Below are 115,343 nucleotides of genomic sequence, written 5' to 3' on the forward strand. Positions count from 1 at the left end.
CATGAACCCCAATGCCGATTTTGTCAGCGAATCCATTCTGACTGTCCCCCTGCTGCGGAGCAATGCTGTGCTGGGGGTGGTCCAGGTCATCAACAAGAAAAACGGCGCCCCCTTCAGTGAAGAAGATGAAACACTGCTGGCCGCTTTTGCCGGGCAGGCCGTGGTCGCCCTGGAAAACGCCCGCTTAATGGAACAAACCGACCAGGCTTTGCAGGAGCGCGTCAGCGAATTGTTCATGTTGCAGCAGCTAGACCGCGACCTCACCACCACGCTAGACCTGGAAAACGTCCTCAGTCTAACGTTGGACTGGACGCTGCGGGTGAGCGATGGCGCATCTGGAGTGATTGTTTTGGCCGACGAACAGGGCAAGCCATATCTGCAAGCCCAACATGGCTATGACCAGAGCTTTTCAATTGAACCGATCAACGGCGTTTTCGCTGACGATGGTTTGATGAGTCGGGTCCTGGCGACGGGAGAACCGCACGTAACCGGCAATGTCCATGCCGAGCCGCATTACAAAATTAAGTCCTATGAAACGCTGTCGCAAATGACCTTGCCCATCATCCATAAGCAAAAGCTGATAGGCGTGGCCGCCATTGAAAGCGACCAGATGAATATGTTCCACAATGGGCACATGGAAACGGCCGTGCGCATGACCAACCACGCGGCCGTCGCCATCGCCAACGCCCTGCTCTACCAGCAGGTCAAAGAAGCCAACCAAGCCAAATCGGAATTTGTCTCGATGGTTTCCCATGAACTAAAAACCCCGATGACTTCCATGCGCGGTTACACCGATTTACTGCTTTCCGGCATGACCGGCGACCTGACCAGCCAGCAGCGCGGCTTCCTGGAGACCATCGCCGCTAACATTCGCCGTATGAGCCAGCAAATTCAGGACCTCACCGACATTTCCCGCATCGAAACCGGCCAACTGCACATAGACCCAGCCCCGACCGCTTTCACCAACATCGTCAGCGAGACTTTGCAGACCGTGCGCGGCCCCTGCGACGCCAAAGGCATCGAACTGCACCTGGACCTGCCGCCAGACTTGCCCCTGGTTATGGCCGACAAAGAGCGGCTGGTGCAGGTGCTGACCAACCTCATCAGCAATGCCAGCAAATACTCGCCGCCCAACACCAATGTTTATGTCAATTTAAGGGCAGATGCAATGCGCATAGGCGAAAAAGAGCGGCCGACGCCGGTGGTGGTTTGCGCCGTTAAGGATACTGGTTACGGCATTTCGGCTGAAGACCAACAGCGGCTTTTCACCAAGTTTTTCCGCGCCGATGATCCCAACATTCGCAAAGCCACCGGCACAGGGCTGGGTCTATCCATCACCAAAGGGATTGTGGAGCTGCATGGTGGCCGGATTTGGGTGGAAAGCGCGTTGGGACAGGGCACGACGTTTACTTTTGCAATTCCGCAAATCGAATAAATCGGGCGACGGCCGTAAACATCGTCAGGGAGTCGTAGGTTTTGTACATTGACACACCCCTGATGTTGGTTATACTTTAACCCATGAGGGAAAATTCCGTCACAAGCGTAGAAAAACACATAACCTGATTCACGTTGACGCACGCCATTTCGCGTGCGTTTTTGTTTTCCGGGGCAGTTCCTAATTTGCAGAGAGGAGTAAAGAATTATGGACTATGGGATGATCAGTAAAATCGAAAAATCGAAGATTTATGCCGAAGAACGCGAGCGAATTGATTTTCAATATCTGCGCGTTACCATCCAGGGCGATAACAACACATCCCCCCATGTGGTTGAATATGATGAGGGCGTGTGGAGTTGCGACTGCGATTTTTTTGCCTCGCGGCATGTATGCAGCCACACCATGGCGATTGAACGTATTTTGCGAGATATGGTTGAACTTGGTGAGGCTGTCTAAACGGTTTTGCTGATTTTTACCACGCGGATTAAAACGTGCCCGGTCTAACGACTGGGCACGTTTTTTGTTATAATCACCCGGTTGTGGCTGCATTTTGCGACATTTGGAATGAAACACACCCTTTGGCTTGAGAGGTTGTAATGGACATCATCGGGAAAAGACCTGTCAGGACTGTCTGGACACCGTGAGGAAACGCACCATGACCATTGGCGGCGTTGAATTTGACCTGAAACTGACTTTTCTCATCATCTTCAGTACCGTCATCCCCATGCTGGACTATTACGGCCACAGATTTACCAGCGCCAAAGCCTACGACCGTTTCATCCTGTACTTTATCTTACCCATGCTGGTCATTCTGCTGTTGTTCCGCGAACCGGCCAGCGGCTATGGCTTTCGGCTGGGCGCCTGGCGCGTCGGTCTGGCCTGGACGGTCGGCGTGTGCCTGGTGATGGCTCTGGTGTTATGGTTTGTGGCCCGCACGCCATCCATGCAGGCGTATTATCAGGCGCGTGCGCCACAAGAAGTAACACGCCTTCTCTGGCTTAACGGTGTGGAATTGTTTGCCTGGGAGTTTATCTGGCGTGGTTTTATGCTCTTTGGTCTGGCGAAAATTTTAGGCCCTGGCCCGGCCATCCTCATCCAGGCAGTCCCTTTTGCCTTTATGCACCTGGGCAAACCGGAAATCGAAACCCTGACCACCATTTTCGGCGGTATTGGCTTTGGTTTCATTGCCTGGCAAACTAATTCGTTCCTTTATCCCTGGCTTATCCATTGGTTTATCACCTCATTTACGATGCTTATTGCTTTAGGTCGTTTCTAAAACGACGCGCTACCAACCAACCTGATAACAGCTGTAAACTGACATTTTTCACCTTGCCACCCGGTCATCTTGCCACCCTGTCAGTTTATCCCTGTCAACTATCAACCCTATGACCAATACTCTGACGCTTCACCCCCTGTCCATTGCCAATGGCGGCGGCGGCATCGCCCGCGACGCCAACGACCGGCCCGTTTTTATCCCGTTCACCATCCCCGGCGAAACCGTAGAAGCGCGCATCATCGAAGAAAAAGCGCACTTTGCTCGCGCCGAACTCTTGTCTGTGCTGACGCCCTCGCCGGACCGGGTAACGCCACGCTGCCCCCATTTTGGCGTTTGCGGCGGCTGCCATTTTCAGCACATGGCCTATGCGGCGCAGTTGGCGGCGAAACAGCAAATTGTGATTGACCAGTTGCAGCGGATTGGGGGGATCACGGCCGTTTCCATCTCCTCCACCCTGCCACACCCCAGCCCGTGGGGCTACCGCGCCGAAACCGAGCTGACGCCTACCGCCGATGACACTCTTGGCTACTGGTCGCCACAGCAGCAGCAAGTCATCGCCATCACCGACTGCCCGATCATTCACCCCGACCTGCTGGCTTTGTGGCAAGATATAGACCTGGAACTGCCCGGCCTGCGTAAACTGACACTGCGCATCGGCGACGACGAGGCGTTGTTGGCCGCCCTGGAAGTTGATGACGTTGAACCGCCAGAATTGGAAACCGATTTTCCCGTGTCGGTGGCCATTGTCTTGCCGGATAGGACGGCCGCCACCCTGGTCGGCGACAATTACACCTTGCAATCGGTGGGCGGGCGTGATTTTCGTGTCTCCCCTGGCTGCTATTTTGCGCCCAGCCCGGCGATGCTGGCCGTAACCATCGAGACCATTTTGCGTTATGCTGCGCTAACCGGCCGTGAAAGCGTGATTGACGGTTACAGCGGCGGGGGCATTTTTAGCGCGGCTTTGTCTGAACAGGCTGGCATCGTGACGGCCGTTGAAATCAACCCCGACGCCATTGCCGATACCGTCATCAACCTGGCGCATACCGACAACGTCTCGCTGTACGAAGGCTGGTTTGAGGCTGTTCTGCCCCAGATACCCAAACCCGACGTGCTGCTGGTCCATCCACCAGCCCGAGGGTTGTCCAAGGATGCGGTCAACGTGATCATTCAGCAGCGGCCGTCTCGTCTCATTTATGTCAGCAGCGATATTGCCACCCTGTCCCGTGACGGCAAATATCTCACCCAAGCTGGTTATCGCTTAACGGCCGTGCAGCCCATAGACACCGCCCCCCAAACCTACCACCTGGACACCGTGTCGCTGTGGCAGTATGCCCATTAACCGCATCTGCGTGCGCGGCAGTCTGAGCGCAAGCTGGGAGGAGCGGATGGGAGACATGTCCATTCGCTGGCTGGCGCAAGAGGATGGGCCATAGTTGGGGAACGGCCGTTTTCGGTCGTCCAGGTACTGCAAAGATTTTACGTTCTTGTAACATCATTTGACACGCTGCATTTGCTTGTTAAAATCGGATAAGTTGACAAAACTTGCGCCTTTAATTTACCCTTAATCGCCATCATAAAACCAGGGGAGAGCCTTTCACGATTTATTGACCTATGCCTTTTATGGGCGGCATAAGCGATTACAAAATGGAGGAAATCTGTCATGACTCATTCAAGCAGTTCTGCGCGCCAATACTCACGCGCCAACGCCGAAAAATTTCGGCAAGAGCTTCACGATCTGCTGCGCATCCCCAGCATTAGCACCGATCCGGCCCATGCCGGCGACGTACGCCGCGCCGCCAATTGGCTGGCCGACCACATGCGCGGCCTCGGCCTGGACAACGTCGCCGTAATGGAAACAGAAGGCTACCCCGTCGCCTATGGCGAATGGCTGGGAGCCGGACCAGACAAGCCCACAGTCCTTGTCTACGGCCATTACGATGTGGTCCCAGCCGATATGGCCGACGGTTGGGAAACGCCCCCCTTTGAACCAGTGGAAAAAGACGGCAAAATCTACGCCCGTGGCGCAACCGACGACAAAGGGCAGTTGTTTATCCATGTCAAAGCGCTGGAGTCTTACCTGAAAACGGCCGGACACGCCCCGGTTAACGTCAAATTTCTTATCGAAGGTGAAGAAGAAGTCGCCTCGCCCAACCTGGTCCCCTTCATCAAAGATCATCTGGACATGCTGCTGGCCGATGTGTGCATCATCAGCGATACTTCGATGCGCTCAATCGAAGAACCGGCCATTTTGCACAGTCTGCGCGGCATGACCTACGTCGAAATCGAAGTCCAGGGGCCATCGGATGATTTGCACAGCGGCTTGTGGGGCGGCGCGGTCCACAACCCGGCCCTGGCGCTGGTGGAAATTTTGGGCAAACTCTACAACCCAGACAACACTATCGCCGTACCTGGCTTTTACGATGACGTGGTCCCGCTGACGGCCGAAGAACGGGCGATGATCGCCAAGACCGACCTGAGCGAAGAACAATATAAGCAGTCTACCGGGGTAACGGCCGTCTGGGGCGACGCCAACTACACCATCCGCGAACGCATCTCCGCCCGCCCCACGCTGGACATCAACGGCCTATGGAGCGGTTGGGCCGGCCCAGGCCCCAAAACCATCGTCCCCGCCAAAGCGGGGGCCAAGATCAGCTCTCGATTGGTCGGCAACCAGGACCCGCACAAAATCTTTGCGCAAATCAAAAGCTACATCGAGTCCATCGCCCCGCCCACCGTCCAGGTAGAAGTCAGACTAGTCACCACCGGTAAGGCGGCGCTGTTCCCCTTCGACATCCCAGAAATGGTGGCGGCTTCCCGCGCCTATGAAAAAGGGTGGGGGGCCACGCCCCTGTTCACCCGCGGCGGTGGCAGTATCCCCGTCGTCGCCGAAATTGCCGACCTGATGGGAATCCCGGTGGTGCTGATGGGCTATGGCCTGGACGACGACGGCCTGCACTCGCCCAACGAGCGCTTTAGCATCGAAATGTTCCATCGCGGCGTTGAGACGGCCATTGTGTATTTGGAAGAATTGGCGCAGTTAGATTAAAGGTCTTTTGGATCTCGTGGGGTATCGCTAAATGTAGGGGCGGGTCTTGTACCCGCCCAGTAGAGGGCGACCACAAGGATCGCCCTCTACATCTGGTGTCTACTCCGTAAAATCCTAAAGAACCAAAATTAACCCGGTTGGATTGGGTTGGGTTGACTTACATGCAGCCAACCTACCCAACCAACCAATTCCATGAAGAAAGGAACCACTTATATGAAAATCACCGCAAGAATCATTTTACTTTCCATTGCTTTGTTTCTGTTGGCCGCCTGTCAGCGGGCCACAGAGCCAGAGGCGAGCATCAATCTGGCCGGTACCAATTGGGTGCTCAGTTCACTAAATGGCAATTTGCCGCTGGCGGACACGGCCGTTACCCTGCAATTTGGCGCCGACGGTGCTGTGTCCGGTTCAGATGGCTGCAACCGTTTCAGCACCACCTTCACCCAAGACAGCGCCAACCTCACCATCAATCAACCGTCGGCGTCCACCATGATGCTTTGCCCTGAACCGGCAATGACCCAGGCGGCGGCGTATATGGCCGCGCTGGCCGCGACCACCAACTTCACGGCCGTTGGCAGCCAACTGAGTTTGCTCAACGGCGAACAGGTCCTGGCGACCTTTGTCGCGGGCACGCCATCTACAGACAACACCGAGGCCGCGCCGGAAGCCAGCAGCGACCTGGCCGGTACGAGTTGGACCCTCAGTTCGCTCAACGGCGCTCCGGCAATCACCGACACGGCCGTTACCCTCCAATTCGGCGCCGACGGCACATTGTCTGGCACAGACGGCTGCAACCAGTTCTCCACCACCTACACCCAGGATGGCGGCAATCTCACCATCAATCAGGCGGGGGCGTCCACCCTGATGGCCTGCCCGGAACCGATCATGGCTCAGGCGACAGCGTTCAGCGCTGCGCTGGCGGCCACGACCAGCTTCACCATGACCGACGCCGACCTGTCGCTGCAAGCCGGTGATCAGGTCTTGGCGATGTTTGTCGTTAACTCAAGCGATCTGGCCGATACTGCCTGGGAAGTAGTCTCTTACAATAACGGCCGTGAAGCCGTCGTCAGCCTGATTCTGGGCACGGAAATCTCTGCCAATTTTGGTCTAGAAGGCGACCTGACCGGCAGCGCTGGCTGCAACCAATACTTCACCAGCTTTGCCGCCGCCGATGGGCGCATTGAAATCGGCCCGGCCGGTTCATCGCGCCGCTTCTGCCCGGAACCACCCGGCATCATGGACCAGGAGCAAGAATTCCTGGCCGCTCTGGAGAGCGCCGCGACCTACAGCATTCAAGGCAACCTGCTGGAAATGCGCTCGGCAGCCGACCAGACGGCCGTTGTCATGACCCGTAAACAAATCGTGGAACTGCCCGACCCGGCCCCGGCTACCGCCAGCGGGCGCGTCACCTCGCCACAGGGTCTCAACATCCGTTCTGGCCCCGGCGTCAACTTCCCGGTCGTCGGCTTTGCGCGTTACAACGACGAGGGTGAGATTGTTGGCCGCAGCGCCGACGGCCGTTGGTGGGCTGCTTCTGTGCCCTCCGCGCCGGGCGGCGTCGGCTGGATATCGGCCGACTTTGTCATCGTCAACAACACAGACAACGTCCCCGTGATCGAGGTTGCGCCACCGGTCATCATTGTGCCCACGGCCGCGGCAACGCCCACCCCACCGCCGCCGCCAACCGCCACGCCCATCCCCGAAATCTCGTTTGGGGCCGACCGCACCAACATTGCCCAGGGCGAATGCACCACCCTCCGCTGGACTGTACAAAATATACAGGCCGTTTGGGTCTACCCGCTGGGCGAGCGGTTTGAAAACTTCCCGCGTACCGGCCAGGGCAGCGAACAAGTTTGCCCAACCATCACCACAACTTACGAGATGCGTGTCTTGCAGCGCGATGGGACTATCATCTTCCGCCAGGTAACTGTCAATGTCACCGGCTCGGTAACACCCAACCCACTAACTGGAACCCGTTGGGAAGTGGTCAATTTCAATAACGGCCGTGGTGGTCTGGTCTCCTTAATCGCCAACTCGCGCATCACATTAGAATTTGGCGCCGACGGCCGTCTGACTGGCAGCAGCGGTTGCAACACCTATTTTACAAACTATCAGGTAAACGGCGTCAACCTGACCATCGGCCAACCCAGCTCCTCCCAGTTGTTATGCGCCGAACCGGCCGGCGTGATGGAACAAGAAGTAGACTTCCTGAACAGCGCCCTGCCTTCTGTGACAACTTTCCTCATTGATGGCAGCAGACTGGAACTGCGCTCGGCCGGCAATCAAACGGCCGTGCTCGCCAACCGGTTACCCTAAAAACAAAGTTGGTTGGTTGGTTGGTTGGCAGCCAAATCCAACCAACCAACCAAGTCCGTTCTTAAACAAGGAGAAAATCATGAATGACGTTCCCGTACAAGTAATCGTCGCCGCGTTTAACGACCCAGAACAGGCCGGCCACCTGATGGCCGACATCAAATTGGGCAAGGTATTGGGGTTGGTCGGCATTATTGATGCGGCCGTTGTCGTCAAAGACGCCGAAGGCAAACTCAAAATTACCGACTCCAAGCGGCGCAGCACCAAAGGCTTCATCACCGGCGGCGTGATCGGCGGCGTTTTGGGCCTGTTGGCCGGGCCAGTGGGCTGGACAGCCCTGGGAACCGGGGCCGTTGGCGCCCTCATGGGCAAGATGCGCGGCGCGCCCTTAAAAGCAGAGATGCAAGACATCGGCTCCGCCCTCACGCCAAACAGTTCAGCCATCGTCGCTATCATCGAACACACCTGGGTCGCGGCCCTGGAAGAAGCCATGGCCGCCGAAGGCGCGCGCATCGTTCAAGACGCGCTGAAGGCGGACATTGCCGAGCAGTTGAACGCTGGCGGCAGCGTGCTGTACACTGCCGGGGCCGGCGGTGTCGCCCGTCTGGCCGAAACACCCGAGGGCGCGCAAATTAGCGGCCTGCTGGTTGATGACGAGGGCGTTTTCATTGGCGACGCGCAGTTCACGTTTGAGGAATCGGGCGAGGAACAGGCGGACGAACAAGAGTAAACCGCGCCCAGCGGCATGACGGATACTCGCCGCGACCGCATCTCAGTCCCGAAAGGCCGGTCGCCTGACCATGTCACCGAAGGCACGGCAGGTGACTGTCCACGGTAGTTCCGCAGGTTATTTCGTTTGCGATCCCTGGCCGCGCCAGAGAAAGCAGCAGCGGGCAGGTGTGGCAGTTCCACCTTGGAATGAATATCACAAGATGGCAAGAGTGAAATTGCCGAATTTGGTAAGGAAAATGGAGGAAAAATGAGCAAAGAGAATGCAGCCGCAGACGCCAAGCCAGGCCTGGCCCAGAAATTGTTGGACGGCATCGAAAAGGTGGGCAACAAAGTCCCCCACCCGGTACTGATGTTTTTATATCTGATCATCATCGTGATGGTCTTGTCCCACGTCCTTTATCTGCTAAACGTCAGCGTCACCGAAGAAATCGCTGTGCCGGTTTTGGCGCAGCCCGAAGACGTATATTATCTGGACTCCACCGAACCAAGCCTGCCAACACCGGCCGACGAATACGGCGCTGAATTCGAGATCAAACAGCAAACCATTGCGATACGCAGCCTCTTGTCAGTTGATGGGATCCGCTTCATTTTCACCTCCTTCGTGTCTAACTTTGCCAGTTTTAGCGTTGTCGCCGTCATTTTAGTGGCGATGGTCGGCGTGGGCGTGGCCGAAGAAGCCGGGTTAATGGGCGCGTTGATCCGCAAAATAGTCAAGGTGACGCCGCGCCAGCTGCTCACTTTCATCCTAATCCTTGTCGGCGTCTTGTCCAGTGTCGCCACCGACGCCGGTTATCTCATTCTTATCCCCCTGGGCGCTATCGCTTTTCTCAGCGTCGGCCGCCACCCGCTGGCCGGTATAGCCGCCGCGTTTGGTGGGGTTAGCGCCATCTTTGCCGTCAATATTCTCATCGCGCCGGTTGACGCGATGCTGACGGAGATCACCAACGAAGCCATTCTCCTGGCCGGTGGTCAACCAATCACGATTGTGGCTAACTTCTATTTCGGGGCCGTCTCCACAATCCTGCTGAGCATTGCCGTCGCTCTGGTGACTACCCGGATTGTTGAGCCACGTCTGGGTGTTTATCAGGCGACAGATACAACGCCGATTGAAGAAGTGCAAGATGAGGCCACCGCAGCCGCCGAAGCGCATGGCTTACGCTACGCGCTGTATGCTTTTTTAGCCATCCTCGCCGTCGTCCTGCTGCTGACGCTGCCCTCATGGGGGCCACTGCGCGACCCGGTTGACGGCGCGGTTATCGGCAATACGCCCTTTATGACCAGCCTGATCTTCATCATTACGCTGATGTTTCTTTTCGCCGGCATTGGTTACGGCCTGGGGGCCAAAACGATCACCAGCAGCGCCGATGTGATCAAAGGGGTCACCAAGACCTATGCCAGCCTATCTGGTCTTATTTTCATGCTGTTGATGATCAGCCAGTTCATCGCCTTTTTTAATTTCAGTAATATGCCCCAGGTTGTCGCCATCTGGATGGCCGACGCCCTGGAACAAGCCAATATTGGCGCGCTGCCGCTGCTCATCGGCTTTATTCTGGTGATCATGCTCCTCAACTTCATCATCCCTAACGTGATACCCAAATGGGCCATCTTCGCGCCTATTTTTATCCCGGTCTTCTTGCGGCTAGGAATTGCACCGCAAACGGTATTGGCCGCTTACCGTCTGGGCGATTCGCCGACCAACGTCATCACGCCGTTGATGGTCTATTTGCCCTTTGTCCTGACCATCGTGCAGCGGTATCAAAAAGATGCGGGTATCGGCACGGTCATCGCTTTGATGCTGCCCTACACATTGGTTATCTCCATTGTCTGGATTCTCCTTTTCGTGGTATGGTTTGTGTTGGGGATTCCGCTGGGACCTGGCTATCCGGTAAGTTTCTAAAGTAATGCTATGACACAAAAATCTACCACAACCGCCAACGACAATATAGGACAATACACTTCCTGGCTGCCGTTGGTGGTTATCCTTCTGGCGCAAATTCAGATGGCTTTCAATGTGAACGCCTTGCCGGTGTCTATTGGTCCCATTGTGGAAGAGTTGGAGACGTCGGCCACAAGTGTGGGCACAGCGCTGGTTTTTTACTCGCTGTTTGTGGCCGCTTTTGTGCTGGTGGGCGCGAAGTTGGGCAAGATATTTGGCGACCGGCTGGTTTTCCAGGTGACGGCGCTGGCGCATGGCGCGGCCATGGCTATCATGGCCCTCAGTCCCAATGCGGCGACGATGAATCTGGCACAGGCGCTGGCCGGGTTGGCGGCAGCGGCCCTGGTTCCCACACTGGTGGTGTTGATTGCCGCCAACTATAGAGACAAACAGCAGGCGCAGGCGTTGGGTATTCTGGCGGGCACGCCGGCTATCTCTGGCGCGTTGGCTTTTTTCATTGCCGGTTTGTTGGGCACGCTCTTAAGTTGGCGTTTCTCATTTGGCCTCTTAAGCGTCCTCTCGATCATTGTGTTTATCTTTAGCTTCCGGTTGAAGCCCATTCCCCGGCAGTCTGGGGTGAAGATTGATGCGGTTGGCGCCGTTTTGGCGGCTTTGGCGATTATGTTGATTTCGTTGGGGTTCAACAACTTGAACACCTGGGGGATCATCATGGCGAAAACGGCCGCGCCCTTTGCCCTCTTGGGGCTGTCGCCGGCGCCGTTTATGGTAATTGTGGGTGTGGTACTCGGCCAGGGCTTTTTTGCCTGGTCGCACCAGCGTGTGGTCAAAGAACAGACGCCCCTGCTGGCGTTGGAAGTGTTGGAATCGCCGGAGGAACGGTCTAACATCATGGCCTTGTTGGTCATTGGGGCGTTGGGGCCGGCGGTTAACTTTTTGATTCCCTTGTACATTCAGATTGTGCAGAACCGGACGTCGCTGCAAACGGCCGTTACCGTCATCCCCTACACCCTGGCCATTGCCGGCTCGGCCATGCTCATCGTGCGTCTGTTCGACCGCCTGACGCCGCGCCAGATCGCCACCATGGGCTTTGTCATTGTCGCCACGGGTTTGACAATGTTGGCGTATACCATCCGCAATGAATGGAACACGCCCATCGTCATCCTCAGTCTGATTATGGTCGGCATTGGCGAAGGTTCCCTGCTGACCTTGTTGTTCAACGTCATGGTGTCGGCTTCGCCCAAAGAGTTGGCCGGCGACGTTGGCGCGCTGCGCGGCGTTGCCAATAACCTGTCTACGGCGTTGGGTACTGCCTTCGCCGGCGTGGTCGCCGTCGGACTGCTGAGCGCCATGATCATGAGCAGTCTGGCCCAATCGAACATTCCGACTTCCCTGAAGGTGCAGGTGGACCTGGACAACGTCAACTTTGTCACCAACGACCAGTTGGAAACGGTGCTGGGAGAAACCAGCGCCGCGCCGGAGCAGGTGGCCGAGGCGGTGCGCATCAATGAAGAGGCACGGTTACGGGCGCTAAAGGCTTCTTTCCTGATCCTGGCTGGTATTTCGCTGCTGGCTTTGGTTCCGGCGCGCGGGCTGCCCCATTACGCCCCTGGTGAAGTGCCCAGCGGCGAGGCAGCCGGGCGGAAACGGCGGGGGAAGAAGAGGTAACGGCCGTGCGCCGGACTGGGAGACTGGGAGACTGGCCTGGTTTTTTGCTTGCGCAGCCGGTAAGAATGTTTGCTCGCAGACCTATTTTTTTAGTTTGTCCTGAGTGATTGATGAACGAGAACTCGTGATCATCAATCCTTTTCATACAATTGGATACACGCAAAGACATACCAAAAGGAGATTGACAATGAGTGATTTAATCGTCTTATCGTTTGACAACGAAGCCAGTGCCTTTCAGATGCGCGACAAACTGCTGGATATGCAAAAACAGCAGATCATCAGTCTGGCCGACGCCGCCATCGTCATCCGTGACAAAAACGGCAAACCCAAAGTGAAGCAGCTTCACAGCCTGGTGGGCGCCGGCGCGTTGGGTGGCGCATTCTGGGGCATGTTGATTGGGCTGCTCTTCTTTGCGCCCTGGCTGGGCATGGCCGCCGGCGCTTTGGGCGGCGCATTAAGCGGCAAATTCGCCGACGTTGGCGTAGACGACAACTTTATCAAAGAAGTTGGCGCGGCCATCGAACCAGGACATGCCGCTTTGTTTCTGCTGGTGTTAAAAGTCACCGCCGACAAGGTGCTGCCCGAACTCAGCTCTTTCAACGCCAAAGTGCTGCAAACCTCCCTCTCCGACGAGGCTGAAGCCAGACTGCGCGAAGCCTTTGGCGCAGATGAGATCGAAGGGTAGGCAAAGCCCGTTATAGAAGTTCAACTTCTCAGAAGAAGTTGAACTTCTAAGGGTTTGAGGCAAGGAGATGATCATGAGACGACGAGGAAGCAGCCTGGGTCGCAGTGCGGGAATCGGCCGCGGAACCCGACGCACTGTTCGGCGCGCCCAGCGGCGGCGTATTCGGATGCGGCGCAGACGTATCTTGCTGGCCGGGAGCATGGTGGCTATTGCCGTCGGTGCGACCGGTTCGGCGATTAAGATGAGCCAACAAGACGCCCAACGCATCGAACAACACACGGGTAAAAAGCCGGAAGACCTGACCGAAGATCAGTTGGAACAAGCGCTTAACGATCTGGAAATTGACACCGAAGAGTTGACCGATGCCGAGGTGGCGGCCATCGAATCGGCCGATGCTGAACCGCCAACCGCCGCCGCCGCGCCAACGGCTCCCGCTCCGATGGCCGCAGCGCCCGCAGCGGCCCCAGACTATATCACCGAGTTGAAGCGATTGGCTGAACTGCGCGATATGGGCATCATCACCGCCGACGACTTCGAGGCCAAGAAAAAGCAGTTGTTAGGGCTTTAGGGTCCGGTTATATATAGCTCCGAGGTCTGCGAGACCTCGGAGGCTGGTTTTCAGGTGCGGCGTACTGTTGCCAGTGCGTCGCATCTCTTTGTAACTATGTCTGCTAGAAGAACATCCCATTACCGGGCGAAACCGGGGGCAACGCCTAAAGAAAACTTCCTGGGACGCCTGCTCGACCCGATTGATTTGCTCTCGGAAGCAATTTTCAGCATTCTGATTGTCCTCACGTTTACCCTGGCTTTCAGAATCCTTAAACTGGACGACAATCTTAGCCCAATGGCTTCGGCTGACTTTAACAATGATCTGATCATAGCTGCCCTGGGGGCCACGGTGGCCTGGGGCCTCATAGACGGCATCATGTATGCGTTGATGTCGGTGTTTGAGCGCAGCGAACGACACCGCCTGCTGCAACAAATCCAGTCTGCGCCAACACAAGAGGAGGGCGTGGCGGTGATTGCTGATGAACTAGACTTTATTCTGGAGCCGATAACGAATGAAGACCAGCGGCAGATGCTTTATCTGGATATGCTAGAGCATTTGTATGACGGCCGTCCACAACCCGTCGGTTTACAAAGCGAAGATATTGCCGGGGCGTTGGGGTCTGTGCTGGTGGCCGTCCTGGCGGTGCTGCCCTCATTGATCCCGTTTGTGCTGCTGCCCAATCAACCCGATCTGTCCATCCGCCTGTCGAATATCGTGTCGTTCCTCGTTCTGTTTGCCATTGGCTATAGTTGGGGCAAACACGCTGGCACAAACCCATGGCGAACGGGTCTGGCGCTGGCAGCCATCGCCCTGGCCATGGTCCTGATCGCCATCCCTCTGGGCGGATAGCTGCAAAATCACCCTTACCATTCGAGAAAAAGAACATGAGACAACGCTTGCAACAATTTTTGTTCCCTATTGTGCTGCTGCTGTTGGCGGCCTGCGCCGCGCCAACCGGTGCGCCAACGGCCGTACCCTCAACCGAACCGACCATCACGCCAACGGCCGTGCCCTCCATTGAACCAACCAGCGCCCCAACGGCCGTGCCCCCAACCACAACGGCCGTCAACAACTATTCCACCGCGGTGGAATACAACCTCGGCGAAACAACCATCGTCCAACAACGCTTCCCTGAAGACAGCCGCTTCCGCAACATGCCGGTACGACTGAACGGCCTCATCGCCGTCCCGGCCGGCGACGATGGCCCCTATCCCATCGTCGTCATCCTGCATGGAACCCATCCCGGCTGCCCGGTTGACGAGACGGATGTAGACCGCTGGCCCTGCGCCCCCGAAGATGAGCGCGCCAATTACCGGGGCTTTGCTTACCTGGTCAGTCACCTGGCGCAGCAAGGCTACGTGGGACTCTCCCTCAACATCAACGGCGAGAATACCTTCGGTTTTGGCGAACCGGACGCGGGCGAACGGCTGCAACAGATCGTGGATTTGCACCTGAGCGCTCTGGCACAAGCAGCGGCCGGTGGTCCAAATGAATTTGGCGTCCCGCTAGAGGGCCGCGCCGACCCCGGTCGTATGGTCCTGATCGGGCACTCGCGCGGCGGCGAAGGCGCTTTCTGGTTGGCCACCGAGCAGGGATGGGCCGCCCCCGATGCTTTTGACCGCCTGGGGTATGGACCGGTAGATGGTCTGCTGCTGCTCGCCCCGGCTGTCGTCTTCCACATGCCGGAGGCGTCGCCGGTGCCGCTGTCGGTGATTTTGCCGGCCTGCGATGGGGACGTGGTGGGGCAAGATGGGCAGTTGTTCTACGACGTGACGCGCCTGGCGCTGGGGCAAAATACCTGGGCCACCTCCGTCTGGTTAGAGCAAGCCAATCACAACTATTTCAACGAAACGTTGGCCGATGACGCCATGGGACGATGGGAAAGGCCAGACTGCGAACCGATTTTAACAGCGGCGGTGCAGCGCGACTGGTTGAACCGGTATACGACTGAGTTCCTGACGGCCGTTTTCGGCCAGAATCAGACCACGCGGGTAGATTTGCTGGCCCGCCTGGGCATGGACGTTACGGCGCCAGCAGTGACGGCCGTCACCGGGCTGCCGGCCCTTGTATCCGCCCTGTCGCCCGCCGACAACCGGCAAACGCTGCTGCTGCCGGCGGCGGCAGAGGAACTAACCACCCACCTGCTTGGTGGCGCTGTTGCCGCAGATGGGCTAGACACCCATTTCTGCCCGCAAGGCTTTTACAGTTCCGTTTCGCTGCCGGGCAGTGAACCGTGCCGCCGCAATTACGTCACCGTCCCCGGCCAGCCAGGCCATGTGGTGCTGAGTTGGGAAACAGCCGGCGCGGCGCTGCGCTTCGCCGTGCCGGCCGGGAATGGGGACTTGAGCGGTTACACGGCTCTGAGTTTACGCACGGCCGTTGACCCCGCCTCGCCGCTGAACCCGGCTGACGCGCCACAGGCTTTCAGCGTGCGCTTAACAGACAACAGCGGGGCCAGCGCCAGCGTAGCCACGCGCCCAGATGAACCGGCGCTGCGCTTCCCGCCCGGCGTCATGGTGGATGTCGCGGTGCAAGGAACAAACCAGACGTTCTCCGGCCTCGTGCCCCTGACCACCCTCCGCCTGCCGCTGAACGGCTTCGCCGGGGTAGACCTGAGCCAGATCCGCGAGATTGCCCTGGTGTTCGACCAAACGCCCAGCGGCGCGCTGTTCATGGCGGATGTAGAAGTGGTACGGCCGTCTAACGAGTAGTAATGTTCAGTACAATGCAAACCATGACTCTACCCAACTGGCTGCAAACCGTCCACCACGATGGTTCCGGCCGCTACGTCTCGACCCCGATTCCCCGGATCAACGAGCAAATCAGGCTGCGCCTGCGCGTGGGACAAGACGCGCCGCTGCGCCGCGTTTTCTTGCGCACCTTTCCCGATGGCGAACAAGCCCTGGGGCCCATGCTTCGCCGCGAAACCGAACTGCCATCTGTCTGGTGGGAAATCAGCACACCGGTGAATCAGCCCTATTTTCATTATCGCTTTGTGCTGGAGGCCGACGACGGCGTGTGGTTTTACACGGCCGTTGGCCCCACCGCCCACATCCCCTTAGACGCCACCGACTTCTGCCTGTTGGCCGATTATGAAACGCCTGGGTGGTTGGATACGGCCGTGTTCTACCAAATCTTCCCCGACCGCTTCCACAACGCCGACCCGGCCACCAACCCCCGGCCCGACGAGTACGAATTTAACGGCCGTCGCCCCCAGACCTACCCCTGGGGCGAACCACCGCCGCCCGACCAGCTTTTCCCACTGGTGTTTTATGGTGGTGATCTGCCCGGCATCAGTGACAAACTGGATTATTTGCAAGATTTGGGCGTTAACGCCCTGTATCTGACGCCGGTCTTCACCGCCCATTCCAACCACAAATACGACGTAGCCGACTACGCCCATGTTGACCCGCATTTCGGCGGCGATGCAGCGCTGGCTGCCCTACGCCAGGCGCTAAACGCCCGCGCCATGCGCTACATTCTGGACGTGGTCCCCAACCACTGCGGCTACTGGCATCCCTGGTTCCAGACCGCTCGCGCCAATCCCGCCGCCCCGGAAGCGGAATTTTTTACCTTCACCAACCATCCCGATGAATATGCTTCCTGGCTGGGGGTGTGGATATTGCCCAAGCTGAATTACCGCAGCGCGGAACTGCGCCGCCGGATGTATGAGGGAGAGACGGCCGTTTTCCGCCGCTGGCTGCGCCCACCCTTTGCCGCCGATGGCTGGCGCGTAGACGTCGCCAACATGCTCGGCCGGCAGGGCGAGACGCAAATCGGCCAGGAAGTGGTACAGGGCATCCGCCGCGCCGTCAAAGAAACCCGCCCAGATGCCTATTTGATGGGCGAAAACTTCTTCGACGCTACCACCACGCTGCAAGGCGACCAGTGGGACGGCGTGATGAACTACACCGGGTTGGCAACGCCTCTGCTGGCCTGGCTGACCGACTACAAACAAGGGGCGCATGGCCTGGCCGAATCTATCACTTCGCCCACGCCCTGGCCGACGGCCGCGTTGGCCGCTACCTGGCAGCATTATCTGGCCCACATTCCCTGGGTAATCGCCCGACAGCAGTTCAACGTCCTCAACAGCCACGATACGCCGCGCTTACGCACGCAGTTACAGGGCAATGTGGCGCTGCACCGGCTGGCGGTAATGGCGCAGTTCACCTTCCCCGGCGTGCCCTGCGTCTATTACGGCGACGAAATCGGCATGGCCGACACGCCAGAATTGGCTTCACGCGGCTGCATGGTGTGGGATGAGGCGGCCTGGGACCACGAGATGCGCGCTTTTTACCAGGAGCTGATGCGGCTGCGGCGCGAATCGGCCGCGCTGCAAAACGGCGGCTTCCAGATTTTGGCAGTGGAGGATGATTTGTTGGCGTATCAGCGAGAGGGGGTGAACGGCCGTTTCCTCATCATCCTCCAGCGCAGCCAGAGGCCACGACCGGCCGGCGGGCTGCCCATCGCCCACGGTGGCCTGGACAACGGCGCGTCGTTCATCGAACACTTTACCGGGCAGGCGGCTGTGGTGGCCGACGGACATCTCATGCTTGATGCGCTGCCCCAGGGCGCAACCCTGTGGCGCTGCGGCGACATTTGACGCCTTTTTCATTTGTCAATTAGGCAATTGTCTACTATCATCCTCTCATTTCCGGTGAACAAAAGAGCTGCATGGATTCGCGTCGTCGTACAATTATTATCCTGGCTGGGATCGCTTTACTGACATTGCCATTCTACTGTTTGGGGATTGCGGGTCTAACGTTAGCCCCGCCAGGTGGCCTTCAGAGCCTGCCGCCGACATTGCCGGCGGTTGTATCGCCCACCCCAACCAGCACACTGTTTAGCACGGCAACGGCCGTTGCCAGCCTCACCCCACCGACCACCGTCACGCCCGGCACGGCCACCGCCACGCTGCTGCCCACACCCACCCAATTCCTCACGCCCACGGCGCTGCCAACCGGGACGGCCACCACCACCCCCACGACCACGGCCACACCGACGGCCACCGAAACGGCCACAGCCACCGGCACGCCAACCCTTACGCCCACAGCTACCGAGACGGCCAGCCCCACCGCCACGCAGACAGAAACGGCTACGGCTGCGCCCACAGAAACAGCAACAACGACGCCAACGCCGGAAACGCCCACATCCACCCCTATCCCACCGACGGAAACGCCCAGCGAAACACCTACCGAAACCGTCACGTCAACCCCAGAGAGTTAACCTTAGAGAGAATTCATGGACACGTTCAAATTATTAAAAACCTTATGCGAGACCGACGCGCCATCCGGTTATGAGGCGCAAATCGCCCCCATCGTGCAAGAGTTATGGGAGCCATACACCGACGCTGTCACCACCGACCGGGTAGGCAGCCTGATAGCCATTAAACACGGCCGTGCCCCCGAACCCCGCCCCCGTCTGCTGTTAGCCGCCCACATGGACGAAATTGGCCTGATGGTGACCCAGGTTGTCGAGCAGGGCGGCAATGGTTTTCTGCGCGTCACCAACGTCGGCGGCATAGACCGGCGGCAGGTCTATGCGCAGTTGGTGACGGTACACGGCCGTAAAGAACTGCCCGGCGTCATTGGCTGCCTGCCCCCCCACCTGCTGCCCGATGACCGCAGCGACAAAGCCTACGGCTATGAAGACCTGGTCATAGACCTGGGTTTACCGCTGGCCGAAGTGGCCGCCAACGTCGCCATCGGCGATTATGTCAGTTTCCGCCAGCCGCTGCGCAAATTGTTGGGCCAGCGAGTCAGCGGCAAAGCGCTGGACAACCGCGCTTCGGTGGCCGCCGTCACCATTTGCCTGGAGTATTTGCACGGCCGTACTCACGATTGGGACGTAGTCGCCGTGGCTACCGCCCAGGAGGAAACCCGCCTGCTGGGCGCCTACACCAGCGCCTTCAGCCAGCGGCCAGACGCGGCCATCGCCATAGACGTCACCTTTGGCAAAGGCCCTGCCACCAACGACGAGAACACCTTTGAACTAGGCAGCGGGCCAACCCTGGACATTGGCCCCAACGTCCATCCCGGCATCTACAAAGCGCTGCAAGAAGCCGCCGAAAGCCTGGAAATGAACGTCAACACCGGGACCCACAGCCGTTACAGCGGCACAGACGCCTTCGGCCTGCAAATTGCTCGTGACGGCATCCCTACCGGTCTGGTAGGTATTCCGCTGCGCTACATGCACACCGTTGTCGAATCAGTAGACATAAAAGATGTCGAGCGCACCGGTCGGCTGTTGGGCGAATTCATCATCCGCCTCGACACCGAATTTATCCCCAAAATTACGGCGGCCATGATGGAGGAAGACAAATCGTGAACGAACTGCTGAAAAATCTCACCGAAGCTGTCGGCGTCGCCAATGATGAAAAAGAAGTGCGGCGGCTCATCCGCGATCTCATCGCCGACTATGTGGACGAGTGGCACGTAGACGCACTGGGCAACTTGCTGGCCCTGAAAAAAGGGACGGGCGCATCGCCGCTGCGCATTCTGGTGGACGCCCACATGGACGAAGTGGGGTTGATGATCACCGACGTGGAAAGCAACGGCACGTTTAAGTTTGAGGGGGTAGGCGGCTTTAATGACCGCACATTGTTGGGCAAAATGGTGCAGATCGGGCCTGGCAAGGTCATTGGCGTCATCGGCGCGCGCCCAGTCCACCTGCTGAAAGCCGACCAGTACCACAGTGTGGTAAAAATAGACGCGATGCGCATTGACATCGGCGCCAAAAACAAAGAAGCGGCCAACGGCAAGGTGAAGGTGGGCGATTATGCCGCCTTTGTGACAGAGTATGAGGAGTTGGGCCGCACGGCCGTTGGTAAGGCATTCGATAATCGGGCCGGCTGCGCCGCATTGGTGGAACTGCTGCGGGCACGGCCGTATCCTTTCGACCTGTACGCTTCCTTTTCTGTGCAAGAAGAAGTGGGGCTGCGCGGCGCGCAAGTGGCTGCCTACAGCGTCAACCCAGACGCCGCCCTGGTGTTGGAATGCACCCCGGCCTACGATTTACCCAATGACAACGATGTCAGCCCCAACGTGGCGCTGGGCAAAGGACCGTCTATTTATGTGATGGACAGCGTGACCATTCAGGACCCGCGCCTGGTGTCGCACATCACGCGCACGGCCGCCGCCAACAACATCCCCTTCCAGATTCGGCAGCCGGGCGGTGGCGGGACCAATACGGCCGTCATTCAAAAAACGCGCGCCGGCATTCCCGCGGCCACCATCGCCGTGCCTGGCCGCCACGCCCACACCCCCACCATGATGATCAACCTGGACGATTATGCCAACGTCGTCAAACTGGCCGAGGCCACCTTACGCAGCCTGACGCCGAACCTGATACAACGCAGTTGAGTGCGGAGTAAAACAGCAGACCACACCATCTCTACACTCTATCCTTCTGGAGGAACAAATGAACGAACTAATCAAAAAACTGGTAGAAGCCTATGGCCCTTCGGGATTTGAAGATGGGCTGCGCGATTTGATCCGGCCGGAAATCGAAGCCTATGCCGATGAAATCCGGGTGGACGCTCTGGGAAACCTGATCGCCACCAAAAAAGGGGATGGCAGCGGCCTGAAAGTAATGATTGCCGCCCACATGGACGAGATTGGGGTGATGGCGACGCACATCACCAAAGAGGGTTTTCTACGCTTCACCAACATTGGCGGCGTGCTGCCACACAACCTGATGGGCAGCCGGGTGCAGTTTGCCAACGGGGTGATCGGCGTCATTGGCAGCGACCGCATTGACGACCGGGGCAAAATTCATCCGCTGAACAAACATTACATTGACGTAGGCGCCAGCAGCCCGGAAGATTGTCCGGTGGCTGTAGGGGACGCGGCGGGGTTTGTACGGCCGTTCCAGTCCCAGGGCAGCCGCCTCACATCCAAAGCCATGGACGACCGTATTGGCTGCGCTGTCGCCATTGAGACCCTGAAACGCCTTCACAGCACACCCCACGAGGTCCACTTTGCGTTCACCGTGCAAGAAGAGGTGGGCATACGCGGAGCCACCACCGCCGCCAATCACCTGGACCCCGACGTTGGTATTGCCCTGGACGTTACCCTGACCGGCGACATGCCCGAAGCCCGCCCCATGGCCATCAGCCTGGGCAAAGGCGCCGCTATCAAAGTCAAAGACAGCGGCATGATCGCCCACGCCGGCCTGGTACGCCTGATGAAACAACGCGCCGAAGCGGCCAACATCCCCTACCAGCTAGAAGTGTTAGATGGCGGCACCACCGACGCCCGCTCGATGCAAATTGCCAACGGTGGCGTGGCGGCCGGCTGCATCTCCATCCCCTGCCGCTACGTCCACTCACAAAGCGAAACCGTAGACGCCAACGACGTGGAAAGCTGCGTGCGCCTGTTGATAGAGATTTTAGCCAACCCCATCACGTATTGAAATGAAAACGTCAAACGTCCGAAGAAGGTCGGACGTTTGACGTTTGATCCATTGCCCACGACGGCCCACTTAGCGCAAAAAACGCGCTCCCAACCAAAACAACGTCATCGTCGGAATCACCTGCGTGAAGGGCAGCAGCCCTTCCACGGCCGCAAACCCCCGCAGCGCCTTCAGCCCCAGCCGGTCCAAAATGATCCAGGCGAACGGGGCCGACAAAAAATCCAGCCCAAAATCCAACAGGTCAATTAGCAGCACCACCACAAAGGGCGTATGGCGCAGCGTCTCCGTAAAATCGGCGTCGGGCGGCACGTCAATGCGCCGCACCATCAGCCCCACATAAACCAGCAGCATCAAAGCCAGCATCAGGGCGCAGCCCATCGCGCCCGCCAGATAAAGCCCAATTGTTTGTAACAAGTCTGTATTCATAGATTTGTGAAGGAGGTTTACTCGTTAGCGGATTGGTTTGTTGGCTAATTAACCAGCCAACACCGCCAACTAGCTAACCCCACCAACCCCTCTACCCAACCAGCACAGCCCAGGCAAAGATAATGATGATAAATAAGCCAGCAACCAATTGAATGGCCGTGGCGATACCCCATCCGGCCAACCCGCCTTTGCTGGCGCGCCAGGCGGCTTCCCAGTCGCGCCGTTTGTGGTATTCGCCCAACAGCACACCCAGCGCGTAGCCAATGATCGTGCCAAAGATGGGGATCGGGATGAGAAAAGACCCCAGGATGGCCCCCAGAAGCCCGGTGAGGATGGTGCGCTTGGCTGCCCCCACTTTGCGCGCCCCAAATATAGGCAGCCAGATGTCCGACAACCCGGCAAAGATCACCACCAGGAGATAAACACAAACGTGCCAATGCTGAGGGTTGCAAAGCCATCACGCCAGGCGTAAACGGCCACCCCCAACCAGATCATGAAGATGCCGGGCAAAATGGGCACGATAACCCCTATTAAGCCGACAATCATCAACAGAACGATAATGCCAAAAAATAATGAATCAGCAATGAGTGCCAAACGATATACTCCTGTAGAGATCGCCAGAGATAGAGTTAGAGAATTGAGCAGGGTCTTCTACACTCTACACTCCAAACCTATACGTATAGTTGGCTAAAGTGTTTTATAGGCGTGTAAGAAGCGGTTGAAGACGCCGGAAAGATAGGGGCGAAAGTGGATGATAGAGTGGAACACAGTTCCGGCCAACTGCTCATCACTCATGTGGTTGATTTTTTGCCAGGTGTATTTATTGGGCATGTCGGAAAACCAATTGGCGAAATGAGGCAGCCAACTGGAAAGAACGTGCCAACAATGGGCGGCAGGTAAAGCCTGGCGTATCGCCCGCGCATCGAACTCTGCCCCCAGGCGCGCCGACATGGTGAGCAGATAACTATCTATCATTGTCTCGTCGGTGATGTATCGCTCGGGCCGGATGATGATTTGCGAGCGGTTGTCATTCTCATAGAGCAGGTCAAACTGCTCCATGAAGCTGACCACATCTATCAGGCCGGGGCCAATGCGCAGATCGTGCCAATCTAGCAGGCGGTAATCACCCATGAGGGAGAGATGCCAATGGTGGGCGTGGGGATTGCCATGAAAGAGGGTGGATGGCAGCCGCTTGAGCGGCTGTAGCATGGGAACCGGGTCGTCTAACAGGTCGGCTACGGCGTCCATATGGCTTTCGCCCAAGATACCAGGCCAGCCACCCAGGCTGCGAATTACCGTCAGGCCATTGGCGGCGGAGAGCAGGGTGGGGGCCAGACGGCCGCCGTTGTGGATGGCGTGCTGTGAAAGAATGGCGGCCGGGCCTTGTTCAAAGTAAACGGCCTGGTTGCGCCGCAGTTCTTCCCAGGTGTATTCTTTGCCTTCGATGAAGTGGGGCAGTTTCAGCCGCAGCAAATCTTCTTCACGCTGCCAGAAGAAGGCGTGCAGACCGGCCATTTGTTCAACGAGGGCTTCCGCGTCGGTGGGCGTCCAGGCAGCGGCGGGATAGTCGTTGGGCACGTCTTCCAGAACCAGCCAACCATGGTCGTGGTCCAGGTGGGCGAATAGGCAGCGCGGGGTGAGGTCTGGCAGGTGGTCGCTTAGTTCCTGAAAAAAGATGGTCTCTTCGCGGTTGGTGAGTTTGCCGATGAAGGTGATGGGGTCGGGGTAGTCTTCGAGGGTGAGGATGTAGCGGTTGACGTGGCGCTGATAATGGCCTTTGGGAGAGATGCGGATGGGTTCGGCGGTTACGGCCGTTACCACCACCGCCTCATCCTCTAAGTCCATCCGCAGCAGGGCCGTCCATGCGGCCGGGTCCCGTTTTTGTAACTGAACGACATCTACTTGTGATTGCTTCATCGTGAGCGGATTGTAAAGCGGAACGGCCGTGCTGACAAGCGGCGCTCTCACTGAGGCAGGTGGTGGCGTCCAGGAACAACAAAGGGTTCTTCCCTACGACATGGAGTTACTCACCATACCGCAAGGCGGCCGGCAGCGTAATCATAAACTCCGCCCCACCCTCCGGCCGGTTCGTCACCGCCACCGACCCATTATGCGCCCGCGCAATGCCCCACACGGCCGAAAGCCCCACACCCGATCCCGGCTGCATCTTGGCCGCTGCCCCCCGATAATACTTGTCAAAAATATGCGGCAGGTCAGCCTCAGGAATGCCAGGCCCCTCGTCCAACACCCGAATCAGCACACCCTCGTCAGAATAATTCACCAGCACGGCCAGTTCTGTATGACGCGGCGAATACTTAATGCCATTTTCCACCAGGTTCAGCAACATGTGATACAAACGGTTTTCATCAGCCAAAATGGGATAAGGCTGGCCGCTAATGGTCGGCCGCAGCGTCATGGATTTGTGCAGCGCCGCCCCCGACATATCTTTCAGAACCCGACTAACCACCTCGGTAAAATCACAGGGTTGGCGCACCAATTGCATGGCGGCTTCCTGCGTCAACGGGTCCAACAATTGGGCGATCATCTCCAACATGCGGTCTACGGCCACGCCGATCTGGTTCAGATAACGTTCTGATCGCTGATCCAACTGCACGGTTCGCTCCAACAGCGCCTTCCAGCCGGTGATGGCCGTCAATGGATTTTTCAGGTCATGGGAGAGCATGTGGAAAAAGTCTGAACGGTCGGCTTCTAACTGCTTGACGTAGGTAATATCTTGCATCACGGCGATGGTGCCAACATCTGGCAGGTGTTCGGCCGTTGCCAAAAAAATCTGTTCGCCAATCTTGATTTCATCTGTCCGCCCCACGCCCCGGCTGATGCCTTCAAACAACTGGGCCATGTGGGTTTGCAGCAGCCGATTGGCGGCTTCATTGGCGATCAGCACGCTGCCGGAATCGTCGAGGATCAGCAGGGGTTGGGGCAGCGTTTGCGCCGTCGCCTGAATGGCCGCCCGCTGGCGTTCTGACTCTTTAAAGAGGCGGGCATTTCCAACGGCCGTCGCCATCGGATTGGCAAATGTTTCCAGGCGGCTCAGATCATCTTTGGTAAACAGGCCCTGGGCCTTGTTAAACAATGTCAGCACACCTACCACATGGTCCTGCACGCGCAGCGGCACACTGATCATTGTCTCCGGTGCACGCCCCATCACGCTGTCCACCGCTGGATGATACGCCTGATGCGTCTGAGGCTGATTGGTCATAATCGCCTGACCACTCTGGGCTACCCGGCCAATAATGCCATCACGAATGGCAAATGGCCTGGTGTCTTTGCCGCCCATATGCCCCTGGAACGGTTTGAGATGCTGCCCCGATTCATCCACCAGGCACAGCAGCACCGCCTGCACCGGCCAATGTTTGTTCACCTGCTCTATCAGAACCTCGTAAATTTTATCCAGGTCCAGCGAAGCCGATACCGCCCGCGCCACCTCGTTCAGCGCCGACAATTCCTGGTAGCGCCGGACCAATGCCGCATCGGTGGCCTGGTATACTCGCGCATTTTGGATGGCAATGGCCGCAAAATCGGCAATCGCCGTCAGCAGGCGCTCATCACGGCGATCGAACCGTTTGCCCGGTTGGCGGTGGGTGGCGGCCAACACGCCAAACGTTACCCCACCCAGGGTAATGGGCACGTAAGCCAGCGCCTCCACCAGATAATTGGTTTTTACTTTAATCTGTTCTTCACCCGGCTGTCGCCAAACGCGCAGCGGCTGGCCTGTCTGAATCACCTTACCGGCCAACGATTCATTGTCAATAGGCAGGCGCAGCCGTTTAATGGCTTCATCTTCAATGCCGCGCTGCGCCTCCAAAAACAGTTCGCCGCTGGTCTCATCCACCAACCAGATACTGGTGTCCCCCGCCGAGGTCAGTGTCATGGCCGCTTCGACCACCTGATTCAGCACTTCGTCCAGGTCTAATTGGGAAGTAATAGACTTGGCGATTTCGGTCATCGCATCGGCCAGGTCAATTTTGCGCTCCAACGAGCCGGTAGAATATTGCGGCCGTTCGATGATGTGGAGAATGAGACGGAGCTGGCCTAACGTCAATATGTCGCCATCGGCCAGCGCGTAGGGGGTTTTAACGCCAATGGAACGGCCGTTACGCATGGTCCCGTTGGTGCTGCCCACGTCAATGGCATACAGATGGGTGGCGGTGGGCCGCAAAAAGAGATGCTGCCGCGAGACGCCCATGCTCCCGGCGTCAAACGCTTTCAAGTCTATGACATTCGGTTCATCCAAGTCCCGGCCCAACACCACTTCGCCATTGATGTCGAAACCTAAACGGCGCTGCGGATCTGTCGCCAGGTCCAGACGAATCCGCCAGATCGGCCGACTCTCCAATTCCCGCGTAGACGGATCATAAGGTATCGGGCGATATTTCACCTCCGGGATGATAATTTCCAGGCCGGCAAGATGCTCGCCCCGCAGTTCGTCTGTATTTAGATTTGCGTTTTCTTCTGACATGCGCTTCTACTTGTGCTGGCGTTGGCGAATGCAGCGACTGCGCCAGGCAACACCCCTCTGTTCTATGCGTTAGTTTACAAGAAGATTCTCTCTCACCTGTCAAGGAAACGTGAATAATCCCGGTTTTCTGGCGGCTAAACGCGCAGCGTTGCTGTCAGGCGCAGCGGCCACAACAGCAAATCCAAAGCCGCCGCAATGGAAGGCGCCACCACATCGGCGGCCATGAGGGTGGCCGCCGCCGCGCCTTCTTCCTGGACTACGGCGATACCCAAAACGGCCGTCACCAGCATCAATTGATCGTTACGGCCGTTGCCCACCGCCACCACCCTGTCTGCGCCCAATGCCTGTACAACGGCCTGCTTGCCGGCCGCCTGATCGCCAGGCGGCAGCGTCGTCAGGTGGCCGGGAATCCCGGCCAATTCATTGCCGGCAGTACCAAAGGTATCGGCCGTCAGCACGTGGACCTTCAGGTGCTTCGCTAAAGCCACCAAACGCTGACCAACGCCGGGTAACAGACGGCCGTCACAAGCCAACGTGCCATTATAATCCAGAACCAAATGCTCCAGTTGGTAGACCTTATCGCCAGGAACGTCAATTTGTATCATCTGTTAAGGGTAGTCCATCAATCCAGCCGGAGGAAAAACAGATTCAGCTTTCCCTGAATTGATCGCGCGACATGACAAGACAACTGCCTAATAAAAGGTAACAACTTGCTGCCTAAATTATAAACCCACAACGCCTGCGTTACAAGCCGGTTGGCGTTCAGCCAGCCAATACCTTTTCGATTTGCACCGCCCAGGCAAACAGCGCCTCATCAGCCTGCCAACGGCCGGCCAGTTGCAGCCCCAGCGGCAGACCGGCAGCGTTCGCCCCGGCCGGCAGGCTCAACGTCGGCAGACCGGCATAGGTCCAGGGCAAATTCATCACCGGGTCGCCGGTACTGTCCAGCCCGGCCGGCGCCGCGCCAACGGCCGCCGGCGACAGCCACACATCCACCGCCTGTTCATCCATCACCCGCTGCAAATCGGCGCGGAACTGTGGCCGCGCAGCCAGGGCAGCCACCAATTCATCCGGTTGGATGGCCTGCCCGCGCCGGATTAATTCGGCCGTCTTGGAGTGGTAGAGGTGGGCATACTGCCCAAACCAGGCGGCATGGACCTGCGCCGCTTCGGCGGCGACGATGGTGGTGTGCCGGGCGAAAATGTCGGCAAAATCGGGCATAACGGGGATGGATTTCACGGGGAATCCGGCGTTTAACAAGCGCTGGCAGGTGGCGCGAAAATGGGCCAGCCCGGCCAGCGAGGCGCGTTCCAAATAAGGCCCTTCGGGGATGCCCAAGACCGGTGGATGGGCTGCGGCCGTATCCCGCCACCCATCCACCAGCGCCGCCGCCGCCAGCGCCGCCCCGGCCACATCCGGCGCAAACAAGCCCACGTGGTCACATGACGGCGCTAAAGGAATCACCCCGTCGCGCGAGATGCGCTCGTAGCTGGGTTTGTAGCCAACAACGCCGCAAAAGGCGGCCGGCCGAGTGATGGAGCCGATGGTTTGCGTGCCCAACGCCAACCGGCTGAGACCCGCGCCCACGGCCGCCGCCGAACCGCTGCTAGAACCGCCCGGCGTGTGGGCAGGATCATGTGGATTGCGCGTGGGGCCAGGGGCAAAATAGGCAAACTCGGTGGTGACGCTCTTCCCCACGATGAGCGCCCCGGCCGCCCGCAAACGGCGCACGCTGGTGGCTTCATCCCCCTGGAACAGATGGGGCGGCAGTTGGCAGCCACCTTGCGTGACAAACCCGGCGGCGTGGAAAATATCTTTCACCGCCAGCGGCAGGCCAAAGAGCGACGGCCGTGTCGCCGGTTCTGGGTAGGCGGCGAGTAATTGTTGGGCCTGGTGGCGCAGGCGGGCGAAACGGCCGTCTTCCGGCACAAACGCCAGCACTTCTGGTTCCCGTTCGGCAAACCGCGCTTCCAACGCTGCCAGGTAATCCAGCAGCGGCCACTGCCCGGAACGCAGCGCCGCCGCTGCCATGTCAGTTGGGGCGTCCAACGGATGGGGCATTAACCTTCTCCTGGGACGGCCGTCGGCGTGGCCTCCGGCGGTGGGCTGCTGTCGCCGTTATCCAACGGCGTGGGCAGAGGCGTGGGTGTCGGCAGCGGCGTCGGTGTGGGGTCATATTCAAATTCGGTGGAGACAATCTCGAAGGTGGTGCGGCCCGGCAGAATGGTCACTTCGCGGCGGTAGGTCACGTCATTCACCGTCAGCAGCAGCACATATTCCCCGGCCGGCAAGTCGCCAATCACAAAATTTTCCCGCCACACCTCGTCGGATGCAACGGTGAGGGCATAGGTGCTTTGCTGGCGCAAAATTTCGCTGCTGCCCGGTGGCTGCAAGATGAGTTGCGCGCCAGTAATGGGACGGCCGCGTTTGTCCACCAGCCGCCCGGCCAGGGTTCCCCAACCCTCGTAAGGGACCAGCCAGAGCATGGGGTTGCGCGTCGCCGCGTAATTATTTTGGCCCACGCGCACCTCAAAATGCAGATGCGGCCCGGTCACTTCACCAGAACTACCCACCCCGGCGATGACCTGCCCCTGATCCACCGTATCGCCCTCGGCCACAAACAGTTCCAGGGTGTGGGCATACAGCGTAAAGACGTCCTTGCCCTGCCACTGCCAATCATGCAAAATAATCACGGTGTTGCCATAATAATTGACGCCGTTGTTCGGGCTGGGAAAGGAGCCGGCATGAACGACGGTTCCACTGCTGGCGGCCAATACCGGTGTGCCGGTCTCGTTAGGGAAGTCCAGGCCGTGGTGAATGCGGTAAGGCGGGATGTTGGCCGCCTGTACGTCATTGCCAAAGGGATACCATTCCAGGTCGTAGTTGCGATAGCCGGAGGGGATGGGGCGAGTGAGCCAGTAATGGTCGTCAGGGTGGATGGCCAGGGGGGCGGGCATCAGCGGCGGCCGCCACTCGGCGGCGTCACGCGCGGCAGGACCGGCGTCGCGCACAAAGTTTTGCCGGGCCTGGTCGGGGCGCAGACCGCTGCCTTCGGGTGTGGGGACGAGCATGGCGTCTGGATCGATGGGGGCAACGGCCGTTATCGCCACCCCTTCATCCAGCAACAAAGGCGCAGACACGGCCGTGCTGCCCGCCGGCGCATTGGGGGCGACAGCCAGGGGAACGGCCGTAGGCACAGGCACATCCTCGCCAGACTGACAGCCGGCCAATCCGCCCACCAGCACCAGCCAGACAAACCAGCGCAGCGCAGGCCGGACAAACCACTTTGCTCTGCGCCCCTGCGCCTCTGGGTTCAGTTTTCCTGGCAGCGTCATGGGCTAACTCATGGCCTAGCGGTCGGGGAAGGTCTGGCGGAACAAGGCTTCTGGATGAATTTCCAACATGGCTGCCTCCCAGGTGAGGTTCTGCCGATTTTCGTAGTGCCAGAAAGCAATGCCGGGAAAAAAGGTGCGCCAGTTGTCGGCGGCCGGAGTGCGCGTCCAGCCATAATCGGCCGCCAGATAGGTGAAATCCACGTAATAACCGGTCGGAATGTTGTTCTTCAAGACGCCACCGGCGTCATAATACTGCGGTTCATCGCCAAAACGGGCGCGGAAATCCCAGGGCAGATCGCGCAGCGGTTCCCCCTGGCTGCCATCCTGCGCCGTCGTCCGCAAAAACAGGCGCCAATATGTCTCCAACCCCACGTCTTCGCGCACCACTTCCACCTGCGGCTCAAAAGTCAGCGCGTCGCGGTAGGCCAGGTCTATGGCGCGCCCCGCTTTGTTCCAGGTGCGGCTGCTTTGGCCTGGGGTAGATTTGTCGTCTATGGCCTCGAACATGTTGTCCAGGCGGGCCAGGTAATCCCATCCGGTTTCAGTCACCAGACGTTGGCGCAGCGCCAGGAAAGATTGGTCCACGCGGTCGCTGAGATAGGGCGATGGGGCGTTGATAGGCATCTCAAACAAGACAACCGGCGGCCCGTTCCTTTCCGGTGGGGCCAGGGCTTCGGTGAAGAGCGGTTTGTCGGGATATTGGCTGTCGAAGCGGGCGGCGTTGTCGGCCTGGGCCGGGGTCATGGGATTAGAAGTCCAGGCGGGGTCATCTAAACGGCCGTCGGCCACAAACGCCTGTGGCGCGGCGCTCCACCCTGCCGGACTGCCGGCCAACAAAAAGCTCTGCGCGCCTTTGTCAAACACGTAAACCAACGATTCGCCGTTGGGCGACCAGGCCGGATGACGCCCCTGCTGCCCCAGGCTGACCGGTTGGCCGGCGGCGCGATAGCTTTCGTTTAAGGGCACAGCATACAACAGGGGGAATCCGGCGCTTTGATCATGGTAGGCCAGGAAACGGCCGTCTGGCGAAAACACCGGCCCCTCTTCAGCGCTGCCCGGCGACGCTGTCAGGTTCACGGCCGCCTCGTCGGTCACTTCGTTGAGCGACATCATGAAGATGTCTTTGTTGCCACTGCGCCAACTGGTGAAAGCCACATGCCGCCCGCCCGGCGACCAGACCGGGGCAAAGTCAGGGGCCGGGTTTTCGGTCAGCCGGTAAGGGCCTTCGCTGAGGTCGGCCTTGATGATGTAGATATCCAGGTTATCGGCGCGGTAAGCCTCGTAGACCAGCCATTGGCCATCTGGCGACCAACTGGGGCCGCCGTCAAAACCAGGGTGATTGGTGATGCGCCGCAGGTTGTTGTCGTCCAGGTCATAGACGTAAATTTCCCAGTTTCCGTCACGGCGGGAGGTGAAGGCCAGTTGACGGCCGTTGGGACTCCAGGCCGGGTCACGGTCTTCGGCGGGGTGCTGCGTCAGGCGAATGGGTTCTGTTTGGCCGACCGGCAGCAGGTAAATATCGCTGTTGCCCTGGCGCTGCCAGGTAAAGGCCAGCGCGCCGCCCGTTTGCATAGGATCCGGGGTGGGCCAGGGGGTCAGGCGCACGTCAATGGTGGGGCGCGGCGTTGGCGTCGCCGTGACCGGCATGGGCGAGGGGGTGGCAATGACCACACGCGGCAAAAACAGACCATCACCGGCCGATACCCGGTCTGGCTGCTGCCCCTGCCAGGTGGCAAAACTGAGGATGAGGACAATGGCGATGCTGGCAAAAGCGGTCACAAAACGGACGACGTGGGCATTGGGTGGGGTATGCCGGGGTTGGCGCGGGGCGATGACGGCCGTTTGCGGTGGTTTGGGCCGGTGAAACGATACCCGAAGCCGGGCGCGGTACACCAGCCAACGCGACGCCCAACGTCGCCGCCATTTCAGACGGCGCGGCGCGGTGGCTTGCCAGGCGGCCAACCACAGACGGCGCGTCTTGGCGGCCAACCAGACCAGGAAAGCCCAGACCACCCGGCGCATGAACCAGCGAAACGGCCGTATCACCACAAACAGCAGCGGCCGCCACACCACCCAGAACAGCAGGTTGCGCATTGCCAACCCTAAACGGCCGCTAAAGCGCTTCACTGGCGGCCATACCCGGCCGCGCAGCCCTTCGTGCAGCCAGCCGAGGGGCAGCCAAAAAGGCATAGTCAGCAGCCAGATAGGTTTCCAAATAATCCAGGTGAGCAAGCTGCGTAAAGCCAGCCCCAGACGCCCCCAAAAACGCCAAAACCAGAGGAAAAGCGGACGCAAACGAAGCCATACCGGGCGAAACATAGATCTAAAAATCCACCGACCTGGTTTCGCCAGCGGACGCGCAATCAACTGCCAGGGAAATAAGAGCAAAGCCCAGAACGACCGGCCAGCCCGTCTCAATCGCTCGACCATCTTGCCATTCAGTGTAGCATGGCTCAAGGATATGTCAACTTATTCTGGGATGCAGCGCCCGGTTAAGGTGCATCGCACCGAAGGAGGTGGTGTGCTAAAATTAGGCCATGCGTAAAGAACTTATTGTGGTTGGCGGCGGATTGGCCGGAACAGAAGCCGCCTGGCAGGCGGCCGAACAAGGCATACAGGTGCGCCTATTCGAGATGCGCCCGCACACAACCACCCCGGCCCACGTTAGTGACCGGCTGGCAGAATTGGTGTGCAGCAATTCTTTGGGTTCCAACCTGGTTCACAAAGCGCCGGGCCTGCTGAAGGCTGAACTGCGCGGCCTCGGTTCAATGGTATTAGAGTGCGCCGAGCAAACGGCCGTACCCGCCGGTTCATCCCTGGCTGTAGATAGAGACCAATTCGCTGAACTGGTCACCAGCCGCATCGCCAACCACCCCAACATCGAACTGGTGCATGAAGAGGTAACGGCCGTGCCCGACCAACCAGCCATCATCGCCAGCGGCCCGCTCACCGCCGCGCCATTGGCCCAGGCCATTGGCGCGCTGTCCGGCCAGGAACACCTCTATTTTTACGACGCTCTCTCGCCCATTGTCAATTACGAAAGCATCAACCTGGAGATCGCCTTCCGCCAATCGCGCTACGATGAAGGCGAGCAGGTGGACGGCGATTACCTGAACTGCCCCCTGACCCGCGCCGAATACGAAACGTTTACCGCCGCTCTGCTGGCCGCCGAAACCATCACGCTGAAGGAATTTGAGCGCGAAGACGCCAAATTTTTCGAGGGCTGTATGCCCATTGAGGCGATGGCCCGGCGCGGCGAAAAGGCGCTGGCGTTTGGCCCCATGCGGCCGGTGGGGTTGATTGATCCACGCACGGGGAAACGGCCGTATGCCGTGGTGCAATTGCGCCAGGACAATCTGGCCGGGTCGCTTTACAACATCGTTGGCTTCCAGACCAACCTGCGCTGGGGTGAACAAAAGCGCGTTTTGCACCTCATTCCCGGCCTGGAAAACGCCGAATTTATGCGCTACGGCATGATGCACCGCAACACCTACATCAATGCGCCGCAGCTTTTGCAGCCCACCCTCCAACTACGCAGCCGCGCCGACCTCTTTTTCGCCGGGCAGATCACCGGCGTGGAGGGCTACGTGGGCAACGTGGGGACCGGGCTGCTGGCCGGGCTAAACGCCGCTCGCTTGCTAAATGGGCAGCATCCCGTTATCCTTCCCACATCTACCATGCTTGGCGCATTATGCCACTATGTCACCCACGCCGAAGCGAAGGATTTCCAGCCGATGAAGGCCAATTTTGGCCTGCTGCCGCCGCCGCAGCAACCAATGGGCAAGAGCGACCGCTACCACTGGTACAGCGAACGCGCCCTCACCGCCCTGCGCCGCGCGGCGCGAGCCAACCGGCTGCCGTATAACCGGGAAAAAGCGGAAATGGGGTTAACGGCCGTCAACCATATCCCCTAATCCACTCTCAGAACACGGATTACGGATTACAGATTACAGTTAACCCATCACAAAACACCACCATGATCAATGACCTAAAACAATGGTTGCAGCAGCAAGTGAACACCCTCACCAGCGCCACGCTCTACCGCGCGCCAAACATGCTGCCCGATGTTGAAGACTTGATCACGTTCATCCACCTGCTGGCCGACAACGTCGGCCATACCCGTGAAGTGCAGCTCTCATCCGTCCAATTCTGGGCGCTCACCAGCATCGGCTACGACGCCCGCGCCGCCAGCGATTGGTTGACAGTGCTGCAAGTACTAAAGGAAGAGATCGGCAAAGGACTGGAAAAACGCTTCTCCACCCGCGACGCCCTGGCCGCCTGGCGCATGTTAGACGACATCCTGACCTATGCGCTTATCGAAGCCACCCAACTCGCCAGCGACATAGACCACGCCGAACTGCTGGAACACACCCAACGGCTGCGCCACCAGATGGAAGACTTTGAAAAAAGCAAAGCCAATTTCATCGCCGTCGCCGCCCACGAGCTAAAAACGCCCCTCACCCTGCTGGAAGGGTACGCCAACATGCTGCGCGTGGAAACCGAACCCGATTCGCGCCTGCGCCTGTACGTGGACGGCCTCAACAACGGCTTCCGCCGCATGTACGAGATCATCAACGACATGATTGACGTATCGCTGATTGATCTGCAATCGGTAGAACTGAACATCACCCAGTTTTACCTGGAGCGCGTCATTTTGATGGTCGCCGACAGCCTGGACAAACATTACTTCGCCCGGCAAATTGACCTGGTGATCATGCCCCTCGGCGAAGAAGTGCGCATTTACGGCGACCAGGAGAAATTAACCAATGCCTTTAACAAGGTCTTGTTCAATGCGTTGAAATTTACACCCGACGGCGGCAAAGTCACGGTGTCCAGCGTGTTAACACGTCAGGCGGAAGCCAACGAACACATCGCTGGCTACGTGGATGTACAGATCAAAGATGAGGGCATTGGCATCAACCCAGAAAACCTGGAGATGATTTTCGACAAATTCACCAGCACCATGGATGCCAGCCTGCACTCGTCCAGCAAAACCAAGTTCAAGGGCGGCGGCCCAGGGTTAGGGCTGCCCATTGCTAGAGGCATTGTAGAGGCGCACGGCGGCCGTATCTGGGCCGAAAGCGCCGGCTGCAATGAAGAAACATTCCCTGGCTCTACCTTTCACATCGAACTGCCCATCTGGCGACACCAGCCAGAACTTGGCTGACCTGGGAAGGCAGGCATTTCGCCGGTCGTTTGCCAGCAAGATGCTGGCGTCCTATGTTTGAAGGAGGATCTTATTTCTACCAAGACACAGACATTTGCCACAACACCCCCACGCGAACGCGCCTTTTTGGTCGGCGTGGAACTGAAGGGCGCGCGGTCGCTCATTCCGGTGGAAGACAGCCTGGAAGAATTGGCGCGTCTGGCCGACACGGCCGGGATTGACGTGCTGGGGCGCACATCCCAGAGCGTAGACAAACCCAATGTGTCCACCTACATCGGGCCGGGCAAAATCGAAGAAATCAAGGCGCTGGTGGAAGAGCTAAAGGCGGACGTTATCATTTTCGACGATGAATTGTCGCCGCGCCACCAGCGGGAGCTGGAGAAGATTTTTGGCGACGACATCAAGATCATTGACCGCACGGCGTTGATTCTGGACATTTTTGCCCTGCACGCCCACACCCGCGAAGGCAAGCTGCAAGTGGAACTGGCGCAGCTTGAATACCGCGTGCCGCGCCTGACGCGGCTGTGGACCCATCTGGCGCGGCAGGCGGGTGGGCGCGCCGGTGGTTCCACCGGTGGCGTGGGTGTGCGCGGGCCTGGCGAAACGCAGCTAGAGACCGACCGGCGAGAAATTGGGCACCGCATCAGTTTTATTAAGCGGGAATTGGAAGATGTGCGCGCCCATCGGGAGCGCCACCGGGCCAAACGGCAGCAGACGGAACTGCAAGTGGTCGCCATTGTGGGGTATACCAATGCCGGTAAATCTACGCTGCTAAACTGGCTCAGCGACGCGGGGGTGTTGTCGGCCGATATGTTGTTTGCCACGTTGGACCCGACGACGCGCAAGGTGAAGATGCCGGGGGGTCGCGAGGTGCTGTTTACCGATACGGTGGGTTTTATCCAAAAGCTGCCGACGGAGATTGTGGCGGCGTTCCGGGCGACGTTGGAAGAGATTGCCGAGGCGGATTTGCTGCTGCACGTGGTGGATGCGACGCACCCCAACGCCATCGCCCAGATTGACGCCGTGGAAGATACGCTGGCAGAATTAGAAGTGGACCACCTACCCCTGGTGACAGCGCTGAACAAGGCGGATTTGCTGCCACCGGGCCGGGACCCGATGCGGGAACTGGATATTGATGGGCCGGCGGTGGTGGTATCGGCGCAGACAGGGCTGGGGATGGAAGCGTTGTTAACGGCCGTCGAAGCTGTCATGGTCAACCTGATGCAGCCGCTGCACCTGCGTCTGCCCTATGCGCGCGGCGATTTGCTTTCGCTGTTGTACGAACGTGGTCAGGTAGACAGCGAAAACCATGCCGGCGATGGCGTGGAGGTATACGGCCGTCTCCCCACCCGCCTTATCCCTTACTTCCAGCCTTATCTGCTGAATTGAAGGAGCACCTGGATGAACGAACTTGTTGATAAACTAAACGATTTTTTTGCCACCCGCCCCGGACTGCTGCCCATGATTGGCATCGCTTTGGTCCTATTAAACCTGCTGCTGCAAATTTTTCCTGGTTCCGGCAGTGGTTGGCTGGTAGACAGCAACCTCTTCTTACATCTGGGGGTCATTGTATCCACCGTCGGGATTTTGCTCATTCGCGCTTTAACGTAATCCCAAAATACGGCCATGAATGGCTGCCATACTCAGGTCCAGTTAAATTTCCATGAAACAAATTGAACAACTTGCCCTGGATGCGCGGGTCCAGGGGGCAATGTCCAGTTTCCGCGCCAACCTGGCGGAAAACATCAACCTCATCAAAACCATCCAGCAAATTCCCGCGCCAACGTTTGCTGAGGCGCAGCGGGCGGCTTTTGTCGCCAACCGAATGGCGGCTTTGGGCCTGCGCGACATAGAACAGGATGAACTGCATAATGTGTACGGCCGTTTCCCCGGCCAACATCCCCACAACCCCCTCATCATCTCCGCCCACCTGGATACCGTTTTCCCACCCGAAACAGACCTGACACTGCGCGAAAACGGCCGTTTCCTCTCCGGCCCTGGCATTGGCGACAACGCAACCGGCGTGGCCGGGCTGCTGCTGCTGGCCCAGGCGCTCATCGCCCAACAGTTCCAACTGGAGCGCGACGTCTGGCTCGTCGCCAACGTCTGCGAAGAAGGGATGGGCGATTTGCGGGGGATGCGCGCCGTAGTGGAGCGCTTTGGCCGCTCGGCCAGCTACATCGTCGTCGAAGGGGGACTCTTTGGGCAGATTTCCCACCAGGCCATTGGCGTGCGCCGCTACCGCCTCAGCGTGAGCGGGCCTGGCGGTCATTCCTGGGGCAGTTTTGGCGCCGCCAGCGCCATCCATGTATTGGGCCACCTGATCGTGGCGATAGACAAGCTGCCCGTGCCAGACCCCCCGCGCACCACCTACAACGTGGGCATCATCGAAGGTGGAACCAGCGTGAACACCATCGCCCAGGCGGCGGCGCTGCTGCTGGATTTGCGCTCCGAATCGCCGGCCGCCTTACAACAGCTTGAAGACAGCGTCGCCCACATCGTCCAACAGAGCAACCAGCAGTGGCGCGAGGCCGGCATTCAGGTGACGATGACGCCTATTGGCAGCCGCCCGGCGGGCCAAATTCGGCGCGACACGGCGCTGGTGCAAACGGCCGTCGCCGCCCTCCGCTACGTGGGCTGCCAGACCGTCACCTTTATGATGGGCAGCACAGACGCCAACGTGCCCCTGGCTCAGGGCATAACGGCCGTTTGCATCGGCCTCACCGAATCGGGCAACGCCCACCGCCTGGATGAATTTATAGACCCCACCCACCTTGCCGACGGCCTGAGCCAACTGCTGCTGCTAACCCTGGCCAGCGCCGGTTTGTCTTAAAAAACCTTTCAGAGATTGCACCACGGTGGCCTGGAGGATTTACAGGTTCAATCTCCGTGCCCCATGGTGAATAGTCACCATCTTTCATCGTTAACAGGAGAAGTACAACCATGAATTTCCAACTGAGTGAGGAGCAGCGCGCGTTTCGTCACGTGGTCCACGAATTTGTCGCCAAAGAAGTGAAGCCATTGGCGCGCCACACCGACGAGACGGGCGAATTTAACTGGACGGCCGTGCGCAAAATGGGGCCGCTTGGCCTGTTAGGGCTGGAAGTGCCGGAAGAATACGGCGGCGCGGCCGTAGATGCCATCAGCGCAGCCATCGCCATCGAGGAAATGGCCTGGGGCTGTGGCTCCACCGCCCTGGCCGTCTCGGCCCATAACGGATTGGCTCTGGGACCGATTGTGCGCTATGGCACAGAAACGCAAAAGCAAAAATGGCTGCCTACCCTGGCGACCGGCCAGGGCAAACTGGCCTGCCTGTCGCTGACTGAACCAGGGGCGGGGTCGGATTTGCAAGGTGGGGTGCGGACAACGGCCGTCAAAGAAGGCGACTCGTGGATTATTGACGGCAGCAAAATGTGGTTGACCAATGCCTCTATCGCCGATCTGATGGTGGTGCTGTGCCGCACCGACCCGGCCGGTGGCAGCCGCAGCCTCAGCCATATCCTGGTCCCCACAGACACGCCCGGCCTCACCATCGCCCCGGCGGAAAAGAAGATGGGGCTGAAAGGCTCGCCCACCCACGCTGTCGCCTTCCAAGAGGTACGCGTACCCCTGGAAAATGTGCTGGGCGCCGAAGGGCGCGGCCTGCAACAGACGTTAGCCACGCTGGATAGTGGCCGGGTAAGCATCGGCGCACTGGCGGTGGGGTTGGCCCAGGCAGCCTATGAAGCGGCCGTCACATACGCCCACGAACGGGAGACCTTCGGCCAGCCGATTGCCCACCATCAGGCCATCCAATGGATGCTGGCCGACGCGGTTACAGAAATCCAGGCGGCGCGTTTGATGGTGTATTGGGCGGCGTGGCTGAAGGGGGAGGGACGGCCGTATACTCAGGAAGCGGCCATGGCTAAACTATTCGCCACTGAAGTCAGCGAGCGCGTGTGCCGCAACGCCATCCAGGTGCATGGCGGCTACGGCTACAGCCGCGAATTTGAGGTAGAGCGCATCTACCGCGACACCCGCCTGATGACCATCGGCGAAGGGACCAGCGAAATCCAACGATTGGTGATCGCCCGGCACATCTTGAACTAATACCCGTAAGCGGTAATCCGTTATCGCTAATCCATAGGGTGCTAACTCTAGAAAATGCCATCGGATAACGGGATACGGACTTATGGAAAGCTATACCAGGCTCAACGCACATCGCGCCTGAGAAAATCAGGTTGTCCACTTTCCCCTAAACAGAGTAAAATGCGCTCGTCCAACAATGAGCCAACTTGAATCGCATACGGGCACAACTTACCAACAAGGCAAGGATAATCTACCCATACCTGGAGGCAACCGCAAATGGCAATAAAAATTCCCAGTCTTATCCTCAAGCAGCTTTACACCTTTGGCAGCCTGAAAAACGTGAACGGCGGCGTGCAGTTTTCGGTGAAAAATCGGCTGAGCGACGCCACGCTGACGGGCCTAAACAGCATCAAGTTTGATGGACAGGCCATCCCGCTAGACGAGGTGACGATTATTTTGGAAGATGGCGCCACGCTGACGGTGGATGAGATAACGGCCGTTTCCCCCCTCCAATTCCCCCTCCGCGCCATCCTCGCCATCCGCACCCAGGCCGCCCCCCTGCCCGAAGGCAAACACAAGCTAGAAATTGGCTTCGAGGCCATCCCCTTTGGTGAACTCAAACTCAAAGTCGAAGACTCCATCACCGGCAGCACCGAACACCTCACCCGCATCCCCCGCGACAAAACCGACGATTACAGTCCAGAAATCATCGCCGAACGGCAAAAGTTCGTTGAAGAATTCACCGGCGCCAGGCTAGACCACATCCGCCACTACTCCTTCGACCCCCACATCTCCGCCGGCAACGTCGAGCATTTCACCGGCGTGGCCCAGGTTCCCATTGGTTTTGCCGGTCCCCTGACCGTTCACGGCGAACACGCCCACGGCGAATTCCTCATCCCCCTGGCAACCACCGAAGGCACGCTGGTCGCCTCCTATAATCGCGGCATCAAAGTCCTCAACCTCAGCGGCGGCGTCACCTGCTCCGTCGTCGGCGACGCCATGCAGCGCGCCCCAGTGTTTTCCTTTGCAGACGCTCGTCAGGCGCGCGATTTTTCCAAATGGGTCCAGGAACACATCGCCGAAATACGGGAACAGGCCGAAGCCACATCCAGCGTGGCCAAACTGCGCGACATCGATACGTATCTGGCCAGCCGTTTTGTCTATTTGCGCTTCAACTACACCACCGGCGACGCCGCCGGGCAGAACATGGTCGGGCGCGCCACCTTCGCCGCCTCCAGTTGGATTTTAGACCAATACCCGGACCCCAGTGCCATCACCCATTTTTTCCTGGAATCCAACTTCGCCACCGACAAAAAAGCGTCGCAAATCAACATTATGCGCACCCGCGGCAAGCGGGTGACGGCCGAATGCACAGTCAAACGGGACGTCCTGGTGAACTATATGCGCGTCGAGCCGGAAAGCCTTTACTATCACTACGGTGTGGCCAACGTTGGGGCGATTTTGTCCGGGGCCAACAACAACGGCTTGCACTCGGCCAACGCCATCACCGCCATTTTCATCGCCACCGGGCAAGATGTCGCCAATGTGTCGGAATCGTCGGCCGGCATCCTGTACGCCGAACTGACCAAAGAGGGTGATTTGTACATGTCCATCACCATTCCTTCCTTGATTGTGGCGACTTACGGCGGCGGCGTAGGGCTGGCGACCCAGCGTGAATGCCTGGAGTTGTTGGGCTGCGTCGGCAAGGGCAAGGTCAATAAATTTGCTGAAATTGTGGCCGGGGCGGTGTTGGCCGGGGAGATCTCGCTGGCTTCGGCCATCGCTTCCTCAGACTGGGTGTCTAGCCATGAGAAATACGGCCGTAACCGTTAGTGGATAGTTGTTAGTTGATAGTTGGGAGAAGGCACGCACTCAGGCCGTTTGGAGCGCGTGCCTTTTTGTTGAATTCTATGACGCGCGAAAATCCACAAAACGTTCTCAGCCAAAATATCCACTTACTCGGCGACATCCTGGGCAAGGTGATCCGCCGCCACGCCGGCATCGAGGTCTTCGAGTTGGAAGAGCGCATCCGCGCCCTGACCAAAGCCCGCCGCGCCGACGCCGACCCGGCCATAGACCACCGTCTGGAAGAAATCGTCAGCCGCCTCAATTTGCAGGAAGCCGAACTGATCGCCCGCAGTTTTGCCATCTACTTCGACCTGATCAACCTGGCCGAAGAGCAGCACCGCGTTAGTGTGCTGCGCCAACGCGAGCGCGCCGCCCATCCCCAGCCACTGGCCGAATCTATCGCAACGGCCGTTGCCGCCCTGCGCCAGATGGGTGTGGATGAGTTCGAGATGGGCCAACTGCTGCAACGCCTGCACATCGAACTGGTTTTCACCGCCCACCCCACCCAGGCTAAGCGCCGCACCGTCATCGCCAAACTGCGTCGCCTGTCCGACGCCCTGACCGAACTGCAAGAGCGCGACCTGCTGCCGGCCGAACGCCGCGAGATGGAGGCGCAAATCACCGCCGAAATCACCGCCCTGTGGCTGACCGACCACAGCCGCACAACCAAGCCCACCGTCACCGACGAAGTGCGCACCGGCCTGTACTACTTCGACATCACTCTCTGGGACGTTTTGCCAGACGTATACGCCGCTATGGCCGCGGCGTTGGCCGCCCATTATCCGTCACTGGCCTGGCCGGAACGCTTTCTCACCTTTGGCTCCTGGATTGGCGGCGACCGCGACGGCAACCCCAACGTGACGGCCGACGTGACGGCCGAAACGCTGCGCCTGCATCGCGGCCTGGCCGTAGAACGCCACCGCGCCACCGCGCGCCACCTGGACCGCTCCCTGAGTCTGTCTGACCAACTGGCGCGCATCAGCCCGGAACTGAAGGCGGCGCTGGCCGCCGCCCGCGACCGCTCCCAACACGTCGCCTTTCTGCAAACGCGCTATCCCCACGAACCGTATCGCCTCTGGTCGGCGGTCATCAAGGCCGACCTGGCCGAATCGTCACGCGGGGACATGGTGGGCCGCCTGTTGGGGCGGGCTAACCCGCCAGTCCGTCTGCGCACCATCGCCGATTTGCAGCAGCCGTTAGACCTGATGGATGCGTCGCTGCGGGCCAGCGGCCTGGCTGATTTAGCCAACGCCGACCTGGCGCGGATGCGTTACCAGACGCAGGTGTTTGGCCTGCACGCCGCCCGGCTGGATATTCGGCAGTACAGCGAAGCGAACACGGCCGTTCTCGATGAAATCCTGGGCAAACTCAACCTGCTTACTGGCTTCGGCCAGATGACCGGGGCAGAACGCGCCGCCGCTCTCAGCCACCTGCTGGCCGCCCCCGTCCCCGATCTGAGCGGCCTGGCTGATTTGTCGCCGCTGGCTGGCGAAACCGTGGCGTTGTTCCAGATTTTGCAGCGCGCCGTCAGCTTTTATGGCCCGGAATTGATTGGTCCCTACATCGTCAGCATGACGCATGGGCCGGAGGACATTTTGGCCCCGCTGCTGCTGGCCCGCTGGCATGGCCTTTGCCTGGGCAGCGACGCCGCCAGCGAAGGGCTGGCCTTCGCGCCGCTGTTTGAGACGCGCGCCGATTTGCGCGCCGCCCCGGCGGTGATGGCCGCTCTGTTCAGCCACCCCGCCTACGCCTTGCACCTGGCCCGCCTGAAGCGGCAGCAAACCATCATGATCGGCTATTCGGACAGCAACAAGGACGCGGGCTACCTGGCGGCCAATTGGGAGCTGTACCAGGCGCAGGAAGCCCTGGCGGCCGCCTGCCGCGCCCATCAGATGGTGATGACCCTGTTTCATGGGCGCGGCGGGACGATCGCCCGCGGCGGCGGCCCGGCCAACAAAGCGATTCTGGCCCAACCACCGGGGTCGGTGAACGGCCGTATCCGCATCACCGAGCAGGGGGAAGTGATTGACGAAAATTACGGCCACCCGGCCATCGCCCGCCGCCACCTGGAGCAAATGGTCCACGCCGTGCTGTTAGCCAGCACGCCGCCCTATCACCAGGCCCAGTCGGCCGCCAAAGAGACGTGGCGCGCGGCGATGGAAGAGTTAACGGCCGTCGCCTACCGCACCTACCGGGAACTGATCTACGAGACGCCCGCTTTGCTGGATTACTGGCAGCAGGCCACGCCCATCAACGAAATCAGCCAGATGCGCATTGGTTCACGGCCGTCGCGCCGGGCGGGCAAGGCCACGCTGGATGGCCTGCGGGCCATACCCTGGGGCTTTAGCTGGATGCAGTGCCGCCATGGGCTGCCGGGTTGGTACGGCGTGGGCGCGGCGCTGGCCGCGTTTCCGGCCATCCCGCTGCTGCAAGAAATGTATGCGGAATGGCCTTTCTTCCGCCACAGCCTGGACAACACCCAGATGTCTCTGGCAAAGGCAGACATGGGCATCGCCCGGCTGTATGCAGGACTGGTGGAGAATACGGCCGTGCGCGAACCCATCTTCTCCCGAATCGAAAGCGCCTACCACGAAACCAGCCGCATGATCCTGCTGGTGACCGATCAGGCGAGAGCTGCTGGACAATACCCTACTTTGCAGCGCACCATCCGCCGCCGCAACCCGTATGTGGACCCGCTGAACTTCATCCAGGTGGCGCTGCTGCGCCGCCTGCGTTTTTTGTCTGAGCAGGACAGCCCAAAAGCACAAGAAATCTTGCACGCAATTTTTCTGACCATCAACGGCATCGCTGCCGGGTTGAAGAATACGGGTTAGAGGGGGGGGAGGCGTTGTCCGTTGTCCATTATCGTTCGTGTGCGCGGCGTCACGTTTGACGCCGCACAGACGAACACGACTTAGTAATCGTCTAAAAATTACATGGTCCAGATTGGACCAATCTCCAAGATTGGTCCAATCTAAAAAACAGGAAGTTATTCTTAGACGATTACTTAGTTTAGGGTTGGGCTGCCTGGCCTGAATTGGGGTCAATAAGCAAAGGCGACACATCAACCACCTCGAAATCACTGCCCCGGATGACGTCCATCGTGTGCAGCATATCGTTGTCCCAACGGCCGTCGGGCACGCCGGAGATGTACCAGGCGGAACCATTATCGGCCAGGATGAGGCCATAGGTCTTGAACGCCTGCAAAATGACCTGTATCGGCGGCGGAAAGCCGGTGATGTCGTAGTCGGCGCGCAGGCGCAGGCGCAGCCCCATGGGAGGATAGTCGGTTCCGGTCAGGCTAGAGGCGTGGTGGCGGGCAGGCCAGACGTGGGCAGCCTGTGTCTGTGGCGCGGTGAAGCGAATAGCATGGCGAATTTCGCCGGCCGCTACCTCATCATAACGCACCAGCCCCGGCAGAATGGGCAGCCCGGCCGCATCCGCCGAAGTCCAGCCATCGGGGCGGAGGCTGTGGCTGTTCAAATCGTACCGGGCGCCGTTGGCCGCCGACCAACTCCCGTTTGCCTCAGGAAAAGCATAGTACAGCTCGTACAAGATGCAGTTGTCCCGGTCCAACACCAATACGTGCCGGTCGCCATCGGCATCGGGACCGCCCTCAATGGGCGCGTCTGGCGGAATGGGGTAAGGCCCAGGGTCACTTTCTTCCGGCCACCAGAAGAAATCTATGGGCACAAAGGGTTGGCTGCCAGACACATTTATGTATGGAATGCCAATGGGGCTGTTGGAACCGGGCGGCCAAACGCCAGAACCAAAGTCGGCGTGCAAACCCCGGCTGGCCCCAATGCGATTGATGTAAGCGGCCGAATTGGGATGAACAGGCAGGCTGTTGACGGGGGTATTCCAAATGTTGTCGGCCGGGAATACGTCGCAGCCGGCGATGTTGGGCGGTAATGCGCCTGTTTTGGTCAGCACAGGCAAAAAGAGATCATTTGTGCCGGTGGGTGTATTGGGTAAGGTTTGGGCGGATGATCGGTGGGTATTGGGGGGTGCGGGGTAGCAAGTGAGTAAGAGTGTCAGGCAAAATACAACCAGCCCAACGGTTAACATCACCCGGTAGATAGAACGCCAGCGGAATTGATCCATACCCACCTCTATCCAAACGTTACTTTGCTGCTTCTTTCACGTGACCGTTGGACCGCGCCCGGTCGCGAATGGCGCTGCGGCGCTGGTCGTAGGCTTCGTTGATGGTTTGGGCGGTCTGTTGGCCGCGTTCTACCAATTTCTCCGAATAGGGGACTGCATTGTCGCGGACGTTTTCGATGACAACGGCCGTAATCCCAACACCCAATAACATGGTCTGCCGTGTGACGCTTTTTACCCGGCTGCATACCGATCCGATTGTGCTTTTGATTGACATTTTACCTCTCCAATTAAATCATACAAAGGGACAATACTCTGCCCCTGGATTGTGTATCCGGTGAATGTGTTATCCGAAAATATAACGCAGTGCGTCACAACAGTCAAGAGCCAACTCTTTTTACGATGGTGATTTGCCGCGGCAAATTGCCGCGCCCGCAGCGCCATGTTACACTCCAACGCATGAATAACGAACTAACCTCTGGCATCATTACCCTGAAACCGGGCCGCGAAAAACCGGTACTGAACCGGCATCCCTGGATATTTTCAGGCGCCATCCACCACAGCGACGGCCGTTCCCAACCCGGCGATTTGGTGACTATTTTGGGCAAAGACGGCCGTTTCCTGGCCACCGCCTACGCCAATCCTCGTTCGCAAATCCACGCCCGCATCCTCACCTGGGACCCCGACGAAGCGATCAACGACGACTTTTGGCTGCGCCGCATTCGCCGGGCGGTGGCCTGTCGGCAGGCGCTGGACCTGGACAAAACCACCGCCTACCGCCTCATCAACGCCGAAGCCGACGCTCTGCCTGGCCTCATCGTGGATAGATACGGCGATTACCTGGTGATGCAATGCCTGACTTTGGGCATTGACCGGCGCAAAACGCAGTTAGCGGGTCTGCTGGCAGCCGAACTGCAACCGACCGGCATCCTGGAACGCTCCGACGGCAGTGTGCGCGCCAAAGAGGGCCTACCCGAAACGTCTGGCCTGCTCTGGGGCGAAATGCCGCCCAACCCCTTACACATTCAAGAAAACGGCCATACTTTTGTCGTAGATTTATCGGGTGGGCACAAAACCGGCTTCTACCTGGACCAACGTACCAACCGCGCCATTGTCGGCGCGCCGCGCCATGTGGCCGGTAAAGAAATCCTCAATGTCTTTGCCTATACTGGCGGTTTTGCCGTCTATGCCGCAGCCAATGGCGCGGGTCCCATCACCAATATTGACAGTTCGGTGGGCGTGTTGGAGTTGGCGGAAAAGAATGTGCTGCTGGCGGGTGGGGAACGGCCGTCTGACGAATACCTGCTGGGTGATGCGTTTATGATACTGCGCGATTTTCGGGATAACGGCCGTCAGTTCGACGTTGTCATTCTCGATCCACCTAAATTCGCCCACAGCCAACGCGACGTAGAACGCGCCGCCCGCGGCTACAAAGACCTGAATTGGTTGGCGCTGCGCCTGCTGCGCCCCGGCGGCTTGCTGGCAACCTTCTCCTGCTCCGGCCTGATCAGCGCCGATCTATTCCAAAAAATCCTCTTCAGCGCCGCCATAGACGCCGGCCGCGACGTACAAATTCTACAACCACTGGCCCAGGCCCCAGACCATCCGGTCTTGCTCTCTTTTCCCGAATCAGCCTACCTGAAAGGGCTGCTCTGTCGGATAGTCCAGTAAGTGGCAGCTATCCGGTCAAGATGTGATGTCTGGATACTGATTACTGAACCTCCTCCACCGTTCGCCGCAGCAGCGGAGCGATAGCCTGGAGGGCCTGTCCGCGGTGGCTGATCTGGTGTTTGATGGCTGAGGGGAGTTGGGCCATGGTGAGGCCGCACTCTGGCAGGAAAAAGACAGGGTCGTAGCCAAAGCCGCCGCTGCCGGCCGGTTGGTTGGCAATTTGACCTTCACACACGCCAACGGCCGTGCCGATCATCCCTTCTGGCCCGGCCAACGCAATGACACAGCGAAAGCGAGCAGCGCGTTCGGCCGGGGGTGTGTCTTGCAGGTTGTGCAGCAGCAGGTGGTAACGGTCGGCGTGATTCAGGCCCGGGCCGCCGTAGCGGGCGGTGTAAACGCCGGGCTGCCCACCCAGGGCGTCTACTTCCAGGCCGGAATCGTCGGCCAGCGTTAGCAGTCCGCTCTGGCGGGCATAGGCCAGCGCCTTGAGTTCGGCGTTGGCCTGGAAGGTGTCGCCAGTCTCGTCCACGTCGTCGGTTATACCGGCGTCGTCCAGGCTCAGCCAGGCGACATCCAGGTCGGCCAACATCTCGGCGTATTCGGCCACTTTGCCTTTGTTGTGGGTGGCGACAAGTAATGTATGGGTCATCGGTTTCTCCTCTGAAAATGGGAGCGCGGACGTCCCGTCCGCTCTGGCAGGCGAGACGCCTGCGCTCCCAGGGTTTTCATTCGTGGTGGTGAGTGCAGCCACTCATGAAGTCTCCTCAGCCAATATGCGCTGTGGATCATCCTATGCTATACTCCAGCCTAATTCTACCGCAAAGGAGGTTGTGATGGACAAACAACATCCTTCGCGACTGCGCTTCAATTTCGGCTTCCTCATTGAGGCCAGATTAGGCACCAGCCGCACGATTGAACTGAACTATCCAACCATTGATATTGAAGACGTGACGTTAGCTCCCTTGCAAGGCACGTTGGAAGTGACACGCACGTCGGAAGGGGTGTACCTGGCGGGGACATTGCAAACGGTAACGGCCGTTGCCTGTGTGCGTTGCCTGAATGACGCCTATGTGTCGCTGACCGTCGGCCTGGGTGAACTGCTGTATTACCCACCCTGGGAAGCGCCAGCCGGTGAATTGTTTATTGGCGAAGATGGCTATGTGGACCTGGGGCCGCTGATTCGGGAGTTGAGCCTGCTGGAAGTGCCCATTCAGCCCATCTGCAAGCCCGACTGCCTGGGGCTGTGCCAGACCTGCGGCCACAACTTGAATGAAGGCGACTGCGGCTGCGACGAAGAGGAAATTGACCCACGTCTGGCGGTGTTAAAGAAGCTGTTGGATGAGTGAGAGTTGTTAGTTGTTAGTTGTTAGTTGTTAGCTGAGTATTGAGATTCGTTTATGTTTTTTGATGAAGCAAAAATTTACGTAAAAAGTGGTGATGGCGGCGATGGCATGATCAGTTTCCGCCGCGAGGCAAATGTGCCGCGCGGTGGGCCGGATGGCGGTGATGGGGGACACGGCGGCAGCATCGTGTTTTATGTGGACCCGCATGTGAACAGTCTGGTGAAATTTCACCGGAATGTACATTTTCGGGCGGATAACGGCCGTAACGGTGGCAAAGCGCGTAAGAGTGGGGCCGGTGGCCCGACGCTGCGTCTGCCCGTGCCACCCGGCACAATGATCCGCGCCGCCAACAGCGGCGACCTGGTAGCCGACCTGACCGCAGCCGGACAGGAAGTGGTGGTGCTGGCCGGCGGGCGCGGCGGACGCGGCAATGTCCACTTTACCAGCAGCGTGCATCAAGCGCCGCTGCTGGCGGAACGCGGCGAGCCGGGCGAAGAAGCCTGGCTGCTGCTGGAACTAAAGCTCATCGCCGATGTGGGCATTGTCGGCGTACCCAACGCCGGCAAATCTACCTTATTGGCGGCCGTGTCGGCGGCGCAGCCCAAAATTGCCAATTACCCGTTCACCACCTTGCAGCCCAGCCTGGGCGTTGTCTATTTGGACGAGTATCAGACGCTGGTAGTGGCCGACATCCCTGGCCTGATCGAAGGCGCGGCCGGCGGCGCCGGGCTGGGACACGAGTTTTTGCGCCATATTGAACGCACGCGGGTCCTCATCCATCTGTTGGATGGCGCAGCCAAAGAGCCGCTGACCGATTGGGCGATGATCAACCAGGAATTGGCGTTGTACGACACCAATTTAGGGCTGGGATTGGATGAACGGCCGCAGCTTGTGGTGCTGAACAAAATGGATTTGCCCGACGCCATCGCCTGGGAGCCGCTCATTGAAGAAGAAGTGCGCAAGGCAGGCTATGGCTTTTGCTCTATCTCGGCGGCAACCGGCCAGGGCGTGCCGGCGATGCTGTACAAAATAAAGAAGATGGTAGACGAAGCGCCAGAAGTACAGGGCATCAGCAGCGAAGAAGTGGTGATCCGGGCGACGGAAGATGAAGACGTGTTCACCATCGAGCGCGAAAGTGACGGTTGGCGGGTGCGCGGCCGCAAAATTGAGCGTATCGCGGCCATGACCTATTTTGAGTTTGAGGCAACGCTGCTGCGGTTTCAGCAGATTTTGGAGAGTATGGGGATTAGCGCGGCTTTAGAAAAAGCCGGGGTTCAGATCGGCGATACGGTGTATATCGGCGATGATGCGTTGGAGTGGGCGGAATAAGGGTTGGCTTACTGGGCGGGACGTTCGACCCGCCTCATTTGGGCCATTTGTGGCTGGCGGAATCGGCCCGAAACCAACTGCACCTGGACCAGGTGCTTTTTTTGCCTGTGGGCGAACCGCCGCACAAACCAGGCAATGGGGTAACGGCCGTCACCCATCGCCTATCCATGACGCAACTGGCCATTGCCGACCACCCCGCCTTTTACCTGGACACAACCGACAGTTATCGCCCGCCACCCCACACCACCGCCACTCTGCTGCCCCTGATTCACGCCGCCCAACCAGAGGCCGAACTATGGCTGCTGTTGGGCAGCGATTCATTACGCGATTTTCCAACGTGGTTTGCGCCGGGGCAAATTATCGCCCACTGCCGGTTGGCAGCGCTGGCGCGGCCGGGTGTCGTGGTAGACTGGGCGGCATTGGAAACGGCCGTACCCGGCCTGCGCGCCGCCACCGATATGCTGGTTGGCCCGACGGTGGACATTTCGGCGACGGCCGTGCGCCAATGGGCCAGACAAAACCATTCCCTGCGTTACCTGGTCCCCACACCCGTCCTCGACTACATCCAGCAGCAGACGCTCTACCACCAACCGCAGGCGCAAAGATAGAGATAGAGCCTGATAGACGCGATCAGTATTCAGTAACCAGTGTTCAGTCGGCGTAACCTCTGGAAAACAACCACTGAACACTGAATACCGCTGCTAGTTTTTACTCTACACTCTATCTCTCGTTACGATTACAGGAGTTCCCCCATGTCTTGGATGCACGCCATCTGGCGCTTCTTCTCTGCCCCTGTTTTCGCTGACGACATGGCAGAAACCATCCGCGTCAGGCTATTAAACACCATCCTTAACGTCTGCCTGGTAGGTTTGGTTCTGGTAACGCTGGGCAATCTGGTAGGGCGCAATGTGCCAACAACCATTTATGGGTTGAACATGGCTGGGGTTGTCTTGCTTTTGGGCCTGCGATTCTGGCTAAACCGAAACAACGGCAAACTGATCGGCATTGTCACGCTTGGTATCTTCTTCGTTTACCTGACAATCATCAATGTCACTCTGGGGACCATTCGCACGCCCACAGCTTCGGCTTACCTTTTGTTGGTCGCTATGGGCGGCATTCTGTTTGGGCAGTGGGGCATGGCGGCAACCGTTGCATCCGGTTCCCTGGCTATTCTAGGCTTAATCGGGGCGCAAAACGCAGGGCTGCTGCCGACGCCTGACCTGACAGTGGGCGTCACCCAATGGATTAGCTATACGGTGTTTTTGGTCACGGCCGGGACGTTAACCAATTATGCCCTCCACAGCATCCAACAAGCGCTCAACAACGCCAACCAGGAATTGGTTTTGCGCCGCCAGGTGGAAGCGACTTTGCGTGAACGGGAGAGCTTCCTGCAGGCCATTACTAACAATGTTCAGGAGATGCTCTTCCTGGTGGCCTTGGATGGCACTGTGCAGTACGCCAGCCCGTCCAGCCAGCGTTGGTTGGGGTATAAACCGGAGGAACTGGTGGGTCGGTCTGGTTTTGACCTGATGCACCCAGATGACGCCCAACTGCTGTTGGCAAGGCTGCACACGGCCTTGCAAGAGGGTCGCACCGCTAGTTTGATGACGTTTCGCTCGCGCCATGCCGACGGCCGTTACATCTTCCTGGAAGCCAGCGCCCAGTTTGTCAACGACGCGGCAGGCATCAGCGGCGTTGTCACCGTATTTCGGGATGTGACCACCCAACGCCAAACAGAAGCGCAAATCCGCCTGTTATCTCGCGCCGTGGAAGATAGCCCGGTATCTATTGTGATGGCCGACGTAACCGGCAGCATCATCTATGTGAATCCAAAGTTTGTCGAAGTGACTGGTTACAGCTTTGCAGAAGTGCGCGGTCATAACCCCAGAATTCTGCAATCTGGTCAGACGCCGCCAGAAACCTATGCAGCGTTGTGGCAGGCCATTCTGGCCGGGCAAGTATGGTCCGGCGAGTTTTTGAATAAGCACAAAGACGGCCGTCTTTATTGGGAATCGGCCGTTATCTCCCCCATCAGCGAGGCCGACGGGCAGATCAGCCACTTTATCGCCATCAAAGAAGACATCACCCACCGCAAGCAAATGGAAACACAGTTGCACCGCCGCAACGACACCCTGAACGCGCTGCATACCATCACCCTGGACATTCTCAAACGCCGCACCGTCGCCGACTTGCTGCAAACGGTCGTGCTGCGGGCGGTCGAACTGCTGGACGCGCCTTACGCCGAACTGATGCTGCTGGAGAGGACGAGTTAGTCGTCCATGCCTGTACAGCCAACCTGCCTTTTCTGGTCGGCGAACGGGTTACAGAAAATGAGGCCAAATTGTCCTGGCAGGCGGTACATACCCGGCAACCGGTGGTATTAGACGATTATGCCACCTGGCAATACCGCCGCGCCCCCTATGCGCGCAATGACATTCACGCCGTTGCCGATTTTCCGATATTAAGCGGATCGCATTGCCTGGGCGTATTGGCTGTCAGCCGCGATGTGGTCGGCTACGCCTTCGACGATGAACAAATCCAGACGGGCAGCCTGCTGGCCCAACTGTCGGCGCTGGCGCTGGAAAATGCCCGGCTGTATGCGGCGGCGCAAACAGAACTGACTGAACGTAAACAGGCCGAAGCGTGGCTGCGTGAATCCAACACGGCGCTGTCTGAACGCAACGAAGAATTGGATGCTTACGCCCATATGGTGGCCCACGACCTGAAAAACCCCATCGGCCTGATCATCGGCTTTAGCGAATTGTTGTTGGAGAGCTACAGCAGTTTATCGTCTGCTGAAATCCACCATGCGCTGCAAACCCTGGCAAACAATGGGCGCAAGGCGAACAATATCATCGAATCGCTGCTGCTGTTAGCCAGCGTGCGCCAACAAGACGTGGTGGCCGAGCCGCTGGCAATGAGCAATCTGGTACACGAGACATTGTATCGCCTGACCGACGTGATTGCGGCGAAGGGGGCGCGCATCAAGATAGAGGACATGGACGGCTGGCCGCTGGCGTTGGGGTACGCGCCCTGGGTGGAAGAGATTTGGGTAAACTATTTGAGCAATGCGCTGAAGTATGGCGGTCAGTCGCCGACGATTATATTGAGCGCGACGCGCCAGACGGAGGGGTTTGTGCGCTTTGAGGTGCGTGACAATGGGCCGGGGTTAACGGCCGTGCAGCAGGCTCGCTTGTTCACCCCATTTGAACGACTAGACAGACAAAACGCCGCCGGCCATGGCCTGGGGCTGTCTATTGTCCACCGAATTGTAGAGAAGTTAGGCGGGCAGGCCGGCGTGGAGAGCGAACTGGGCCAGGGGAGTTTATTTTACTTCACGCTGCCAGAGAGCAAAACAGAGATGTAGTTCACCAATCCATAAGTCTGTAGTAGTCACATCCCCTATTGGTACTGCCAGAATTGACATCATCCTCTATCGCTCAGTTTGAGAAAGCAACAGTAACATCTCAATAAATCGGGGGAGCCTACGAGAGGTTTGTCGCTGCCGCCACGGTCGTCTTTAGCCCCGTTTACAGGGCGTCGTTTTTTAGCCTGGGGCTTTAGCTCCAGGCGCAGCGGACCACCGGCGACGACCAGCGCTAAAGCGCCGGTCTATAAAACAAAGCCGGGTAAACCCGGCTTTTACCTCTTTGCTACCGATTACCCCAAGATATTGAGAAGATACAAGTAACAGACAAAACGGCCGGTTAGCGGCGCCTGACCAGGTGGAACAATGCTTGCGGCGTTGTTTTGTCTTAACCGTTCACCCTCCCGGAAGCTGAAGCGAGCGAAGTCCCATTTCCTCCGGCGCGTCTTCGGCCATGAACTGGCGCTGGTAAAGTTCGCGGTAAAGGCCGCCCTGGGCCAGAAGCTGGTCATGACGGCCGTTCGCCACAATCCGCCCCCCATCCACCACACAAATCAGGTCCGCCTGCCGAATGGTACTCAGCCGGTGGGCGATGACAACGGCCGTGCGCCCGGCCATCAACCGCTCCAGCGCCGCCTGAATCAGCGCCTCCGTCACCGTGTCTATGCTGGCCGTCGCCTCGTCCAAAATAAGGATGCGCGGGTCCACCAGCGCAGCGCGAGCAATGCACAACAACTGCCGCTGCCCTACCGACACATTCACCGCCCCTTCTAAAATGAGCGTCTCGTAGCCATCTGGCAGACTGCGGATAAAGCCATCGGCGTTGGCCAGTTGGGCGGCGGCGACCACATCTTCATCGCTGGCGGCGGCACGGCCGTAACGGATATTATCGGCAATGCTCCCGGCGAACAGGAACGGGTCCTGCGGAACCAGCCCAAACTGACGGCGCAAAGAAACCTGTGTCACGTCGCGCACGTCAATCCCATCAATCAACACACGGCCGTCGCTGGCTTCATAAAAGCGGGCGATCAGGTTGGCGATGGTCGTTTTGCCCGCGCCCGTCGGGCCGACCAGGGCCACCGCTTGCCCCGGTTCAATCGTCAGCGATACATCGTGCAGCACTTCCGGCGCGTCGTCGCGGTAGCGGAACGAGACGTTTTCCAGCGTCACCGCGCCGTGGATCGGCGGCATCTCGGCCACGCCGGGCCGGTCTAGCACATCTGGCGTGGTGTTGAGCAGGCGCAGCACCTGTTCGCCGCCGGCCATCGCCGACTGCATGGTGGTGTACAGGCGGCTCAGTTCCTGGATGGGCTGGAAGAAGCGCGTCACGTAGGCCAGAAAGGCGACCATCACCCCCAACGTCACCGCCTCCCCGGCCACCGCCCGCCCACCGAAGTAGAGGACAACGGCCGTAGACAACATGCTCAAAAACTCAATCGTCGGCAGGAAGATGAAGGAGAGACGCATGGCATTGACGTTGGCGTCGCGGTTGCTGCGGTTGACGTCGTTGAAGCGGGTTTCGACGGCCGTTTCCTGGGCAAATGCCTGGATCACGCGCATCCCGTTGATGTTTTCCGCCAGGTTGCCCACCAGCGCCGCCACGCTGCGCCGCGTCTGGCGGAACGCGCCTTTGGCCCGGTAAGAAAACCAGACAGTCGCCAGGGCCATCAACGGCAGCACGGCAAAGGTGTACAGCGCCAACTGCGGACTCATCGTCAGCATAATGATGATGATGCCCGCCAGAATGAGCAAATCACCCAACAGCGAGATGATGCCCTGGGTCAGCAGGTCGTTGATGACGGCCACGTCGTTGATCACCCGCGATACGGTGACGCCGACGATGGTGCGGTCGTGGTAGCTGAGTGACAAGGCTTGCAGGTGGTCGAACAACTCCTGGCGCACGTCGGCCAGCACCCGCTGCGACACACGCCCCAAAATATATTGCTGGCCGGCGCTGGTGGCGTATAACCCCACGTAACACAACGCCAGGAAAAAGGCCAGCCGCATCAAGCCGCTGGCGTCGCCCACGGCAATATGCTCGTCAATGGCGAGTTTGATCAGGTACGGGGCCAGCAGGGTGAAGCCGGTGGCGCCAAGCATGAGCAGCGCACCCAAAGCCAGTTTGCGGCCATACGGCCGTATGAACACCAACATGCCGCTGACGACGCTTTTGTTGAAGAAACGGCCGTCTTTGCCTTCCGCGCCAAACTGATTGATTGCCCCTCGCGGCCCCATGCCGGGGCTAAAGCTAAAGCTCATAACAAAATCCCTTTGGGAGACTGGAAACCAGAGACTGGGAGTCTCTCGTCTCAGTCGTTCAAAATAGCCTCAAACCGACCCCTCGGCTGCCACCGAGGGCTTGCTTTTTTCGCCAATCAGCCCCTCAGCCACGGCCTTTTTAGATTGGACCCATCTTGGAGATTGGTCCAATCGCCTCCGGCTCTACCTGTAAGGCAAACACCTGCCGGTACAGCGGCGAGCTGACCAGCAGCTCCTCGTGCGTGCCGCGGGCGGCAATACGTCCCTGTTCCAGCACCAAAATCAAATCGGCGCGGCGCACCGTGCTCAGCCGGTGGGCGATGACAAACGTCGTGCGGTTCTCCATCAGCCGGTCCAGCGCCGCCTGAATAAGCCGCTCTGTGTTGCTGTCCACGCTGGCCGTAGCGTCATCCAGGATGAGGATGCGCGGGTCGGTCAGCAGGGCGCGGGCGATGGCCAGGCGCTGCTTCTGCCCGCCAGACAGCGTGACGCCCCGTTCGCCAACCGGCGTGTCGTACCCTTCCGGCATGGCGGCGATAAAATCGTGGGCCTGCGCGTCTTTAGCCGCCTGAATCATCTCTACCTCGCTGGCATCCGGCCGGCCAAAGGTGATGTTGTCGCGGATAGTGCCGGAGAAGAGGATAGTGTCTTGCATCACCAGGCCAATCTGGCCGCGCAGCGAGGCCAGGGTGAACTGGCGCACATCCTGCCCGTCGGCGTAAATCTGCCCGCCGGTGGGGTCGTAGAAGCGGGCGATCAGGTTGATGAGGGTGGACTTGCCGGAGCCGGTGGCCCCCATCAAGGCCACAACCTGCCCCGGCTCGGCGCTGAAGCTGATGTGGCGCAGCACTTTTTTGGCGCTGGCGTAGACAAAAGAAACGTCGTCGAAGGTGATACGGCCGTTGAACCGGGGCGCATCCACCGCATCCGGCCGGTCGGTTACTTCCGCGGGCGCGTCGAGAATGGCAAAGATACGCTCGGCGGCCGAGGCGGCAATCGCCAAAATGGGGATGATGCGGCCAATGAGGTTGATGGGGCGAATCAGCAGCGCCAGGTAGGTGGTGAAGGCCACCAGTTCGCCCAACGTCATCTGCCCCTGCACCACCAGCCAGCCGCCGTACCAGAAGATAATCACCGTGCCGAAGTTGGCGATCATGTCCAGCATCGGCACGTTCAGCGCCTCCAGGCGGGTGGATTCGGCCGAGAGGTTGAACCATTTTTCGTTTTCGGCCTGGAAGCGGCGCGATTCGTTGGCCTCCTGGGCAAAGGCTTTGACGATGCGCGCGCCGCGCAGGTTTTGCTCTAGCTGGGTAGTCAGCACGCCCAACTGCTCCTGAATCTCCAGCGAGAGCGGACGAAAGCGGCGGCCAAAGCGATAGGCGCGGTGCAGCAGCAGGGGTATCGTCAGGATGATGAGGGTGGCTAAGGTGGCGTTCATCCAGAGGAGGGTAACGGCCGTTAACAGCAGCAGCGTGCCCCCTTCCACCAATCGCAGCACCGCCCGCCCGGTGAGAAAACGAATGCGCTCCACGTCCTGCATGGCCCGCGAGAGAATCTGCCCGGCTTCGGTTTTGTCGTGGTAGGCAAAGGGCAGACGGTCCAGTTTGGTCAGGATGTCGTTGCGTAAATCATAGGCCACGCCCTGCGACGCTTCTTCGGTCCATTTGCCCTGGTAATAAACAAAGACGCCTTTGACCAGCGTCAGGGCCAACAGCAGCAAAACAGCCTGGCCCAGCCGTGGCAAATCGCCACCATAAATGCCCTGGTCAATCGCCCCGCGAATCAGTTGCGGGACCAGGATGATGATGACATTGATGATGAGCATGGTGGCGTAAACGCCGAGGGTTTTGCGGGTGTACGGCCGTAAATAAGCAAAAGCGCGCCATAATAACCGCCGATCTGTTTGTCGCTGCATACCCCTAATCTTACCCCCTATTCACCACAGAAACACCAATGGTCCCCAAATTCCCCGCATCCTGTCACCCTGTCAGCCTGCCAGTTTGTCTTCCATCTCCTTGCCGCCCACCCACACCCACACTACAATTCCCCCGTCTTACCTTTGTCCCTTATGTCCCTTTTTCCCTTTGTCATCAATCCTTCAACGAGGCGACCATGATTCACCACAACCGCGACACCCAAACCTTCACCCTTCTCGGCCGCACCAGCCATTACACCCTGCACATCGCCGACAACGGCCGTGCCACCCACCTGGCCTGGGGACTCCGCCAACTAACCGATGAGAGTGTGCTGGACAACGGCCGTTTCCCCCATACTCCGCCCAGCCACAGCTCCTTCGACTTCCAAAGCCAGCGCGATGAACTGCCCACCTACGGCGACTTCTCCATCCCCGAAGTTGCCCTCAAAGTCAGCTTCCCCGGCGAACGCTTGCCCATCCGCGATGTGCGCCTGCGCTACACCGGACATGAAATCGGGGAGAATGGTCAATGGTCAATGGTCAATGGTCAATTGCCAACTCAGCCCTCCGAAATCCGAAATCCGAAATCCGAAATCTTAAAACTGTTTCTCCATGATCCCATCTTCCCTTTTGCCCTTACGCTTTGTTACCGGTTGTGGCCGGAGTATGATGTGATTGAGCGGTGGTGGGAGGTGGTGAATGAAGGGGCAACGGCCGTTATCCATATCGAACAAGCCTACTTTGCTGCCCTCCACCTGCCACCCGGCACGACCGAACTCACTACCACTCATGGCGCGTGGGCGGCCGAATTTACGCCGCAGCGCCACGTGCTGCCCGTCGGCCGGTTCAGCATCGGCCACCGCAGCGTGCAGACCGGCCACAGCTTCAACCCCTTCTTCCTCGCCAACCGCCCCGGCGCGGCCGGCGAAGAGAGCGGCGTAGTCTACTTTGGCGCGCTGGCCTACAGCGGCGCATGGCAACTGGCCTTCGAGCAGCAGCACAGCGGCGACGTGCGCGTCTTTGGCGGCTACAACCCGTTCGATTTTGAACTGATTCTCCAGCCGGGCGAGCGCCATACTTCGCCCGCCTTTGTGTGCGGCGTCAGCGGCGAGGGGTGGGGCGGGGCCAGCCGCCGCCTGCACGCCTTCGCCCGCGATTGTGTGCTGCCGCCCAGCCCGCCGCGCCCTGTCCTCTACAACAGTTGGGAGGCCACCTACTTCGCCCTCAGCCACGAGGGGCAGGTGGCGCTGGCGCGGAAGGCGGCGGCCATCGGCGTGGAACTGTTTGTGGTGGATGATGGCTGGTTTGGTGGGCGGCGCAACGACCGGGTCGGATTGGGCGATTGGGCCGTCAGCCCGGACGTATTCCCCGGCGGCCTCCAGCCGCTCATCGCCGAAGTTCACGCCCTGGGGATGCAGTTTGGCCTTTGGTTCGAGCCGGAAATGGTCAACCCTGATTCCGACCTCTACCGGGCGCATCCCGATTGGGTGCTGCACTTCCCCGGCCGGCCGCGCACGGAAGCCCGCAACCAACTCATTCTGGATTACGGCCGTGCCGAAGTCGTCGCCCACGTTTTCGACCTGCTCGATACGATGCTCGCCACCCACGAGATAGATTTCATCAAGTGGGACATGAACCGCAGCGCCACCGAACCCGGCTCCGTGGTCGGGAAAGCCATCTGGCGCGGCCACGTCGCCGGGGTGTATGGGCTGATGGATCGGCTGCGCCAAAAATACCCACGCCTGTCTCTGCAAAGCTGCTCCGGCGGCGGCGGGCGGATAGATTTGGGCGTCCTGGCGCGCGTGGATCAGGTCTGGACCAGCGACAACACCGACGCGCTCGACCGGCTGCGCATTCAGGAGGGGTACAGCCTGGCCTACCCGGCGCGGGCGATGGAAGCGTGGGTGACGCACGAGAAGAATCACCAAACGGGGCGCGTGCTGCCGCTGTCTACGCGCTTCGACGTGGCGATGCGTGGCGTGTTGGGCATCGGCTCCAATCTCAACGACCTCAGCGACGCCGAACTGAAGGAGTACGCCACTTACATCGCCTTCTACAAGCGCATCCGCCACGTGGTGCAGGCGGGCGACCTGTACCGGCTGGAGCGGTTAGAGGAACGGGGCGCGTCGGTGATTTTGTATGTGCTGGGCAACGGCCGTGAAGCTGTCTATTCTGTCGCTGTGCAAAACCACCTGCTGGGGCAGCGACGGCCGTCAACCCCCCTGCGCGGCCTCAACCCCACCGCCACCTACACCATCGCCGACTACCGCCAGCGCGAAATTGCCCGTCTTACCGGCTACCACCTCATGACCCAGGGCCTACCCGCGGAGCCGTATGCGCCATCGGGATACAGCAACACCCTCCATTTAACAATGAACAGTTAACAGTTAACAATGAACGGATAGTGCTTGCCGCCCAACTTCACCGTTCACAATTCACCATTCACAATTCACAATTCAGGAGATTCCATGACCACATCCACCGTTTCCCCGCCCCCTGCTGCTCTCGTGCCCATTGGCAAGGGTGAAAAGTTTGCGTTTACCCTGGGTTCTGTGGGCAAGAACATATTGTTTTGGGGCATTGGCACCTTTTTGCTGGTTTTTTACACCGACGTGTTTGGGCTGACGCCAACGGCCGTAGGCACCCTGTTCCTCATCGCCCGCCTGCTGGATGCCGTGAATGACCCCATCGTCGGCTACATCCTCGACCACCTCAAGCCGACGCGCTGGGGCCGCTTCCGACCCTGGCTGCTGCTGGGTGGCATCCTGGCCGGGCTGAACTTTGCCGCCCTGTTCCTGGGACCAGAGCTTTCCTACAGCGGCAAGCTACTTTACGCCTACGTCACCTATCTCGTGTTCGGCATCACCTTCGACCTGGTAGACATCCCTTATTCTTCGTTGATGGTGACGATGACCCAGAACACCCACGAGCGCAACAAGCTCAACAGCCTGGTCGCCATCGGCCTGATTATCGGCACGGGGCTGGCGGTGGTGGGTACGGTGCCCCTCGTGGGCATGTTCCCGACGCCTCAGCAGGGCTACCGCGCCGTGGGGCTGGTCTATGGCCTCATCGCCCTGATTGGCGTGGCGGTGAGCGCCGTGATGGCGAAGGAGCGCGTGGCCGCCGACCCCGACCAGAGCTACACCTTGCGCCAGTTGTACCCTATCCTCATCCAAAACAAGCCGTTTATGATCTTGATGCTTTCGACGGTGCTGTTCAGCATCGGCAACTTTGTCGTCACCAGCGCCAACGTTATTTTTTATACCTACTTTGTGGGCAGCGCCGATCTGTTTGGCCCGGTGCAGTTGGCGACCGGCCCGGCGATTTTGCTGGCGGCGATTGGGATGCCGTATATGGCCGGGCGGCTGGGCAAACGCAACACCTACATGGTCGGCTTCGCCCTGACGATTGTGATTGGCGTGCTGTTCTTTATCCTCAAACCGACCAGTTTGCCGCTGCTGATTGCCCTGGCAGCGGGCATGGCGGTGGCCGGTTCGCCCGGCGCGGCGCTGATTGATTCGATGGTGGCCGACACCAACGAGTACGCCGAATGGCAGACGGGCACGCGCTCGGAGGGGGCGATTCAGGCGGGCTTTACGTTTGTCAAGAAGACGGCCAACGGGCTGGGCGGGGCGCTGGCGGGCTACATGCTGGCCTGGGTGGGCTACCAGCCGAATGCGGCGCAATCGCCGGAAACGCTAACGGGCCTGCTGGCGATGGTGAGTCTGGTTCCGGCGGGCTTTGCGGTGCTGGCGATGATTGCCATGTACTTTTACCCGCTGACGGAGGCAAAGTTTGAGGCGCTGCTGGTGGAATTGCAGGGGCGGAAGGCGAAGTAGGAATTGTGAATGGTGAATTGTGAAGTGTGAAGTGTGAAGTGGGGGTGGAACGGCCGTTTCCACCCCCACAAACACACCATAGCCCACCAAAGCAACCCCAGGAGGAATTGAATGGTCAGAACCGGGCAGGCGCTTGCCGTATTCTTGTTGATGGCTGTCCTGGCGGCTTGTACGCAAGGCCGGATACCACCGACGCCGGATAAATTTATTGAAGCCGACCCGAACAGCGTGCCCGATACGTTCTGGGTGCAGCCTGAGGAATTGGGCTGGTCTTCGGGATACTGGGAATATTCACGGACCGTAAATCTAAGCCCAAGTGTCCCGATGGAGAGTTTTTCTGGTATTTATTTAAGCTTCCTGCCTCGCCGAGAGGGTAAGTTTCCTCCGCCGGCTGATTTTCGCGCCGGTCAGGACGTTTATATTTATTCAGATGAACAAATCGCTGCCAAAGCGTTTGAAGAGATGAAACAACGTGGAGAGTTAGCCGGGATCATTTGGCAGTTTCTTCCGCTAGAAGATGAATTGAAGATGGATACAGGGATAGGAACGTGTAATCGTGGGTCGAGCGTTGCTAGTGGCGAACGCTTGCTTTGTCAGGTGCAAATCCAACACGGCCGTTACGTTATTCTTTTTTTTATGGGCATTGATGGCAAGCAAGTCACCGTTGAAGATTGGGAAGAAATGGTTGACCTCATCCAGGAGCGGCTGGTTGAGCTTGAATAGGGTGGGGATAGTTGGTGGTGAGGGAGGGATACGGCCGTTTCTAAATATAAATAGCATGGTGTGGGAGGAAACGGCCGTTATGCCTGATTAGTAGGCGAAAAGAGCTTTAACTCAGGAATGTAGCGGAAATCCTTGCGGTTCAGAGTGTACAGTTCTACGTCATGGTCCAAAGCTGTTGCCGCAATGAGTGCATCTGGCAGGCTCAATTTATGGCTGAGGACATATGCTTCCATCAGCGTCAGGAACCTGTTGGAGATTGGCAAGGTTATGTGGTAGGTGTTTAGTAAGCCGAGATGCGCTTTAATCTGGCGCAATTCTTGTTGGTTCAGCGCCCCATAGTACAGTTCTGCGGCGGTGACAGCACTAATAGCCAGATTTTCAGGACCAATGGCGCGCAAAACGGCCGTAATCTGCGCATTGTTTTTATAAAATTCGATGAGGATGTTGGTGTCGCACAGGATCATAACGTTTATTTGGGCCAGGCCTGTTGACGGATGGTATCTAAATCAATGTTTCGGCCTTGCCAAATACCGGCCAGGGCAAAAAAATCCGCTTCTGTTTTACCGGAATCATTTTCCTGGAAATCGGTTGTTACCAAACTCACAAAATCCAGCGACCGCAGTAGTTCGGACAATAACTGCGCCTTTTCTTTGTCTTTGACCTGAATAATAATTTGTTCCATACTTTCACGTTTCCATACATGACCTGCTGCCTGACCAATTTCGCCTGATGAGGATTATACAACAGGTTAGTATGGGGGAGAAACGGCCGTGTTGAAGTGTAGATTGTGAACGGTGAATGGTGAAGTGGGGGAAGGAACGGCCGTTTCCCCCTCCTGACTAACGACGAAAGATTGAAGATAAAAGATGGAATCCATCACTAATCTTCAATCTTCAATCTTGGATATTTTTATGAACAACCAACACCTCTACCAAAACGCTCGCATCTTCGGTCTGAACAAAGAACCCGGCCGCTGCACTCGTCCAGCTATCTCAACGCCGAATCCGCCCTGCGCGGAACCACGCCTTACGAACTCTCCCTGGATGGCAAATGGGCTTTTCACTTTGCGCCCAAACCGGCGGAACGGCCGTCTACCTTCCACCTCCCATCCTTCGACGACAGCGCCTGGGACGCCATCCCCGTGCCCTCCAACTGGGAGCTGCAGGGCTACGGCGCGCCCATCTACGCCCCGGCCCACATGCCCAAAAGCCTGCGCCAAGACCACATGCCCAACATTGATCCGGACAACAACCCCGTCGGCTCCTTCCGACGCACCTTCACCGTGCCCGAAAATTGGGCCGGGCGCGAAATCATCTTGCACTTTGGCGGCGTCAGCTCCGCCTGCCTGGTGTGGGTCAACGGGCAGCAGGTCGGCTACAGCCAGGACAGCATGTCGCCGGCCGAATTTCGCATCACCCCCTACGTGCAGCCCGGCGAAAACCTGCTGGCCGTGCTGGTCTACCGCTGGTCGGATGGCTCCTACCTGGAAAACCAGGACATGTGGTTCCTCTCCGGCATCTTCCGCAGCGTGAAGCTGCTGGCCCATCCGCCCACCCACATTCGCGATTTCACCGTCGCCACCGAATTTGACGCCGATTTCCGCGACGCCACCTTGCGCGTGCAGGTAGAACTGGCGCGGTGGGGTGGGGATGAACGGCCGTTTACCATCCAGTTAGAGCTTTTGCAAGAAAACACCAGCCCCCACCCTAACCCTCTCCCAGTGGGAGAGGGAACCGGCTCCCTCTCCCACTGGGAGAGGGTTGGGGAGAGAGCCGCCGTGACCAGCGAAAACTCAGTCCGGCTGCAAACGGCCGTATCCCAACCCCGCCACTGGACCGCCGAAACGCCCCATCTCTACCACCTGCTGCTCACCCTCCAAGACGAAGCCGGGCAGATTGTCGAAGTGCGCCACACGCGCGTCGGCTTCCGGCAGGTGGAAATTCGGGACAGGCAGTTGTGGGTCAACGGCCGTGCCATCCTCCTCAAAGGCGTCAACCGCCACGATTTCGACCCCGCCACCGGCCACACCATGACCCTGGAACGCCTGCGCGAAGACCTGCACCGATGAAGCGCTTCAACATCAACGCCGTGCGCACTTCCCACTACCCCGACGACGAGCGCTTCTACGACCTGTGCGACGAGCTGGGCCTCTACGTCATGGACGAGGCCAACATCGAAACCCACGGCTACCGCGACGCCATGCGCGGCGACATGCAATGGCTGCCCGCCATGCAAGACCGCGTCGAGCGCCTGATCGCCCGCGACAAAAATCACCCCAGCGTCATCATCTGGTCGCTGGGCAACGAATCCAGCAGCGACGACAAATTCCGCCGCCTGACCGAGCGCGTGCATGAATTGGACGGCCGTCCCGTCCATTATGAACAAGACTACACCGGCGAATACATGGACATTTTTTCGGCGATGTATGCCACGCCGCCGCAGTGGGAAGCTATCGCCCAGGGCGGCAGTTACCAAACGCGCACCGCGCCGCTGCAATGGCAAACCGTCGGCGGCCCTAACACCACCGACAAGCCGTTGGTTCTCTGCGAATACGCCCACGCCATGGGCAACAGCGTCGGCAGCCTGCAAAAGTACATGGACCTGTTCGAGCGTTACCCGCAGTGCATCGGCGGTTTCATCTGGGACTTCGCCGACCAGGCCATTTTGCGCCACGACGAGAACGGCCGTCCCCTCTGGCATCTCGGCGGCGATTTGGGCGACGAGTACAACTTCCTTATGTTCGGCTGCAACGGCATCTTCTTCGCCGACCGCACGCCCCACCCTGCCGCCTGGGAAGTGAAAAAGGTGTACCAACCCATCGCCCTGCACGCAGTGAATTTGGCCGCCGGGCAGGTGCGCCTGGTCAACAAAAACATTTTTGCCGACTTATCTGGGCTGCAAATTGGCTGGCAGGTCATGGAAGATGGCGTGGTGGTCCAGGCGGGGGAAGTGGCGCCGCCGGAATGTGCGCCGGGCACGGCCGTTCCCCTCCACCTCCCCTACACCCTGCCCAACGGCAAACCGGGCCGCGAATACCACCTGCTGGTCGAGTTTGTCCTGGCCGCCGCCGCGCCCTGGGCCGAAGTTGGGCACGTGGTCGCCTGGGAGCAGTTCGCCCTGCCCGTCCAGGCCGCCGCGCCGCGTTGGGTTGACCCATCCACCATGCCACCGCTTCATCTTGGGACCGCAGGCGAGACGCCTGCGCTTTCTGCGGGCGGGACGCCCGCGCTCCAGATTCGTGGGCAAAATCTCGCCGTTACCTTCAATCCGCAGAGCGGCGCGTTAGACAGCTTTGTCGCCGACGGCCGGGAATTGTTGGCCGCGCCGCTGGTCCCCAACCTGTGGCGCGCCCCGATTGACAACGACATCGCCGCGTTGGTTTTGTTCCCGCCGGCGCGTTATCTGGGCTACGGCCGTCAGCCCTGGCGCAGATTGGACAAATCTCCAAGATTTGTCCAATCTTTCCAAGTTAGCCAGCCAGCCCCGGCAGTGGTGCGGGTGAAGGTGGCCTGGCGCATCAAACACGGCCGTTCACCCTTCACCGTTACCTACACCATCTTTGGCAGCGGCGATGTGGTGGTAGATGGCCGTTTCACCCCGGCGCGAGACATGGTGCGCTTCGGCATGATGTTGGACGTGGACGGCGCATTGGACCGCGTGACGTGGTTTGGGCGCGGCCCACACGAAAGCATGTGGGACCGGCAGTCTGGCGCGGCGGTGGGCCGCTACACCCTGCTGGTTGAGGACATGCCCCACAATTACGCCCGACCGCAAGAAAACGGCAACCGCAGCGACGTGCGATGGGCCACATTGACCGACGCTGCCGGGCATGGCCTGCTTATCGCCGATGCCGGGGGTACGCTGCTGAATTTTAGCGCCCGGCCGTATACCCAGGACGATCTGGCCGCCGCCGAACGCATCCACCACCTGCCGCGCCGCAAGAACGTGACGGTATGCGTAGATTACAAACAGGCTGGCGTCGGCGGCGATGTGCCCTCCGGCTGCCTGCCCCACCAGGAGTACCGCCTACTGAAAGGGCGTGAGTATCGCTATGCGTTCCGGTTACGGCCGTTCCACCCCGGCGACACCGCAGCGCCTGACGCTGCCTGGAGTCTGGCAGAGATTCCCACCGTACCGCCGGTGGTGGCAAAAAAGGGGGGATGGAGAAAAACGGCCGCCCTCACCGCGGCTGCGGCGCTGGTTGTGGCCGTCCTCTGGCAGCGGCAAAGAAAAAACGGCATGGTTCATCAAGCGAAACATCTTCTTTACAAATTTACGCTGAATTGTCATGCTGAGCGGAGTCTTCGGAGCGAAGCATCCCGCTCCCAGCAGAGGAGGGGGATGCTTCGGGGGACCTCAGCATGACGCGCTTTCCTGCCAAATTTGTAAAGCACATATCCCCTGGAATGAACCATGCCGAAAAAACGAATAGCAAATCAACAAATCGCCAATCCTTCGGCAAGCTCAGGACCAATCGTCAATCACGCATACGCCAAACTTTCGCGCACGCTGATGCGGGTGGCAGCATGGGCCGGGACCAGCGAAGCCAGAAAAGCGATGGACAAAATGGCGACCAACCAGATAGCCACGCCAACGGTGCTAAAGGCAAAATCCAGGTCCACTTTCAAAATGGTCTGACCGAGCAAATTGGACATTGGGCGGGCAACCACCAGGGCCAACGGCACAGCCATCAACCAACTCATCACCCCTTGCAGCACCCCTTCCATGATGAACATCGTCATGATGGTCGGCGACTGCGCGCCGATAGAACGCAGCACGCCAATCTCCCGCGTGCGCTCGACCACGCTAATCCACAGCGACCCCATCAGACCAATGCCCCCAACGATGCCCATCACCAAAGCCAGGCCAAACAACATGTTATTGACGATATTGAACTGATTATAAGCGGCCGTAGAGTCTTCGGCTTTGGTGCGGCTGAAAAAGGCGCTGGTTTCAATGCCCCGTGTTTTGAAGCGGTCATTCAGGGCAGCCATCATGTTGGCCGTGAAATCGGGGTTCTGATTGGTGGTGCGGATGACGATCTGGTTGGCGCGGTTTATTTTTTTCGTCACATCTATCACCGCAGCCGCCGGGGCATACATCGGGTCGGTGGCGATGGGGTCAGAAGTGAGCGCCTGATGGGTTCCGATGACTTCCCAATCAGCCTGTCCCAGGTTGCCGAAATCAATGGTGATGACATCGCCAACATTCAGGTTGTTAAACTCGGCCGTATCCTGACTGATCACCACAACACGGCCGTTATCATCAGCGGAAAGCCAACGGCCGTTGACAATATAAGGTTCATACATCGTGCTGCCAGATGGAATGGCATAGACCTCTGCCCCCAATCCGGCCGTGTCCTGCACCCGCTCCCCTTGCCGCAAAACCGTTCCCGTCACCGTAAACCACGCTTCCGACCCGGCCACACCCGGCACACCGGCGACAATACTCTCCACCTGATCAGACCGCTGCAACCCCTGGAAAAAAATGCGTAAGTCGTACTGACGCCGACTCAGCTCATTTTCCAACGTGTAAGACATCGAGTTTGCCAGCGTCATCACCATCAGAAAGGTGGTCCCGGCCAGGATGAGGACCAACTGTGTCAGGACAAGCCGCCCTTTGCGACGGAACATATTGCCCAGAGCAATGGCATATGGCGACGGCAAAAAGCGCTCGCCCAACGCTTCCACCGCCTGGTCCAACCGGCTGCTGCCAAAATCGCCGCCAATGCCATAAGAGGCGATGGCTTCGCGCACGGTGATAGCCGCGCCGCTCAACACCGGCCATAAAGCGGCCAAAACCGGGGCCAGCAGCGCCGCCAACACCTGGAAAAAGACAGCCCGCGTGGAAAACTGGAAGGTGTCGTAATCAATGTTAAACAAGGCCAGGAACCATTTACTACCCTGGTAGGCGGCGATCACACCGGTCGGCAGGGCCACCAGCAAAGCCAGGAAGCCATAAATCAGCACCCCGGCCATAAACACCTGCACAATGATGTGCGACTGGCCACCAATAGCCTTAATCACGCCAATCTGGTCTGTTTGCTGGGTGATGATGGCTGTCATCGAATTGGCGACAATGATCACGCTGATCAACAGCGAAATAACGGCCAGCACGCGCAAAACGACGGTGATACCCAACAAGAAGGCGCGCCCCCAATGTTCATCGGGGTCCTGATAAATGCTGATGGCGATGCCAATGCCCTGCCGCGCCAGCCGATCCTTGATGGCCGCCGCCCGGTCACGGGCGTACTCTTTGCTGTACGGCTCTACCTGGACCAGCAGTTGGGTGAACTGCCCTTGGGGAATGCCAAAACGGGCCAGCCCATCGGCGTCTACAAAGAAATAGGCGTTGCCGCCAAAATCGGGCGGGGGCACAAAGGGGTGGCGGATTTTGCCGGTGATGGGCAGGGCGCGGTCGGTACCATCCACTTCAAAAATAACCGTGTCGCCGATGTCCAGGCCATAATAGTCGCTGGAAATGCGTTCGACGCCGATAGTGGCTCCCTGCGGCCACATGCCATCTTTAAGGACGAGCCAGTCGTAGAGCTGGTCTTCGTAATTGTCGCGCATGACGACGGTGGCGCCTTGCCAACGGCCGTTTTCCTCTGTCTTATAACGCACCGATGTAATGTTTAAGACCTCAACGCCTGCCACGCCCTCAATCCTGGTCAGCGCTTGCGCCGTCTCCCGGTCAATCGCCCCACGCAGTACCAGATTGATATGCGACGGCGCGACTGACTGGTGCGAACTGTCCATACTAGACAACAACTGATCCACCAGGCCAAAAATCGTGCCAATGGCAAACACACCGGCGGCGATGCTCAACACCGCCAGCAAAGTGCGCGCTTTGTGCTGCCAAATGTCGGCCCAGACTTTGTACCAGATAACGCTCATAAGAGTGGATAGTTGTTAGTTTGGAGTTGTTAGTTGGGAGTTGGGAGTGAAAGCGTTCTTCACTATCCACTAGCCACTAACAACTACCAACTGCTGCTGCACTTTGTCGCTGAAGATCAGGCCGTCACGGATCTCGATGGTGCGCGGCAGGCGGGCTGCCAGACTGCGGCTGTGGGTGACCATGACCATTGTTTTGCCCTGGTCTACCAGGGTGGTAAAGAGTTGGAATACATCTTCAGATGTTTGTGTATCCAGGTTGCCGGTTGGCTCGTCGGCCACCAGCAGGGGTGGGTCGTTGGCCAGGGCGCGGGCGATGGCCGCCCGCTGCTGCTGCCCGCCGGAGACCTGTGATGGCAGTTTACGAGCCTGATCGGCCAGCCCGACGGTGTCCAGCAGGTGCATCGCTCGTTCGCGCCGCTGTTTGGGCGGCAGTTTTTTTATGAAATCCATCGGCAGGACGACGTTTTGCAGTATGTTGAGCGCCGGTAAAAGTTGGAAAAATTGGAAGATAATGCCCATATGTTCGCCACGCCAGGCGGCCAGTTGGTTTTCGCTCAGGGTATGCACCGGCTGCCCGGTGACAATCACTTCTCCCTCGGTAGGATGGTCTATGCCGGTGATCATGTTCAGTAGGGTGGATTTGCCGTTGCCGGATGGCCCGACGATGCAAACAAATTCGCCCGGCTGCACGCTGACGCTGACGCCTTTTAACACGGTGATCTGCGTATCGCCTACGGGGAAGCGTTTAATGACGTTGCGCACATCAATAATGGGGGGCGTCCCATTAGGGGAAAATGGATTGTTGTTCACACTCATGAAGTCACTTCTTCAGGCCAGGATTTATATGATATTGTTTGCTGCCAGGTAGTGTAACAACACCCGTGATAAAAATCACAAACAGGAGCGGATTCTTAGTAAGTGTTCAAAAAAGGGGACAAGGGAGAGGGGCCGTTTACTGGCAAACGGCCGTTTGCAGGGCATGGATAAGGTGAACGGTGGTGATCGGTGCTTTGAGCGTGACCGTGCCAATTTTGACCACGGGAATGGCAAAGCGGTAACGGGCAAACAAATCGGCGTCCTGGGTGATGTCAATTTCCTGGAGACGATGGGGGTAGACGGCCGTTAACCGCGCCAATTCGGTCTTCACCGCCTCACACAAGCCACACCCCTCTTTGGTATACAACAGCACCATGAGCATATCAAGCACTCGACTTCCTCACCATCCATGACAACCGGTTGGGTTAAAAGGGTAGAGAACGAATGCGATTTATCCATTCCACTGGTTCGCTTGCGAACCAGATAAGAAACAACTCTTCCGCTACTTGAGCAACCGGCAATTTTTGCGAAACAATAAGGATACCGGGGCTGTTTTCCATCAAAATGAATTGACCAAAGTGTCTGGGCATTGTCTTTCGATCGACCGGATTTTCATGTCGAAGCCAACTGCATTTGCCGCCGGGCTTTTGCCAGCTTACGCGCAAAAGCCGGGTCACTTACCGTCTGCTTAAAGGCTTTAGATTCAGCTTCTACCTGGCGCAAATAGCTGTTAATGTCCGGGCGATTACTTAAATAATAAGTGATTGCCCCATACACTTGCTCGAGGGAAAGTACCGGAAAGCATTCAGCAGCAATCGTTTCAGGCGATAATCCATCTAAGAAAGCAAAGAGTACAGATTCCAGCGAAACACGAGAACCAGAGATCCAATAGCCTAGATCATTTTGCTCAACATATAATTTATTCATAGCTCGCGTCACAGCTTCTCAACATGCAATACAGTGAACCATAGATTGCCTGAGACAGTCAATGCAGCCACAACTATTTGCGGCGTACTGAATCTTTACGGAAATGTGGCATGGTTCATCAAGCGAAACATCTTCTTTACAAATTTACGCTGAATTGTCATGCTGAGCGGAGTCTTCGGAGCGAAGCATCCCGCTCCCAGCAGAGAGGAGGGGGATGCTTCGGGGGACCTCAGCATGACGCGCTTTCTTGCCAAATTTGTAAAGCACATATCGCCTGGAATAAACCATGCCGGAAATGTCTACAACGCTCCCGGCAGCATGGAACTGACGATAATCGCCAACAGTAAGACTGATAGATAAAGATTGGAGGAAATGAATAGGCCGCGGGCATTTTCTTTGCTGGGAGTGTGGATGAGTCTGATGTTGCGCCCAAACAGGTCGGCGGTGGCGATGAGCATGGGCAAAAAATAGGCCCAACCCAGGTAGGGGAAAAGGACGAGCGCCAGACCAAACAGCGCGGTGGGCGCGGTATGGGACATGACCCACCAGGCGGCCTGACGTGGGGTGGTGTGTACGGGCAGCATGGGCACATCGGCGCGTTCGTAGTCGTCGCGGTAGAGGATGGCCAGACTCCAGAAGTGAAAGGGCGTCCAGAGGAACAAGAGCAAGGCCAGGATAAGCGCGCCAGGGCTGTTCCAATACCCGGCGGCGGCGCTGCCGCTGAGTACGGCCGCGCTGCCGGCCGCACCCCCAATGACAATATTCAACAAAGTACGGGGTTTGAGCCAGATAGTGTAGATGAAGACGTAGATGACCGCGCCCAGAGCCAGGAATAAGGACAAGGGCCTGTTGAACGGGAATACAGCCACCACTGGCACAATAATCAACAGCGCACCCACCCAGGGAACCCACTGCGGATTGGGAATTTCACCGTTGACCAACGGCCGTTTCTTCATCGTCCGCCCCATCTTATCGTCTTTGTGCCGCTCCAGGTATTGGTTCAGCGATGACGAGCCGGCGGCAGCCATGCCCCCAACCAGCCAGATCAGCGCCAACACGCCGACCCCCGGCCAGCCTTCAGCGGCCATAAACGCGCCGCCCGTAGCGGCCATCAGCAGCAGCATCACAATGCGCAGCTTAAACAATACCACCACGATGCGCAGCTTATCACGCAGTGTCGTTGGCGGCGACGCTATGTTTGCCGATAGGTTTGTAACGACCGGTTCAGCAGTCTGCCCCTGTACAGGCGCTTTCGTAATTGCCATGCAGCCTCCAATCTGAGTGTCAGAAATACCTCGCGCGCCCCCCCTAGCATTTTAGCAAGCATATCCAACACAAACAAATCGGGCTTCATGGTGGCTTTATGCGTCGGGCGTCAGCGCAGCACAACTTGTGTCCACGCTTCCAGCCATTCGTCGCGGTGGGCGTCTATGTCCGCCGGGTTTACCGTGACCGGGGCGGCGGGAATTTGCGCCCAGGTCACAAATTCTGGCGGCAGGGCAGCGCTTTCATGCACCGGGAAGACAAACATGTTCAGCGGGATGTCCTCCTGGAAGGTCTGGCCGAGCATAAAATCTACAAATGCCTGAGCCAAATCGGGCACGGCCGTTCCCCGCAGCACGCCCACAAATTCAATTTGCCGGAAACACATGCCATCGCCCACCAAACTGGCGCTGGGGGCCGTATCCAGGGGCGGATCGGCAAAAATAACCTCAGCCGGTGGGCTGCTGGCGTAAGAAACAACCAACGGCCGTTCGCCACCGCCAGCCACCGTAAACTGCCCATAATACGCATCTTCCCAACCACTGGTAATTAATACCTCATTGGTTCGCAGATCAGCCCAATAATCTAGATAGGTGTACTCGCCTGCCACGCCAAACACGCCGATGGTTGCCAGCAAAAACGACAAACCAGGGCTGGATGTGGCCGGGTTTTGCGCCACCAACAACCCCTTGTACAGCGGGTCGGTCAGGTCGGCCAGAGATTGGGGCAGGGGCAGGTCCCGTTCGGCAAACCAGGCGATGTCGTAATTGAGGCACACATCGCCGTAATCAACCGGCAGCAGGCGATGCGTGGCATCCAATTCAAAAGCATCGGGCACGACCGTCAGCGCCGGGGAAGCGTAGGGCTGGAAAATGTCGGCAGCCAGCGCCCGGCCCATGAAGGCGTTGTCCACGCCAAAAAAGACATCGGCCAGCGGGTTGCTTTTTGCCAGAATGGCCTGATTCAGCGCCGCGCCGGTGTCGCCAGACGGCAGCAAAACAACTTGCGCGTTGTTGGCCGCTTCAAAAGCAGCCAATACCTCTTCGCTGGCGGCAAAACTATCGTGGGTCATCACGGTCAGGATACGCGGCGCGGCGGCAGGCACGGCCGTTGTCCCGCCACCGCCGCCACAGCCTACCAAAGCCAATACAAGAAACACAAAGTAAAATGTACGCATCGTTATCTCCTCTGATTTAGAGCCGGTGTTCGGTGTTCAGTGTTCAGTGTTCGGTATTCAGTGCGTATCTTCCAGAGATAACACTGACTAAAAACGGGTCACTGAATACTGATTACTGAATACTGATTACAGCCTCTAACTCCCGCTCTAGTTTTCTTTCAACGCTGCCAGCTTTGCCGGGTATGCACACACAACAGCCGCCCGGCAGCCAGGACAACTCCCGCCACATCCTCGGTCATCACGTTGCTCACGCCGCGCGCCGGGCCAAAGGCCAACAGTTCGTCGCGCAGCGGCCAGGCCAGCCCTGTCGTCGCCCGCACCGTTACATCGCCATCCAGGGGAATCAGCGAGACGAGATCACCGGCACGGCCGTGTACGGCCGTTTCCCGTTCCACCAGCCACGCATGTTCATACTCATTCACCAGACGCACCGTCTGCCCGCGCAAAGCCGGGTGGGCCAGCAGCAAGATATTCGCCAACGTCTGGTCCAAACGGCCGCCCAACGCGCCAAAAATCCAGATAGGCGCCTGATGGGGCAGCGCGTGCAGCAAAGCCAACTCCAGGTCCGTCTCGTCTTTGGCTGTCGGATGGGTGATCAGCCGGGCGGGGGTGGTATGCAGCCAGGCCAATACCTCCGGCGACACAGAATCCATGTCGCCAATCACCACATCCGGCGGCGTTTGCAGGGCAAACAAATACCGCGCCCCGCCATCGGCGGCGATGATGAACGAGGCCTGAGGCAGCAACAGCCGTATCCATTCCGTCCGTGCCATATCCCCGTTGGCAAAAATAAAAATGGTCATCTCGTCATCCTTTGGCAAGCAGGCTGCAAAACAAAAAGCCACCCTCGCGGGTGGCTTCAAATGATGGCAATAGTTGACGATCTTCCTACGCCGGCATTACCCGGATCAGGTTCGCAGGTCAATGACGAACGTGGTCATCCTCTCAGCCGGGCTTACCCCAGCTCCCTGTGTCTGTATATAGTCCCGCCGCGGCGGGCTTGTTAATGTAGCCGCATTATAACGCATCGGCTATCATAAGGCCAAACCAATCAGACCTGACAGGTTCTAGAAAACCTGCCAGGTCTGCTTTTACCAGGCAGGCCAATGACAGAACAGATCAAACAACCCGATTTTTTCAGCGAACTCAAACAAGAACTGCGCCAGGTGCAGGTGGAGATGGGCGACATTTGGCATGGAGCTGGGGCCACCTTGCGCAACTGGCTGCGGCAGATGCGCCACGCCACTCTGGATTATGTGGTGCTGCCCCTGGGCGGTCCACTGCCCGAACGGACCGATCCACCGCGCGGCTTTATCGAGCGGCAGCTTCCCCTGCCCGCGCCGCCGTTGAGCATGGAAGTGCTAAACGGCCGTTTCCGGGCCATCGCCGACGCCAACAACGTCAAAGGGGTCGTCCTGGTGTTCCAGGGCTTTGGCGCCGGGCTGGGCACGCTGCAAAACCTGCGCCGCGCCATCAGCCGCCTGCGTCAGGCCGGCAAAGAGGTCATCGTCTACACCCCGTATCTGGACCTGCCCCACTATTACGCCGCCAGCGCCGCCGATAAAATTGTGGTCCCGCCGGGCGTGCAGTTTGAGGTGTTGGGCGTGCGGCTGGAAACGGTGTACCTGAAAGACGCCCTGGCGCGGCTGGGCGTCCAGATGGATGTGGTGCAAATCTCGCCCTATAAAACAGCCCTCAACACCTTTGGCGAGTCTGGCATGACGCCAGAGGAGGCCGAGCAGCTCAACCGGCTCCTGGACGACCGGTATGATTTGCTGACGGCCGATATGGCCGACGGCCGTCACCTGACCCAGGCGGCCATGCAGGCGCTGATAGACCGCGCCCCGTTGTTGGCCGAAGAAGCCCTGGCCGAAGGGCTGATTGACGCCATCGCCTACGAGGATGAACTGGCCTATTGGCTGGCAGACACAAAACCGGCAGATGAAGGGGAAACGGCCGTGCCCCCCACCGCCGCCAGCCAACCAGAAGCGGACATATCCCGCCCGACAGCCAAATTGGCCGTCTGGTCCGAAGCCCGGGGCCAACTGCTGGAAAAAGCGCGCCGCCGCCGCAAGCAGTTCATCGGCGTCATCAGCCTGGAAGGTTCGATTGTGATGGGGTCCAGCCGCCAGCCGCCGATTGATCTGCCTATTCCTTTCCTCGGCGGCGCGGCGGCCGGCGAGGCCACCCTGGTACGCCTTATCCGCCAGGCGGAAGAGATGGACAACATGGCCGCGCTGATCTTCCATGTGGATTCCGGCGGCGGCTCCGCCCTGGCCTCCGACCTCATCGGCCGGCAAATCGAGCGCCTGAGCCAGAAAAAGCCGGTATTGGCCTACATGGGCAACGTTGCCGCCTCCGGCGGTTATTACGTCAGCGCCTATGCCCGGCATATCATGTGCCAGAGCGGCAGCATCACCGGCTCCATCGGCGTGATCAGCGGCCGGGTCAGCACTAAAGGATTATACGAAAAGCTCAACGTTCATCAGGCAAGTTTGCAGCGGGGAGCGCACGCCGGGCTTTACCAGGAAACAGCGCCGATGACCGACGAGGAACGGGCGATTTTTTGGGCGGGCATAGTCAACAATTATGAGCAGTTTAAGCAGGTGGTGGCTAACGGCCGTCATCTGCCCATTAACGATCTGGACCCCATTTGTGAAGGGCGGGTGTGGACCGGGCGGCAGGCGCAGGCGCATCAACTGGTGGACAGCTTTGGCGATTTTGTGGACGCCATCCACAAAACGGCGGAACTGGCCGGATGGACCGTGGATGACAAAACGACCATCCCGGTGGCGAACCTGTACCCGCGAGACGGCCGTTACGTCTTACCACACCCCTTTGAGCGTCAGGAACCCCCATCCACGCCCGACGAAAGCCTGCTTCAGCTTGGCCGTCTGTTGTTGGGCGAGACGCTGCCGGTGTTAGACGGCCGTCCACTTTATCTGATGCCCTTTGGCTTGAAGTTTTGAGCCTGTCTGGAATGGTTGGTCCGGTTGGATGACTGGTTTGTTTACCAGGCAGCCAACTTACCGCCTGTTCAACGCCAGCCGCGTCGCTTGCACAATCAATTGATGTTCGGCGGCGTGCATCCGGGCGGCGAAGTCGTCGAGGCTGTCGCCGGGGTAGAGTGGGACAACGGCCGTGTCCAACACCGGTCCGGCATCCACTTCAGGAATCACATAGTGCACCATACAGCCGCTGTGTTCAGCTTCCCCCGCCTGAAAAGCGGCAAACGCCCGCTCTATTGCCCCCGTGCCGATAAACTGGCCCGGCAGCGCCGGATGCAAATTAATCACCCGGTTGGGGAAATGGTTTAGAAAAGCGGGGCTGAGGACGTGCATCCAACCGGCCAGCACGATCAGGTCTGGGACGTAAGCGGCCACCAGTTCGGCCAGGTCAGAATCATAGTCTGCCCGGCTTTTAGCGGCGTCGTGGTACGGTTTTAGCGTGAAGTAGCGGGTCGGAATACCGGCCCGCGCCGCCCGTTCCAGCCCATACGCCTGCCGCCGGTTGGCGACGACGAGGACGATTTCGGCCGTTAACTCATCCCGTGCCACAGCGTCAATTAAGGCCTGCAAGTTCGTGCCCGACCCAGAAACAAAAACAATCAGGCGGGGTTTTGTCATCGTCATGACCGTGTTAGACCCTGAGGGTTTTCTGAAACCCTCAGGGTCTGTCTGCACTTAGTAATCGTCTAAGAATAACTTCCTGTTTTTTAGATTGGACTAATCTTGGAGATTGGTCCAATCTGGGCCATGTAATTTCTAGATGGTCACTTAGGCCAGCGCCGGTTCAAAACGCAGGGCAGCCTGGCGCAGCAGTTCGACCTTGTCGGTGGCTTCCCAGGGCAGGTCAATATCTGTGCGGCCAAAGTGTCCGTAAGCGGCCGTCGCCCGGTAAATGGGGCGGCGCAGGTTCAGATCACGAATGATGGCTCCCGGCCGCAGGTCAAAATGCTCGTTGATGATTTGGACCAGTTGATCGGCGGATAGTTTGCCGGTCCCAAAAGTTTCTACATTCACGCTGAGCGGTTTGGCGACGCCGATGGCGTATGCGACCTGCACTTCGCAGCGCTCGGCCAGGCCGGCGGCGACGATGTTTTTGGCGACCCAACGGGCGGCATAAGCGGCGCTGCGGTCTACTTTGGTGCAATCTTTGCCGCTGAACGCGCCGCCGCCGTGCCGCCCCATGCCGCCATAGGTGTCTACGATGATTTTACGGCCGGTCAGACCGGCGTCGCCCATGGGTCCGCCGACGACAAAACGGCCGGTTGGGTTGACATAAATGAGCAGATTGTCATCCACCAGTTCGGCCGGCAGCACGGGCATAATGACATGTTCAATGATGCCCTGGCGTAGGGTTTCGGCGTCAACCTCCGGGGCGTGCTGCGTGCTGACCAGGACGGTGTGGACGCGCTTAGGTTGGCCATAGCTGTATTCAATCGTTACTTGCGATTTGCCATCGGGGCGCACCCAGGGCAGCGCGCCGTTGCGCCGCACTTCAGACAGGCGGCGGGTGAGGGCGTGGGCCAGGTGGATGGGCAGGGGCATTAATTCTGCGGTTTCGTTGCAGGCATAGCCAAACATCATGCCCTGGTCGCCGGCGCCTATGGCGTTGATTTCGGCTTCGCTGTCGCCATTGTGACGATATTCCAGGGCGCGGTCCACCCCCTGAGCGATGTCTGGGCTTTGGCTGGCGATGGCCGCCATGATGCCGCAGGTGTTACCGTCGAACCCTTTGCTGCTGTCGTCGAAGCCGATGTCGACGATAACTTTACGGACCAGTTCGTCGAAATTGACGAAGGCGGTGGTGGTGATTTCGCCCAACAAGAGGACGAAGCCGGTTTTGACGGCCGTTTCACAAGCCACACGGGCATTCGGGTCCTGCTCCATAATTGCGTCTAATACCGCATCGCTGATCTGGTCGCACATTTTATCGGGGTGGCCTTCGGTTACGGACTCCGAGGTAAACAATAAACTGGGCGCTGTCATAAATGTTGTTGTCATCTCTAAAACCTCCAAGTTTGTGAGTGATTCTCTCCGGGCGCGCCGCATTTTTGTCGTGCGCCACACCCATGCTTGAAAACAAAAAAGCCTCTTAACTGGCGGTAAGAGGCTTGCTTTATTTCAGGCTCACCTCTTATCTGCCAGCTTCTCGCTGTCGGAATTAGCACCTTCCCTGCCGGGGGTTGCTGCAGTTTCTACGGGCCGTTCCCTCCACTGCTCCTGATAAGAGTGTAATATGTTGTTTTTAACTGATTTTGAGTATAGCCAATCAAAACAGATTGTCAAACAAGAACCAAAAGTACCTAATGGGGCGCATGTTAGCCCTATCGCAGCAGAAAGTTGATTAAGGGCCGGGCCAGACGGCCGTTATTCCCAGTTTTCCGGCGGTTCGGGCATGCCCAGGATGTGATAACCAGCGTCTACGTACACCACTTCGCCGGTCACGCCGCTGCTGAGATCGCTGCACAGCCACAGGGCGGTTTTGCCCACTTCGTCCTGGTCTATGTTACGCCGCAAGGGGGCGCGTTCTTCGACATAGCCGAGCATCTTGCGGAAACCGGCAATGCCGGCCGCCGCCAGCGTTTTGATGGGACCGGCGGAAATGGCGTTGACGCGAATCCCTTGTGGTCCCAGGTCGGCGGCCAGGTAGCGGGTGCTGGCTTCCAGGGCGGCTTTCGCCACGCCCATCACGTTGTAGTGGGGGATGACTTTCTCCGCGCCGTAATAGGTGAGGGTAAGAATAACGCCGCCATTGGGCATGAGGGGCACGGCTTCGCGGGCCAGGGCCACCAGGCTGTAGGCGCTGATGTCCAGGGCGATGCGAAAGCCTTCGCGGCTGGTGCTGACAAAGCGCCCTTCCAGGTCTTCTTTCAGGGCGTAACCAATGGCGTGGACGAGGATGTCGATCTGCCCAAAATGGGCGGCGGCTTTGGCGAAGACGGCCGTAATCTCCTCATCCGACGACACGTCACACATTTCCACAAAGGTGACGCCTAGCTCGTCGGCCAACGGCCGTACCCGTTTCTCCAATTGGGGAATGCCATAGCTAAAGCCAATTTCCGCGCCATGTTCGTGCAAAGCCTTGGCAATACCCCAGGCGATGGACCGCTGGTTGGCAATGCCAAAGATGAGCGCTTTTTTGCCTTCAAGTAGTTTCATGCAGGTTTCTCCAGGGACTGGGAGCTAGGATCCCGTTGGCAGGCGAGGCGGATTAGGGATTCGGGGGGTGAATTTTCCGAAGTCTCCCGAAAATTGCGGATTCCAATTGCCTGAGTCTCAGGCCCCAGCCTCAAGTAAAGGTTAATTCTTTTGGTTAACGAGACACAAATGGATTGTCTTTGAGCCAGTAGCGCCAGGGCATGGAGAACCAGGGTTCCGGCGTTTTGCCCAGGCCGATGCGCGGGCCGGCGGCGATCTGCCCAGACGGGACAGGGGGCGCGTCTTCTATCCAGATAACCCCTTGGGGCTGATAAAGGTTCGCGCCGTTTAGCGATTTGTCGATGCCCAGAGCCTGGGACAGGCGGGCTGGGCCATTGGTCCATTGGGCCTGGGCACGGCCGTTGCGGTTTTGCGCCAGCCATCACCTCCACCCCTTCTACCGGCTGCAACGCGCGAATAAGCACGGCGTTGGCCTGTCCTTCTTGTCCGGTAACGACGTTGAACATCCAGTGCATGCCATAGGTGAAGTAAACGTAAGCAAAACCAGCCGGGCCAAACATAACGGCCGTGCGCGGGGTAGGACGGCCGTTATTGGCCCGGTCGCCATGGCAGGCCAGGTCGGGCTGCTCACCGGCGCAGTACGCTTCCGTTTCCACGATACGGCCGCTGAGGCGACGGCCGTCGTCCAAGCGCACCAAGGGTTTACCCAACAAGCGCCACGGCCACTTCGCAGGCGCTTCGGGCAAAAAAAGGGTGATCTAATCGGATTCCCATAAAGGGTGCGCTGCGTGAGGCGTCCTGGCGGACCATCGGCAGACAGACAGTGAAAGTTGGCCCCTTGCTTGGCAACGCTGGTCACGTCGATACGGCCATTATAGCGCCTCACAATCTCCTGACAAATGGCCAAACCCAGGCCAGTGCCCGGAATAGCCTGGCTCACCACAACCTCGCCGCGAAAAAAACGGTCAAACAAAAAGGGGATGTCTTCTTCAGGAATGCCCAAGCCGGTATCTGAAACCTGAAACCAGATCAAACCGGGCAGCGCCGGAGAAGTCGGCGCCAGCTTTGAGCCAGATGTGGCCGCCCGCCGGCGTATAGGCAATCGCATTGCCCAATAGATTGGTCAGCAGTTGACCGAGATGCCTTTCTTCTACCTGAGCAAATGGCAGGTCCAAAGGCACATCCTTGTGCACAGCAATCTGGCGCATCTCCGCTTTGGCGGCGAAAATATCAAAATATTCCTGCACAAACGGGATCCAAATCAACGCCGGCGAAATTCCTGGGCGGCGTTTCTGTCTCCAGACGAGACAAATCCAGCAAATCCTGAATCAACTGCGTCAACCGATCCGTTTCGTGATACAACACCTTGTAGTACCGGTTGGCGTTTTCGCTGCGCCCCTTCTCCAACAGCTTGAGATAAGTTTTGATGTTGGTCAGCGGCGTCCTTAGTTCATGAGACACGTTGGTTACAAATTTTGTTTTTAGCCGGTCCAATTCTTTCAGGCGCGTTATATCTGCCTGGACACTAACAAAGCTAACAATTTCCCGCTGGAGATTCATCAGCGGTGAAATAGTCACAGATACGTCATAAAGCGAACCATCTTTACGGCGATTCACCAGTTCGCCAGACCATTGCTTGCCCTGCAAAATGGTCTCCACATATCTACATAGGTGGCTTGGGGAGTCAGCCCGCTTTCCAGCAGACGGGGTGTAGTCCCCAACATCTCTGCCCGCGAATAACCGCTTTGCACTTCGGCCGCCCGGTTGGCGTACACAATTCTGGCTTGCAGATCGGTGACAAGGATGCTCTCCCCGGCGCTCTCCAAGATCGTCTCGGTGCGTTCTTTTTCCGATTGCAATTCCACCGTGCGCAGCGTTACTTGCTGCGCCAACCTGTCGGATTGTTCTTGCAGCCGCTTATACAACCGGGTACGGACCATGGCCACGCCAACCAGCCCGGCGAGGGTTATGAGAAAGCGCATATCATCTTCGGTAAAGTCATTCACTCTGGCGCTTTCGGCCACGATAACCCCAACAACCTGCGCGTCTACCTTCAGTGGGACCATGATGGAGGAACGATATCGCTCGTGGAACTTCCAGTAGCGTGGTTCCTGCCGCACATCGGGAATAACAACAGCCGTGCCGGTTTGTACAACCAGCCCGGTGATGCTGTGTGCCAGCGGGATGGGTTTATGCAGCAGTTCTTCGCTTATGCCAAAATAAGATGGATGAGGCGAAGCTAGTTCAGCCGCCTCATCAACCAGAATAAATCCGAAGCTGTCGTGGTAAATGCGCGAGACCAACAGGTGCGTCGTCTGGGCGAACAGCTCGTCAATATCTACGGTGGCTGAGGTGGAAACGGTAACTTCATGTAAGATGGCTAATTCGTCTGCCTGTTGGCGAGCGTTTTCATACAGGCGGGCATTTTCAATGGCAATGGCGGCCTGATTGGCAAAAGCGGCGATGGTGGCGGTGGCTTGCTCATCAAAGGCGTTAGCTTGTTTGCTATCCACATTCAGGATGCCAATGCTGTGTCCTTTCACGCGCAGCAGCGCGCCGACCCAGGAGCGGGTGTAGTTTAGCTCCGGGGTGGTGACCCAGCGCGAATCCAGTTGTGTATCTGGTATCATCACCACATACTGCTCATCGGGGAATTTGCTCAGGCAATGTTCAGCAATGGAGTAGATGAATTCTCTGACAATGGTCTCGTTGGGAAAGCCAATGCCGGCGACCATGTATAGTTTGTCTTGTTCTTCGTCGAAAAGCTGGATGGAAACGCTGTCGTAATGGATGACCTGGGCGAGTAAATCAAATACTTTTTGGTACACGTCTTCCAGGCTGAGTTGGGTGGTTAGTAATGCGCCCACTTGTTGCAGCGTCCGGGCCAGGTAGAGCTGTTGTCGTTCTAACTTTAGCAGTTCGCTGCGTTCCAGGGCGGCGGCCATGAGGTTGGCGATGCCCTGGCACAAGGTGATTTCTTCGGGCGAGAAGATACGGGGGGTGGTGTGAACGTCTATATGTAAAACGCCAATTGGCTGTGAACGGACCAGGAGGGGCAAATAGAGGACGGCGCGCAACCCATCGTCCACGGCCTGGCGCATTTTGGGGGACGCGGCTTCTTGTCCGGTTAGATTGGCAATGGTGTACGGCCGTTTCTTTTCAATGACCCACCGCGACGCCTGCAACTCGGTCAGGTCTATCTGCTGACCGACCATTTCATAGAAACTGTGTGGCTGTGGGCAGTTTGTCTTTTGGGCGACGACGAGCAGCGCTTGCTGCGGTTTGTCTAGCAAGGTCAAGGAAATGGTGAGCGCGCCGCCCAAATGCCGCAGCAATGTGTCTAATGTTCGGTCCAGCGCTTCTTCCAGATCAAGCGAGTGGGTGAGATAACTGCTGACCTCGTTGAGAATCTCGGCTTCGCGGCGGCGTTGGGCTTCGGCGCGAAACAGGCGGGCGTTTTCATAGGCTGTGCCCATCGCCCGCCCGACGTAGGTGAGGGCCTGGATTTCGCCCGATGTCCACGGCCGTTCGCGTTCATAATCATCGAAGCCAATAAACCCCCACAGCTGATCGCCATTAAGAATGGGAATGGCGGCAATAGAGTGAATGCCCTGCGCGGCAAGGAAGGGGATTTCGGCCGCCGGAAATTGGGTAATGCTGCCATAGGCCGCCTGCCCGGTCTGAAAGAGGCGCGTCCAGCGGTCATAGCCCATGTCGCGGAAACTCAGGTGGCTCAGGTTGGGGTCATTTTGCAGCATATACTGCCGGTAAGCGGACCAACCCAGACGGTGTGAAGATAGGATACGGCCGTCTGCCTCTTCCAGGTTGTCATAAATGTAGGCGCGCCGCACCCCCACAGCCCGCGCCAGGTTAGCCAGCACGGCCGGAAGTCGGCCGTCCAGGTTCCGCACGTCGGACAGGTAATGACTGGTAAAAGCGATGGCGCGTAAAATTTCTTGTTGTCTATCCATGAAGAGAATGATGAACGATGAACCACACCTATGTTGTGATGACCGCTATACAGCAACCATGTTCAGTAGTCAACAACCAGTATTGGGGGTTGCCCAAACTTAACGGCCTCCCACTGAATACCGAATACTGAATACTGAATACTGAATACTGAATACTGTCACTAAATCATAATGGAAGGAGTAACAAATGCCAACTGAACGGCCGTTTTCTTTACCGCCGTCAAACAGTCCAGGCTACAATTTAGCTATGCCAATCAGGAGGTGGCTATGTTATTCGCCAATAAAATCCCCCTGGTCACAGGTTCCGGGCGCGGCGCTCACGTTGTCGTCAACTTTTTTCGCCATCGGGAACCGGCCAAGGAAACGGTCGCCGCCATTCGCGCCCTCGGCCGGCAGACCCTGGTAGTCAGGGCCAACGTCGGCGACCAGGAAGCATGGTCCGGTTGTACGGCGAAGTGGTTAGTTTTTGTGCAGCCCGGCCGCCCGCATGATCTGCCGCCAGACCATTGTCGTAGATGGCGGCTATTCCCTGTTGGTTCGCTAAATTTCAGGTAAAATGGGCAAAAACAGGTTTGTTGGTTGGTTAGTTGGATGGTAGTTGAGCAAACGATCCAACTGACCAACTTTTCCCAAGAGGTTAATCGTCACCCAAAAATGTCGTATGTCTACATCAAATAACCGTTCCCCCTCCCCACTGCTCCCGTTTTTCCTGTTATTGGTCTTATTGGTCCTGCTGATCTACCAATTCAGCGAGCGCTGGCTGCATTTGCTGCTGTTGTATCTGGCGAAGGCAGCCTGGGCGCGCCGGGTTGTAACCCAAATGAGTCTGGCGCGCAGTGTGGCCGGGCGCTTTGTCGCCGGCGAAAACATTGCGGCGGCAATGGAAGCGGCGCGAACATTGAACGACAAAGGGTTGAGCGTTACGCTGGACTTTCTGGGCGAAAGCGTCAACACGGCCGATGAAGCCCGCGCTGCCCGTGATGAGATAATGGCGATGCTAGACGCCATCGCCGCCAACGGCATTAACGGCAACGTCTCGGTAAAGCTGACGCAGCTTGGCCTGCGGGTAGACGAAGACCTGGCTTTGGATAACGTGCGCCGCCTGTTGGAACGGGCAGAAAGCCATAACAACAAAGTCCGCATAGACATGGAAGAAAGCGCGGTGACGGATGCGACGTTGGCGGTATACGGCCGTCTGCGCGACGAACTCGGCTTTGGGCAGCGGGTGGGCATTGTCATCCAGGCTTACCTGTATCGCAGCCAAGCCGATGTGGCCAGCCTGATTGACGCCGGGGCCTGGGTGCGCCTATGCAAAGGCGCTTATGCCGAACCATCTGACGTGGCCTTTGTAGACAAGGCCGACACTGACGCCAATTATGTCAAACTGATGGAGATGATGCTTAGTCCAGAGGCGCGGCAGCGCGGCGTCCACCTGGGCATTGCCACCCACGATGAAAAGATGATTCAGGCGGCGCTGGCCTACGCCCAGGCGCACAACATTGGTCCCCGCGAGTTTGAATTCCAGATGCTTTATGGCGTGCGCCGCGAGCTGCAAGAGAAGTTGGTGGCCGATGGGTACCAGGTTAGAGTCTATGTGCCTTATGGCACAGCCTGGTATCCTTACTTTATGCGCCGGCTGGCAGAACGGCCGGCAAATCTATGGTTTTTCGTAAGCAACTTTTTACGCCACTGAGCGCGCCAAAACAGGACAACGGAGACAACGCATGGATCGCATTGAAGAACTAACGCATATTCGGGGAGTATTTACCGCCAGACTGCACGCTTTTGCCGATGAACGCGGCCGTTTTACGGAGACGTTTCGCAAAGATTGGTTTCCGCAGCGCAATTGGGATATTTTGCAGATGAATCGTTCAGACTCAAAGGCCGGGGTGCTGCGCGGGCTGCATTATCATCACCACCAGGTTGATTATTGGTATGTGGCCAAAGGGATGGTGCGGGCCGGATTGGTGGATTTACGGCCGTCTTCGCCCACCTACCTGCATACCCAAACTATCGAAATGGGGGAACTCAATGAGATGGGCCTTTTTATCCCCATCGGCGTAGCCCACGGCTTTGTCGCCCTCAGCGACGCCACCCTGACCTACATTGTGGACAATTATTACGATAACGGCCGTGACGAAAACGGCGTAGCCTGGAACGACCCCGACCTGAACCTGGACTGGGGCATTACTAACCCCATACTCTCGCGGCGGGGTGCAACCAACGCCTCCTGCGCGATATTCCCACGAGAACCGGCCAGGTGAGACGGCCACCCTCCTCCCCCAACAGCCAATCCCCTGTGGCAACCCGAAAACAACCACCACCCCGCTAAACCCGCCTCCCGTAAACAAACCAGTTTACTTAGCGCTTTGTTGGTTGGTATAACCAGTTTATTCGTCTACGCCTTTTGGCGCGTACAGCGTTATGCCCGCCGCCTGTTACGCCAGCCCCTCTTGCAAACCCCCTACCTGCTCATCAACGTCATCACCGACCAGGAAATAGAGACACACGGTTACGAAATCGCCGTCAACAACCTGCGCGGTGGCATCGAAACCCGCCACCTGGCCAACGGCGAACAAAAGCTGGTCCTGTGCGCCGGTCGGCGCAACTTCCGCGAACCGTGGGCGCGCGATTTTGGCTTTGCCAGCTATGGCCTGCTGTCCATTGCCGAATATCAGGTCGTCCGGGAATGTCTGGAACTGTTTTTGCACTTTCAACAGGCATCCGGCCAATTCCCGGTAAAAATCCACTCCACCAGCGTCGTAGACCGCTACATTCACTCACTCTTCCAACGCGAGCAGCCCATCTACAAACCCTTGCGCCCCAAATACGTCACCTCCCACAACACCATCTCCCTGGACGGCAACTGCCTGCTGGTCATTGCCGTTTTGCGCTATGCCCGCCAAACTGGCGACGCGGCATTTGTGCAAACACATTGGAACGCTTTGCGTCGGGCACTCACCTGGCTGGATGCGCACGTGGACCCCAAAGATGGGCTTTTACAGCAGGCAGCTTTTACCGATTGGGCCGACAGCGTCGGGCGCACCGGTCGCGTGTTGTACACCAACGTACTCTACTGGAAAGCCCTCCAAGAAATGTCCGCCTTCGCCGAACAGCACAACTTTCCCGAAGAGATGAAATGTTGTACAGACCGCGCCCAGAAGGTGTACCAGGCCATTCAAAGCCAGTTTTGGCGCGCCGACCTGGGCTATTTTGTCACCAGCGAGCAATACGACATGCTCAGCAGCAGCGGCAACTTGGCGATCGATTGTCTGGGACCTGGCCACGCCGGCACAGGCGCACAGCATCCTGGACAAAATGAACGAATTCGGCATGGCCGATCCGGCGCCCACCAAAGTCACTCACCAGGAATACCCGGAAAAGCTCATCGCCTTTGAAAATCGCCTCGCCGGCATCCCGGAGTACCACACTCACGCCGCCTGGCTGTGGCTGGGGGCCTGGCACGTCGTTGCTCTGGCCCGCATGGGGCGGCAGGCGGAAGCCGAAACCCTTCTGCAGCGCATAGCCCGCCTGATCGTCCGCGATGGCGTGGTGCATGAAGTATACGGCCGTGACGGACAATATCTCTCCACCTTCTGGTATACCTCCGAAGCCCCCCTCACCTGGAACGCCGGTATGCTGGTATTTGCTTATCACGAGTTAGAAAGTTTTCGCCACGAGGAATCGAATGCGTAAAGAAAAATTACATATCGCCCATTTTACCAACACCTATTTTCCGGTCATGAGCGGTGTGGTGCGCTCCATCAGTACATTCCGGCAGGCGCAGGAACAACTGGGGCACACGGTTTTTGTGTTTGGGCAAGATACGCCTGGTCACCTGGACGATGAGCCATTTGTTTTCCGGTATCCGGCGCTGAATATCCCCATTCGCAATTACCCGGCGACCATTCCCGTTTCTCCGTACATCGATTGGGTTCTGCCCATCCTGAAATTAGACATCATCCACGCCCACCACCCCTGCCTATGGGCACCGCCGCCAGTGACAAAGCCGAAAAGTTGGGCATTCCGCTGGTGTTTACCCACCACACGCTACCAGGAATACGCCCAATCCATGGGCCTGCCAGAGGAAATGGTGCGGGAGTTGATTGAGCGCCAGCTGGCCGACTATATGCAAAAGTGCCAGCATATTATTGCCCCAGCCCGAGCATCAAACAGATGCTGGAAGAAACCTATGGCATTGAGGAAAGGGTCACGGTTATTCCACGGGCATTGACCTGCGCCCTTACCAGGAGGCAACGGCCGTCCTATCCGGCAAAACTGGGTTGGCGCGACGAACAGATCGTGGTCATCCTTTCCATCGGCCGGTTGGCTCAGAAAAAACTTTGCCACCCTCATCGAAGCCCTGGCCATTGCCATGGGCAGACACCCCAACGTGCGTCTGGCCCTCATCGGCGACGGACCAGACCAATCTGCTCTGGAGAAACTGGCCCGCAAACTGAACATAGCCGACCGGGTGGACTTCATCGGGCGAGTGGCCTTTGAGGAAGTGCCCAACTATCTGAAAGCGGCCGATTTATTCTCTTTTGCCTCCATCACCGAAACACAAGGGTTGGTAACGATGGAAGCGATGGCCGCCAATCTGCCGGTCGTCGCCGTAGACGCCAGCGGCACGTCCGATATTGTGGAGCACGAAAAGACGGGCTGCTGACGCCGAACAACAGCCAGGCCCTGGCCGACCGGCTGGACCGCCTCCTGCAAGATGAAGCGCTGGCCGACCGCCTGCGCGCCGGGGCCATAGCAAAGCCAATACCTTTGACACCCTGGCCGTCACCAAGAAGATGATTGAGGTTTACCGGCAGGCGATAGAGGATAAAAAAGCGGGTGTTTTTGTGAATCCCGATGAGCGCAAACCGATTTTCACCGTTGCCTGGAATATGCTGGTGGACCAGGCAGAGAAATGGTCGAACCGTCTGAGTACCGGTACAGGACCACTGACGCGGATGGGATAGAACGAGGCACTGCCACGAAGCATCGCCCAATAGTGGGGCTAATCAGCGCCCACAGGGGGGCCAAAGATGAGCAGACCAACCAGCACAGCGCCAGCCGCGCCAACCAGTACGGCGCGGCGGCCACGTCTTTGGCAACCTTTGCTAATGGATGATATTCGGGCGAGGCCAGGTCTACCAGGGCTTCCAGGGCAGTATTCATAAATTCGGCCATCCAGACGGCCATTACCGTCAGGATGATAATGGCCCACTCTTGCCGGGAAATTTGCAGCCAAAGGCTCAGGGCAAACACAGCCACGCTGACGACGGCATGGATCCAGGCGTTGTGCTGGGTGCGGAGGACGTGCCACCATCCGGCGAAGGCATAATGAAAACTCCGGACCCGGCTGTATAGTTCATTTTGGCTCAGGTCTGCCATCTAGGTTAAGCCTCGGTGGGGTGACGTGTTGCAGGTTGAGGTAGGCAAGCACGGCCGTTTGTGCCCCCCACATCGCTTCTTTTTCTTCCGCGTCGTCATGGTCGTAGCCCAGCAGATGCAGCAGGCCATGAACCGCCAAGAGCTGCAACTCCCCGGCCAGATCGTGGCCGGCCTGGGCCGCCTGCCGGGTGGCATAGGGCACAGAAATGGCGATGTCGCCCAGGTAGGGATCGGCCTCTTCCATGCCTGGCAAAGCGTCGCCGGCCGGGAAACTTAGCACATCGGTGGGTTTGTCTACGCCGCGAAAATCCCGGTTCATCTGTTGGATTTGCGCGTCGTCGGTTAACAGAATAGACAATTCCAGCGGTGGGGAGAGCTGCTCGTGGGCCAGGGTGGTCAGAACGGCCGTTTCCAACATCGCCACCACCCCATCCGGCGCATCCCCCGGCGCCACCTCCACCAACACATCAATCACAAAAGACGCCATACCCATCCTCCTGACTATTCCTGTCTACGAACCAAATCGCCGCTCTTGTGCGGCAGCGGCAGCGCCCCGGTAAGCTGTGGCTCCGCAAGCTGCGCCGGTTTATCGGCCGCAACATCCTCTTCCATCTCTTCGTTGCCCGGATACCGCACCCGCAGATGAAAACGCCCCTTTAAGGTTTCAATGAACGACTCGCGGATCATCTGAATATCCCCCAGGGTCAGGCCGGAGTTATTCAACTGGCCCTCGCGCAAATCTTCCTGGATGATGCTGGTGACGATCTTCTCAATGGCCTTCTCCGTGTTGGGTCGCAAAGCGCTAGATATGGCCTCAATGGCATCGGCCAACATCACAATGCCCGATTCCCTGGACTGCGGGCGCGGCCCCGGATAGCGAAACCGGGCTTCTTCTACCCCATTGACATCGCCGCCAGCCTGTTCCAGCGCCTTCAGATAAAAGCCTTTCACCAGACGACGGCCATGATGCTCGGCAATAAAATCGCGGATGCGATCTGGCAGTTTGTAACGGCGGGCCAGCTCCAGGCCATCAGTCACATGGCTGGCGATAATTTCCGCGCTCGTGTAAGGGTCCAGGCTGTCATGGGGGTTGTGGCCCTCCTGATTTTCGGTGAAATAAAAGGGATTATTCATCTTGCCGATGTCGTGATAAAAGGCGCCCACCCGCACCAACGTACTCTGCGCCTTCACCCGGTCGGCCGCTTGTTCGGCCAGGTTGGCGACCATGATGCTGTGGTGGTATGTTCCCGGCGCCCGGCGCAGAAGCTCTTGCAGCAGGGGGTGGTCCAGGCGCGATAGATCCTGCAATTGCAGGGTGGTTGTCACCCTGAACAAACTACCCAGAAAATAAAAGCCGACGAGTGTCAGCGCGGCCGACAAAACCCCATTCGCCAGACCGTATAACAATAACTGCAACAGCTCAAAAGCGGCTAAATCCTGGTTCAGGCGAAATATAACGATCACCGTGATGTAGCCGACAGACGCCATGACGCCTGCCCGAAAAAAAGTATTGATGCGCTGAGCGTCGCGCAGGGTCAGCGCCGCCAACATCCCACCGGCAGCGTAATAAATGGTCAGCTCCAGGGAATTGGTCACACTGACGCCAATCAGTCCAGCCATTACGGTTGTTACCACCAGCGCCAGATACGTATCAAAGATCACCGTCAACAGCATGGCCATGGCCGCCAGCGGATACCAGTACATGATATAAATCGGTCCAGCCGGCAGCACTTTGGCGATGAGGGCAAACAGCCAGAGCAGGCTGCCAGAGCCATCAGATAGCGCAGATTCTGCCGGATCAGCGGCTCAAATTGCTGCCAAAACAGCGAGATTAACACCATCGCCAATAATGATGCCAGAAAAATGCTGATGATCGAGCGCCAATCGGTTTGCGCCTGAAGCAAACCCAGTTCCGTCAGTAACTCCACATCTGCCCGATCAACAATTTCGCCAGCCTGAAGGACCACCTGCCCCTTATACACCGTGCGGACAATCGGTTCAACGTTGGTCATCGCTTCGTTGCGACGCACTTGTGTGGCTGATTCGTCCAAAAAGACGTTGGGCACAATAAAAGAGGGGGCCAGACTGGTGACGACGTTTTCTTGGGCGCGAGACAAATTGAGACTGGCTTGCAGACGAGCGGCGCGTTGGGCATCGCGCAGTTGGCTCTCGCGGATTTCTTGCCGCATCACTGTGTCTATGATGTTCAGCACTTCTTGTTGGGCAACGGCGTATTCGGCGTCGTTCAACGCCAACAGGTCGGCGGCAACCTGGGCGTCTATGACAACGGTTTCAATGGCCTGCAAGTATTGGGTCTTGCGGGCCGGGTTGGCCTGATTGTCGGCGCGAATTGCGTCTATGAAACCAAAGGTTTGCCGCACCAGGTTGAGTTGAGTGCGCCCAATGTTTAGGTCCAGGGAGGTATATTGATCGGGCACGGCTCTGGCGGCGTCCTGGCGCGCCTGTTCTGTGAGAACACCGCTGGGAAAGGTATGGGTGAAAGGGGCGATTATTTCGGCTGTGGTCGGCTCGCCGAGGGTCACCGTTACTTTGGAAGTTTGGAACAGGTTGGCGGAAAGGATCAGTGTCAGGAGCAGGGCAACAACCAACACATATACCCAGAGGATGGATCTCCGAAAGGCTTGCTGCCCGCGCTGCCAAAAATCTACGGTTGATTGCATGGGGTTGATGATTGTATGGCCTAAGCCGCAAGCAGCTCACGGACGACTTCATTGACGATACGGCCGTCTGCCTGGCCTTTTAGTTGTGGCATCAATTTGCCCATTACCTGGCCCATGCCTTTGGCATCGGTCACGCCCAGGTCGGCAATAACCTGGGCGGCAATGGCCCTGACCGCTGCCCGATCCATCATTTGTGGCAGGTAGGCTTCGATGATGCGCAGTTCCGCTAGTTCTTGAGCCGCCTGTTCCGTCCGCCCCGCCAGTTCATAATCGGCGATGCTCTCGCGGCGTTGTTTGGCCTGCCTGGTCAGCACACTGATCACACCGGCGTCATCCAGAGTGGTTTGCTCATCTACTTCTATCTGTTTGATGGCCGCCAGCAGCATCCGCAGCACATCGCGGGTTTCGGTATCGGCCTGTTTCATGGCCGCAGCCATGTCTGTACGGAGTTTATCTTTTAATGTCATACGTCTTCCTCCAAAAAAGATTGTAACATTGGCAATGAGTTAGTGGCAAGATACGAGACCAGGAGACAAGGAGACCGGGAGACAAGGTGTAGGAATCAACCACTTTTGGGAAGACCATGAGAGGTTTACTGGTATCCAGTGTTCAGTGCGTGTCTTCCAGAGGTAACACCGACTGAAAACTGGTCACTGATTACTGATTACTGATTACGGCCGTTATTGGGCAAATTCCAAAATGGTGTAGAGGCTCAGGTTGCCTTCACGGCCGTCTGCCCGAAACTGCCCGACTACTTGCAAACCGGCGGTGGCGGCCAGGTTGGCTATCTCTTGTTCGTCAATCAGCCGGACGTAGCGCAGGCCAAAATCTTCGCGCTGCCAGGTGAGCAGATAGTCGTTGGGGTCTACGTCTTGCTCGTGCAGGCCCACCGTCGCCCAATCTACAATTTTGCGCTGCTGCCGTTCATTGCCGACAAACTGCCAGGTGGAAATGAAGATACGGCCGTCTGGCGTCAGCGCCCGCGCCATTTCTTGCATCAGGGTCTGCCGGTGTTGTAAACCGGGAATGTGCTGGAGAACCGCCAGGCAGGCGATGGCTTCATACTGCCCCAGGCCATACAAGGACTCTGGCTGGCTGAGGTCGCGCTGGTGGAAATCGCCCATGGTGGCCGCTTCCGCTTTGGCCAGCAGTTCGGCGCTAAAATCTACGCCAGTGTACCATTTAACAGCCCGCCGCGCCTGGAGAAACCGACCCAAACGGCCGTCGCCGCAGCCCACATCCAACAAATAATCACATGGTTGGGGCAGTTCCAACAGCAGTTGGAAGAACCCAGGCTGCGGCTTGACCCGGCTTTCGGCAAAAGGTTCGGCCAATTCATTGTAAAAATTTTGGTTTAAGGCCAGTAGTTTGCGAACAACGTCTTCGTGCATAGGTTACTTCAGGATATTTTGGCTTTGCGTATGCGTTTTGTATTGGTGACGTACCAAAGACGGCCGTCGGCTGTTTGTACCCATAATCCTGGATGCTGCGGCTGCCGCACAACGGCCGTTTGCCAGACGCCATTACCAAAGGTTATTTCTACCAGATCGCCGACCTGATACTGCTCCATCAATCGCTGCGTCATACAATCATCGGGGCGGCGCATCCAGAGTAACGGCCGTAACCGAAGTCGGAATACAGAATACGGTATACGGACTTTGGTTTACAGGTACTAGAAGCCAAAACGGCGTAAGGTCTGATCCACCGAATGAACATAACTCCCACCAAACAAACACACGTGAACCAACAGGGGATACAGGTTATAAATGTCGCGGCGCTCGGTGAAAAAGCCGGCGGCAATTGGGCGAATTTCCTGGTAGCGGGCAAAAAACGGCCGTGAAAATGTGCCAAACAACGTCGTAAAAGCCAGCTCGATTTCCGGGTCGGCATAGTAGATGGCCGGGTCTACAAAACCACTAATCCGGTCGCCCACCGCCAGGACATTGGTGGTCCAGACATCGCCATGAATCAGCGACGGCCGTTCCGGCTCCCCCAGCCACCGCTCCAACTGCTCACAAAAATCGGCCAGCCGCTGAAACAGCGCCGCCGGCAGCCGCCCAGCGCCAACACCTGCCACGCCCATATACAGCAAACGCTGCTCACGGAAAAAATCCACCCAGGACGTCGTCCACGGGTTCGGCTGATGCAGGCCGCCAATTAACGTCGGCCGGGCGAAGCCATAAGCCGGCGCCGTCACCTGATGCAGCGCGGCCAACAATTCAGCCGCGTGTTCTTGCGCCCGCGCCGAAAAATGGCTGTCTCCCAGCAAAAACTCCATGATCAGCAGCCCATTTTCCTGGTGTAAAACAGCCGGAACCGGCAAAGCAGTGTGGGCCGCCAGATAACGCAGCATCTCCCCTTCTACGGCCAATTGGGAATCAGGCCGGGCGTCTACCTTGGCCACCACCTGCCGCCCATCGGCCAGACTCAGGCGATACACTTCGCCGATGCAGCCACCACTTAACGGCGCGGCATCGCTCACCGCCACAGCCAGAGCCGCTTCTATCTGCTGCCGATTCATGGCGCGGGCCGCACCACCACGTTGTCGAAGGCCACTTGCAGGCCAGGCTGCCCAAATGTACCGGCGTTGAGGGCGATGGCTCCGGTGGGGAAGATCACGTCGTCAATCTGCTGCAAGAGGATGTCGTTGGCGTAAAACGAAATTCTGGACCCCTGCGCCACCAGTTTAAGACGATTGACTCCGTTCAAACCCTGGTTGATGGCTTCGGAAGCCGTCCAATCTTGTTTGAATTGGGTCCAGGTTCCGTCGCCATTGCGGCGCATGATCATGAACAGGCCGCTGCCGGTGATGTCGAAGCGGTAGAATTGGTCGTTGTTTTGCATTCGCGCCAGCAGGCCAAAGCTGCTTTCCGGGCTGCCGGCAAGCTGGCGGGTATCTACTTCCAGGCTGAAATCGGTGAAAGACTGGTCTTGTAGGGTGGAAAATTGGAGGGTGTTGGGTTGGTTGATGGTGATGACGAGTTGTTGGTTGATGACGGCCGTTTGCCCCACATCATCCCCTTCTAACAACCAGGGGCCAGGCACGTCTGGACCAAAAGTATCCCAAAACAGGGCGTCGCCGCCACCTGGAATCGATCTGCTAGAAGCTGCATCACCGCCACAAGCCACCAGCGCCACTAAAAACAGAAGCACCCACCACCCGCTAACCAGACGTTTTGTAGCCATAACTTCACTAGGGGGCAACCACACGAAAATCACTGAACTCAACAACGGCCGTGCCCGGTTCAAACGTACTCACCGCCAACCCGACGTCGCCAATGACAAAGGTCGGGTCGGTCACCGTGACGAGGGGAATGCCATTGACCGCCAGACTCAACTCGTTGCCCACACAACTGGCCCGAATCTGATTGGTCGCCAATCCCTGGTTGATGGCCTCGGAGAACTGATATTCGCCATTTTCCGTCAGGTAGGTCACCGTTGGCGAATCGCTGGTGTATTTGCCAACAGCATAATACCCATCGCCGCCAACTAAAAAGACGTAGAAGTTCTGCTCATTTTGATAGCGACAAATAACGCCGTAGGCGTTGTTGTTGGGGCCGCTTACCTGGCGGGCCTGGGTGGTGATGATAACGTCATCGAAACTACGACCCGGGTTGGTCCAGCGCACCTCGCCCGGCTGGCTGGTGCTGATACGCAAAGCTCCCTCGACTATTTCTACCACCGCCCCACCCCGGTTGTACAGCGCCCAGCCACAATTTTGGCTGCCGCCAAAGTCATCGGCAAACAGCGCACCGCCTTCGTTGCATGGAGCAGCTCCACCGCCGCCACCTATGCTGCAAGCCGCCAGCGCCCCCACACCCACAACAGCTAATAGCAAAATCGCTGTCACTCTCCGCATAGATCGCTCCTTTGATTCAGTGTTCAGTGTTCAGTGCGTCCTACCCCTGACAAGTTGCCAATAAGTACTGAACACTGGTTACTGGTCACTGGTTACTGAACACTGGTTACTGAAACCTACCTATTCCCCTTCCGATTGAGTTTGTCCAGCGTCCTCTGCAAGTCCCCTATCTCTTTTTCCAGGTCAGCTTGCTGCCGGGAGGTATATAAATAATAGGCTGTCGCCGCCAACCACGAACCAATAATTAGCAGGGTTACAATGAGCAAATTGGTAAACATAGATTTCTCCGATTAAATTCGCGCACACCCAGAAAATAAAAATTCTTTTCAGAAGTTACACGGAGGTTCACGGAGAAGTCATGGAGATTTTGGAGCAGAAAAATATCTTCTCCGTGTACCTCTGCGCCTTCCCCGTGTCTCTCCGTGTAAGAATTTATAAAGGACATTTTGCTAAGTCTGAACCATACCTCAGCATGATACGGGAAAAGTGTATCCAAAAAGTTCTAAACAAGCATCCACTTTCAGGCCCGTGAATCCCACAATGGCTCGGCGACACCTTTTTGGTGGTTCTCATAGCGGGCCATGACAAATAAGGCGTCGGAAAGGCGATTGAGATAGGGGATGACTTGTTCGCCCACCGCTTCTGCGCGAGATAGGGCAATAACCAGCCGCTCGGCGCGGCGGCAGACGGTACGGGCCACGTGCAGCTGCGCCGCCCCGCCGCTGCCGCCAGGGAGGATGAAGTTTTGCAGCGGGCCGGTAACGGCCGTTATCTCATCAATCATCTCTTCCAACCTTTCTACGTGCCGCGCTTCAATTTGGGGAATGGCAAATTTCGCCTTGTCTGCCTCCAAATACGCCAGGTCTGAACCCAGGTGAAACAGTTCATTTTGCACGGCTAACAACGCCGTCGTCAGGCGTTCACTCAGGCCATGCGTCAGAGCTACGCCGATAAGCGAATTTAACTCGTCCACCGTGCCATACGCCTCAATACGCAGCGATTCTTTAGGCACTCGCTGCCCGCCGGCGAGCATCGTCATCCCATCGTCCCCGTTACGGGTATAAATCTTTGTCAATCTCGGCATGTTGATCCTTATCGCTGTTTTATGTCAATTTCTATTGACAATTGATGGCGTCTTGTTATAATCGCCATTCGTTGATGCGGGGTAGAGCAGAGGCAGCTCGTCGGGCTCATAACCCGGAGGTCGCAGGTTCGAATCCTGTCCCCGCTATTGAAAGCGTTCCTGATGGAGCGCTTTTTTTGTGCCTTGTTTAGGCCGCTGCTTCCATCTTGCCGGCCAGGGCCACATCCAGATTACTAATTGCATTGTCTAGATCATGGGTCACCAGGTCTACACGGACGCGGTTATAGACGTTGCTCCATTCAGGATGGTGGTCCATTTTGTCGGCAGCAATCGCCACCGCCATCATCCAGCCCATAGTTGCCGCAAAAGAGGCGAACTTAAATTCCTTGTGCAGTTTGCCATCCTGCACTGTCCAGCCGGGTAAATCTCGCAAGGCAGTCGCCAGTTCTTCATCATTGAGTTTATGTCGAGCCATTGTATTCTCTCCCATGTAAATCGAACTTCTAGTTCGATACGCGATTTTCCAAATCGCACTACGAGTTTTCACTCGCGGTGGTAGGTTAGCTACGGTTTTTTAACGAACTTCCGCCTGCGTATCGGCTGGTTTATCGGCAATGATCCAGGCGGCAAAACGGCCGTCTCGCTCCACCGTCACCACCAACCCCAACGCCACAGCCATCGCGGCGATTTGCTCCGGGTAATAAAATTTGCTGCGCATCAGGGCCACCTTTTCAGCGACAGCCACAAATTTCACGCTGAGTTTGTGCAAATCTGGCTCTTCGATGACCAACCGCCCGCCCGGTTTTAGGATGCGCGCCAGGTCGGCGATGGCCGCGCGCTGGCTGGCGAAGTGATGGAGGGCATCTACGACCATCACCCGGTCGAAGCTGCCCGCAGCAAACGGCAGCGTTTCCACGCCGCTGATCACCGGGCAGCAGACCGATTTGGCCTGCGCTTCAGCCAGCATCTTGTACGATTCGTCAGCGATGACAAGGTGGTGGACAAACGGCCGTAATTGCCCAGACACCCGCCCCGTACCGCCACCGGCATCCAGCAAGCGGCCAACCACCGGCAAGTTCAGCAGCCGTACCCACCGCTCCGGGTTTGGCGGCGGGATAAATCGTTCGTAAAAGGGGGCCAGTAGGCCAAAGTGATCTAGCATGGGGAATTATGAATTGTGAATTGTGAAGGAGAGAGTCTCTTTCCTTACATAATTCATCATTGTTTTCGATAGCGATAATAGGCCGCACAGGCCCCTTCACCGGAGACCATGGTGGCGCCTAACGGCCGTTCCGGTGTGCATTCCTTGCCAAACGCCGGGCATTCGTTCGGTTTTTTCAGGCCTTGCAAAATCAGGCCAGAAATGCACAACGGCGATTCTTCGGGGTGAATGGCGGCCACGTCGAAGCGGGTTTCGGCGTTAAATTCGGCAAATTCCGGCCGCAGGCCCCAGCCGCTGTTGGGGATGACGCCAATCCCGCGCCATTTGCGGTCCTGTTCCACGAAAACCCGGTTGATGACCGCCTGAGCCGGTTTATTGCCGTCGTAGGTGACAGCACGGCCGTAGCCATTTTCCACCTCACAGCGCCCCTCTTCCAACTGGCGCACCGTTAATAAAATACCCTGCAAAATGTCCAGCGGCTCAAAGCCGGTGATAACCATCGGCGTCTGGTATTGGGCAGCGATGGGTGGGTATTCCCAGTAGCCCATCACCGCGTTCACGTGGCCGGCGGCCAAAAAGGCTTGCACCCGGTTGCGCGGCGAGCCGAGGATGGCGTGCATGGCCGGTGGCACGCGCACATGGGACACCAAAACGGTGAAGTTGGTCACACCCAACATCTGCGCCTGCACCACGCTCATGGCATTGGCTGGGGCTGTCGTTTCAAAGCCGATGGCAAAAAACACCACCTGTTTGTCCGGGTTTTGCCGGGCGATTTTCACAGCGTCCAACGGCGAATAGACGACGCGCACGTCGCCACCGGCGGCGCGCACGGCAAACAAATCTTTCACCGAGCCGGGCACGCGCAGCATATCGCCAAAGGAAGTGAAGATCACGTCCGGGCGGCTGGCGATTTCCAGCCCTTTGTCAATTTGCTCCAGGGGCGTCACACACACCGGGCAGCCAGGGCCATGTACCAGTTCAATTTCTGGCGGCAGCAGTTGGTCTATGCCAAAGTGCATAATGGCGTGGGTTTGCCCACCACAGATTTCCATGATGGTCCACGGCCGAGTAACCACCCGCCGAATTTCGGCCACCGTCTTCTTCACCAACTCCGCATCGCGGAATTCATCCATATACTTCATAGGACCTTCTCAACGCAGAGACGCAGAGAAACTCTGCGCGATCTGCCCGTTTCTAAACACTTATGTCGAGCTGTTCAGCGGCCGTTAGTCCCAATTCTTCGTCAATGTCAGCGATTTCGTTGAGTAGTTTGAGTGTTTCCATGGCCTCTTCTTCGCTGATCTGGCTGATGGCGAAGCCAACGTGGATGATGGTGTATTCACCGATTTTGGCTTCGGGCACATAGGCCAGACACGCCTCGCGGGTGACGCCGCCAAAATCCACTTTGCCCATCGGCAAACCGCCGGCTTCATAAATCTCTACAATTTTCCCAGGTACACCTAAACACATGGTATGCTCCTCGCTAAATACAGGTCAAGCGTCTGATTGACCGACAAATCTTGTTTGCAAATTTTGGGCATGGTTCATTGAACCATGCCAAATGACGATTCCAAAAAACGGGCGATTTCGGGCATATTATGTTCTCTGTTTTGCAGCGGCTACGGCCGTTTGCCCCAACGCCAGCCCACCATCATTCGGCGGGACCTGGCTGTGCAGCAAAACGGTAAAATCGGCTTGCTGCAAAAGCGGTACTGTTTTCTGCAGCAGGGTTACATTTTGCCAGACGCCGCCACTGAGGGCAACTTCGTTTAGATTGTAGCGCGTTCGCAGGTTGTGGCACACGTCCAGCGTCATTTGGGCGACGCCATTATGGAAACGGGCGGCAATCTTGCCAACTGGCGTGTGCTGGCCCAGGTCGGCGAGGATGGCGTGGATGAGGGGAGCCGGATCAATTGTGAATTGTGAATTGTGAATTGTGAATTTGTACGCGCTGGTTTCGCTGGGGTCTACCAGAGCTTCCAGTTCGATGGCCGCCTGGGCTTCGTAGTTGACGGTGTGGCGCACGCCAATAAGGGCGGCCACGGCGTCGAACAGGCGGCCCATACTGGAAGTGGGCGGGGCGTTGACGCCCTTCTCCATTTGCTGCCAGACAACGGGGGCGATTGCGGATTGCGGATTGGGGATTGCGGATTGGAAGAGGAATTCGCCATCCGCGATCCCCAATCCGCAATGGCGCAGCCAGGCCAGGGCGAGACGCCATGGTTCTTGGACGGCTTTGTCGCCGCCGGGCAGTGGGGTGTAGACCAGGTGATACGGCCGTTCATACCCCGCATAATCGGCTATCAGAAATTCGCCGCCCCAAATCGCGCCATCGTCGCCATAGCCCGTGCCGTCGAAACTGACGCCAATCACCGGCCGGTCGCCGGGGTGGCCGTTTTCAGCCAGGCAGGCGGCGATGTGGGCGTGGTGGTGCTGCACGGCAACGGCCGTCAGCCCGTCCCGCGCCGCTCGCTCCAGCGCATAGCGCGTCGCCAGATAATTGGGGTGCATATCATAGGCGATGATTTCTGGCCGCACGCGGAACAGCCTCTCAAAATGGGCGATTCCTGCCTCAAAGGATTGCAGCGTCTCATAATTTTCCAGGTCGCCGATGTGGTGGCTGAGAAAGGCGTAACGGCCGTTGGTGATACAAAACGTGTTCTTTAATTCTGCCCCGGCCGCCAAAATCGGCGGCGCCGGCCAGGGCAGCCGGACGGGGAAGGGGGTATACCCCCGTGAACGGCGAAGTGGGAGCAATTGCGGATTGCCGCTTGCGGATTGCGGAGGGGATTCCGCAATCCGCAAGCCGCAATCTACAATCCGCATCACGGAGTCGTCGCAGCGCACATGAATGTCGCGGTTGTGCATCAGGAAAGCGTCGGCCAGGCCGGCCAACCGCTCGCGGGCCTCGTCGTTGCGATAGGCGATGGGTTCCTCGCTGACGTTGCCGCTGGTCATGACCAGGATTGTGGAGTGCGGAGTGCGGAGTGCGGAGTGGTGGCAGAGCAGGTAATGCAGCGGCGTATACGGCAGCATCACCCCCAAATGTTCCTGACCGGGAGCACAGGCGCGGCTGATGGGCGAATCGGGGCGGCGGCGCAGCAGGACGATGGGACGGGCACGGGAAAGCAGCAGGTCGCGTTCGGCCTGGCTGGCAAAGCAGTGTTGTTCAATGGTCGCCAAATCGGGCATCATCAGGGCGAAGGGTTTGTCGCGGCGCAGTTTGCGGGCGCGGAGGGTGGATACGGCCGTCTCGTTCAACGCATCACACGCCAGATGAAAGCCGCCCAACCCTTTAATCGCCAGGATTTTACCTTCCGCCAGCAGCCGCTGCGCCATCACCAGTGCGGAATGGGGAGTGCCGAGTGCGGAATATTCTGCCATTCCGCGTTCCGCGTTCCGCACTCCCGACTCCAGCCACACCTGTGGCCCGCAAACGGGGCAGGCCACCGGCTGCGCGTGAAAACGGCGGTCGCGGGGGTTTTCGTACTCGCGGCGGCAGTCGGGGCACATCATAAAAGGTGACATTGTAGTCAACGGCCGATCATACGGGATGTCTTGAATAATCGTAAAACGGGGTCCGCAGTTGGTGCAGTTGATGAACGGGTAGCGATAACGACGGTCGGCCGGGTCGAACAGCTCGCGCAAACAGTCGTCGCAAATGCTCACGTCGGGCGAGATAGGTTGGAACGCGCCGCTGATAGCCTCAGAGTGAACGATCGCGAAAGTGGTGAAGCCGTTGGGAGGGATGGATACGGCCGTTACCTCATCAATTTGCGCCAGCGGCGGCGCTTCGGTGCGGATGGCCTGCACAAAAGCGTCCAACGCCTCCGGCGCGCCATCCACCTCAATATCCACCCCGGCCGACGTGTTGCGCACCCAACCGACCAGGCCATACTGCTCCGCCAGGGCAAACACAAAGGGCCGGAAACCGACCCCTTGCACAATGCCATTGACATGAATACGTTTGCCCTGCTGGTTCATCATCTCTGTTTATGCACCACTGTGATCATCTTGGGAATGATAATTAAATAACACACGGAAGATTTGTCCAATCTAAACGTGTAAACTATTCAAATCTCGTTCCTGGGTGCTGATTGGGCTGTTAACCAAAAAATGTGACGCCGGGTTTTTCGTCGTGGTGGTGATGAGCGTGGATGCGTCGCATATCGCTGCTTAATGTCCCGCCCTGATAGAGGCGCAGCGCCTGTTCAATCTGCTTTTCGCCGGTGAGAATGACTGTCAGGCCCATCGTTTGTAGGCGGTCGTAGGCGGGCTGGCCCATGCCGCCGGCAATGAGTACCTGGCAGTCGGCGATCAGCGCAAATTTGTCATCGTGAGAATGATGGTCGTGGTTGTGGTCATGGTCATGATTGTGGTCATCGTGTTCATCACGGCCGTTGCTCAGGCTGCCGCGTAGTTCAGTCTGGATTTCGGCGTCATCACCCAGGGTAAACACTTTGAAAGCCTGCGCCCGACCAAAATGGGCGTTAATGGTTTGCCCATCATTTGTGGGTAAGGCGATTTTGAATGTTGGCATATCTGCTCCTATAGAATCTGTAGAATCTGGTTTTGTGAGTGTATCAGTTGTTATGTGACCATTGGGCGTGGTAAGGGAACGGCCGTATCCCAAATGCCCGCTTCTACCGGGTTGGCCCGGCCGATGGTTCCAGGTAATCGGCCGCCGCCCATCCTTCCGTGCCATCTTCCAGGCGGATATTCCACCAGAGCAGTTCATTGCCTTGTTCTGGCCCGCCCAGCACAAAGACAATGGCCCCCTCTTGGGCGATGGTGATGGCGGCGTTGTTGGTGCTGGGGCCACCGCGTACAGTCACCCCCACACCGGCGGTGTTGGCGACGCGCGCGTAAAAGTCTGACTGCACCTGATCGGGTGGCACAGAAAAGTCGCGGGTAGCCACCGGCGTGGTCGTGGGGATGGGGGTGGGCGTGGGCAAGTTCGGCGTAGCCGTAGCTGTCGGGCTGGGCGGCGCAGTCAGAACGATGATCGTTGGCGTCAGGGGGGCGACGGCCAATGGTGGGCGCAGCAAGAAGCTGCTGGCAATAGCGTAAGCCAGACCCACACCCACCAGGGTAACGACCACGCCCAGGCCCAACCAAAGCCAGGGAATGGGTTCGGCGTCGTCGCGGCGCTGCCGCCGCGGCCGTTTATGGGTTAGTTTGCTGTCCGGATCACGTGGGTCCGGGGGAACCTGATATCGAGCCATGCACTCTCCGGTTGGTTGGTAGTTGTCAGCGTATAGTCGGTAAGTGGGCAAGCCAGTTTATTGGCGATTTTCGGTAAAATTTGCCCATTTAAACAGCGACGACCAGCAGCGTTACATCATCAAAGGGGGCGGCGTCCAGCGAAAAGTGGTCCAGATCGGCGACGATGTGTTGGACGAGGGCTACGGCCGTTAACCCGCCCCCATTCTCAATTGCCGCCCACAGCCGCTCATAGTCATACCGCTGCCCGGCCGGGTTGACGGCGTCCGGCACGCCATCGCTGAAGATGATCAGCCGGTCGCCGGGCTGCAAATAGATTGTGTCTTCCACCAGGGTCAGCTCGTCGAACATACCCAGGAAACGGCCGTCGGCCGGCAGCGCCCGCAGCCCTTCACCAGGACGATAGAGCAGCGGCCGTTCCTGAGCCGCCCGCACGTAGGTTAAACGGCCACTGGGCCGGTGCAGCACGCCATAAAAAGCCGTCACAAAAATATCATCGGTCGCCGACACATCCATGATACCCCGATGAACGGCCAGCGCCACCTGCGCCGGCGACAAGGAATGTTTGCCTTCCTGCAAAAAGAGCGTGCGCGACACGGCCATAAACAACGCCGCGTGAAAGCCCTTGTCGGCCACGTCGGCCAATACCAGAGCCACATATTCGTCGTCCAGCACCGCCACATCGTAAAAATCGCCGCCCACCTGGCGCGCCGGTTCGATATAAGCCGCAAACTGGTAATCGGCAAAATCGGGCAGGCTATCTGGCAGCAAACTGCGCTGCACCTGGGCCGCCAATTCCATCTCGCGCTGGATGCGTTCGTTTTCTAGCAATCTGGCCTGGGCCGCCTGGAGATCCTGAAAAGCCCGCTGCAAAGAAGCGTTTTTCTCGTTTAATTCTTCGATGGCTGCCCGGTCAATGGTGCGCGAGCTTTCCAAAATTTTGCGCAGCATGGCATAGGCGACGGCCGGGCTGTGCATCACAACCTGATCAAAGACCGCTTCGTCCACTTCCAACACGGTTGTTTCCACCAACGTGGTGCAAGTTGCCATGCGCGGCGTGTCGTCAATCAGGCTCATCTCGCCAAATGTCTTATTGGGACCAACAAAGCCGAGCAGCCGTTCGGCGCCATTTTCTATTACCTGGGTTACGGCAACACGGCCGTCTACAACCAGATACAGCGTGTGTTCGATTTCACCCTGGCGGGTCAGCACCGTGTTGGGTGGGTATGTCACCTTGCGGGCCACTGCCCGCAGCGCCTCCAGACTGGTCTGGTCTACGTCACCAAAAGCGCTTTTTAAGACGAGGGTTTGCACGGTAGATGAACTCATGCGCTTTTTTCCCGGATAAAGGCTAGAAACTGCTCCACAGGCCAGGTATTCACCACCGCGCCCGGCGTGACCCAACCGCGCTGGGCCACGGCCACGCCGTAGTGCCGAAAGGCAAAGTGGTCAGGATGGTGGGCGTCGGTGTTGATGGCGATTTTTGCGCCTAGTTCGATGGCCCGGCGCGCATGGCTGTCGCGCAGGTCCAGGCGGTGGGGGTTGGCGTTAATTTCCAGGATGGTTTGGGTGGAAACGGCCGTTTGCAGCACCACCTCCATGTCCAAATCCGCGCCGGGACGGTCTGGCAGCAGCCGGCCGCTGGGATGAGCGATCATGTCCACGTGCGGGTTGCGGATGGCGTTTAGCAGCCGTTGGGTGATCTGCTCGCGTGGCTGACTGAGGCCGGTATGTAGACTGGCGATGACAAAATCCAGCTCGGCCAACACCTCGTCAGGAAAGTCCAGCGAGCCATCGGCCTTGATTTCCATTTCTGTGCCGTGCAGCACGCGGAAATCGGGGCCAAGCGCGGCGTCGGCGGCGCGCACTTCGGCGGCCTGCTGACGCAGCCGTTCCACCGACAGGCCGTTGGCGATGCCCAAACTGGCGGAATGGTCGGTGATGACGATGTAGCGCAGTCCCTGGTTTTTAGCGACCTGGGCCATTTCCAGGACGCTCAGTTTGCCGTCTGACCAGGTGGTGTGCATGTGCAGGTCGGCGATAATGTCGTCTAGTTGAACAACCTGGGGCAGACGGCCGTTAATCGCCGCCTCAATTTCCCCGGCATCCTCGCGCAAGGTGGGCAAAATGTAGGGTAAACCCAGGGTGGCGTAAATCTCTTCTTCAGTGGCGCACAGGATTTCTGGACGGCCGTCTTCCGGCGTGGGTGTGGGCGTAGGGGTGAAGGCGTGTTCGTTCAGGCTGAGACCTTGTTTGAGGGCCAGTTCGCGCAGGCGCACGTTGTGGTTTTTGCTGCCGGTGAAGTAAGACAGCAGCGTGCCCCAGCGTGCGGCGGGCAAAACACGCAAATCCACCTGGACGCCGTTGTGCAAAACGACGCTGGATTTAGTGGGACCATGCCCGGAAACCGACTCCACCTGGGGCAGACCAACAAAGGTATCCATGATGTGGGCCGATTCGTCGGCGGCCACCAGCAAATCTATATCGCCAATGGTTTCACGCATCCGGCGCAGGGAACCGCCTACGGCCGTTTTAGTCACGCCCGGCAGTTCGGCCAACACAGCCAAGATTTCCCGCGCCAGCGGCCACGCTTCGCCCAGAGGGATACGGCCGTCGCCGTGCCGTGCCAGGGCTTCAATGGCGGCCGCCAGTTTAGCTTCCGATTTCGCCCCCAAACCGGGCAGCTCGCGCAGTTTGCCGGCTCTGGTCGCTTCCGTCAGTTCGGCCAGCGTGGTGATGCCCAGAGCGTCATAGATTTGTTTGACGCGCTTGGGACCCAAACCTTCCACGCGCAGCATGTCTACCAATGAAGGGGGAATCTCCTCGGCCAATCGTTCATAAAACGCCAATTTGCCGGTGGTGAGCATCTCTTCGATTTTCTCGGCCAATGTTTTGCCGATGCCCGGAATCTCCACCAACGCACCCTCAGCGTACACCTGGTTCAGGTCCCGCCCCAGCGCTTCAATGCTTTCGGCCGCCCGCCGGTAGGCCAGCACGCGGTGAATCTGATCGCCGCGAATCGCCAGCATTTCGGCAACCATTGTAAAAGTATCGGCCACGTCACGATTTTTCATCATGGCCCTGATTATACCGCGAAAGCGCCGCTATGAAATAACCCCCAGAACAAGAAGGAAATGTCACCCAAAAGCCACTTAATGAACACTTGAATGTGTCGTTTGTCGCTTTTGCTTTCCTTTGTTAACATAGCAACCCAACTATTTCCTGAAAGCTCCCAACATTACAGCACCATTTTATTGTCTATCTCGACAAATAGGAGGAGAGATATGAAAAGCAGATATGTGTTATTGGTTGCTATCCTGATCTTTGGGGTAGCCCTGGTGGCGTGTGACGCGCAGACGGCACAACAAGTGCAAGATGCGGCCCAACAAGTTGCACCCACCGTTCAGGCGGCCGCTGAGGCAGTTGCGCCTACTGTCCAGGCGGCCGTGGAAGAACTCGCCCCAACGGCGGAAGCGCTGGTTGGCGAAGTCACCGGCGCTACAGAAGAGCCGGCCGAATTTGTGCCGACGTCTGTGGCCGCAGAGAACTGCGATTACGGCGGCAAGATTTTGTCCATTGAAGCAGTAGATGAATTGACCGTACAGTTCAACCTGTGCAAGACAGACCCCGCTTTCCTGGCCAAAATCGCCTTCACCCCCTTTGGCATTCAGCCGTCTGAGTGGATCGAAGCCAATGGCGGCACCGGGTTACTGCTGGAAAAACCCATCGGCACCGGCCCGTACATGTTGGACCAATGGGTACGCGGTGATTCGATCATCTTCAAGCGTTTTGCCGATTATTGGGGTGAATCAGCAGCGGCGGAAACGGCCGTACTCCGTTGGGGTACCGAAGGCGCCGCCCGCCTGTTGGAACTGCAAGCCGGCACGGTAGACATGATCACCAACGTCAGCCCGGATGATATTCCCGGCGTGTTGGCCGATCCCAACCTGCAACTGCTGCCCAGCGGCAACCCCAATGTCTTCTATGTTGGCTTCACCAACACCTTTGCCCCCTTCGACAACCCAGAAGTGCGCCAGGCCATTGCCATGGGCATAGACAAGCAGCGCATCATTGACAACTTCTACCCCGAAGGTTCGCAAGTAGCCGATTTCTTCACCCCCTGCTCCATTCCCAACGGCTGCGAGGGCGACCCCTGGTATGAGTTTGATCCCGTCGCCGCCAAAGAGATGTTGGCTGCCGCCGGCTATCCCGATGGCTTTGAGACCACCATCTACTACCGCGACGTGTTCCGCGTTTACCTGCCGGAACCCGGCCTGGTAGCGGTAGAACTGCAAAGCCAACTGCAAGATAACCTGGGCATTACTGCCAGGGTCGAAGTCATGGAATCGGGCGCGTTCATTGACGAATCCACCAGCGGCCGGTTAAATGGCATTCACCTGTTGGGCTGGGGCGCCGACTATCCCCACGTCACCAACTTCCTGGACTTCCACTTTGGAGCCAACAACACCCAGTTTGGCAACCCGCACCCGGAAATCTATGAAATCTTATTAGAAGGCGCGCAAATCGCCGACGTGGATGAAGCCGCCCCATTGTATGCTCAGGCCAACAACGCCATTCGCGAACTGGTTCCGTTGATCCCAGTCGCCCACGGCGCCTCGGCTGATGCGGCCCTGGCGACTGTGAGCGGCGCTTACGTGCCGCCCTTTGGCGCGACCCAGTTCTACAAACTGGATCCCGGCAAAGACACACTGGTCTTTATGCAAAATGCCGAACCGATCAGCCTGTTCTGCGCCGATGAGACAGATGGGGAATCGTTACGGCCGTGCCAACAAGTGGTAGAAACACTGCTTGAGTACATGGATGATTCCGGCGAAACCCAACCCGAACTGGCAACCGCCTGCACCAGCAATGAAGACGCCACCGTCTGGGTTTGCACCCTGCGCCCCGGCGTCCTCTTCCATGATGGCTCCCGGTTCGACGCCAATGACGTCGTCGCTTCCTGGGCGGCCGGCATTGACGCCTCTAACCCCAACCACGTCGGCAATACGGGCAGCTTCGACTACTTCTCTTACTTGTGGGATGGGTTCATTAACGCTGTTTTAGAAGAATAATATCCACCCCTTGAACTAGATTCCTGCCTAAAATGCGGGATGGCATCACAACTTTATCGCCGCTATGCCATCCCGCATTTTTCTTATGTTGGGCAGCTAACCTGCACCATGATTCAATACACGATTCGCCGCATCTTATTAGCCATACCGGTCATCTTTGCTATCCTGGTAGTGACCTTTACCCTGGCCCGCGCCATTCCTGGCGATCCCTGCAAGGCCATCTTGGGCGAAAAGGCAACAGCGGAAGCCTGTGATCGTTTTACAAAAGATTTTGGTCTGGATAAGCCGGTTTACGAGCAATTTATCATCTACGTCACCAAGATGCTCCAGGGTGATCTGGGCAAGTCTATCCGTTTCGGCCGGCCGGTCCTCACCATTTTATTAGAGCGCCTCCCCACAACCATTGAGTTGGGCCTGGCGGCCATGTTTATTGCGGCGATTGTGGGCATACCGGCCGGCATACTTTCGGCCGTGCGGCGTAATTCGATCATTGACGTCACGACGATGATCGGGGCCAACATTGGGGTTTCGCTGCCTGTGTTCTTTTTGGGGCTGTTACTGATTTATTTGTTTGCGGTAGTCCTAAAGGACACACCGTTTTCCTTGCCCCCCTCTGGCCGCCTCTCCCCCGGCGTTTCACCCGTCCCGTTTTATGAGGTGTATAACCTGACGGTGGTGGAGGGCAGCGTCCGGCAGCAGTTTTTCAGTTTTCTCGCCAAGCATTACGTGTTTAATTCGCTCATTACCTTCGACTGGAAAGTGTTGAACGACGCGCTGCGGCACCTCATTCTGCCGGCCGTGGCGCTGAGTACCATTCCACTGTCTATCCTGGCCCGGATGACCCGTTCCAGCATGTTGGAAGTGTTGGGGTTGGATTATATGCGCACCGCCCGTGCCAAAGGATTAACCGAACGTACCGTCGTCTTGCGGCATGGGCTGCGCAACGCCCTTTTGCCGGTTATCACCGTAGCCGGGCTGCAACTGGCGGCTATCTTAGGTGGTGCGGTGTTAACAGAGACCATTTTTGGACTGGCCGGCGTTGGCCTGAGCGTCTACGAAGCTATCACCTCGCGTGATTTTCCCATCATTCAAGGGTTTGTCATTGTGATTGCCCTGATTTACGTGACGTTCAATCTATTGGTAGACCTCTCCTACGCAGTCCTTGATCCGCGCATTCGGCTTGACTGATCTTTTTACGGCAGCTTCCGCAAAGGCGACCAATGACCACTTTTACACGACTGGACAAGTAACATGGCGAACGTAGTTGAGCTTCCTAATGAACTAATCCTCCCAGAAGAATCGCCCAGTTTGTGGCGCCTGACTTTGCGCCGGTTGCTGCGCCAACGTTCGGCCATATTTGGGTTAAGCATTTTGGCAGTGCTGATTTTTGTGGCGACTTTTGCCCCCCTCATTGCCCCTTATGACCCCACGGAAGTCCTCATCGGCAAAGAAGATGTGCGTAAGCGAGAAGCACCCTGTATTCATCTGTTGGGCTGCCCCCCGGAAAAACCACAGCATCTGATGGGCACGGATGGCAACGTGCGCGATATGTTTAGTCGCATTGTCTATGGCACACGTATCTCTCTGCAAATTGGCCTGATCGTGGTGTTTATTTCCTCGACTTCGGGCATTGTGTTGGGGTCTATTGCCGGTTATGCCGGTGGCTGGATTGATAATTTGATTATGCGCCTGATGGACATTGTGCTGGCCTTCCCTTTCTTTTTGCTGGCGATTGCTCTGGTTTTTGTCTTAGGCCCCAGCCTGAGCAATGCGATGCTGGCTATCGCCATTATCAGTATGCCCACCTATGCGCGGGTGGTGCGTTCGACGGTGCTGTCTATTCGGGAAATGGACTATATTCAGGCGTCGCGGGCTTTGGGGGCGACGGATTTAGACATTTTATTCAAGCGTATTTTGCCAAATGCGATGCCGCCATTGATTGTGTTGGCAACATTGGGTATTGCCACGGCAATTTTGGATACAGCCGCGTTGTCTTTCCTGGGGTTGGGCGCGCAGGAACCGATGGCGGAATGGGGCACGATGTTGGGGCGGGAGCGAAACCAGATTTTTAGCGCGCCACACCTGGTATTGATCCCCGGTTTTATGATCTCGATTACCGTTTTGGCCTTTAACCTGTTGGGGGATGGGCTGCGAGATGCTTTGGACCCAAGATTGATGCACAATCAATAGTCATGACCAGATCTTAGACGTTCAGGGTGGGTAACGGCCGTTCCCCGGACCATCTTCCCACCTTTAAACGTGACATAATTCTTGACTCCACATAATGTATGGCTATAATGTGAGTTATGTTAGCTTACGCAAAGGCGTTGTTGGTCATGCCTGCGTGGCTGCGGGCGTGGCTGCAACAATTTCTGTCGCTCTTAGGGATTCTAAGCCCGCAGCAAATTGCCTTAGGCGTTTTAAAAGGCTCTTTCGACACCCTGCTTCTTGTTTTGCTGGGCTTTGGCTTCGTCGCCGGAGGGCGCATGGTGATGGACAGCCAATACACACTGCCCAGCTCTATCCAGACAACCGCTCTGAAATGGGCGCCCATCGCTGACCGCATTGCCCGCAAGGCAGACATCCCCCGGGAAGTACCATTGGTCTTGTGGTTCAAAGAGAACAGTATGTTGGCCGTTAATCCCGACAATTGCACAGGCATCGTTGGCGCGTATGATTTGGTACGTTCTGGTGAACGCCCCTGCTTCGCGCCTGGCCCCATTTCAGACATTGAAGTGGCCGAGCAGTTGGTAATTGCCGCCAGCGAATTTAAGAAGCGCTGCCCGGACATCACCTATTACACCCAAAACCCGGACATGATCAAACGCTGCTACTTTGCCTATAATGCCGGGATGGGCGCGGCCGCCCGGCTGGACGCCAACCAATCAGCTTATGTCATGAACAACTACGACGCAGCGCACACCAACATGGTGTACTCCGACGTGGAGTTAGGCACGGTGGTGGTAAAACAGTTAGGGGCATGGCCAACCCATCTGGCGATGCAGAGTTTGGTGGTGTCGCAGTTAGACGTGGCCGGGGAGGAACGGCCGTTCTCCCTGGCAATTCTTGATGTCAGCACCCGCCTCTACGACTGGGCCAGCACTTCCGCCGCCAAACTGAGCAATACCGTCTGGGGTGTGGATGGCGAAATGGCTTTCCCGGCCAGCCGCAGCCTGGATCAAGAAGCGTGTATTGGCAAAGCCCATACGCTGGGCAACATCACGTTACGCCCCCGCCTGAACCCGGTCGCATTTGCCCCTACGCTGACTCAGGACGTGCATGGTTGCAGCTACAGCCTGCCCGGCGTAGATATTTCCAGCAGCGACAGCACAGCTATTTTGCAAGCGCCCATGCCCGGTGAGGTTTCCACCTTCACCGACCGTTGGTACAACACAACCATTCGCATTGAAAATGACGAATGGATTGTTTGGCTGCTGCACCCCCGTTCCTATTTGATCGAAACCGGTCCTGTCAAACGTGGGCAGGCGGTCGGCGTCATGGGCGCGGTCGGCTACGCCACAGGACCCCACGTCCATTACACCATTTTCGATAAGGTGAACGAAACGTTTGTTGACCCGCAGGAATTTTTACCCTGACCCGGTAGAGAAGAGAAGCAAGGAGTATCATTATGAACCTGGATTTAGGACAACTGTTGCGGTTTATTCCTCTGGTCGTCGGGCTGATCTTGGCTTACCATCTGATTTTCAAGGTTCAGCTTCCCAGCAAAGGCATATGGTCCATTATCACCTATGTCATTGGCATCTTGCTGGTATTTTTGGCCGTCAGTTTTATTATCACCCAGGTTTTTGCCACATGGGCCAACGATCTTCTGGACGCCGGTGGTTCGTCTGAATGGCAGCAGGTGATGAACACGTCCACCGGCATTCTGGACTCTGCATTCAACACCAATTCTGGCGGTTCTGGTGGTTCTGGATCCGGCTTTGTCCCATCGCCAACACCACCCACGTTAATTATTGTGACCCCAACGCCTGTTGGCGGCGGCGGTGGCGGTGGCGGTGGCGGCGTCATTTATTACACAGTGGTCCAGGGCGACAATCTCACCAGCATCGCCGGCCGTTTCAATACCAATGTGGCGGCGATTAAATCGGCCAACGGCCTGACATCTGACCTGATTTTTGTGGGGCAGGTGCTGTTGATTCCGCAGTAGGCACGGCCGTTTGTGGCGGTTGTGCAGCAAACCTGTCGGATCTAAAGGTCATCTATGCGTAACAGTGACATTTCTTCAGGGCCATTGGGATGGGCGAAAACCAGGTGGAAGCGATTGCCCACCAATTTCCGCTGGCATATTGAGGATTCTTTTCAGCCGGAGGATATTTCGGAGCGGCTGCTGCCGGGGGAAGTCCCCATTCTGCAAATTGGTCTGGCCTGGTACCGTGCTTTTCCGGCCAACATCATTTTTAGGTACCTGAATTGGTTGATTGCGATCGGGGTCGTAAGTACGGCCGTTTTCCTGGTTTTGGGCTACCTGCAAAGGTTGAGTTACTGGTACGCTGTCGTTCCGACGGCCGTTTTGTTCAGCATTGTTTTGGGCAGCGCCCAACAATATATTGTCTACAACCAATGGCGTGTCCTCAAAACGAACAAACGGCTGATCATCTCCCTACCCCAACCGAAGGGGTTCCCCCTGATTGACAACATCGAACTAAAAGGAATGCCGGCCGTCATAGACACCAACTGGTCGCGTAATCCAGCCTGGCGCGTTTTTCAGTTTTTTACCGGCGCGCGCGACATGTACATCAGCATGGTGGCTTATCGGTTTAATGAAGACACCGCTCGCGTGGGCGACGCGCTCATCATCCCGGACGTAACGCTGCACGACGTGTTGGAGTTTAAAAAAGTGGTATTTGGCTGATACCCAAAGCCGTGCCAATAAAAGCAAAAAGCGCTCCCTTAACCGGAGCGCTTTTTTTGATTGCAAAAAGAGACTGTATGAACGACGCTGCACCACCACAAATGAAAATAGGTGTGTTTCATTCTCTTGAAATCAGTGACTAGCCGCCGCCTGAGCGTTCGACTGCCTCTCGATAGGCTCAAGAGCCGCTCACGCCGAAGTCCTGTCGCAGGTCGAGGCGACACTGGCAACGGTTATGACTTCGACAAGCTCAATCTCTGTCTTTCTATAAAATATTCGAAGGTTTGCCAGCCAGCCTAACAAACAAATCAACCTGGAAGTCACTCAATCTCGCCCAAATAAGGCTCGATTTCCATTGCCTCCGGCCCTTTGCGGGTTTCTTCAATGTCATACAAAACCCACTGCCCTTCGTTCAGGTCTTCTGGCCGTCCGACGGTGCTGGACTTATGGAAAAATATCTCTTCGCCGGCGCCGCGAACCAGGAAGCCATACCCTTTTTGTGGGTTGTACCACTTTAACCGGCCGATATATTTGCCGGTCTGAGGGTCAATCTGAATGGTAAAGTCAACGTCCATATCGCCCGGCCCAGCAGCACTGGCCGGCCCACCGTCACGGGCCGGCGGCGCGGCCGACACGGATTGGCGTTCAGGGCGCTCTGCCCGCTCTGCCCGCTCCACTCGGTCCGGCGGTTCAGAATAGTCGCCCAACTGGGAGAGATAATCTGGCTCTAATGGCAAACCAGCCTGGCTCAAACGGCGCTGCATCTCGACAGTGAAAATAAATTCACGCCCGTCCTCATCTTTCGCCCTACGGTCTCTAAAGTTCATCCTCTCTCGTCTCCGTTCGTATAAGTGGTGAAAATCGTTCGTTTTACGATTATAGCGTTTTTTCTGTCATTCGGTATGACGGTTTTTAGCGGCGCACGGCCGTATCAATGAATCAGCGTCAGTTGTTGGGGTACGGCCGTGTCCCCCTCAGCCATACGCTCTATTCTCCCAACGATGGGCAGCGCCCCCGTGATTCGGTTGCGATCTTTCACTTCCCACAAAGGCTTGGGCTTGACAGAGCGGCTGCCAGCTTCTATATGTCCCAACGGGACCGTTTTGGTGGTTCCAACGGCCGCTGTAATAATCAATTTCATGTCCAATGAGCCAACCACTGCCGCCGCCACTTCCGCCGCCCCCGTGGGCAAACGCATATTAATGACCCCCTGCCCATACCGGCCCTGAGTGGGATACTGGTCTAGCGCCGTCACCTTAGCCAGACCATTGTCGGTGATGCTCCAGAGATACGCCTTCGGGTCCACCAGCGCCATTGCCACCAACCCATCGGCGTCGTTGGCTAATTTAATGCCCATCACGCCACCGGCCGGCAGCCCCATGGGGCGCACTTCCTCTTCTTTAAAGCGAATCGCCTGGCCGGAAGCAGTTACCAACAACACCTCATCCTCGCCAGAGGTCACTTTTGCCCAACCCAGGGCGTCGTCATCGGCCACGTTGATAACCGTAAACGGCTCAGTGGTAATGCCCGGCAAATCAGCCAGGCGCACCCGCTTCACCACCCCGGACAATGTCGTCAGGAACAGATACCCTTCGGCCTCCAGCGGCAGAGCCAGGGCCGCTGCCAGGTGCCGCCGCCGGGTCAGGCCGGTCAGTTCGGCCCAATGGGTTCCCTGCCCAAATTCACGCGCCTGCGGCAGTTGGTAAACAGGCAGACTAACCGCCTGTCCGTCGGCCGTAAACAAATAAAGAATGTCTTGGGTATTGGCTTCCAGCAGCGCTTTGGGCAGTTCGTCTGGCTTGGTGGGCACAGAGATAACCTCCGGCGTGGTGGTACGCGCTGTCGTGCCTTTTTCGCTCACCATCACCCACACTTGTTGGTCTGGCAGCAGGTCCGAAGCCGACACAATTTTGCTCTCGCCGCTGGCAACGATTTGGGTGCGACGGGGGGTGGCGTATTTTTGGCGCACGGCCGTTAACTCTTCCTTAATCGTCTCGCGCATCATCTTCGGGTTGGCAATCAACCGCTGCAAATATTTGATTAGTTGCAGTTTCTCCTGATGCTCTTCCTGAATTTTGCGCCGCTCCAAACCGGCCAACCGCCGCAGCTGCATGTCCAAAATCGCCTGCGCCTGCTCCTCAGACAGCTTAAAACGGCTGCGCAAATTGGCCCGCGCCGTCTCTACGGTGCGCGACCGGCGAATGGTATCAATGACTTCATCCAGATTATCCAGGGCGATCAGCAGCCCCTCCAAAATGTGCGCCCGCTGCTGCGCTTTCGCCAGATCATAGGCGCTGCGCCGCTGCACCACCTCCAGCCGGTGTTCCAGATACACCCGCAGCGCCTGTTTCAAGCCCAAAATACGTGGTTCACCATTCACCAACGCCAACAAGGAGATGCTAAACGTGCTCTGCATCGGCGTCAGCCGGAAAAGCTCCGCCAGCACGCTTTCTGGTTCCACGTTGCGCGTGGTTTCCAAAATAATGCGCATCCCATTGCGATCCGACTCATCGCGTAAATCCGTCAGGCCATCTATCTTGCCGTCGCGGTGCAGGTCGGCGATACGGCCGAGCAAATTGGTTTTGTTAGCCTGATACGGCAGCTCCGTAATGACAATACGCGACTTGCTCCGCTCCATGCGCTCTACGTGGGCTTTGGCCCGCACCGTTACATGCCCCCGGCCGGTGGCATACGCATTGGCCAGGGCATCTGTTTCATTCTCTTCCCCTTTATAACGAAAAACCAGGCCCCCCGTTGGAAAATCTGGCCCTTTCACATACTGCATCAAATCACCCACAGAAATGTTGTCCAGGTGTTCCCAATTGTCCAGCATGTGAAACAGGGCATCTACCACCTCGCCCAGATTATGCGGCGGGATGCTGGTGGCCATGCCCACTGCAATGCCCGA

Annotated in this window: 105 protein-coding genes, 1 tRNA gene, 2 pseudogenes and 2 riboswitches (2 of these 110 running past the window's edge); of the genes and pseudogenes, 53 read left to right on the plus strand and 55 right to left on the minus strand. The window is 57.9% G+C overall.

What is annotated here, in order from left to right; genetic code table 11:
• The 14 genes from IPM39_00520 to IPM39_00585 form a co-directional block, all read left to right on the plus strand.
• Positions 1-1,435, plus strand: the final stretch of a protein-coding gene (locus IPM39_00520; GenBank protein MBK8984559.1) for a GAF domain-containing protein. The gene continues 2,537 nt to the left of window position 1, outside the view; only the last 1,435 of its 3,972 coding nucleotides appear in the window; the start codon falls outside the window, past its left edge; the stop codon is at positions 1,433-1,435.
• 207 nt (positions 1,436-1,642) lie between these two features.
• Positions 1,643-1,891, plus strand: a complete 249-nt coding sequence (locus tag IPM39_00525) for a hypothetical protein (GenBank protein MBK8984560.1) — start codon at positions 1,643-1,645, stop codon at positions 1,889-1,891.
• Positions 1,892-2,090: 199 nt separating this feature from the next.
• Complete coding sequence (locus tag IPM39_00530; protein MBK8984561.1) at positions 2,091-2,711, plus strand: CPBP family intramembrane metalloprotease; 621 nt, start codon at positions 2,091-2,093, stop codon at positions 2,709-2,711.
• Positions 2,712-2,820: 109 nt separating this feature from the next.
• On the plus strand, positions 2,821-4,050 hold the full coding sequence (locus tag IPM39_00535; protein ID MBK8984562.1) for a class I SAM-dependent RNA methyltransferase: 1,230 nt from the start codon (positions 2,821-2,823) through the stop codon (positions 4,048-4,050).
• Positions 4,051-4,371: 321 nt separating this feature from the next.
• Positions 4,372-5,757 (plus strand): dipeptidase, encoded by a 1,386-nt coding sequence (locus tag IPM39_00540; GenBank protein MBK8984563.1) that lies wholly within the window; start codon positions 4,372-4,374, stop codon positions 5,755-5,757.
• Positions 5,758-5,970: 213 nt separating this feature from the next.
• Positions 5,971-8,073 carry an META domain-containing protein gene (locus tag IPM39_00545; GenBank protein MBK8984564.1) on the plus strand — a complete coding sequence of 701 codons (2,103 nt, stop codon included), beginning with the start codon at positions 5,971-5,973 and terminating at the stop codon, positions 8,071-8,073.
• Positions 8,074-8,152: 79 nt separating this feature from the next.
• A complete protein-coding gene (locus tag IPM39_00550) occupies positions 8,153-8,800 on the plus strand; it encodes a DUF1269 domain-containing protein (GenBank protein ID MBK8984565.1) in 648 nt (215 codons plus the stop codon).
• Positions 8,801-9,049: 249 nt separating this feature from the next.
• Positions 9,050-10,699 (plus strand): AbgT family transporter, encoded by a 1,650-nt coding sequence (locus tag IPM39_00555; GenBank protein ID MBK8984566.1) that lies wholly within the window; start codon positions 9,050-9,052, stop codon positions 10,697-10,699.
• Between the two features lie 9 nt (positions 10,700-10,708).
• Complete coding sequence (locus IPM39_00560) at positions 10,709-12,364, plus strand: MFS transporter (protein MBK8984567.1); 1,656 nt, start codon at positions 10,709-10,711, stop codon at positions 12,362-12,364.
• Positions 12,365-12,551: 187 nt separating this feature from the next.
• Positions 12,552-13,049 carry a DUF1269 domain-containing protein gene (locus IPM39_00565; protein MBK8984568.1) on the plus strand — a complete coding sequence of 166 codons (498 nt, stop codon included), beginning with the start codon at positions 12,552-12,554 and terminating at the stop codon, positions 13,047-13,049.
• Positions 13,050-13,116: 67 nt separating this feature from the next.
• A complete protein-coding gene (locus IPM39_00570; protein ID MBK8984569.1) occupies positions 13,117-13,617 on the plus strand; it encodes an SHOCT domain-containing protein in 501 nt (166 codons plus the stop codon).
• 96 nt (positions 13,618-13,713) lie between these two features.
• Complete coding sequence (locus IPM39_00575) at positions 13,714-14,448, plus strand: hypothetical protein (GenBank protein MBK8984570.1); 735 nt, start codon at positions 13,714-13,716, stop codon at positions 14,446-14,448.
• Between the two features lie 35 nt (positions 14,449-14,483).
• Positions 14,484-16,310: a hypothetical protein gene (locus IPM39_00580; protein MBK8984571.1), complete on the plus strand. Its 1,827-nt coding sequence runs from the start codon at positions 14,484-14,486 to the stop codon at positions 16,308-16,310.
• 23 nt (positions 16,311-16,333) lie between these two features.
• Positions 16,334-18,202, plus strand: coding sequence for a maltodextrin glucosidase (locus IPM39_00585; protein MBK8984572.1), 1,869 nt, complete (start codon positions 16,334-16,336; stop codon positions 18,200-18,202).
• A gap of 181 nt (positions 18,203-18,383) precedes the next feature.
• On the opposite strand, the gene IPM39_00590 is transcribed toward IPM39_00585, so the two are convergent.
• On the minus strand, positions 18,384-18,806 hold the full coding sequence (locus tag IPM39_00590; GenBank protein MBK8984573.1) for a hypothetical protein: 423 nt from the start codon (positions 18,804-18,806) through the stop codon (positions 18,384-18,386).
• A gap of 34 nt (positions 18,807-18,840) precedes the next feature.
• Here IPM39_00590 and IPM39_00595 point away from each other — a divergent pair, with 34 nt between their 5' ends.
• Genes IPM39_00595 through IPM39_00605 form a run of 3 tightly spaced genes read left to right on the plus strand, consistent with a single transcriptional unit; the run spans position 18,841 to position 22,011 of the window.
• A complete protein-coding gene (locus IPM39_00595; protein ID MBK8984574.1) occupies positions 18,841-19,926 on the plus strand; it encodes a M20/M25/M40 family metallo-hydrolase in 1,086 nt (361 codons plus the stop codon).
• Entirely contained in the window at positions 19,923-20,960 is a 1,038-nt protein-coding gene (locus tag IPM39_00600) for a M42 family metallopeptidase (GenBank protein ID MBK8984575.1), read from the plus strand. The genes IPM39_00595 and IPM39_00600 overlap by 4 nt, the downstream gene beginning before the upstream one ends.
• Before the next feature lie 58 nt (positions 20,961-21,018).
• Entirely contained in the window at positions 21,019-22,011 is a 993-nt protein-coding gene (locus IPM39_00605; protein MBK8984576.1) for a M42 family metallopeptidase, read from the plus strand.
• Positions 22,012-22,080: 69 nt separating this feature from the next.
• Here IPM39_00605 and IPM39_00610 read toward each other — a convergent pair whose 3' ends face one another.
• The 9 genes from IPM39_00610 to IPM39_00650 form a co-directional block, all read right to left on the minus strand.
• Positions 22,081-22,389 (minus strand): hypothetical protein, encoded by a 309-nt coding sequence (locus IPM39_00610; protein MBK8984577.1) that lies wholly within the window; start codon positions 22,387-22,389, stop codon positions 22,081-22,083.
• 139 nt (positions 22,390-22,528) lie between these two features.
• Positions 22,529-22,849, minus strand: a complete 321-nt coding sequence (locus tag IPM39_00615) for a DUF456 domain-containing protein (protein MBK8984578.1) — start codon at positions 22,847-22,849, stop codon at positions 22,529-22,531.
• Complete coding sequence (locus tag IPM39_00620) at positions 22,843-23,031, minus strand: hypothetical protein (protein MBK8984579.1); 189 nt, start codon at positions 23,029-23,031, stop codon at positions 22,843-22,845. Before IPM39_00620 ends, IPM39_00615 begins: the two co-directional genes overlap by 7 nt.
• Positions 23,032-23,124: 93 nt before the next feature.
• On the minus strand, positions 23,125-24,354 hold the full coding sequence (locus tag IPM39_00625; protein ID MBK8984580.1) for a hypothetical protein: 1,230 nt from the start codon (positions 24,352-24,354) through the stop codon (positions 23,125-23,127).
• A gap of 106 nt (positions 24,355-24,460) precedes the next feature.
• Entirely contained in the window at positions 24,461-26,917 is a 2,457-nt protein-coding gene (locus IPM39_00630; GenBank protein ID MBK8984581.1) for a GAF domain-containing protein, read from the minus strand.
• A gap of 134 nt (positions 26,918-27,051) precedes the next feature.
• Positions 27,052-27,522, minus strand: a complete 471-nt coding sequence (locus IPM39_00635) for an ATPase P (GenBank protein MBK8984582.1) — start codon at positions 27,520-27,522, stop codon at positions 27,052-27,054.
• 157 nt (positions 27,523-27,679) lie between these two features.
• Positions 27,680-28,978 carry an amidase gene (locus IPM39_00640; GenBank protein ID MBK8984583.1) on the minus strand — a complete coding sequence of 433 codons (1,299 nt, stop codon included), beginning with the start codon at positions 28,976-28,978 and terminating at the stop codon, positions 27,680-27,682.
• Entirely contained in the window at positions 28,978-30,252 is a 1,275-nt protein-coding gene (locus tag IPM39_00645; GenBank protein ID MBK8984584.1) for a M23 family metallopeptidase, read from the minus strand. The genes IPM39_00640 and IPM39_00645 overlap by 1 nt, the downstream gene beginning before the upstream one ends.
• Before the next feature lie 15 nt (positions 30,253-30,267).
• Positions 30,268-32,571 carry a PD40 domain-containing protein gene (locus IPM39_00650; protein ID MBK8984585.1) on the minus strand — a complete coding sequence of 768 codons (2,304 nt, stop codon included), beginning with the start codon at positions 32,569-32,571 and terminating at the stop codon, positions 30,268-30,270.
• 218 nt (positions 32,572-32,789) lie between these two features.
• Here IPM39_00650 and trmFO point away from each other — a divergent pair, with 218 nt between their 5' ends.
• The 8 genes from trmFO (at position 32,790) to ppc (ending at position 44,169) form a co-directional block, all read left to right on the plus strand.
• Positions 32,790-34,166, plus strand: coding sequence for a methylenetetrahydrofolate--tRNA-(uracil(54)-C(5))-methyltransferase (FADH(2)-oxidizing) TrmFO (trmFO, locus tag IPM39_00655; GenBank protein ID MBK8984586.1), 1,377 nt, complete (start codon positions 32,790-32,792; stop codon positions 34,164-34,166).
• A 62-nt stretch (positions 34,167-34,228) separates the two neighbouring features.
• On the plus strand, positions 34,229-35,419 hold the full coding sequence (locus tag IPM39_00660) for a HAMP domain-containing histidine kinase (protein ID MBK8984587.1): 1,191 nt from the start codon (positions 34,229-34,231) through the stop codon (positions 35,417-35,419).
• Between the two features lie 72 nt (positions 35,420-35,491).
• Positions 35,492-36,808, plus strand: a complete 1,317-nt coding sequence (gene hflX / locus IPM39_00665) for a GTPase HflX (protein MBK8984588.1) — start codon at positions 35,492-35,494, stop codon at positions 36,806-36,808.
• Between the two features lie 12 nt (positions 36,809-36,820).
• Complete coding sequence (locus IPM39_00670) at positions 36,821-37,030, plus strand: hypothetical protein (protein ID MBK8984589.1); 210 nt, start codon at positions 36,821-36,823, stop codon at positions 37,028-37,030.
• A 52-nt stretch (positions 37,031-37,082) separates the two neighbouring features.
• The gene (locus IPM39_00675; protein ID MBK8984590.1) at positions 37,083-38,252 is read left to right on the plus strand and encodes a M20/M25/M40 family metallo-hydrolase; all 1,170 of its coding nucleotides are present in this window, start codon (positions 37,083-37,085) and stop codon (positions 38,250-38,252) included.
• A 110-nt stretch (positions 38,253-38,362) separates the two neighbouring features.
• Complete coding sequence (locus IPM39_00680; protein MBK8984591.1) at positions 38,363-39,508, plus strand: acyl-CoA dehydrogenase family protein; 1,146 nt, start codon at positions 38,363-38,365, stop codon at positions 39,506-39,508.
• 261 nt (positions 39,509-39,769) lie between these two features.
• Complete coding sequence (locus IPM39_00685) at positions 39,770-41,320, plus strand: hydroxymethylglutaryl-CoA reductase (protein ID MBK8984592.1); 1,551 nt, start codon at positions 39,770-39,772, stop codon at positions 41,318-41,320.
• Positions 41,321-41,397: 77 nt separating this feature from the next.
• Positions 41,398-44,169 (plus strand): phosphoenolpyruvate carboxylase, encoded by a 2,772-nt coding sequence (gene ppc / locus IPM39_00690; GenBank protein ID MBK8984593.1) that lies wholly within the window; start codon positions 41,398-41,400, stop codon positions 44,167-44,169.
• 178 nt (positions 44,170-44,347) lie between these two features.
• Here the strand turns inward: ppc and IPM39_00695 are convergent, their stop codons facing one another.
• Together IPM39_00695 and IPM39_00700 are read right to left on the minus strand one after the other, a co-directional pair.
• Positions 44,348-45,439: a hypothetical protein gene (locus IPM39_00695; GenBank protein ID MBK8984594.1), complete on the minus strand. Its 1,092-nt coding sequence runs from the start codon at positions 45,437-45,439 to the stop codon at positions 44,348-44,350.
• Between the two features lie 19 nt (positions 45,440-45,458).
• A complete protein-coding gene (locus IPM39_00700; GenBank protein ID MBK8984595.1) occupies positions 45,459-45,713 on the minus strand; it encodes a hypothetical protein in 255 nt (84 codons plus the stop codon).
• A gap of 182 nt (positions 45,714-45,895) precedes the next feature.
• Here IPM39_00700 and IPM39_00705 point away from each other — a divergent pair, with 182 nt between their 5' ends.
• Positions 45,896-47,107: a class I SAM-dependent rRNA methyltransferase gene (locus tag IPM39_00705; GenBank protein ID MBK8984596.1), complete on the plus strand. Its 1,212-nt coding sequence runs from the start codon at positions 45,896-45,898 to the stop codon at positions 47,105-47,107.
• A 40-nt stretch (positions 47,108-47,147) separates the two neighbouring features.
• Here the strand turns inward: IPM39_00705 and rdgB are convergent, their stop codons facing one another.
• Complete coding sequence (gene rdgB, locus IPM39_00710; GenBank protein MBK8984597.1) at positions 47,148-47,756, minus strand: RdgB/HAM1 family non-canonical purine NTP pyrophosphatase; 609 nt, start codon at positions 47,754-47,756, stop codon at positions 47,148-47,150.
• A gap of 184 nt (positions 47,757-47,940) precedes the next feature.
• Between rdgB and IPM39_00715 the strand changes: the two genes are divergently transcribed.
• From IPM39_00715 to IPM39_00740, 6 genes and pseudogenes are all read left to right on the plus strand, one after another.
• A complete protein-coding gene (locus tag IPM39_00715; GenBank protein ID MBK8984598.1) occupies positions 47,941-48,453 on the plus strand; it encodes a DUF177 domain-containing protein in 513 nt (170 codons plus the stop codon).
• Between the two features lie 51 nt (positions 48,454-48,504).
• Positions 48,505-49,779, plus strand: coding sequence for a GTPase ObgE (gene obgE, locus IPM39_00720; GenBank protein ID MBK8984599.1), 1,275 nt, complete (start codon positions 48,505-48,507; stop codon positions 49,777-49,779).
• Positions 49,767-50,387: a nicotinate (nicotinamide) nucleotide adenylyltransferase gene (gene nadD, locus IPM39_00725; protein ID MBK8984600.1), complete on the plus strand. Its 621-nt coding sequence runs from the start codon at positions 49,767-49,769 to the stop codon at positions 50,385-50,387. Before obgE ends, nadD begins: the two co-directional genes overlap by 13 nt.
• Positions 50,388-50,531: 144 nt before the next feature.
• Positions 50,532-52,052: a PAS domain S-box protein gene (locus IPM39_00730; GenBank protein ID MBK8984601.1), complete on the plus strand. Its 1,521-nt coding sequence runs from the start codon at positions 50,532-50,534 to the stop codon at positions 52,050-52,052.
• A 434-nt stretch (positions 52,053-52,486) separates the two neighbouring features.
• A pseudogene (locus IPM39_00735) lies at positions 52,487-52,663 on the plus strand (hypothetical protein).
• Positions 52,664-52,696: 33 nt separating this feature from the next.
• On the plus strand, positions 52,697-53,146 hold the full coding sequence (locus IPM39_00740) for an ATP-binding protein (GenBank protein MBK8984602.1): 450 nt from the start codon (positions 52,697-52,699) through the stop codon (positions 53,144-53,146).
• A 396-nt stretch (positions 53,147-53,542) separates the two neighbouring features.
• On the opposite strand, the gene IPM39_00745 is transcribed toward IPM39_00740, so the two are convergent.
• The gene (locus tag IPM39_00745; GenBank protein ID MBK8984603.1) at positions 53,543-55,405 is read right to left on the minus strand and encodes an ABC transporter ATP-binding protein; all 1,863 of its coding nucleotides are present in this window, start codon (positions 55,403-55,405) and stop codon (positions 53,543-53,545) included.
• Positions 55,406-55,544: 139 nt separating this feature from the next.
• Entirely contained in the window at positions 55,545-57,320 is a 1,776-nt protein-coding gene (locus IPM39_00750) for an ABC transporter ATP-binding protein (GenBank protein ID MBK8984604.1), read from the minus strand.
• A 197-nt stretch (positions 57,321-57,517) separates the two neighbouring features.
• Between IPM39_00750 and IPM39_00755 the strand changes: the two genes are divergently transcribed.
• The 3 genes from IPM39_00755 to IPM39_00765 all read left to right on the plus strand — a co-directional run bounded on the left by IPM39_00755 (position 57,518) and on the right by IPM39_00765 (position 61,882).
• Positions 57,518-59,704, plus strand: a complete 2,187-nt coding sequence (locus IPM39_00755; GenBank protein MBK8984605.1) for an alpha-galactosidase — start codon at positions 57,518-57,520, stop codon at positions 59,702-59,704.
• Between the two features lie 84 nt (positions 59,705-59,788).
• Positions 59,789-61,159: an MFS transporter gene (locus IPM39_00760; protein ID MBK8984606.1), complete on the plus strand. Its 1,371-nt coding sequence runs from the start codon at positions 59,789-59,791 to the stop codon at positions 61,157-61,159.
• Between the two features lie 111 nt (positions 61,160-61,270).
• Positions 61,271-61,882, plus strand: a complete 612-nt coding sequence (locus IPM39_00765) for a hypothetical protein (GenBank protein ID MBK8984607.1) — start codon at positions 61,271-61,273, stop codon at positions 61,880-61,882.
• A gap of 77 nt (positions 61,883-61,959) precedes the next feature.
• Here the strand turns inward: IPM39_00765 and IPM39_00770 are convergent, their stop codons facing one another.
• Together IPM39_00770 and IPM39_00775 are read right to left on the minus strand one after the other, a co-directional pair.
• Positions 61,960-62,346 carry a type II toxin-antitoxin system VapC family toxin gene (locus IPM39_00770; GenBank protein MBK8984608.1) on the minus strand — a complete coding sequence of 129 codons (387 nt, stop codon included), beginning with the start codon at positions 62,344-62,346 and terminating at the stop codon, positions 61,960-61,962.
• Positions 62,347-62,351: 5 nt separating this feature from the next.
• Positions 62,352-62,564 (minus strand): hypothetical protein, encoded by a 213-nt coding sequence (locus IPM39_00775; GenBank protein MBK8984609.1) that lies wholly within the window; start codon positions 62,562-62,564, stop codon positions 62,352-62,354.
• A gap of 459 nt (positions 62,565-63,023) precedes the next feature.
• Between IPM39_00775 and IPM39_00780 the strand changes: the two genes are divergently transcribed.
• Together IPM39_00780 and IPM39_00785 are read left to right on the plus strand one after the other, a co-directional pair.
• On the plus strand, positions 63,024-63,950 hold the full coding sequence (locus IPM39_00780; protein ID MBK8984610.1) for a hypothetical protein: 927 nt from the start codon (positions 63,024-63,026) through the stop codon (positions 63,948-63,950).
• The gene (locus IPM39_00785; protein ID MBK8984611.1) at positions 63,947-66,247 is read left to right on the plus strand and encodes a DUF4981 domain-containing protein; all 2,301 of its coding nucleotides are present in this window, start codon (positions 63,947-63,949) and stop codon (positions 66,245-66,247) included. Before IPM39_00780 ends, IPM39_00785 begins: the two co-directional genes overlap by 4 nt.
• 116 nt (positions 66,248-66,363) lie before the next feature.
• On the opposite strand, the gene IPM39_00790 is transcribed toward IPM39_00785, so the two are convergent.
• The 7 genes from IPM39_00790 to IPM39_00820 all read right to left on the minus strand — a co-directional run bounded on the left by IPM39_00790 (position 66,364) and on the right by IPM39_00820 (position 73,764).
• Positions 66,364-68,778 (minus strand): FtsX-like permease family protein, encoded by a 2,415-nt coding sequence (locus IPM39_00790; protein MBK8984612.1) that lies wholly within the window; start codon positions 68,776-68,778, stop codon positions 66,364-66,366.
• A 69-nt stretch (positions 68,779-68,847) separates the two neighbouring features.
• On the minus strand, positions 68,848-69,594 hold the full coding sequence (locus IPM39_00795; protein MBK8984613.1) for an ABC transporter ATP-binding protein: 747 nt from the start codon (positions 69,592-69,594) through the stop codon (positions 68,848-68,850).
• A gap of 136 nt (positions 69,595-69,730) precedes the next feature.
• On the minus strand, positions 69,731-69,985 hold the full coding sequence (locus tag IPM39_00800; GenBank protein MBK8984614.1) for a glutaredoxin family protein: 255 nt from the start codon (positions 69,983-69,985) through the stop codon (positions 69,731-69,733).
• Between the two features lie 221 nt (positions 69,986-70,206).
• Entirely contained in the window at positions 70,207-70,521 is a 315-nt protein-coding gene (locus IPM39_00805) for a DUF433 domain-containing protein (GenBank protein MBK8984615.1), read from the minus strand.
• A 299-nt stretch (positions 70,522-70,820) separates the two neighbouring features.
• Positions 70,821-71,786 (minus strand): protoheme IX farnesyltransferase, encoded by a 966-nt coding sequence (gene cyoE, locus IPM39_00810; protein ID MBK8984616.1) that lies wholly within the window; start codon positions 71,784-71,786, stop codon positions 70,821-70,823.
• A 110-nt stretch (positions 71,787-71,896) separates the two neighbouring features.
• On the minus strand, positions 71,897-72,961 hold the full coding sequence (locus IPM39_00815; protein MBK8984617.1) for a thiamine ABC transporter substrate-binding protein: 1,065 nt from the start codon (positions 72,959-72,961) through the stop codon (positions 71,897-71,899).
• A gap of 158 nt (positions 72,962-73,119) precedes the next feature.
• The gene (locus tag IPM39_00820) at positions 73,120-73,764 is read right to left on the minus strand and encodes a thiamine diphosphokinase (GenBank protein MBK8984618.1); all 645 of its coding nucleotides are present in this window, start codon (positions 73,762-73,764) and stop codon (positions 73,120-73,122) included.
• A gap of 65 nt (positions 73,765-73,829) precedes the next feature.
• A riboswitch (TPP riboswitch) is annotated at positions 73,830-73,942 on the minus strand.
• Between the two features lie 125 nt (positions 73,943-74,067).
• Here IPM39_00820 and sppA point away from each other — a divergent pair.
• Positions 74,068-75,930, plus strand: a complete 1,863-nt coding sequence (gene sppA, locus IPM39_00825; GenBank protein ID MBK8984619.1) for a signal peptide peptidase SppA — start codon at positions 74,068-74,070, stop codon at positions 75,928-75,930.
• Between the two features lie 57 nt (positions 75,931-75,987).
• Here sppA and purN read toward each other — a convergent pair whose 3' ends face one another.
• From purN to IPM39_00865, 8 genes are all read right to left on the minus strand, one after another.
• Entirely contained in the window at positions 75,988-76,587 is a 600-nt protein-coding gene (gene purN, locus IPM39_00830; protein MBK8984620.1) for a phosphoribosylglycinamide formyltransferase, read from the minus strand.
• 150 nt (positions 76,588-76,737) lie between these two features.
• Positions 76,738-77,967: a methionine adenosyltransferase gene (locus IPM39_00835; GenBank protein ID MBK8984621.1), complete on the minus strand. Its 1,230-nt coding sequence runs from the start codon at positions 77,965-77,967 to the stop codon at positions 76,738-76,740.
• A 130-nt stretch (positions 77,968-78,097) separates the two neighbouring features.
• A riboswitch (SAM riboswitch) is annotated at positions 78,098-78,196 on the minus strand.
• Between the two features lie 137 nt (positions 78,197-78,333).
• Positions 78,334-79,125 carry an enoyl-ACP reductase gene (locus tag IPM39_00840; GenBank protein ID MBK8984622.1) on the minus strand — a complete coding sequence of 264 codons (792 nt, stop codon included), beginning with the start codon at positions 79,123-79,125 and terminating at the stop codon, positions 78,334-78,336.
• Positions 79,126-79,279: 154 nt separating this feature from the next.
• On the minus strand, positions 79,280-79,543 hold the full coding sequence (locus tag IPM39_00845; protein ID MBK8984623.1) for a DNA-3-methyladenine glycosylase: 264 nt from the start codon (positions 79,541-79,543) through the stop codon (positions 79,280-79,282).
• Positions 79,544-79,561: 18 nt separating this feature from the next.
• Positions 79,562-80,128, minus strand: coding sequence for a sensor histidine kinase (locus tag IPM39_00850; GenBank protein MBK8984624.1), 567 nt, complete (start codon positions 80,126-80,128; stop codon positions 79,562-79,564).
• Positions 80,115-80,372, minus strand: coding sequence for a hypothetical protein (locus IPM39_00855; GenBank protein ID MBK8984625.1), 258 nt, complete (start codon positions 80,370-80,372; stop codon positions 80,115-80,117). The genes IPM39_00850 and IPM39_00855 overlap by 14 nt, the downstream gene beginning before the upstream one ends.
• A complete protein-coding gene (locus IPM39_00860) occupies positions 80,356-80,772 on the minus strand; it encodes a PAS domain-containing protein (GenBank protein MBK8984626.1) in 417 nt (138 codons plus the stop codon). The genes IPM39_00855 and IPM39_00860 overlap by 17 nt, the downstream gene beginning before the upstream one ends.
• Positions 80,739-83,096: a GAF domain-containing protein gene (locus tag IPM39_00865; GenBank protein MBK8984627.1), complete on the minus strand. Its 2,358-nt coding sequence runs from the start codon at positions 83,094-83,096 to the stop codon at positions 80,739-80,741. The genes IPM39_00860 and IPM39_00865 overlap by 34 nt, the downstream gene beginning before the upstream one ends.
• 267 nt (positions 83,097-83,363) lie before the next feature.
• Here IPM39_00865 and IPM39_00870 point away from each other — a divergent pair, with 267 nt between their 5' ends.
• From IPM39_00870 to IPM39_00905, 8 genes are all read left to right on the plus strand, one after another.
• Positions 83,364-83,651 (plus strand): hypothetical protein, encoded by a 288-nt coding sequence (locus IPM39_00870; GenBank protein ID MBK8984628.1) that lies wholly within the window; start codon positions 83,364-83,366, stop codon positions 83,649-83,651.
• Between the two features lie 265 nt (positions 83,652-83,916).
• Positions 83,917-84,789 carry a proline dehydrogenase family protein gene (locus tag IPM39_00875; protein ID MBK8984629.1) on the plus strand — a complete coding sequence of 291 codons (873 nt, stop codon included), beginning with the start codon at positions 83,917-83,919 and terminating at the stop codon, positions 84,787-84,789.
• A 31-nt stretch (positions 84,790-84,820) separates the two neighbouring features.
• Entirely contained in the window at positions 84,821-85,360 is a 540-nt protein-coding gene (locus tag IPM39_00880) for a dTDP-4-dehydrorhamnose 3,5-epimerase family protein (protein ID MBK8984630.1), read from the plus strand.
• A gap of 108 nt (positions 85,361-85,468) precedes the next feature.
• Positions 85,469-86,494, plus strand: coding sequence for a hypothetical protein (locus tag IPM39_00885; protein ID MBK8984631.1), 1,026 nt, complete (start codon positions 85,469-85,471; stop codon positions 86,492-86,494).
• Entirely contained in the window at positions 86,415-86,792 is a 378-nt protein-coding gene (locus tag IPM39_00890; protein MBK8984632.1) for a hypothetical protein, read from the plus strand. Before IPM39_00885 ends, IPM39_00890 begins: the two co-directional genes overlap by 80 nt.
• On the plus strand, positions 86,785-87,330 hold the full coding sequence (locus IPM39_00895) for a glycosyltransferase (GenBank protein MBK8984633.1): 546 nt from the start codon (positions 86,785-86,787) through the stop codon (positions 87,328-87,330). Before IPM39_00890 ends, IPM39_00895 begins: the two co-directional genes overlap by 8 nt.
• Before the next feature lie 141 nt (positions 87,331-87,471).
• Positions 87,472-87,765: a glycosyltransferase gene (locus IPM39_00900; GenBank protein ID MBK8984634.1), complete on the plus strand. Its 294-nt coding sequence runs from the start codon at positions 87,472-87,474 to the stop codon at positions 87,763-87,765.
• A gap of 130 nt (positions 87,766-87,895) precedes the next feature.
• Positions 87,896-88,066, plus strand: a complete 171-nt coding sequence (locus tag IPM39_00905) for a hypothetical protein (GenBank protein ID MBK8984635.1) — start codon at positions 87,896-87,898, stop codon at positions 88,064-88,066.
• Between the two features lie 38 nt (positions 88,067-88,104).
• Here IPM39_00905 and IPM39_00910 read toward each other — a convergent pair.
• From IPM39_00910 to IPM39_00965, 12 genes and pseudogenes are all read right to left on the minus strand, one after another.
• A pseudogene (locus IPM39_00910) lies at positions 88,105-88,481 on the minus strand (diacylglycerol kinase family protein).
• Entirely contained in the window at positions 88,459-88,968 is a 510-nt protein-coding gene (ybeY, locus tag IPM39_00915) for an rRNA maturation RNase YbeY (protein MBK8984636.1), read from the minus strand. The pseudogene IPM39_00910 and the gene ybeY overlap by 23 nt, the downstream one beginning before the upstream one ends.
• Before the next feature lie 14 nt (positions 88,969-88,982).
• Complete coding sequence (locus tag IPM39_00920; GenBank protein MBK8984637.1) at positions 88,983-90,212, minus strand: HDIG domain-containing protein; 1,230 nt, start codon at positions 90,210-90,212, stop codon at positions 88,983-88,985.
• Positions 90,146-91,162: a hypothetical protein gene (locus IPM39_00925; GenBank protein MBK8984638.1), complete on the minus strand. Its 1,017-nt coding sequence runs from the start codon at positions 91,160-91,162 to the stop codon at positions 90,146-90,148. Before IPM39_00925 ends, IPM39_00920 begins: the two co-directional genes overlap by 67 nt.
• 20 nt (positions 91,163-91,182) lie before the next feature.
• Positions 91,183-91,629, minus strand: a complete 447-nt coding sequence (locus tag IPM39_00930; GenBank protein MBK8984639.1) for a GatB/YqeY domain-containing protein — start codon at positions 91,627-91,629, stop codon at positions 91,183-91,185.
• 213 nt (positions 91,630-91,842) lie between these two features.
• Entirely contained in the window at positions 91,843-92,553 is a 711-nt protein-coding gene (locus tag IPM39_00935; protein ID MBK8984640.1) for a class I SAM-dependent methyltransferase, read from the minus strand.
• An 8-nt stretch (positions 92,554-92,561) separates the two neighbouring features.
• Positions 92,562-92,747 carry a hypothetical protein gene (locus IPM39_00940; protein ID MBK8984641.1) on the minus strand — a complete coding sequence of 62 codons (186 nt, stop codon included), beginning with the start codon at positions 92,745-92,747 and terminating at the stop codon, positions 92,562-92,564.
• Between the two features lie 87 nt (positions 92,748-92,834).
• Positions 92,835-93,683 carry a fructosamine kinase family protein gene (locus tag IPM39_00945; protein ID MBK8984642.1) on the minus strand — a complete coding sequence of 283 codons (849 nt, stop codon included), beginning with the start codon at positions 93,681-93,683 and terminating at the stop codon, positions 92,835-92,837.
• On the minus strand, positions 93,680-94,348 hold the full coding sequence (locus tag IPM39_00950) for a hypothetical protein (GenBank protein MBK8984643.1): 669 nt from the start codon (positions 94,346-94,348) through the stop codon (positions 93,680-93,682). Before IPM39_00950 ends, IPM39_00945 begins: the two co-directional genes overlap by 4 nt.
• 7 nt (positions 94,349-94,355) lie before the next feature.
• Positions 94,356-95,021, minus strand: a complete 666-nt coding sequence (locus IPM39_00955; GenBank protein MBK8984644.1) for a hypothetical protein — start codon at positions 95,019-95,021, stop codon at positions 94,356-94,358.
• A 116-nt stretch (positions 95,022-95,137) separates the two neighbouring features.
• Positions 95,138-95,299 carry a hypothetical protein gene (locus IPM39_00960; protein MBK8984645.1) on the minus strand — a complete coding sequence of 54 codons (162 nt, stop codon included), beginning with the start codon at positions 95,297-95,299 and terminating at the stop codon, positions 95,138-95,140.
• 242 nt (positions 95,300-95,541) lie between these two features.
• Entirely contained in the window at positions 95,542-96,105 is a 564-nt protein-coding gene (locus IPM39_00965) for a cob(I)yrinic acid a,c-diamide adenosyltransferase (GenBank protein MBK8984646.1), read from the minus strand.
• A gap of 75 nt (positions 96,106-96,180) precedes the next feature.
• Between IPM39_00965 and IPM39_00970 the strand changes: the two genes are divergently transcribed.
• Positions 96,181-96,252, plus strand: a tRNA-Met gene (locus IPM39_00970).
• Between the two features lie 40 nt (positions 96,253-96,292).
• Here the strand turns inward: IPM39_00970 and IPM39_00975 are convergent.
• From IPM39_00975 to polX, 9 genes are all read right to left on the minus strand, one after another.
• On the minus strand, positions 96,293-96,580 hold the full coding sequence (locus tag IPM39_00975) for a 4a-hydroxytetrahydrobiopterin dehydratase (GenBank protein ID MBK8984647.1): 288 nt from the start codon (positions 96,578-96,580) through the stop codon (positions 96,293-96,295).
• Positions 96,581-96,679: 99 nt separating this feature from the next.
• A complete protein-coding gene (locus IPM39_00980; protein ID MBK8984648.1) occupies positions 96,680-97,267 on the minus strand; it encodes a class I SAM-dependent methyltransferase in 588 nt (195 codons plus the stop codon).
• Between the two features lie 56 nt (positions 97,268-97,323).
• Positions 97,324-98,409 carry a hydrogenase formation protein HypD gene (hypD, locus tag IPM39_00985; protein MBK8984649.1) on the minus strand — a complete coding sequence of 362 codons (1,086 nt, stop codon included), beginning with the start codon at positions 98,407-98,409 and terminating at the stop codon, positions 97,324-97,326.
• A 52-nt stretch (positions 98,410-98,461) separates the two neighbouring features.
• The gene (locus IPM39_00990; GenBank protein MBK8984650.1) at positions 98,462-98,737 is read right to left on the minus strand and encodes a HypC/HybG/HupF family hydrogenase formation chaperone; all 276 of its coding nucleotides are present in this window, start codon (positions 98,735-98,737) and stop codon (positions 98,462-98,464) included.
• A 126-nt stretch (positions 98,738-98,863) separates the two neighbouring features.
• Positions 98,864-101,254, minus strand: coding sequence for a carbamoyltransferase HypF (gene hypF / locus IPM39_00995; protein MBK8984651.1), 2,391 nt, complete (start codon positions 101,252-101,254; stop codon positions 98,864-98,866).
• Between the two features lie 118 nt (positions 101,255-101,372).
• A complete protein-coding gene (locus IPM39_01000) occupies positions 101,373-101,807 on the minus strand; it encodes a hypothetical protein (protein ID MBK8984652.1) in 435 nt (144 codons plus the stop codon).
• A 103-nt stretch (positions 101,808-101,910) separates the two neighbouring features.
• The gene (locus tag IPM39_01005) at positions 101,911-102,492 is read right to left on the minus strand and encodes an SH3 domain-containing protein (protein MBK8984653.1); all 582 of its coding nucleotides are present in this window, start codon (positions 102,490-102,492) and stop codon (positions 101,911-101,913) included.
• A gap of 88 nt (positions 102,493-102,580) precedes the next feature.
• The gene (locus tag IPM39_01010) at positions 102,581-103,819 is read right to left on the minus strand and encodes a SpoIIE family protein phosphatase (protein MBK8984654.1); all 1,239 of its coding nucleotides are present in this window, start codon (positions 103,817-103,819) and stop codon (positions 102,581-102,583) included.
• On the minus strand, positions 103,816-105,567 hold the full coding sequence (gene polX / locus IPM39_01015; GenBank protein ID MBK8984655.1) for a DNA polymerase/3'-5' exonuclease PolX: 1,752 nt from the start codon (positions 105,565-105,567) through the stop codon (positions 103,816-103,818). The genes IPM39_01010 and polX overlap by 4 nt, the downstream gene beginning before the upstream one ends.
• A gap of 207 nt (positions 105,568-105,774) precedes the next feature.
• Here polX and IPM39_01020 point away from each other — a divergent pair, with 207 nt between their 5' ends.
• From IPM39_01020 to IPM39_01045, 6 genes are all read left to right on the plus strand, one after another.
• Positions 105,775-107,562, plus strand: a complete 1,788-nt coding sequence (locus IPM39_01020; GenBank protein MBK8984656.1) for a peptide ABC transporter substrate-binding protein — start codon at positions 105,775-105,777, stop codon at positions 107,560-107,562.
• Between the two features lie 108 nt (positions 107,563-107,670).
• Positions 107,671-108,750, plus strand: coding sequence for an ABC transporter permease (locus tag IPM39_01025; GenBank protein ID MBK8984657.1), 1,080 nt, complete (start codon positions 107,671-107,673; stop codon positions 108,748-108,750).
• A gap of 63 nt (positions 108,751-108,813) precedes the next feature.
• Positions 108,814-109,752, plus strand: coding sequence for an ABC transporter permease (locus IPM39_01030; protein MBK8984658.1), 939 nt, complete (start codon positions 108,814-108,816; stop codon positions 109,750-109,752).
• Positions 109,753-109,868: 116 nt separating this feature from the next.
• Positions 109,869-111,158, plus strand: a complete 1,290-nt coding sequence (locus tag IPM39_01035) for a M23 family metallopeptidase (protein MBK8984659.1) — start codon at positions 109,869-109,871, stop codon at positions 111,156-111,158.
• Between the two features lie 374 nt (positions 111,159-111,532).
• Complete coding sequence (locus IPM39_01040; GenBank protein MBK8984660.1) at positions 111,533-111,730, plus strand: LysM peptidoglycan-binding domain-containing protein; 198 nt, start codon at positions 111,533-111,535, stop codon at positions 111,728-111,730.
• Between the two features lie 114 nt (positions 111,731-111,844).
• Positions 111,845-112,435 (plus strand): hypothetical protein, encoded by a 591-nt coding sequence (locus IPM39_01045; GenBank protein ID MBK8984661.1) that lies wholly within the window; start codon positions 111,845-111,847, stop codon positions 112,433-112,435.
• A gap of 320 nt (positions 112,436-112,755) precedes the next feature.
• Here IPM39_01045 and IPM39_01050 read toward each other — a convergent pair whose 3' ends face one another.
• The gene (locus IPM39_01050) at positions 112,756-113,262 is read right to left on the minus strand and encodes a cold shock domain-containing protein (protein ID MBK8984662.1); all 507 of its coding nucleotides are present in this window, start codon (positions 113,260-113,262) and stop codon (positions 112,756-112,758) included.
• Between the two features lie 104 nt (positions 113,263-113,366).
• On the minus strand, positions 113,367-115,343 hold the 3' portion of the coding sequence (gene gyrA, locus IPM39_01055; protein ID MBK8984663.1) for a DNA gyrase subunit A. The gene runs 507 nt beyond the window's last position; only the last 1,977 of its 2,484 coding nucleotides appear in the window; the start codon falls outside the window, past its right edge; its stop codon occupies positions 113,367-113,369.

Source organism: Candidatus Leptovillus gracilis, assembly GCA_016716065.1.
GTDB classification, from domain to species: domain Bacteria; phylum Chloroflexota; class Anaerolineae; order Promineifilales; family Promineifilaceae; genus Leptovillus; species Leptovillus gracilis.

Excerpts from the sequence above, each read along its gene's own strand:
- IPM39_00555 (MBK8984566.1), top strand. The coding sequence starts at position 9,050 with ATGAGCAAAGAGAATGCAGCCGCAGACGCCAAGCCAGGCCTGGCCCAG.
- IPM39_00715 (MBK8984598.1), top strand. The coding sequence starts at position 47,941 with ATGGACAAACAACATCCTTCGCGACTGCGCTTCAATTTCGGCTTCCTC.
- polX (MBK8984655.1), bottom strand. The coding sequence starts at position 105,567 with ATGATGAAAAATCGTGACGTGGCCGATACTTTTACAATGGTTGCCGAA.
- IPM39_00675 (MBK8984590.1), top strand. The coding sequence starts at position 37,083 with ATGAAACAAATTGAACAACTTGCCCTGGATGCGCGGGTCCAGGGGGCA.
- IPM39_00750 (MBK8984604.1), bottom strand. The coding sequence starts at position 57,320 with ATGCAGCGACAAACAGATCGGCGGTTATTATGGCGCGCTTTTGCTTAT.
- IPM39_00820 (MBK8984618.1), bottom strand. The coding sequence starts at position 73,764 with ATGACCATTTTTATTTTTGCCAACGGGGATATGGCACGGACGGAATGG.
- IPM39_00900 (MBK8984634.1), top strand. The coding sequence starts at position 87,472 with ATGGGCAGACACCCCAACGTGCGTCTGGCCCTCATCGGCGACGGACCA.
- IPM39_00585 (MBK8984572.1), top strand. The coding sequence starts at position 16,334 with ATGACTCTACCCAACTGGCTGCAAACCGTCCACCACGATGGTTCCGGC.
- IPM39_00980 (MBK8984648.1), bottom strand. The coding sequence starts at position 97,267 with ATGCTAGATCACTTTGGCCTACTGGCCCCCTTTTACGAACGATTTATC.
- IPM39_00785 (MBK8984611.1), top strand. The coding sequence starts at position 63,947 with ATGAAGCGCTTCAACATCAACGCCGTGCGCACTTCCCACTACCCCGAC.
- IPM39_00835 (MBK8984621.1), bottom strand. The coding sequence starts at position 77,967 with ATGACAACAACATTTATGACAGCGCCCAGTTTATTGTTTACCTCGGAG.
- IPM39_00805 (MBK8984615.1), bottom strand. The coding sequence starts at position 70,521 with ATGAATAAATTATATGTTGAGCAAAATGATCTAGGCTATTGGATCTCT.
- IPM39_00635 (MBK8984582.1), bottom strand. The coding sequence starts at position 27,522 with ATGATACAAATTGACGTTCCTGGCGATAAGGTCTACCAACTGGAGCAT.
- IPM39_00680 (MBK8984591.1), top strand. The coding sequence starts at position 38,363 with ATGAATTTCCAACTGAGTGAGGAGCAGCGCGCGTTTCGTCACGTGGTC.
- IPM39_01050 (MBK8984662.1), bottom strand. The coding sequence starts at position 113,262 with ATGAACTTTAGAGACCGTAGGGCGAAAGATGAGGACGGGCGTGAATTT.
- IPM39_00875 (MBK8984629.1), top strand. The coding sequence starts at position 83,917 with ATGAGTCTGGCGCGCAGTGTGGCCGGGCGCTTTGTCGCCGGCGAAAAC.
- IPM39_00560 (MBK8984567.1), top strand. The coding sequence starts at position 10,709 with ATGACACAAAAATCTACCACAACCGCCAACGACAATATAGGACAATAC.
- cyoE (MBK8984616.1), bottom strand. The coding sequence starts at position 71,786 with ATGGCAATTACGAAAGCGCCTGTACAGGGGCAGACTGCTGAACCGGTC.
- IPM39_00535 (MBK8984562.1), top strand. The coding sequence starts at position 2,821 with ATGACCAATACTCTGACGCTTCACCCCCTGTCCATTGCCAATGGCGGC.
- rdgB (MBK8984597.1), bottom strand. The coding sequence starts at position 47,756 with ATGACCCATACATTACTTGTCGCCACCCACAACAAAGGCAAAGTGGCC.
- IPM39_00705 (MBK8984596.1), top strand. The coding sequence starts at position 45,896 with ATGAATAACGAACTAACCTCTGGCATCATTACCCTGAAACCGGGCCGC.
- IPM39_00935 (MBK8984640.1), bottom strand. The coding sequence starts at position 92,553 with ATGCACGAAGACGTTGTTCGCAAACTACTGGCCTTAAACCAAAATTTT.
- IPM39_01025 (MBK8984657.1), top strand. The coding sequence starts at position 107,671 with ATGATTCAATACACGATTCGCCGCATCTTATTAGCCATACCGGTCATC.
- IPM39_00700 (MBK8984595.1), bottom strand. The coding sequence starts at position 45,713 with ATGTCAATCAAAAGCACAATCGGATCGGTATGCAGCCGGGTAAAAAGC.
- IPM39_00625 (MBK8984580.1), bottom strand. The coding sequence starts at position 24,354 with ATGAAGCAATCACAAGTAGATGTCGTTCAGTTACAAAAACGGGACCCG.
- hypD (MBK8984649.1), bottom strand. The coding sequence starts at position 98,409 with ATGAAGTATATGGATGAATTCCGCGATGCGGAGTTGGTGAAGAAGACG.
- IPM39_00815 (MBK8984617.1), bottom strand. The coding sequence starts at position 72,961 with ATGCGTACATTTTACTTTGTGTTTCTTGTATTGGCTTTGGTAGGCTGT.
- IPM39_00760 (MBK8984606.1), top strand. The coding sequence starts at position 59,789 with ATGACCACATCCACCGTTTCCCCGCCCCCTGCTGCTCTCGTGCCCATT.
- IPM39_00605 (MBK8984576.1), top strand. The coding sequence starts at position 21,019 with ATGAACGAACTAATCAAAAAACTGGTAGAAGCCTATGGCCCTTCGGGA.
- obgE (MBK8984599.1), top strand. The coding sequence starts at position 48,505 with ATGTTTTTTGATGAAGCAAAAATTTACGTAAAAAGTGGTGATGGCGGC.
- IPM39_00950 (MBK8984643.1), bottom strand. The coding sequence starts at position 94,348 with ATGGCTACAAAACGTCTGGTTAGCGGGTGGTGGGTGCTTCTGTTTTTA.
- IPM39_00795 (MBK8984613.1), bottom strand. The coding sequence starts at position 69,594 with ATGAGTGTGAACAACAATCCATTTTCCCCTAATGGGACGCCCCCCATT.
- IPM39_00880 (MBK8984630.1), top strand. The coding sequence starts at position 84,821 with ATGGATCGCATTGAAGAACTAACGCATATTCGGGGAGTATTTACCGCC.
- IPM39_00540 (MBK8984563.1), top strand. The coding sequence starts at position 4,372 with ATGACTCATTCAAGCAGTTCTGCGCGCCAATACTCACGCGCCAACGCC.
- IPM39_00525 (MBK8984560.1), top strand. The coding sequence starts at position 1,643 with ATGGACTATGGGATGATCAGTAAAATCGAAAAATCGAAGATTTATGCC.
- IPM39_00975 (MBK8984647.1), bottom strand. The coding sequence starts at position 96,580 with ATGGCTCGACATAAACTCAATGATGAAGAACTGGCGACTGCCTTGCGA.
- IPM39_00930 (MBK8984639.1), bottom strand. The coding sequence starts at position 91,629 with ATGACATTAAAAGATAAACTCCGTACAGACATGGCTGCGGCCATGAAA.
- IPM39_00840 (MBK8984622.1), bottom strand. The coding sequence starts at position 79,125 with ATGAAACTACTTGAAGGCAAAAAAGCGCTCATCTTTGGCATTGCCAAC.
- IPM39_00595 (MBK8984574.1), top strand. The coding sequence starts at position 18,841 with ATGGACACGTTCAAATTATTAAAAACCTTATGCGAGACCGACGCGCCA.
- IPM39_01035 (MBK8984659.1), top strand. The coding sequence starts at position 109,869 with ATGTTAGCTTACGCAAAGGCGTTGTTGGTCATGCCTGCGTGGCTGCGG.
- IPM39_00990 (MBK8984650.1), bottom strand. The coding sequence starts at position 98,737 with ATGTGTTTAGGTGTACCTGGGAAAATTGTAGAGATTTATGAAGCCGGC.
- IPM39_00790 (MBK8984612.1), bottom strand. The coding sequence starts at position 68,778 with ATGAGCGTTATCTGGTACAAAGTCTGGGCCGACATTTGGCAGCACAAA.
- IPM39_00645 (MBK8984584.1), bottom strand. The coding sequence starts at position 30,252 with ATGACGCTGCCAGGAAAACTGAACCCAGAGGCGCAGGGGCGCAGAGCA.
- hypF (MBK8984651.1), bottom strand. The coding sequence starts at position 101,254 with ATGATGAACCAGCAGGGCAAACGTATTCATGTCAATGGCATTGTGCAA.
- IPM39_00770 (MBK8984608.1), bottom strand. The coding sequence starts at position 62,346 with ATGATCCTGTGCGACACCAACATCCTCATCGAATTTTATAAAAACAAT.
- IPM39_00865 (MBK8984627.1), bottom strand. The coding sequence starts at position 83,096 with ATGGATAGACAACAAGAAATTTTACGCGCCATCGCTTTTACCAGTCAT.
- IPM39_00765 (MBK8984607.1), top strand. The coding sequence starts at position 61,271 with ATGGTCAGAACCGGGCAGGCGCTTGCCGTATTCTTGTTGATGGCTGTC.
- IPM39_00610 (MBK8984577.1), bottom strand. The coding sequence starts at position 22,389 with ATGGGCTGCGCCCTGATGCTGGCTTTGATGCTGCTGGTTTATGTGGGG.
- IPM39_00660 (MBK8984587.1), top strand. The coding sequence starts at position 34,229 with ATGATCAATGACCTAAAACAATGGTTGCAGCAGCAAGTGAACACCCTC.
- IPM39_00580 (MBK8984571.1), top strand. The coding sequence starts at position 14,484 with ATGAGACAACGCTTGCAACAATTTTTGTTCCCTATTGTGCTGCTGCTG.
- IPM39_01005 (MBK8984653.1), bottom strand. The coding sequence starts at position 102,492 with ATGGCTCGATATCAGGTTCCCCCGGACCCACGTGATCCGGACAGCAAA.
- IPM39_00730 (MBK8984601.1), top strand. The coding sequence starts at position 50,532 with ATGTCTTGGATGCACGCCATCTGGCGCTTCTTCTCTGCCCCTGTTTTC.
- IPM39_00640 (MBK8984583.1), bottom strand. The coding sequence starts at position 28,978 with ATGCCCCATCCGTTGGACGCCCCAACTGACATGGCAGCGGCGGCGCTG.
- IPM39_00745 (MBK8984603.1), bottom strand. The coding sequence starts at position 55,405 with ATGAGCTTTAGCTTTAGCCCCGGCATGGGGCCGCGAGGGGCAATCAAT.
- IPM39_00925 (MBK8984638.1), bottom strand. The coding sequence starts at position 91,162 with ATGCAATCAACCGTAGATTTTTGGCAGCGCGGGCAGCAAGCCTTTCGG.
- IPM39_00870 (MBK8984628.1), top strand. The coding sequence starts at position 83,364 with ATGTTATTCGCCAATAAAATCCCCCTGGTCACAGGTTCCGGGCGCGGC.
- IPM39_00755 (MBK8984605.1), top strand. The coding sequence starts at position 57,518 with ATGATTCACCACAACCGCGACACCCAAACCTTCACCCTTCTCGGCCGC.
- IPM39_01020 (MBK8984656.1), top strand. The coding sequence starts at position 105,775 with ATGAAAAGCAGATATGTGTTATTGGTTGCTATCCTGATCTTTGGGGTA.
- trmFO (MBK8984586.1), top strand. The coding sequence starts at position 32,790 with ATGCGTAAAGAACTTATTGTGGTTGGCGGCGGATTGGCCGGAACAGAA.
- IPM39_00570 (MBK8984569.1), top strand. The coding sequence starts at position 13,117 with ATGATCATGAGACGACGAGGAAGCAGCCTGGGTCGCAGTGCGGGAATC.
- IPM39_00775 (MBK8984609.1), bottom strand. The coding sequence starts at position 62,564 with ATGGAACAAATTATTATTCAGGTCAAAGACAAAGAAAAGGCGCAGTTA.
- IPM39_00550 (MBK8984565.1), top strand. The coding sequence starts at position 8,153 with ATGAATGACGTTCCCGTACAAGTAATCGTCGCCGCGTTTAACGACCCA.
- IPM39_00545 (MBK8984564.1), top strand. The coding sequence starts at position 5,971 with ATGAAAATCACCGCAAGAATCATTTTACTTTCCATTGCTTTGTTTCTG.
- IPM39_00670 (MBK8984589.1), top strand. The coding sequence starts at position 36,821 with ATGAACGAACTTGTTGATAAACTAAACGATTTTTTTGCCACCCGCCCC.
- IPM39_00945 (MBK8984642.1), bottom strand. The coding sequence starts at position 93,683 with ATGAATCGGCAGCAGATAGAAGCGGCTCTGGCTGTGGCGGTGAGCGAT.
- sppA (MBK8984619.1), top strand. The coding sequence starts at position 74,068 with ATGACAGAACAGATCAAACAACCCGATTTTTTCAGCGAACTCAAACAA.
- ppc (MBK8984593.1), top strand. The coding sequence starts at position 41,398 with ATGACGCGCGAAAATCCACAAAACGTTCTCAGCCAAAATATCCACTTA.
- IPM39_01010 (MBK8984654.1), bottom strand. The coding sequence starts at position 103,819 with ATGAGTTCATCTACCGTGCAAACCCTCGTCTTAAAAAGCGCTTTTGGT.
- ybeY (MBK8984636.1), bottom strand. The coding sequence starts at position 88,968 with ATGGCGTCTTTTGTGATTGATGTGTTGGTGGAGGTGGCGCCGGGGGAT.
- IPM39_00890 (MBK8984632.1), top strand. The coding sequence starts at position 86,415 with ATGAACGAATTCGGCATGGCCGATCCGGCGCCCACCAAAGTCACTCAC.
- purN (MBK8984620.1), bottom strand. The coding sequence starts at position 76,587 with ATGACAAAACCCCGCCTGATTGTTTTTGTTTCTGGGTCGGGCACGAAC.
- IPM39_00965 (MBK8984646.1), bottom strand. The coding sequence starts at position 96,105 with ATGCCGAGATTGACAAAGATTTATACCCGTAACGGGGACGATGGGATG.
- IPM39_01030 (MBK8984658.1), top strand. The coding sequence starts at position 108,814 with ATGGCGAACGTAGTTGAGCTTCCTAATGAACTAATCCTCCCAGAAGAA.
- IPM39_00740 (MBK8984602.1), top strand. The coding sequence starts at position 52,697 with ATGAGCAATCTGGTACACGAGACATTGTATCGCCTGACCGACGTGATT.
- IPM39_00630 (MBK8984581.1), bottom strand. The coding sequence starts at position 26,917 with ATGTCAGAAGAAAACGCAAATCTAAATACAGACGAACTGCGGGGCGAG.
- IPM39_00960 (MBK8984645.1), bottom strand. The coding sequence starts at position 95,299 with ATGTTTACCAATTTGCTCATTGTAACCCTGCTAATTATTGGTTCGTGG.
- IPM39_00565 (MBK8984568.1), top strand. The coding sequence starts at position 12,552 with ATGAGTGATTTAATCGTCTTATCGTTTGACAACGAAGCCAGTGCCTTT.
- IPM39_00650 (MBK8984585.1), bottom strand. The coding sequence starts at position 32,571 with ATGTTTCGCCCGGTATGGCTTCGTTTGCGTCCGCTTTTCCTCTGGTTT.
- IPM39_00905 (MBK8984635.1), top strand. The coding sequence starts at position 87,896 with ATGATTGAGGTTTACCGGCAGGCGATAGAGGATAAAAAAGCGGGTGTT.
- IPM39_00530 (MBK8984561.1), top strand. The coding sequence starts at position 2,091 with ATGACCATTGGCGGCGTTGAATTTGACCTGAAACTGACTTTTCTCATC.
- IPM39_00695 (MBK8984594.1), bottom strand. The coding sequence starts at position 45,439 with ATGGATCAATTCCGCTGGCGTTCTATCTACCGGGTGATGTTAACCGTT.
- IPM39_00575 (MBK8984570.1), top strand. The coding sequence starts at position 13,714 with ATGTCTGCTAGAAGAACATCCCATTACCGGGCGAAACCGGGGGCAACG.
- IPM39_01000 (MBK8984652.1), bottom strand. The coding sequence starts at position 101,807 with ATGCCAACATTCAAAATCGCCTTACCCACAAATGATGGGCAAACCATT.
- IPM39_00955 (MBK8984644.1), bottom strand. The coding sequence starts at position 95,021 with ATGCGGAGAGTGACAGCGATTTTGCTATTAGCTGTTGTGGGTGTGGGG.
- IPM39_00895 (MBK8984633.1), top strand. The coding sequence starts at position 86,785 with ATGCGTAAAGAAAAATTACATATCGCCCATTTTACCAACACCTATTTT.
- IPM39_00940 (MBK8984641.1), bottom strand. The coding sequence starts at position 92,747 with ATGACGCAGCGATTGATGGAGCAGTATCAGGTCGGCGATCTGGTAGAA.